General features: G+C 41.2%; 75 protein-coding genes. 34 read left to right on the forward strand and 41 right to left on the reverse strand.

What is annotated here, in order from left to right:
• The first annotated feature begins 1,322 nt into the window (after positions 1–1,322).
• From kduI to QX565_RS09240, 3 genes are all read left to right on the forward strand, one after another.
• Positions 1,323–2,165 (forward strand): 5-dehydro-4-deoxy-D-glucuronate isomerase, encoded by an 843-nt coding sequence (gene kduI, locus QX565_RS09230; protein ID WP_007483201.1) that lies wholly within the window; start codon positions 1,323–1,325, stop codon positions 2,163–2,165.
• A gap of 139 nt (positions 2,166–2,304) precedes the next feature.
• Positions 2,305–3,099 (forward strand): gluconate 5-dehydrogenase, encoded by a 795-nt coding sequence (locus tag QX565_RS09235; RefSeq protein ID WP_002558561.1) that lies wholly within the window; start codon positions 2,305–2,307, stop codon positions 3,097–3,099.
• A 79-nt stretch (positions 3,100–3,178) separates the two neighbouring features.
• Positions 3,179–4,420, forward strand: a complete 1,242-nt coding sequence (locus QX565_RS09240; protein WP_289292617.1) for a BT3233 family polysaccharide utilization protein — start codon at positions 3,179–3,181, stop codon at positions 4,418–4,420.
• A gap of 109 nt (positions 4,421–4,529) precedes the next feature.
• Here QX565_RS09240 and QX565_RS09245 read toward each other — a convergent pair whose 3' ends face one another.
• The 14 genes from QX565_RS09245 to epsC form a co-directional block, all read right to left on the reverse strand.
• A complete protein-coding gene (locus QX565_RS09245; RefSeq protein WP_221648415.1) occupies positions 4,530–6,101 on the reverse strand; it encodes a sulfatase family protein in 1,572 nt (523 codons plus the stop codon).
• Positions 6,102–6,207: 106 nt separating this feature from the next.
• Positions 6,208–7,176, reverse strand: coding sequence for a tRNA epoxyqueuosine(34) reductase QueG (queG, locus tag QX565_RS09250; protein WP_289292618.1), 969 nt, complete (start codon positions 7,174–7,176; stop codon positions 6,208–6,210).
• Between the two features lie 19 nt (positions 7,177–7,195).
• Positions 7,196–7,849: a polysaccharide deacetylase family protein gene (locus QX565_RS09255; protein WP_025866688.1), complete on the reverse strand. Its 654-nt coding sequence runs from the start codon at positions 7,847–7,849 to the stop codon at positions 7,196–7,198.
• A gap of 4 nt (positions 7,850–7,853) precedes the next feature.
• Positions 7,854–11,210 carry a DUF2723 domain-containing protein gene (locus QX565_RS09260; RefSeq protein WP_289292619.1) on the reverse strand — a complete coding sequence of 1,119 codons (3,357 nt, stop codon included), beginning with the start codon at positions 11,208–11,210 and terminating at the stop codon, positions 7,854–7,856.
• 446 nt (positions 11,211–11,656) lie between these two features.
• Positions 11,657–12,442 carry a metal ABC transporter ATP-binding protein gene (locus QX565_RS09265; RefSeq protein WP_289292620.1) on the reverse strand — a complete coding sequence of 262 codons (786 nt, stop codon included), beginning with the start codon at positions 12,440–12,442 and terminating at the stop codon, positions 11,657–11,659.
• 12 nt (positions 12,443–12,454) lie between these two features.
• A complete protein-coding gene (locus QX565_RS09270; RefSeq protein ID WP_289292621.1) occupies positions 12,455–13,339 on the reverse strand; it encodes a metal ABC transporter solute-binding protein, Zn/Mn family in 885 nt (294 codons plus the stop codon).
• Between the two features lie 38 nt (positions 13,340–13,377).
• Positions 13,378–14,019 carry a tRNA (5-methylaminomethyl-2-thiouridine)(34)-methyltransferase MnmC2 gene (gene mnmC2 / locus QX565_RS09275; protein ID WP_221648427.1) on the reverse strand — a complete coding sequence of 214 codons (642 nt, stop codon included), beginning with the start codon at positions 14,017–14,019 and terminating at the stop codon, positions 13,378–13,380.
• 2 nt (positions 14,020–14,021) lie between these two features.
• Positions 14,022–14,498: a YqaA family protein gene (locus QX565_RS09280; protein WP_221648428.1), complete on the reverse strand. Its 477-nt coding sequence runs from the start codon at positions 14,496–14,498 to the stop codon at positions 14,022–14,024.
• Positions 14,483–15,487 (reverse strand): hypothetical protein, encoded by a 1,005-nt coding sequence (locus tag QX565_RS09285; protein WP_221648429.1) that lies wholly within the window; start codon positions 15,485–15,487, stop codon positions 14,483–14,485. Before QX565_RS09285 ends, QX565_RS09280 begins: the two co-directional genes overlap by 16 nt.
• Positions 15,488–15,534: 47 nt before the next feature.
• Positions 15,535–16,809 (reverse strand): phosphoribosylamine--glycine ligase, encoded by a 1,275-nt coding sequence (purD, locus tag QX565_RS09290; protein WP_289292622.1) that lies wholly within the window; start codon positions 16,807–16,809, stop codon positions 15,535–15,537.
• 119 nt (positions 16,810–16,928) lie between these two features.
• Positions 16,929–19,073, reverse strand: a complete 2,145-nt coding sequence (locus QX565_RS09295; RefSeq protein WP_289292623.1) for a S9 family peptidase — start codon at positions 19,071–19,073, stop codon at positions 16,929–16,931.
• On the reverse strand, positions 19,066–19,641 hold the full coding sequence (locus tag QX565_RS09300; protein ID WP_289292624.1) for an ORF6N domain-containing protein: 576 nt from the start codon (positions 19,639–19,641) through the stop codon (positions 19,066–19,068). The genes QX565_RS09295 and QX565_RS09300 overlap by 8 nt, the downstream gene beginning before the upstream one ends.
• On the reverse strand, positions 19,641–20,984 hold the full coding sequence (locus QX565_RS09305; protein ID WP_289292625.1) for a THUMP domain-containing class I SAM-dependent RNA methyltransferase: 1,344 nt from the start codon (positions 20,982–20,984) through the stop codon (positions 19,641–19,643). Before QX565_RS09305 ends, QX565_RS09300 begins: the two co-directional genes overlap by 1 nt.
• A gap of 130 nt (positions 20,985–21,114) precedes the next feature.
• A complete protein-coding gene (gene epsC, locus QX565_RS09310) occupies positions 21,115–22,014 on the reverse strand; it encodes a serine O-acetyltransferase EpsC (RefSeq protein ID WP_002558581.1) in 900 nt (299 codons plus the stop codon).
• 93 nt (positions 22,015–22,107) lie between these two features.
• Here epsC and QX565_RS09315 point away from each other — a divergent pair, with 93 nt between their 5' ends.
• On the forward strand, positions 22,108–24,141 hold the full coding sequence (locus tag QX565_RS09315) for a tetratricopeptide repeat-containing sensor histidine kinase (protein WP_289292626.1): 2,034 nt from the start codon (positions 22,108–22,110) through the stop codon (positions 24,139–24,141).
• Positions 24,138–24,911 (forward strand): LytR/AlgR family response regulator transcription factor, encoded by a 774-nt coding sequence (locus QX565_RS09320; protein ID WP_221648434.1) that lies wholly within the window; start codon positions 24,138–24,140, stop codon positions 24,909–24,911. The genes QX565_RS09315 and QX565_RS09320 overlap by 4 nt, the downstream gene beginning before the upstream one ends.
• A 319-nt stretch (positions 24,912–25,230) precedes the next feature.
• Here QX565_RS09320 and QX565_RS09325 read toward each other — a convergent pair whose 3' ends face one another.
• The 3 genes from QX565_RS09325 to polA form a co-directional block, all read right to left on the reverse strand.
• A complete protein-coding gene (locus QX565_RS09325; protein WP_221648435.1) occupies positions 25,231–25,848 on the reverse strand; it encodes an HD domain-containing protein in 618 nt (205 codons plus the stop codon).
• A 162-nt stretch (positions 25,849–26,010) separates the two neighbouring features.
• A complete protein-coding gene (locus QX565_RS09330) occupies positions 26,011–26,406 on the reverse strand; it encodes a DUF3836 domain-containing protein (protein ID WP_289292627.1) in 396 nt (131 codons plus the stop codon).
• Between the two features lie 299 nt (positions 26,407–26,705).
• Complete coding sequence (gene polA, locus QX565_RS09335) at positions 26,706–29,513, reverse strand: DNA polymerase I (RefSeq protein ID WP_289292628.1); 2,808 nt, start codon at positions 29,511–29,513, stop codon at positions 26,706–26,708.
• A gap of 87 nt (positions 29,514–29,600) precedes the next feature.
• Here polA and QX565_RS09340 point away from each other — a divergent pair, with 87 nt between their 5' ends.
• Positions 29,601–30,575 (forward strand): polyprenyl synthetase family protein, encoded by a 975-nt coding sequence (locus QX565_RS09340; RefSeq protein WP_221648438.1) that lies wholly within the window; start codon positions 29,601–29,603, stop codon positions 30,573–30,575.
• On the opposite strand, the gene QX565_RS09345 is transcribed toward QX565_RS09340, so the two are convergent.
• The 7 genes from QX565_RS09345 to mnmG form a co-directional block, all read right to left on the reverse strand.
• Positions 30,551–31,270, reverse strand: a complete 720-nt coding sequence (locus tag QX565_RS09345; protein WP_289292629.1) for a DUF1266 domain-containing protein — start codon at positions 31,268–31,270, stop codon at positions 30,551–30,553. The two genes, QX565_RS09340 and QX565_RS09345, sit on opposite strands and share 25 nt — an antisense overlap.
• Positions 31,271–31,734: 464 nt before the next feature.
• On the reverse strand, positions 31,735–32,637 hold the full coding sequence (gene deoC / locus QX565_RS09350) for a deoxyribose-phosphate aldolase (RefSeq protein WP_221648440.1): 903 nt from the start codon (positions 32,635–32,637) through the stop codon (positions 31,735–31,737).
• A complete protein-coding gene (locus QX565_RS09355; RefSeq protein ID WP_221648441.1) occupies positions 32,624–32,962 on the reverse strand; it encodes a nucleotide pyrophosphohydrolase in 339 nt (112 codons plus the stop codon). Before QX565_RS09355 ends, deoC begins: the two co-directional genes overlap by 14 nt.
• The gene (gene dtd, locus QX565_RS09360) at positions 32,962–33,414 is read right to left on the reverse strand and encodes a D-aminoacyl-tRNA deacylase (protein WP_221648442.1); all 453 of its coding nucleotides are present in this window, start codon (positions 33,412–33,414) and stop codon (positions 32,962–32,964) included. The genes QX565_RS09355 and dtd overlap by 1 nt, the downstream gene beginning before the upstream one ends.
• A 147-nt stretch (positions 33,415–33,561) precedes the next feature.
• Positions 33,562–35,382 (reverse strand): excinuclease ABC subunit UvrC, encoded by a 1,821-nt coding sequence (uvrC, locus tag QX565_RS09365; protein ID WP_289292630.1) that lies wholly within the window; start codon positions 35,380–35,382, stop codon positions 33,562–33,564.
• Positions 35,383–35,433: 51 nt separating this feature from the next.
• Positions 35,434–35,964, reverse strand: a complete 531-nt coding sequence (locus tag QX565_RS09370) for an adenine phosphoribosyltransferase (protein WP_221648444.1) — start codon at positions 35,962–35,964, stop codon at positions 35,434–35,436.
• Between the two features lie 50 nt (positions 35,965–36,014).
• A complete protein-coding gene (gene mnmG / locus QX565_RS09375; RefSeq protein ID WP_289292631.1) occupies positions 36,015–37,889 on the reverse strand; it encodes a tRNA uridine-5-carboxymethylaminomethyl(34) synthesis enzyme MnmG in 1,875 nt (624 codons plus the stop codon).
• Between the two features lie 311 nt (positions 37,890–38,200).
• Between mnmG and QX565_RS09380 the strand changes: the two genes are divergently transcribed.
• A complete protein-coding gene (locus tag QX565_RS09380) occupies positions 38,201–39,145 on the forward strand; it encodes a putative outer membrane beta-barrel protein (protein ID WP_289292632.1) in 945 nt (314 codons plus the stop codon).
• A gap of 446 nt (positions 39,146–39,591) precedes the next feature.
• On the opposite strand, the gene QX565_RS09385 is transcribed toward QX565_RS09380, so the two are convergent.
• The 4 genes from QX565_RS09385 to QX565_RS09400 form a co-directional block, all read right to left on the reverse strand.
• A complete protein-coding gene (locus QX565_RS09385) occupies positions 39,592–42,381 on the reverse strand; it encodes a glycoside hydrolase family 2 protein (RefSeq protein WP_289292633.1) in 2,790 nt (929 codons plus the stop codon).
• 292 nt (positions 42,382–42,673) lie between these two features.
• On the reverse strand, positions 42,674–43,582 hold the full coding sequence (locus tag QX565_RS09390) for an alkaline phosphatase family protein (protein ID WP_289292634.1): 909 nt from the start codon (positions 43,580–43,582) through the stop codon (positions 42,674–42,676).
• 208 nt (positions 43,583–43,790) lie between these two features.
• Positions 43,791–44,204, reverse strand: coding sequence for an rRNA maturation RNase YbeY (gene ybeY, locus QX565_RS09395; protein ID WP_002558606.1), 414 nt, complete (start codon positions 44,202–44,204; stop codon positions 43,791–43,793).
• 14 nt (positions 44,205–44,218) lie between these two features.
• Positions 44,219–45,451 (reverse strand): spore maturation protein, encoded by a 1,233-nt coding sequence (locus QX565_RS09400; protein ID WP_025866542.1) that lies wholly within the window; start codon positions 45,449–45,451, stop codon positions 44,219–44,221.
• 110 nt (positions 45,452–45,561) lie between these two features.
• On the opposite strand from QX565_RS09400, the gene QX565_RS09405 reads away from it, so the two are divergent.
• The 6 genes from QX565_RS09405 to QX565_RS09430 all read left to right on the forward strand — a co-directional run bounded on the left by QX565_RS09405 (position 45,562) and on the right by QX565_RS09430 (position 52,920).
• Positions 45,562–46,266, forward strand: a complete 705-nt coding sequence (locus QX565_RS09405; protein ID WP_122201266.1) for a DNA alkylation repair protein — start codon at positions 45,562–45,564, stop codon at positions 46,264–46,266.
• A gap of 240 nt (positions 46,267–46,506) precedes the next feature.
• On the forward strand, positions 46,507–47,529 hold the full coding sequence (gene ruvB, locus QX565_RS09410) for a Holliday junction branch migration DNA helicase RuvB (RefSeq protein ID WP_002558609.1): 1,023 nt from the start codon (positions 46,507–46,509) through the stop codon (positions 47,527–47,529).
• 39 nt (positions 47,530–47,568) lie between these two features.
• Complete coding sequence (locus tag QX565_RS09415) at positions 47,569–47,943, forward strand: four helix bundle protein (RefSeq protein ID WP_002558610.1); 375 nt, start codon at positions 47,569–47,571, stop codon at positions 47,941–47,943.
• A 12-nt stretch (positions 47,944–47,955) separates the two neighbouring features.
• A complete protein-coding gene (locus QX565_RS09420) occupies positions 47,956–49,401 on the forward strand; it encodes a lipopolysaccharide biosynthesis protein (RefSeq protein ID WP_289292635.1) in 1,446 nt (481 codons plus the stop codon).
• A gap of 2 nt (positions 49,402–49,403) precedes the next feature.
• A complete protein-coding gene (locus QX565_RS09425) occupies positions 49,404–50,759 on the forward strand; it encodes a TIGR00341 family protein (RefSeq protein WP_002558612.1) in 1,356 nt (451 codons plus the stop codon).
• A 31-nt stretch (positions 50,760–50,790) separates the two neighbouring features.
• Positions 50,791–52,920 carry a S46 family peptidase gene (locus QX565_RS09430; RefSeq protein WP_289292636.1) on the forward strand — a complete coding sequence of 710 codons (2,130 nt, stop codon included), beginning with the start codon at positions 50,791–50,793 and terminating at the stop codon, positions 52,918–52,920.
• Between the two features lie 21 nt (positions 52,921–52,941).
• Here the strand turns inward: QX565_RS09430 and QX565_RS09435 are convergent, their stop codons facing one another.
• Positions 52,942–53,805 (reverse strand): DMT family transporter, encoded by an 864-nt coding sequence (locus QX565_RS09435; RefSeq protein ID WP_196039273.1) that lies wholly within the window; start codon positions 53,803–53,805, stop codon positions 52,942–52,944.
• A 198-nt stretch (positions 53,806–54,003) separates the two neighbouring features.
• Between QX565_RS09435 and QX565_RS09440 the strand changes: the two genes are divergently transcribed.
• Both QX565_RS09440 and QX565_RS09445 read left to right on the forward strand, forming a co-directional pair.
• Complete coding sequence (locus tag QX565_RS09440; RefSeq protein WP_182416610.1) at positions 54,004–56,040, forward strand: beta-L-arabinofuranosidase domain-containing protein; 2,037 nt, start codon at positions 54,004–54,006, stop codon at positions 56,038–56,040.
• 25 nt (positions 56,041–56,065) lie between these two features.
• Positions 56,066–57,601 (forward strand): beta-galactosidase, encoded by a 1,536-nt coding sequence (locus QX565_RS09445; RefSeq protein WP_122201175.1) that lies wholly within the window; start codon positions 56,066–56,068, stop codon positions 57,599–57,601.
• A gap of 122 nt (positions 57,602–57,723) precedes the next feature.
• On the opposite strand, the gene QX565_RS09450 is transcribed toward QX565_RS09445, so the two are convergent.
• Positions 57,724–61,911: a hybrid sensor histidine kinase/response regulator transcription factor gene (locus QX565_RS09450; RefSeq protein ID WP_263667010.1), complete on the reverse strand. Its 4,188-nt coding sequence runs from the start codon at positions 61,909–61,911 to the stop codon at positions 57,724–57,726.
• 260 nt (positions 61,912–62,171) lie between these two features.
• Here QX565_RS09450 and QX565_RS09455 point away from each other — a divergent pair, with 260 nt between their 5' ends.
• The 7 genes from QX565_RS09455 to QX565_RS09485 all read left to right on the forward strand — a co-directional run bounded on the left by QX565_RS09455 (position 62,172) and on the right by QX565_RS09485 (position 78,619).
• Complete coding sequence (locus tag QX565_RS09455) at positions 62,172–63,944, forward strand: beta-L-arabinofuranosidase domain-containing protein (protein WP_196039643.1); 1,773 nt, start codon at positions 62,172–62,174, stop codon at positions 63,942–63,944.
• Between the two features lie 11 nt (positions 63,945–63,955).
• On the forward strand, positions 63,956–66,259 hold the full coding sequence (locus QX565_RS09460; protein ID WP_195351165.1) for an alpha-L-rhamnosidase-related protein: 2,304 nt from the start codon (positions 63,956–63,958) through the stop codon (positions 66,257–66,259).
• A gap of 787 nt (positions 66,260–67,046) precedes the next feature.
• Positions 67,047–70,220: a SusC/RagA family TonB-linked outer membrane protein gene (locus QX565_RS09465; RefSeq protein ID WP_289292637.1), complete on the forward strand. Its 3,174-nt coding sequence runs from the start codon at positions 67,047–67,049 to the stop codon at positions 70,218–70,220.
• 34 nt (positions 70,221–70,254) lie between these two features.
• Positions 70,255–71,940, forward strand: a complete 1,686-nt coding sequence (locus QX565_RS09470) for a RagB/SusD family nutrient uptake outer membrane protein (RefSeq protein WP_289292638.1) — start codon at positions 70,255–70,257, stop codon at positions 71,938–71,940.
• Positions 71,941–72,029: 89 nt separating this feature from the next.
• Positions 72,030–72,842 carry a DUF6383 domain-containing protein gene (locus tag QX565_RS09475; RefSeq protein ID WP_195348993.1) on the forward strand — a complete coding sequence of 271 codons (813 nt, stop codon included), beginning with the start codon at positions 72,030–72,032 and terminating at the stop codon, positions 72,840–72,842.
• 75 nt (positions 72,843–72,917) lie between these two features.
• Positions 72,918–75,464 carry a right-handed parallel beta-helix repeat-containing protein gene (locus QX565_RS09480; protein WP_289292639.1) on the forward strand — a complete coding sequence of 849 codons (2,547 nt, stop codon included), beginning with the start codon at positions 72,918–72,920 and terminating at the stop codon, positions 75,462–75,464.
• Positions 75,461–78,619 carry a hypothetical protein gene (locus tag QX565_RS09485; protein ID WP_289292640.1) on the forward strand — a complete coding sequence of 1,053 codons (3,159 nt, stop codon included), beginning with the start codon at positions 75,461–75,463 and terminating at the stop codon, positions 78,617–78,619. Before QX565_RS09480 ends, QX565_RS09485 begins: the two co-directional genes overlap by 4 nt.
• A 146-nt stretch (positions 78,620–78,765) precedes the next feature.
• Here QX565_RS09485 and QX565_RS09490 read toward each other — a convergent pair whose 3' ends face one another.
• Positions 78,766–80,667, reverse strand: coding sequence for a DEAD/DEAH box helicase (locus QX565_RS09490; protein ID WP_044094812.1), 1,902 nt, complete (start codon positions 80,665–80,667; stop codon positions 78,766–78,768).
• Positions 80,668–80,823: 156 nt separating this feature from the next.
• Here QX565_RS09490 and QX565_RS09495 point away from each other — a divergent pair, with 156 nt between their 5' ends.
• On the forward strand, positions 80,824–82,257 hold the full coding sequence (locus tag QX565_RS09495) for an MBOAT family O-acyltransferase (protein ID WP_289292641.1): 1,434 nt from the start codon (positions 80,824–80,826) through the stop codon (positions 82,255–82,257).
• A gap of 11 nt (positions 82,258–82,268) precedes the next feature.
• Positions 82,269–83,297, forward strand: a complete 1,029-nt coding sequence (locus QX565_RS09500) for a hypothetical protein (protein WP_289292642.1) — start codon at positions 82,269–82,271, stop codon at positions 83,295–83,297.
• A gap of 2 nt (positions 83,298–83,299) precedes the next feature.
• On the opposite strand, the gene QX565_RS09505 is transcribed toward QX565_RS09500, so the two are convergent.
• From QX565_RS09505 to QX565_RS09520, 4 genes are all read right to left on the reverse strand, one after another.
• Positions 83,300–84,358 carry a tyrosine-protein phosphatase gene (locus QX565_RS09505; protein WP_195661223.1) on the reverse strand — a complete coding sequence of 353 codons (1,059 nt, stop codon included), beginning with the start codon at positions 84,356–84,358 and terminating at the stop codon, positions 83,300–83,302.
• A gap of 155 nt (positions 84,359–84,513) precedes the next feature.
• Entirely contained in the window at positions 84,514–85,440 is a 927-nt protein-coding gene (locus QX565_RS09510) for a carbohydrate kinase family protein (protein WP_007483268.1), read from the reverse strand.
• On the reverse strand, positions 85,428–86,033 hold the full coding sequence (locus QX565_RS09515; RefSeq protein WP_002558620.1) for an SIS domain-containing protein: 606 nt from the start codon (positions 86,031–86,033) through the stop codon (positions 85,428–85,430). Before QX565_RS09515 ends, QX565_RS09510 begins: the two co-directional genes overlap by 13 nt.
• Positions 86,030–86,566, reverse strand: a complete 537-nt coding sequence (locus QX565_RS09520) for an LOG family protein (protein ID WP_025866549.1) — start codon at positions 86,564–86,566, stop codon at positions 86,030–86,032. Before QX565_RS09520 ends, QX565_RS09515 begins: the two co-directional genes overlap by 4 nt.
• Positions 86,567–86,667: 101 nt before the next feature.
• Between QX565_RS09520 and QX565_RS09525 the strand changes: the two genes are divergently transcribed.
• The 8 genes from QX565_RS09525 (at position 86,668) to QX565_RS09560 (ending at position 103,523) form a co-directional block, all read left to right on the forward strand.
• The gene (locus tag QX565_RS09525) at positions 86,668–87,903 is read left to right on the forward strand and encodes a M16 family metallopeptidase (RefSeq protein ID WP_007483273.1); all 1,236 of its coding nucleotides are present in this window, start codon (positions 86,668–86,670) and stop codon (positions 87,901–87,903) included.
• 361 nt (positions 87,904–88,264) lie between these two features.
• On the forward strand, positions 88,265–89,908 hold the full coding sequence (gene susR, locus QX565_RS09530; protein ID WP_289292643.1) for a SusR family glycan utilization regulator: 1,644 nt from the start codon (positions 88,265–88,267) through the stop codon (positions 89,906–89,908).
• 299 nt (positions 89,909–90,207) lie between these two features.
• A complete protein-coding gene (locus QX565_RS09535; protein ID WP_289292644.1) occupies positions 90,208–93,189 on the forward strand; it encodes a SusC/RagA family TonB-linked outer membrane protein in 2,982 nt (993 codons plus the stop codon).
• Between the two features lie 12 nt (positions 93,190–93,201).
• Entirely contained in the window at positions 93,202–94,719 is a 1,518-nt protein-coding gene (locus QX565_RS09540; RefSeq protein ID WP_289292645.1) for a RagB/SusD family nutrient uptake outer membrane protein, read from the forward strand.
• 20 nt (positions 94,720–94,739) lie between these two features.
• Positions 94,740–96,218 (forward strand): endo-1,6-beta-glucanase, encoded by a 1,479-nt coding sequence (locus QX565_RS09545; protein WP_289292646.1) that lies wholly within the window; start codon positions 94,740–94,742, stop codon positions 96,216–96,218.
• Between the two features lie 30 nt (positions 96,219–96,248).
• Positions 96,249–98,270 (forward strand): DUF5125 domain-containing protein, encoded by a 2,022-nt coding sequence (locus QX565_RS09550; protein ID WP_289292647.1) that lies wholly within the window; start codon positions 96,249–96,251, stop codon positions 98,268–98,270.
• Positions 98,271–98,378: 108 nt separating this feature from the next.
• Positions 98,379–101,096, forward strand: coding sequence for a GDSL-type esterase/lipase family protein (locus tag QX565_RS09555; protein ID WP_289292648.1), 2,718 nt, complete (start codon positions 98,379–98,381; stop codon positions 101,094–101,096).
• Between the two features lie 201 nt (positions 101,097–101,297).
• Positions 101,298–103,523 (forward strand): glycoside hydrolase family 3 C-terminal domain-containing protein, encoded by a 2,226-nt coding sequence (locus QX565_RS09560; RefSeq protein WP_289292649.1) that lies wholly within the window; start codon positions 101,298–101,300, stop codon positions 103,521–103,523.
• Positions 103,524–103,928: 405 nt separating this feature from the next.
• On the opposite strand, the gene QX565_RS09565 is transcribed toward QX565_RS09560, so the two are convergent.
• The 6 genes from QX565_RS09565 to dapB form a co-directional block, all read right to left on the reverse strand.
• Positions 103,929–107,507 (reverse strand): rhamnogalacturonan lyase family protein, encoded by a 3,579-nt coding sequence (locus tag QX565_RS09565; RefSeq protein ID WP_289292650.1) that lies wholly within the window; start codon positions 107,505–107,507, stop codon positions 103,929–103,931.
• Between the two features lie 243 nt (positions 107,508–107,750).
• Entirely contained in the window at positions 107,751–108,968 is a 1,218-nt protein-coding gene (locus QX565_RS09570; protein WP_289292651.1) for an alginate lyase family protein, read from the reverse strand.
• Positions 108,969–109,280: 312 nt separating this feature from the next.
• A complete protein-coding gene (locus QX565_RS09575) occupies positions 109,281–109,919 on the reverse strand; it encodes a WbqC family protein (RefSeq protein ID WP_221648466.1) in 639 nt (212 codons plus the stop codon).
• Positions 109,920–109,952: 33 nt separating this feature from the next.
• Positions 109,953–110,891: a signal peptidase I gene (gene lepB / locus QX565_RS09580; RefSeq protein WP_221648467.1), complete on the reverse strand. Its 939-nt coding sequence runs from the start codon at positions 110,889–110,891 to the stop codon at positions 109,953–109,955.
• Between the two features lie 66 nt (positions 110,892–110,957).
• Entirely contained in the window at positions 110,958–112,388 is a 1,431-nt protein-coding gene (gene lepB, locus QX565_RS09585; RefSeq protein ID WP_221648468.1) for a signal peptidase I, read from the reverse strand.
• Between the two features lie 18 nt (positions 112,389–112,406).
• Positions 112,407–113,135 (reverse strand): 4-hydroxy-tetrahydrodipicolinate reductase, encoded by a 729-nt coding sequence (gene dapB / locus QX565_RS09590; protein ID WP_221648469.1) that lies wholly within the window; start codon positions 113,133–113,135, stop codon positions 112,407–112,409.
• A gap of 84 nt (positions 113,136–113,219) precedes the next feature.
• Between dapB and QX565_RS09595 the strand changes: the two genes are divergently transcribed.
• Both QX565_RS09595 and QX565_RS09600 read left to right on the forward strand, forming a co-directional pair.
• Positions 113,220–114,488, forward strand: a complete 1,269-nt coding sequence (locus QX565_RS09595) for a DUF2851 family protein (RefSeq protein ID WP_289292652.1) — start codon at positions 113,220–113,222, stop codon at positions 114,486–114,488.
• Between the two features lie 186 nt (positions 114,489–114,674).
• Positions 114,675–115,232, forward strand: a complete 558-nt coding sequence (locus QX565_RS09600) for a DUF4348 domain-containing protein (RefSeq protein WP_289292653.1) — start codon at positions 114,675–114,677, stop codon at positions 115,230–115,232.
• Positions 115,233–115,343: the final 111 nt, after the last annotated feature.

The following is a 115,343-nucleotide window of genomic DNA, read 5'->3' on the forward strand; positions in this document are numbered from 1 at the left end:
AACCCCGGAACTGTACCCGGCATACTTGCCGCCATCGACGCCGAACCGTAGCCCGGTGAAGCAGGCAGAGGGCGGCTTGACGGGCGTCAACACACAAGGTTACGGTAAGCCCGGCAAGCGGCACGGAGCAGAGCACTACTGCAACAACCGCCGAACCCCACGGACGGAGGAACAGTCGAAACCATACGCAAAAGACCGAGGGCGGCACGACTGGCAAAGTTGTGGCAACCGGCAGCGTAAGGGCGTAGCCCCGCTGCGGGGTGCTACAGCTTGAACAGGCGGGCGGCACGTGCACAACGGTAGCCCCTTTACAGTGCACTGCTATCACCTACACTTCCTGATCCGTAGCCGGTCAGCCAGAAACAGCCCAAATCTGCTATCACCTTTCAGTCCGGCCAGTTCTCGAGCTGTAACAATCTGCTATCACCTTTATTGTACTGAAGATCTTCCGGAAGAAGTTTTTGCTATCTGTTTTGTCCGGATCTGAATCAGCTCGATAGCGTTTCCGCTATCACCTTCTGAATGATAACGTACTTTTCCTCCCTTCCTCGCACAAAGGTAGGGCATAGCCGTTCATCCATCAATGACCGCTACGCTATTTCAGCACAAAATATCCTGCGCTCCTGCGTCGTGCGGTATTTTCTGTTGAAATTCATTGCCGGCTGTCCGTCCGTGTCCTCAGGAGAGTTTAAGGAAAGAAGGAAAAAATGTGTTTACTGTGCAGGGTGGTGTGTTATATGTCCTGAGTCCTGAGATTTTCCATGATATATATTTTGCATTACTTTAACTTTCGTTTGCTGTCTTCGTTCTTGAAAGCCCAACGTGTGAATATATTTTTTATCGGTTTTTATCGGTATGTTGAAATAATTGTTTACCTTTGTGTATAGAACTTCGATGCAGGCTTTATTTGATGATTTTTAGGGAAGTGATAAAAAGGTTTCAAAAAAGGTTTCAGCTTGAAAATGGAAATGCGGAAAGCATAGTGTTTATGCTTAATATAAAGTAATTTGATTGTTTCTTGGTGGGACAACAAAAAATAAGAATAAACGCCCTGAAAGTGAATAGCTTTCGGGGCATTCTTTTTTTTAATGTATGTTGTGAAACCTTTTGTGCTCTTATCTCTAATTTTAAATGCCTTTCTCCTTTAATTCGTATTATATATTGTTAAACAACTGCCTTATTGTACATCTGTGGACAATATTGATAGATAATAAGAACAAAAATGCAAGGTTTTGCCGTTTTCTTTTCTTATTTTTGCATCGTGTACGCAAACGACGTGCATTTGAGAGTATGATATTATGAACTATTTAAATAAATAAGGTATGAAAACGAACTATGAAATTCGCTATGCTGCGCATCCTGAAGATGCAAAAAGCTATGACACCAAGAGAATCCGTCGTGATTTTCTGATTGAAAAAGTATTTTCGGCAAACGAAGTAAATATGGTGTATTCCATGTATGACCGTATGGTAGTAGGTGGTGCAATGCCGGTAGGAGAGGTGCTGAAGCTTGAAGCTATCGATCCGTTGAAGGCTCCTTATTTCCTTACTCGTCGTGAAATGGGTATTTTCAATGTCGGTGGTCCTGGTGTGGTAAAAGCTGGCGATGCTGTATTTGAACTCGATTATAAAGAAGCACTTTACTTAGGCTCAGGAGATCGTGAAGTGACCTTTGAAAGTAAAGACGAAAAGAATCCTGCTAAGTTCTATTTTAACTCGCTGACTGCTCACCGTAACTATCCTGATAAGAAAGTGACAAAGAAGGATGCAGTGGTGGCTGAAATGGGTTCACTGGAAGGATCTAACCATAGAAATATAAACAAGATGCTGGTAAATCAGGTATTACCTACTTGCCAGTTGCAGATGGGTATGACGGAATTGGCTCCGGGAAGTGTTTGGAATACAATGCCGGCACACGTTCACAGCCGTCGTATGGAAGCTTATTTCTACTTCGAAGTGCCCGAAGAACATGCTGTATGTCACTTTATGGGTGAAGTAGATGAGACACGCCATGTATGGATGAAAGGCGATCAGGCTGTATTATCTCCTGAATGGTCTATTCACTCGGCTGCTGCTACTCATAACTATACTTTCATCTGGGGTATGGGGGGTGAAAATCTGGATTACGGAGATCAGGATTTCTCACTGATTACAGATCTTAAATAATGAGGCATGTGCTGATATGCCCTGTGTCAATTTAAGAAACGACTTAATAAGAACAATTAATTAATAACCTTCGTGCCACATGTGTGAATAAGTGCTTTCATTGGCACTCTGTACATTGGCACATTAATAAATTATTATAATGGTAAACTTTTCATTAGAAGGTAAAGTTGCACTTGTTACTGGTGCATCTTACGGAATCGGTTTTGCTTTGGCTACTGCTTTTGCTCAGGCAGGTGCAAAAATCGTGTTCAACGATATCAAACAAGAACTGGTAGACAAAGGTATTGCTGCTTACAAGGCTGAAGGTATTGAAGCTAAAGGTTATGTATGCGATGTAACCAATGAAGAACAGGTGAACGCTATGGTTGCTCAGATTGAGAAAGAAGTAGGCGTTATCGATATTCTGGTTAACAATGCAGGTATCATTAAGCGTATCCCGATGCACGAAATGTCGGCAGCTGAATTCCGTCAGGTAATTGATGTAGACTTGAATGCTCCGTTTATTGTGTCTAAGGCTGTTATCCCTTCTATGATTAAAAAAGGTCACGGTAAGATCATCAATATCTGTTCTATGATGAGTGAACTGGGTCGTGAAACAGTATCTGCTTATGCTGCTGCTAAGGGCGGTTTGAAGATGCTTACTAAGAACATTGCTTCTGAATATGGTGAATTCAACATCCAGTGTAATGGTATCGGCCCGGGTTATATTGCTACTCCGCAGACAGCTCCGTTGCGTGAAATCCAACCGGATGGTTCACGTCACCCATTTGATTCATTTATCATTGCTAAGACTCCGGCTGCCCGTTGGGGAACTCCGGAAGACCTGGCAGGACCTGCAGTGTTCCTGGCTTCAGATGCTTCTGACTTTGTAAACGGACACGTATTATACGTTGACGGTGGTATCTTGGCATATATCGGAAAACAACCGAAATAAGAGATAAAATACAGTTATGCTGTAGGGCGGAGGAATACTCCGCCCTTTCGGGTTTTATTATCAAACTAACGACAAAAAGATGAAAAAGTTATTTTTCTTTATTGCAATTGCTCTTGTAAGCTTTGCTTGTACTGAGAGCAAGACAGTTACTGTTACAGTAACAAATCCCACCGCTATGGAACGTGCCGGTGAAATGGTAGAGGTATCCATGGGTGATGTCTCTTCTAAACTGCAATTGGCTGACACTGCTCAGATTGTTGTGCTTGATGCTGATGGCCAGCAAGTGCCCTATCAGATTACTTATGATGAGAAAGTAATTTTCCCGGCTACTGTAAAAGCTAACGGAACAGCGGCTTATACTATTCAGGCCGGTACTCCTGCCGTATTTGATACAAAGGCTTGCGGACGTTACTATCCTGAACGTGTAGATGACGTGGCATGGGAAAATGATCTGGTTGCTTTCCGTACTTACGGCCCTGCTTTGCAGGCAACTGGTGAGCGTGCTTTCGGTTATGATATTTGGACTAAATACAATACAACAGAGCCGGTGGTAGAGGCTCGTTATGCAAGTGAGTTGAATCCGGAAACCAAAGCTAAAATTGCTGAATTGAAAAAGACAGATCCTAAAGCAGCAAGTGAGCTTTATCGTTCTGTATCTTATCATGTAGATCATGGTAACGGTCTGGATTGCTATAAAGTAGGTCCTACGCTCGGAGGAGGTACGGCTGCTTTGATGTCGGGTGATTCGATTATCTATCCGTATTGCTATGCAACACAGGAAATACTTGACAATGGTCCGTTGCGTTTCACTGTGAAACTGGTGTACAATCCGCTGACAGTAAAGGATAATTCTGACGTTATAGAGACTCGTCTGATCTCTTTGGATGCTGGTTCACATATGAACAAGACTGTTGTTGCTTACAGTAATCTGAAAGAAACAATGCCTGTTGCTACCGGTATTGTTCTTCACGAACCGGACGGTGCTGTTGTGGCAGATGCTGCTAACGGTTATATTACTTATGTAGATCCGACGGATAATGTGAACAATAATAACGGAAAGATTTTTGTGGGTGCTGCTTTTCCTGCTACAGTGAAAGACGCCAAAGTGGTTCTTTTCCCTGAAAAAGAGAAGAAAGAACTGCGTGGTGGTGCAGATGGTCATGTACTGGCTATCAGTGACTATGAACCGGGCTCTGAATATACTTATTATTGGGGTTCTGCATGGGATAAAGCTGATATCAAGACTGCCGATGCATGGAATGAATACGTAGCTGCATTTGCACAGAAATTGCGTGCTCCGCTGACTGTAACAGTGCAGTAATTAAAGGGAGTTAAGAGAAGGGAGAGGGGAGAATGGAGAAGGGAGAAGTACTATGCAGCGTAATAGCGCAGCTCCTTCTCCCCTCTCCATTCTCCCTTCTCCCCTCTCTTTAATCATCCTGCATAATGCCTTTTATCTGTTCCCATTTGTTGGTCGCATCGTTTTTCTGAACTGTTCCCGGGGTACTTCTTCCGTCTTGTATATACTTCTGTAACAGCTGTTTTAATTCTTGTACTACCTCCGGATGTTCCTGATATACATTGTTTTTCTCTCCCGGATCTTGTTTCATATTGTAGAGTTGAATAGGAGGCAGTGTAGCAATGACTTCTTTGTCTACATTTGGTTTCGGGTAACTCCAACCTCCTGAACTGGGTGAACAAAGTAGTTTCCATTCGCCTTTGCGTATAGCAAACTCACCACGGATGGAATGGTGTACAACGGCTTCCCGGATTGTTTGGGGATAACCGGGATTCTCGATCAATGGCAAAATGTTGTAACTATCTTCTGCCTCATTCTCTTTTATCTGATATTGGTTCAGTGCTGCGAACGTTGCATAAAAGTCGTTTAGGCAGACCGTTTGGTTGCATTTGCCTTTTCCGGCTCTTTTGGGCCATTCTACGATGGTAGGGACACGGTGTCCTCCGTCGAAAAGATCGGCTTTCATACCTCTCCATATGTAATTGGCGCGATGTCCTTTCTGTGCCATCTTGTCAATACCTCCGGCCGGTGAGCAACCATTGTCTGTGGTAAATATTAGGATGGTATTTTCTGAGATATTATTGTCTTTGAGCGCTTTCCGGATCTGCCCTACCACATCATCTACCATTAGCACAAAGTCTCCATAATCTCCTAACCCGGTTTTCCCTTTAAATCTTTCGTCCGGAAGGATAGGGGTGTGTGGTGCAGGAAGAGGCAGATACAGAAAGAACGGCTGCTTGTTTTGGGCGTGTTGATTTACATAGTCTACGGCCCGGCGGGTAAGGTTGGGCAAGCACTCCTGATGTGAGAAGTCGGAACCTATGGCACCTGCCCGCCACATGGCAGATCCTCCCGACTTGGCGATGGTTTGTATCTGAGTGGTAGTAGGCTGGCTATTTTCTACATAGACATAAGGAGCCATGTCTAATGAACCACAGAAGCCGTAAAAATAATCAAATCCTAAATCGGCAGGGCCGTTAGTGATGGGTTTACTATAATCCACATCTTCCTCTGCCAGTGCATTGGCATTTGGTTTTTCGTGTCCGGCTTTCGTACCCCAGTTCCACCCCAGGTGCCACTTGCCGATGCAGGCTGTGGTATATCCGCTTTGTTTTAGCATAGAAGCTATTGTGTTTCGTGTGGTAGGGATAATGGGGCGTGAGTACCCATATAATACACCGCTTTTAAGGCTCGAACGCCAGTTATATCTTCCGGTGATAATCCCATAGCGGGTAGGCGTACTAACGGACGAGCAGGAGTGAGCATCGGTAAAAGAGACTCCGTTATCGGCCATTTCATCCAGGTTCCGGGTAGTAATGCCGGAATGTTCATTGAATGCCGAGACATCGCCATAACCCATATCATCTGCAAGGATGAAAACAATATTGGGGGAATTTGTTTGCCGGGAGTTGTTTTGTGCCTGTAGGTGCTGGCAGAAGCATAGGGGAACCGATAAGAATCCAAGATAAGTCATTGTCTTCATGATGCGTTGTTTTTAGGATTAAAGTAGATCCTAAAAGTACGGCTTCTGTTTGGCATTCTATGTTTACATTTTCTCAGATACTGTTAATCCCGTCTCATGTTTATGTTTACACGTCTGGCAATGTTTGTACTTCGTCTTTGTTGTTACTCTCTACTTGATGTATGTTTCTCATTAAGCCTGTGTACTTGGCTCTTTTTACCGCACTTCCTTTAAAGATTACTCTGTATTGTTCTTCTGTCAGTGCATGCCAGTTCTCTTTTTCCATCTGCATGAAGGCATCAGTGGGTTGCAATTCCGGTGTCTGGCAGGGAGTGGAAAATCTGTTCCAGGGACAGGCTTTCTGGCATTCGTCGCAGCCATATATCTTATTGCCCGTTTTTTTGCCTTCTGCGGGCGGAATAGCTTCCCGGTGCTCAATGGTAAGATAAGACAGACAACGGCCTGAATTGAGCAAAAAAGGGGCTTCCAGTGCTTTTGTCGGACAGGCATCAAGACATCGAGTACAGTTTCCGCAGCGGCTTTTTAACGGTTGGTCGTATTCGTCTGCTTCTGCACTGAGAAATATTTCTCCTAAAAAGAAGCAGGAACCGGCATGCGGAATAATAAGCTGGGTATTTTTACCTATCCAACCCAATCCGGCACGCCATGCCCAGTAACGCTCTAATACGGGGGCTGTATCACAGAATATACGGCTTTGTAAGGGTAGGGGAGAGTGTGCGGAGATATATTCCTGTAAGGCGGTCAGCCGGGCTTTCATGATATCGTGGTAATCTTTGCCGTATGCATACCAGGCAAACTGATACTGATCTTCTCGTAAGAATCGGGCAGGGTAATAGTTGAGGGCTACGGATACAATGCTGCGTGTTCCTTCTACCAGTAAACGGGGATCGAGGCGCTTTTCGAGGTGGTTGCCCATGTAATTCATTCCTGCTTGCATGCCGTGCGAATGCCAGTGGCAAAAGGCATTGGAGACGGTTTCATTTACCGCTTCTGCCGGTGCCACTCCACAAGCAGAAAAGCCGAGGCGCAGAGCTTCGGCTTTTATTTGTTTAGCAGAAAGAATAATTTCTCCCATCCTGTCTTTTTATTTTTCGTTACCTGTCCGCTTGCCGAACCTCTCCATGCGGGAAGTGTGGAAGCATCTTGAATTCGTAGCCTTGTTCTTTCATAAACTCGATGGCACGCGGCAAAGCGTACTGAAGGTTTCCGTTATTCCAGGATTTCAGCGAATCGTGAAACGTGATGATAGAACCATTCCGTACATAGCGTTTTACGTTTGCCAACACCTGTTCGGGACGCATTTTCTTACTATAGTCACGTGTTACCAGATCCCACATGATAATGCTGTAGTACTGTTTCAGCGCGTGATATTGCTTGAATCCCATGTGTCCGTGTGGCGGGCGGAAAAGATCGGTCTTCATCTCTTGATTCGCACGATCCGTATTTTCCAGATAATCATTTGCGGAATACTCGAATCCACGGATGTGATTGAAGGTGTGGTTACCGATACGGTGCCCGTGCTCAATCACCATCCGGAAAATATCCGGATACTTCCGTACATTGTCACCTACCATAAAGAAAGTGGCTTTGATCTCATACTGATCTAACAGATCTAATACCCAGGGCGTTACTTCCGGAATAGGCCCGTCATCGAAAGTCAGGTAAACTGCTTTTTCGTCAGGGTTCATCCGGAAGATAGCTTTCGGGTATAAAATGCGGAAAAACCACGGTGGTTGCTCTATAAACATCTTTCTATCTCGTTCCTTTTACACGGGAGACGTACATGCCGTACAGTTCGTCCAGTTTGCCGGAATAGTTTTCTGACAGTTTCGATTTATATTTCTCCATGAGTTTCAGCTCTTCATTCAGTAAGGCTATGTGATACTCGAATTCCCGGGTTGATACGAAGAATTGTGAGTCGTCCAGACTGAGATACCAGGTCATGTATTCGAGTGCCTTATTGGCCAATGCATCCATGATTTTGTCTGCTTTCTCGGTTTGTCCTAACTGATAGTAGGCTTCCGCCATTTGTACGGCGCCATTCTGCCAGTCATAAGGTACGTTGTAAGCAGGAATCATCTTCTCGGCATAATCCAAAGCAGCGAGGGCTTTGTCTTTTTGACCTTCCTTCATCAGCTGTTCGATGAGTTGCGCGAAAACACGACGGTGTGTATAGCACATGCGCATCACGTTTTCATCAATATAGATGCCGGGCTTGTCGATACCACCAAATTTAAACTTATTCATTAGGTTGTCGTACATCTTCTCGCTGTCTATGGTTGCCCCCAATTTCTTGGTTTCAAACGGTGTGAAGCGAGAGGCGAGTCCTTCCTGAACGAAATGCTTGTCCATACCTAACTGATTTTCTCTGCCTACGGTGATAGCCATGTACATAGGGCGTTCCCAGTTGGCATTTGCCAACATCTCAAGCATCATCAGTTCACTCTTATAGAGGGCACGTTTCGGATTTCCATTGTCATCTCTCAGCAGAATATTCATATGATCGGGGATAGAGTCACCCAAAGCTTCCGGAATCTTCATGCCACTGCGGCGTATCGCTTCTTTATCAATCTTGATGACGATACTGTCTGTCGGGATGACATGCAGGCCCTCTTTGTCTGAACGTATCCAGTATTTAAGGATATTCTTCAGTTCATACGGATCTTCACCGAATTCATTGTGGATATTTTGCAATGCTTCCGGGTTGCCGCTACTGTCTGCCTGTGCGTAAAGAGCGTCGATTGTCTTTTTAATCTCCGGGCGAATCTGTATGTATTCGTTCGTTCCTTCTACGTATTCAACACGGTCCCAGGTGATTGGCAGTGACGGAGAGTCATAAGCAGGGCGTTTCATCTGGTCAATATACCAGTCTGTTTGCAGATAACTCAGGTTACAGGTGCGGGCATCTGTGCGGAAGCCTTCTGTCTCCTGGTTGTACCACAACGGGAATGTGTCGTTGTCACCATTGGTGAAGATAATCGGATTGCCGCTTTCCTGCAATGACATCAGATAGTTTTGTCCGAAGTCACGGGCTACATAACGTCCTGAACGGTCATGGTCATCCCAGGTCTGGCCTGCCATCTGAATGGGTACCAGCAGGCAGAGTACAGAGACAAGAATAGCAGCCGGTAATTCTTGCATCTTGGTATAGTCGCGCAGCAGTTTGATGATACCTGCTACACCCATACCGACCCAGATAGCGAATGCGTAGAACGAACCGGCATAAGCATAGTCACGTTCGCGGGGCTGGCTGGGAGTTTGGTTGAGGTAGAGCACAATGGCAATACCCGTCATGAAGAACAGGAAGAATACTACCCAGAATTGTTGTACGCCTTTCTGACCGCGGTATGCCTGCCAGAATAGTCCGATAAGACCCAGCAACAGGGGCAGGCAGTAGAATACATTGTGCCCTTTATTGTCTTTCAGTTCCTGCGGAAGCAAGCTTTGATCGCCTACCAACCAGTTGTCGATGAAAGGAATACCTGTAATCCAGTTACCATGTTCTATTTCGCCGCTGCCCTGGATGTCGTTCTGGCGTCCGGCAAAGTTCCACATAAAGTAACGCCAGTACATGAAGTTGAGCTGGTAGCGGAAGAAGAACTTGATATTTTCCCACTGTGTGGGGATATTGACCATAATTGCGTTGCCGCATTCATCATAGGGTACGTCATATCCTTTGATGTCGACCCAGCCTTTGTACTGCGGAATATGTGCACTGCTATACATACGCGGGAAGAGCATGTTCTGTGCATATTGATATTCTACACGTCCCGGTACTTCAACATACGAATCTTTCTCTTCCGGTGACGTTTTTTCTTTGCGGATGTATTTGGTTGTACTGTTTGCCTCTACAGGGATGCAGTATCCGTCTTTCACTTCCAGGGCCACCTTTGAAGAGTAAGCCTGTCCGTAGAATAACGGGCGTGTACCATACTGTTCACGTCCTAAATATTCGCCCAACGTGAAGATATCTTCCGGAGAGTTCTGGTCCATCGGAGTATTGGCAGTAGAACGGATTACGATAAGTGCATACGAAGAGTATCCTACCATAATCATCATTGTACAGAGCAGTGCGGTGTTCATACTGCGGGCCGAAATCTGGTATTTCTTATTGAGGTTTTTAGCAAACAGATAGAGTCCTAATGCGGCGAGTACGATGATACCGATAATAATACTGCTTGCTCCGTGTCCGTAGAACGGGATTCCTAACAAGGCAATAGTCAGCATGAAAGAGATATTCATACGTGCACGGCTGGCTTCGGTATAGCTTTCGTATACTCCCCAGATAATGCTGGCGGCAAGTATGATGATATAAACAATGACGCCGGTATTGAATGGCAAGCCCATGCTGTTGACGAAAAGCAACTCGAACCATCCGCCTACTTTTACTACACCTGGCACGATACCGTAAAGCACGATTCCTACCAGCACCATAGAAGCGAAGAGAGCTAACAGAGAACCTTTTGCGTTGGCATTAGGAACTTTTTTGTAGTAATATACCAGTACGATAGCCGGCAGACAGAGCAGGTTCAGCAAGTGGACACCGATACTTAATCCGGTCAGATAAGCAATAAGAATAATCCAACGGTCACTATGCGGTTCATCGGCTACATCTTCCCACTTCAGAATGAGCCAGAATACAACGGCTGTGAAGAGGGAAGAGTAGGCATAAACCTCCCCTTCTACGGCACTGAACCAGAAAGTGTCACTGAATGTATATACCAATGCACCAACAAGGCCACTACCCATGATGGTAACTAACTGACCGGTGGTAATATTGTTTTCGTCTTTGATAATCAGTTTACGTACCAGATGGGTGATGCTCCAGAAAAGGAACAGGATACAGGCCCCACTCATCAGGGCACTCATGTAATTTACCATTTTGGCTACAGTGGTAGCATCTGAAGCAAACTGTGAGAACAGATTGGCTGTCAGCATGAAGAAAGGGGCGCCGGGCGGGTGGCCGACTTCCAGTTTATAGCCGGTAGTAATGAACTCGGGACAATCCCAGAAACTGGCTGTCGGCTCTATTGTCATGCAATAGACCGTGGCAGCAATAATGAAAGTAAGCCAACCGATTAGGTTGTTTACGGTTTTGTACTGTTTCATTAAGACGATAGATGTTTATTCATTAACATGTTAAGTGGGCGCAAAGATAATGATTTACGTGTACAATCCGGCAAACTGATAAGATTTATTATATTTCGGAAGGAAAGATATGAAAATGAAAATAGTATGCACAAGTACGTTTGAGTCATCTGCATACCCTTTACATGGCTTTTATGCGGAACTTTATACCGGCTTGACTGAACTTCTATAGAATAGAGTGATATTATTTTACATGGAAGTCTCTCCGGAGCTGAACGCTTTCTTCGGCTCCGGGGAGGGAACTGTCCGGCACCGGGGAAGAGGGTCTTCGGCTCCGGGGAGGAGGTTGCTCGGCTCCGGGGAAGAAAGATACTTATGCGTGTACTGATAATCAGTGTGTTGTGACGGTGCGCTTTTGTTTTTCGAGTAGAATGGGGATGGTAATATTACACTACATCTTTTCGGTATTAATCATGATGATGGTGATGTTCCCCCAATATGCGATGAGGCAACGTTCCGTGACCCAATAATTCGATAGGGCAATTGAAATTACGTTCCAGCCACTCTGTTGTGACACCTGTGTCTGGATGATAATCCAGCGTTTCGTTGACGCAGGCGATAGACTTTACCTGCTGTAATACCGTACCAATGTCATGGCTGACAAGGATAATGGCGCATTCCTTGTTTATCTCTGCCAGAAGCTCATAAAGACGGGCTTCAAAACGTTTGTCGATATAAGTACTTGGTTCGTCGAGAATGAGAACGGATGGATCGCTGACAATGGCACGTCCTAACAGGGCACGTTGCAATTGTCCGCCACTGAGTTGTCCGATGGCACGTTTCTCCAGACCTTCCAGTCCCATACGGGCGATGACAGCATGAACTTTTTCGTGCTGCCGGGTTGTAAACTTGCTGATAAGCGATTTTTTAGAACTCAGTCCGGAGAGTATTACTTCTTCTACAGAGATGGGAAATTTGCGGTCTATTGTGTTGTATTGAGGCAAATAACCCATAAAAAACTGGGAGTTGAGTGCCGGGAGTTGTGAGTGATCTGCTCCATAATAAGTGATTTTTCCGGCTGTAGGTTTCAGCAATCCCAGAATACATCTGATAAGGGTTGTCTTTCCACCTCCATTCGGTCCGATAATTCCTAAGAAGTCACGTTCATATACAGTGAGATTAACGTCGTGCAATACTGTACGACCATCATATCCGGCGGAGAGTCCACGAACTTCTATAATCGGTTGTGCCATATTGGGAGAATCTTATTTCTTGTTATGATCCGTTAGTGCCTGAGCAACAGCCTGCATTTCGGTTTCCCAGTCATAACTCAGCGGGTTGATAGGGACGATGTCAGTACCGGTTTCCCTGGCAATAATTTCTGCATTGCGGCGGTCAAATTCCGGTTGTATGAAAATGATACGGACATCTTCCTGGCGACAAAGGTCTACCAGATCCTTCAAATGAGCAGGTGAAGGTTCTTTTCCGCCTTCTTCAATGCTAATCTGTTGCAAACCGTAGTCACGGGCAAAATAGGAGAGAGCCGGATGGTAAATCATAAAACTTTGGGCTGTACCAGGCTGTTGCAGGGTTTTCCTGATGATGCTATCGGTGTGCATAATGCGTTGGCAAAGGCTGTCATAGCGGTTCAGATAATAAGTCTCATTCTCTTTGTCAAGCTGGCAGAGAGCCTTGTAGGTGTTACGGGCAATGATCAGTGCATTATTGGTTGAGTTCCAGATGTGCGGTTCTACTCCACCGGCATGCTGGTGATCGCCATGGTCGTGTGCCTCTCCGAGGATAAGATCAATATCTTTGGAAGTATCGAAGATCTGTATATGCGGAGTATTGTTTATCAGGCGGTCCATCCATACTTGTTCAAAACCGATATAACCGATACGTAGATATGCTTTACTGTCTCCCAGCGAAACGAGTTGCTGGGGGGTAGGATCGTAGGTTTCAGGACTACTGCCTTTGGGTACGATACTGATAATATCGAATTTATCTCCGGCAATAGCCTCGGTAAAATAGCGTTGAGGCTCTATGGTGACGGTGATGACGGGTTTCCCATTATCTTGATTCTTCCCGGACTTACCCATGTTGCAGGAAGCCAGAAGAACGATTATCAGAAGAAGAGGTATATGTTTCATATGTTCTTTGGGTTTAGTATATTTTCCCTCCGGCAGTTTTATTTTCTTGCTCTCAGTATTTCCCGTTTTCCTCCCGGAGGGCCGGGGAGACGTTCTACTGTAAATCCTGCTGTCTGGAGCATCCGGCGTACTACTCCTTTGGCACAGTAGGTGGTGAGTATGCCTTTCTCGCTTAATCTAACGTGTAGCCGGTCGAATAGTTCTTGTGACCACATCTCCGGTTGCTTTTCGGGAGCAAAAGCATCGAAGTAAATAATGTCAAACGAGCAATCCGTAGTAAACGTTGTAAAGTCAGCTTGTACTTTTCTTAACGTAAAATAGGGGGTTATTATTGCATCCTCTTCCCAGGGAATAATATGTAGCGTTTTGAATAACGGATTGTCACTATAGCCCAGTGGCTCTATCATTTCCCAGGAGAGGGGATAGAGCTCAATTCCGGTGTAATGTACTTTTCTTTGAGTCGCTTCTGCAGTTTCGAGTGTCAGCAGAGCATTCAAACCTGTTCCGAAACCTATTTCGAGGATATGCGGTTCGGTCACTTCAGAGGCACTCAGGCCCATATCAATAAAGATATGTTGGGATTCTGTACGTGCACCTTTCACGGAATGATAGTGCTCGTTCAATTCCGGAACGAAAAGAGTAGCACTCCCGTCGGCTGTTTGTTCGATAACCCGTTTCATGATTATAAAACGAAATTGATAATGCCTTTCAATGCAAGCAACATGAGAATATAGCGTATCAGTTTACCGGCAAACATAGAAATCGTCGTAAGCCATACATTGCTGCGCATGAACCCCAGTGCAATGGCAATCACCTCCCCTACAAACGGAAGGAAAGCAAAAAATGCCATAAGTGCCCCTTTGCCTTGCAGAAATGCCTCCATACGGTCTACTTTCTCCTTTTTTACTTTAAAGTATTTCTCTATCCAGTCTACCTTGCCGAGATGTCCCATATAATAGCAGGTCATACCACCCAAAGTATTTCCCAATGCAGCAGCGAGTACACAGGCGACCGGGTTTAACCCTACTTCTACTAATGCTACCAACACCAGTTCGGAACTGAACGGGACAATGCTTCCTGCCAGTAAGGCAGAAAGAAACAAACCAGGAATACCCCAGTCGATAAGTAGCTGTATCACTGAGTTTATAAAAGCGTCCATACGTTGAAGCAGAATAAGAGGATTAATCCGATGGTGGAACCGATAAAGAATACGTTAGAAGTCTTGCTGCTGGTCAATACAAAAAGATGTCCTACGAGAATGCTGACACCGGTCAGAAGGAGTGACAACAGATCCATACAGTGTATGGGTTGCAGGAAAATGAACAGGAAGATACAGAAGTTCAGGAATATCAGGAAATGCAGATAGGAACGCGTTCGTATTTTATCTTCATATCCGCTAATAATACAATGGGCAGCACTGACAATGAAGAGGATAAACAGATAAATCAATGTAACAAGTTCCCAAAGCTGTAGATTCTTACCCAATTCTATCGGTTGGAAATGAACCAATTCGATAAATGGTTGGTAGAATAATTCCATCTGTCCGTAAAAGAAGGCATGCCCCAATAAGAACCAGTAGGGAAGACTTATTCCGATAATAGCTCCGCAGAAGCTGCGTATTGTGAGTGACTGAAACGAATAAGCTCCTATCAGCCAAAGGGGGATGAAGTAGAGTAATTGTGGAAATAATAAACTTCCTGCACCGATGAAGGCGAAGGAATGGAATATATAACTCACCGGGTAAGGCTGCTGGTAGCTCTTGAATAGGAAAAACAATGAGATAAGAAAAGCTACGGCAGCTATATCGCCTGCATACAGCAAATGCATACCTGGACAGATGGTAACTAAAAGAAAGTAAAGCGAGGTCTGCACCGAGGCGCGCATGCGGATAATAGTGAATGTGTTGTTTAGCTCAATCAAGAAATAACCGATAGAGGCGTATAGCATGAAGCTGATAATTCTGTTTGCCCAGGAAGGCAGGCAGGAAGTACAAATAGATTGCCACAAAGCGTATCCCGTCTCTTTTGCTGAACTCATGTCGGGCAAAAGAAAGGAAGTACTTATCCAGCAGATGGTGCAGATAAGAATGACAACAGGCAATGTAAACCGTCCTGCTGTCACCCGACCTTGTAGTCTATTATTTCTCATTATAGGGTTATAAAGTTATGATGTTATAGGGTTATAACCTTTCCTCACTACAGATCAAAACCAATATCTCTTCGAAGATTCTTCTTTTCGAACTGTACCATTTCAGCCACTTTATAGCTTTTTGCCAGTGCTTCTTCTTTAGTACTTCCATACGAACTAATAGCAATGACACGTCCGCCGCTGGTTACTACTTGTCCGTCTTTCAGGGTAGTACCTGCATGGAATAGGATACTGTCTGTGGCAACAGCCTGATCGAAGCCGGTGATAGGAAATCCTTTTTCGTAAGCTTCCGGATAACCGCCACTTACCAACATTACACAAGCAGCCGTACGTGGGTCTATTTCCAGTGTTTTTGTGTCGAGGTTCTTCTCTGCTACACCTTCAAAGAGATCTACGAGGTCACTCTTGACACGTAGCATAACGCTTTCTGTCTCAGGATCGCCCATACGAACATTATATTCAATAACCATTGGTTCTCCTTTTACTTTTATCAACCCCAGGAAGATGAAGCCTTTGTAAAGAATGCCTTCTTCTTTCAAACCATTTACAGTAGGTTCGATAATACGCGTACGTACTTTTTCCATGAATTCATCATTGGCGAATGGAACAGGCGTAACGCTTCCCATACCACCGGTATTAAGTCCCTTGTCACCTTCGCCGATACGTTTGTAGTCTTTGGCTACAGGGAGTATTTTGTAATGTTCGCTATCTGTCAGCACAAATACACTACATTCAATACCACTGAGGAATTCTTCAATGACTACCGTTGCCGAAGCATCGCCAAACATGCCGCTAAGCATCTCTTTCAGCTCCTTTTTAGCTTCATCTAAAGTAGGGAGGATCAGAACGCCTTTTCCGGCACAAAGTCCGTCAGCTTTCAGAACATAGGGAGCTTCCAGTGTTTCGAGGAAAGCAAAACCTTCTTCCAGTGTGTCGGCTGTGATACTTTTATAGCGTGCAGTAGGAATATTATGACGTTGCATAAACTCTTTGGCAAACTCTTTACTACCTTCCAGGCGTGCTCCTTCGCGGGTAGGACCGATGACAGCAATATGCTGCGTCTCAGGATTTCCCTGAAAGTAGTCGTAAATACCTTCAACCAGCGGGTCTTCGGGACCAACTACAATCATACTGATATTTTCCTTAAGAACGAATGCTTTTAATGCATTAAAATCGGTAGCTTTAATGTTCACGTTTTCGCCTACAGAAGAGGTGCCGGCATTACCGGGGGCGATGTATAGCTTTTCTACTTTGGGACTTTGAGCTATTTTCCACGCCAGAGCGTGTTCACGGCCGCCCGAACCTAAGAGTAACAGTTTCATATCAATAATTGGTTAATGGGCCAATATGCCAATATGCCAATGTTGGCATCGGATATGTAGCGCTTGTTATTATTATTATTTTTCTCTCGTTTCTTTTTCAATCGGCATATTGCCCTTTGTTACAGGTTATCTTCAAAATAACGGGTTATCTTTTCGTGCAGATGTATGCGGTCACGTCCCATTACATTGTGCTTATGTCCGGGATAAATGAAAAGATCCGGATACGTACGGGCATCTATGCATGCCTTCATAAAAGATAATGTATGCTGAGGCACGCAAGTATCATCATGATCGTCATGGATAATGAGTAAATGTCCCTTCAGATTGCCGGCGAGATTTTTCAGATTGCATTGTTCATATCCTTCCGGGTTACTTTGTGGAGTGTCCATATAACGCTCTCCGTACATTATCTCATAATATGCCCAGTCTATCACCGGGCCACCTGCCACACCTACTTTGAAGATTTCCGGATAGCGAAGCAACAAAGCGGTAGTCATATGACCTCCAAAACTCCAACCATGCACACCGATACGATTGCCGTCTACATAAGGAAGGCTTTGCAAATATTCGACTCCTTTTACCTGATCTTTTCCTTCTTCAATACCTAAATGACGGAAAGTTACATTCTCAAACTCTAATCCGCGATTGGAACTGCCGCGATTGTCAATAGTAAACATGATGTACCCTTTGTTTGCCATATAGATATCCCAGCCGCGGGCGCCATTCTGCCAGCCTCCGGTTACCATCTGTGCATGCGGACCTCCGTATACATATACAATGGCAGGATACTTTTTATTCGGATCCATATCAGCAGGTTTGATAAGGCGGTAATAGATATCGGTTACACCGTCTGCGGCTTTGATTGTACCGGTTTCGATAATCGGCATTTTGAAGCCAAGGAATGGATTGGAAGCAGTAAGCAGGTTAACGCTTTTGCCTGTCTGAGTATCAATGATATCAATCTTTCTGGGTAGGGTAGGGGTTGAATAATTGTCAATCACATAGCGTCCCGACTTACTTGCAATAGCATTGTGTACACCTTCAGTGGTAGTATGCATACTGAAAGGTAAACTCCTTTTTCCTGTTTTTATATTCACAGAAAAGTTATTTCGTCCTGTAGCGTCGTTGGCACTAAAAAGAACTTCTTTCTTTTTTTCGTTGAATCCCAGTATATCACTGACCAACCATTTACCTTCTGTCAGTTGCTTGATTTGTTTGCCTGTGGTGTCATACAGATACAGGTGGTTGAAACCGTCACGTTGGCTTTGATAAATGAATTTTGTAGCATCCCAGGGGAGAAAAACAATGGGTTGTTGAGGCTCTACATATTTGGGATGTGTTTCTTCGAAAAGTGTTGCCATCAGCTCACCTGTTTCTGCGTTGTACTGGCAGAGTTTAGCCTGATTTTGATCCCGGTTCAATTCTATAAGGTAGAGACTTTTCTCATCCGGTGCCCAGCTGATATTGGTAAAATAGCGGTCAGTCGGGTCTCCGGCTTTCAGGTAAAGTGTTTTTCCGTTGGAAGGATTATGAATACCTATTGTTACCAAATGGCTGGTCATACCTGCCATCGGATAACGAATGTTGTTCACTTCTGCTATACGTTGAGTGATATCTACCAGTGGATACTTTGTAACCATGCTTTCATCCATGCGATAAAATGCCAGCAAGTTGCCTTTCGGACTCCAGAAAGTGCCTTTGCTGATGCCAAACTCATTACGATGTACAGACTGCCCGCAGACAACACCTTCGGATTCATCGGTTATTGCATTTTCGTTTATATACAGATTGTTGCCTACTGTATAAGCGACATTTCCGGTGGTAGTGCAGTAATCCTGATTGGCAGCCTCTTTTTTCAGAGCTGTTGTGGAAACTATTTGATTGTTTTTGAAGTCGTAAACAATATATTTACCAGGTAGCTTAATCAGCATTTGCTCTTTGTCAGACCAGGGAAAGCTGACAGTGTGGAAGTGTTGTATTTTTCCGGACTGGTTTTCTTCCAATACTTTGTTTACAATCTCCCGTGTAGTGATAATCTTTGCTTTTCCCGTCTTTGGATTAATAACAAACAGGGTATCTATGTCTGGTTTTATACATTCATCACCCCACCATTGTAGCCCATAAAGGTTTTCTGCATAACGATATGTTTCACCACCCGGAATTAGATCTTCCAGCGTAGGAGTTTTTAATTCTTGTGCCATAACGTTCGTGATAAATAGAGCTTGAAGCAACCCCATTAATAATAGATAGCCTCTTTTATTCATTATCTTCTTGTTTTTTATCTTTATTCTTGAATCCTTGTATCTTGACCCGACTTAAGGGACTTGTTTTTGATTGGATAATAGCACTGACTTTGGCAAAAGCGGTGAACAACTCTTCAAATTGGCTTTCGTAACTTTTCCGGTCAGAAGATGTATCTTCTTCAAGATATTCTATGCGCTGCTTCAATTTCTCTAGCTCTTGTCCGGAAACATGGGAGAGCAGATACTGGCGCATATGAACGAAGGCACGCATGATGTTGATGTTGACCTCAATTGCTTGTGGACTTCTGAGAATACCGGATAGCATAGCTACACCTTGCTCGGTGAATGCAAAAGGGAGATAACGGGTACCTCCCCAACTTGAGGTTCCAATTTGGAACCTCAAGTTGGACATTTCCTCCGAAGTCAGTTGGAACATGAAATCTTCTGGAAATCGTTCTATATTACGCTTTACAGCCTTGTTCAGATTTTTAGTTTCTACTTGATACATTTCTGCCAAGTCAAAATCCAGCATTACTTTCTGACTTCTGATTTCGTATATCTTAGTTTCTATGATAACAAGTTCATCCATTATTCCTTCTTATCACCTCTCGGTTCCCAGTTCTTCTTAAACTCCTTTGGCTTTCTGTCTCCGTTGAAGTTTCGTCCTTCTCTCGGTTTTCTGTCTCTGTCACTTGAAAAGCTACGTCCGCCCTCTTCACGGCGAGGTTTAAATTCTCTTTTTTCTTTGGGAGCACCTTCTTTATTTTCTTCTTCGCCTTCCTGGCCTTTGAACTCTTTGTACTTTCCGTCGAATATCTGATATTTGCGGAACTCACATTCCAATGCTCCGTTGAATAATGGCGTTTTTTGACTGGGTTTCAGGCCGATCTGGTCGAAGCATTCCTCACGATAGGAGAGTACCCAGGCATCATTTCCAACGAAAGCGTGCTTCAGACGTTCGCCAATCATGCTGTATAATCCTAAAAGATCATTGGTAGAAATACGTTCACCGTAAGGAGGGTTGGTGATGATGATAGATTTTTCTGCCGGTTGCTCAAATTGCTGGAAGGGTTGTAACTTCAGAATGATATCTTTAGAAACCCCTGCTGCCTTCACATTGTGTGTGGCTATTTCGTTTGCCTTAGGGTTATTATCATAGCCATATATTTTGTGTGTGAATTCACGTTCCTGGCTATCGTCATTATATAGATTATCAAACATATCCTGATCAAAATCCACCCATTTTTCAAATGCGAACTCCTTACGGAATACTCCCGGAGCAATGTTACGGGCAATCAATGCAGCTTCTACAGGGATGGTACCTGAACCGCACATCGGGTCAATAAGGTCACATTCTCCTCTCCATCCCGTCATCAGAATCATTCCGGCAGCAAGAACTTCATTGAGTGGTGCTTCTACAGCTTCCTGACGATAGCCGCGGCGGTGAAGTGATTCACCGGAGGAATCTAGTGAAAGGGTACAGGTGGTTTGCGCAATATGAATGTTCAGTAATACATCCGGTCTATTAATGCGAACGGACGGACGTTTACCATTCAACTCACGGAAATAGTCGACAATGGCATCTTTAACTTTGTAAGAAACGAACTTAGAATGACGGAATTCATCACTAAATACGACGGCATCTACAGCGAATGTTTTGTTTACATCGAGTATTTCCTCCCAGGCAATGGCTTTGATCTGATCATAAACCTCGTCGGCATCTTTGGCCTTGAAATGTTTGATTGGTTTCAGAATGCGGATGGCAGTACGCAGGCAGAAGTTTGCTTTATACATCATTTCCTTGTCTCCGGAGAATGAAACCATTCGCCGGCCTATTTGTACGTCGTTTGCTCCCAGCACTGTCAGTTCTTCGGCCAGTACTTCTTCCAGTCCTTGGAAGGTTTTGGCAATCATTTCAAATTGTTCGCTCATAATGAATAATGTGCCAATATGCCAATGTGGTGATATGCCAATTGGCTGGCGCGTTAAAGTTGTTATTTTTTCAAATTGTTAATATCTGATTCTCTCAATTGGCACATTGGCATGTTCGCACATTGGGCCATTATTTCTTTGCTTTCGTCTGTACGATTCTCGCTCCTGCGGGAACATCTTCTGTTACCCAGATATTACCCCCTACTGTGGCATCGCGTCCAATGGTAATACGTCCTAATATAGTTGCATTTGAGTAGATTATAACGTTATCCTCCAGTATCGGATGGCGGGGAATACCTTTAATCGGCTTACCATCAGTATCCAGAGGGAAACTTTTGGCTCCTAGTGTGACACCCTGATAGAGTTTTACGTTATTGCCAATGATACTGGTTGCTCCGATTACCACACCCGTTCCATGGTCAATGGTGAAATAACTACCTATCTGTGCTCCGGGATGAATGTCTATACCTGTTTCGCTATGGGCCATTTCTGTTATAATACGGGGGATCAGTGGTACTCCCAGTTCTAATAGTTCGTGAGCGATACGATAGTTGCTGATAGCTCTGATAGCTGGATAGCAACAAATTACTTCGCCAAAACTCTGAGCTGCAGGATCACCATTGTAGGCTGCTTCTACATCTGTTGCCAATACACGACGCATGTGTGGTAATTTGCTGATAAATTTAGCAGCCAGGCGGGCAGCTTCTTCTCGTAAAGAATCATTGCAGGTATCACATCCTTCATTACTTCCGAAACAGAGTCCGGCTAAAATCTGCTCAGTCAGCAGATCAAATAATCTTTCAATGTTAACCCCTATGTGATAGTTGATTGTACGACTGTTGATAGTAGAATTTCCAAAATATCCGGGGAAAAGAATAGAGCGTGCCAGCTCGATGACGTCACACAATACCCGTGCCGAAGGCAAGGGCTCGCCGTCCTTGTGTTGATGGAACAGTCCTTTGTATGATTCGCTTTCCGAAAGCTCATCGACTGCCTGTGTCAGAATGTGGGTGAAATTTAGTGGACTCATTAGATTCCTTTTCTAATTAATTGGCTACAAAGGTAAGAAATATTATGCACATTTTTCTATCTTTGTTGCGACATTCTATTAACAAAGAAGTTTATGGGGAATAAAACCATCAAAGGGTTTGCAATAATTTGTTTATTCTTGTGTATCAATGGTTGCGGAGAACACACACAAACAGGAGAAGCAATAAAAAAGAATACTCAGACTGATTCGCTGGAAAAACAGGCAAGAGATTCTTTATTTGCTAATAATACGTATGCCCGTAATCTGTTGCGTAACGGAATGGCAAAAGCCACTGATAGTCTTACTTTCTATAGATTAATGAATCATTACGTAAAAGCTTGCTTTGCCTCTTCTGACTTTGACTCTGTGCTATATTATAATCAGATAATTTCCCGCTTTTGCAGGGAAGCGCCCGATTCTCCTTCCGTACATGATATTAAGACGAATGTTTATAATATGACCGGTAATTACTGGATACAGAAAGCAGAGCCTGATTCATCTCTGGCATATTATCGAAAGGCATATGAAGAGCAGCGGTTGGGAAATAATGTTTTTAATCTTCCCGAACTTTGTTTTAATTTGGCAGATGCCAGTAATCATTTGGGTAATTATGCCGATGGAGCCTTCTATTATCGTAGGGGATTGTTTATTTGTGATTCACTCCAGTTACCTGATACAAAGAAATGGACTGTTTACTGGGGATTAGGGCAGACTTACATGGAGTTACGTGATTTTGAACTTTCCAATTATTACTATGAACTGGCAGGAAGTTATTATCAGGAAATGAATCCATATGAGAAATGGGGATATCTCAATAACAGAGGGAATCATTTTTATTACAAAAAGGATTACTTACAAGCCGAATACTATATCAGTAGAGGATTACATGTATTGGATGATTATCCTCAAATGATTTTTGAGCGGAATCTTAGTAAAGGAAATCTGGGAGAACTTTATATGTTGAATGGTAAACTGGACTCGGCTCAAATCTATCTGAATGACAGCTATCGCTATTTCACGGAGATAAATAACCGTTCAGCACTTTATTACATAGAAACCCAGTTGATAGAGCTTGCTTTAAAGCAAGGTGATATTTCACGGGCTGGCAGGTTGATTGCCAATGCAACGTCTGGCGTGCACATTGATGCGAATATGATAAATATCCGGAATCAATATCTGGAGCATTATTACGAACGTACAGGTGATTACAGACGTGCTTATGAGTATCTGAAGCAGGATGTCGCACTGAATGATTCTATTCGGAACGAGCGGGTTCGTACGCGTGTAGCGGAACTTGACATGCGTTATCGTCAGGATACGATTGTGATGCGGCGTGAATTGGTGATAGAGAGGCAAAAGAGTGAAATGCAGGTGTTGCGTTTGACATCGTTTATCTGGGCTATTGGTTGTATCGTTTTAATAGCTGCATTGAGTGTTTTTTACTGGTTGATGAAGAAAAAGCGTGCTTTCTTGCAGGAACGGCATTTGAACCAGATAAGTCGTCTTCGCATGGAAAACATACGTAATCATATTTCGCCTCATTTTACTTTTAATGTACTGAATAGAGAGATTAGTCATTTCAAAGGTTCTGAAGAAGAACGGGAGGGGTTGGTAGGCTTAGTAAAACTTTTAAGAAAAAGCCTGGAGTTAACCGAAAAGTTAAGTATTCCGCTTCGGGGAGAACTGGATTTTGTGCAGACTTATATTAACTTGGAACGGATCTGCTTGGGAAATGATTTTATATTGACATTGTCAGTCGATGACAAATTGAATACAGAACAGGTTATTATTCCTTCTATGATTATACAGATTCCGGTAGAGAATGCTATGAAACATGGACTTGCCGGAATCGAAGGAGAGAAGCGGCTTACTATTTCTGTAATTCCTGAAGGCAATGGTGTTCGGATAATAATTGTAGATAATGGTAGGGGATATCTTCCCCATATGATATCTCCCTCCAGAGGAACGGGTACAGGTTTGAAAGTTCTTTATCAGACTATCCAGTTACTCAATCAGAAAAATAAGGGAGAGAAGATCTGTTTTGAAATAAAAAATCTTGCCGATGGACAACAAACAGGGACTTGTGTTTCTGTGTATATCCCATGCAAATATTCTTATGATTTATGATGACAATGAACGAAATTTATAAAGTCGTAATTATAGATGATGACTATACGGCGACAGAAGATTTGAAAAAGAGGCTTACGGCTTATCCTGATATGTCAATCAGGGGTACGGCTGTCAATGGAGTTAAAGGGAAGAAAATAATAATGGAACAACGTCCGGATTTACTGTTTTTGGATATAGAGTTGCCGGATGTGCTGGGTATCAGACTACTGAGTGACATGCGTGATGAGATTGTATGGGATATGAAAGTTATTTTCTATACGGCATATGATAAATATCTACTTCAGGCTTTGCGGGAGTCGGCGTTTGATTACTTATTGAAACCTTTCGGTACAGAAGAATTAGATGGGATTATAGAACGCTACCGGAAGGCAATGGCCACTCATCAGGTTACTCCTTCATTTTCGGCATCTATCGCTGCGTTATTGCCACAGCGGGATACGTTTATGATCAGTAGTGTAACTGGTTTCAAACTACTTCGTATTGAGGAAATTGGTTTTTTTGAATATTCTAAGGATAAACGGCAGTGGCAGGTGACTCTTTTTAATCAGACAAAACTAAGTCTTAAAAAGAATACAAAAGCAGAGGATATTATAAGTTATTCAGTATCATTTGTACAGATCAGCCAGTCGGTTATTATTAATGTCGGCTATTTGGCTGTTATTAATGGCAAGCAATGTCAGCTTTATCCCCCTTTTAATGAGCGAAAAGACCTGTGTATTTCGCGTGGATTTTTGAAAGAATTACAGGAACGTTTCTGTCTTATCTGATTTTTTTTGTTGTATAAGCACTTATTTAGACATTTTATATGTGATTTGCGGTAAAATACTCATTTTTCGCAAAAATGGTATTTCATATTATCCTTTTTAATGTTATCTTTGTGATGTTAGGTAGGAATTGAATGTTTTTTGGTTTTTAGATGATCAATTCTATGTAACTGGTTGAGCCGGAGCTTTTGTGAAAAAGTCTCCGGCTATTTTTTTATTGATGAGTTCTGTTTGTGAGCGCCCATTTGGTACTTATAACAAAAAGGCGAACCGAATGTTGTGAAATGGTGGTGTAGATTTGTTTTTTATATAACTCTTGTGATTATTTTTCTTCCATAAACATTCTGTCAAAAGTCTCTTTTAGCTGTTTTCGGTTATTTATTAGAGCTCTTAACTCTTTTAGCCTTTCTCCGTTCTTTGAGTTTTCAAACCATAGTTTTAAATATCCTCCTTCGGCATATTTATTCAGGAGATGATTAAGAAAGCGTTCATAATGCCATTCCTTGTTTCCTGATGGATTTTGTTTTAATCCATATTGTACAGTTCTTCTCAATGTAATTTCTGGGTCTATGATCCTGTCTGCTTCGGCTACAATTTTTCCATAAATGCTGCGTGGCTCGTGATTTGAAGAAGCTCTATGATCTTCTACGGCCTCTTTCATTGTTTGTATTTCTTCGGCAGAAAACCATTGACGGAGTCTCGTGTCATTTTCAAGAATAGTTCCTGAAATAAGGTGATGAGTTGCCCTGTCTTTGTGCAGTCCTGTGTCATGATAGGCGGCAATGACATATACCATATCTGCACGTACAGGGTAATCTTTGGCAAGTTCCAGACTCTCCGCTATTACGGCATTTACATGCATTAAATTATGTGCTTTATCAAACGATTCATACTGTGGAATAATAACCGTTTCTATGTATTCTTTTAACTGTTCGTCCATCTGGGAAAATCTTACTTAATAAAGAGAAAACAAAGATACTAAATTTCTTGTAATGTCTTAGCACTTATCGATTTGTTCCACGTGGCACAGAAAAGGCCGGAATATAAATTCCAGCCTTTTGTTGTATTAATGTAAAGTGTAAAATTAGAGAGAATATTTGTATCAGATATTTGTATCGTCCATTGTAACTGTCATTTCCGGAACAAGAATATAGCTATTCTTCTTGCTGTTCCATTTGTAATAATTGGTAGTTACGGTTTTGCCTTCATAAGTATAAGTAATGCGCAAGCTATTTTCCCATTTTTGGCTGCTGGCATTCCATTTGAGCGCTTCGCTTTCTGTCATACGTTTCTGATCGTTATACTTATAGTTGTATTTCATATAGTTAGCGAGTGCAGTACCTTCCTTTTTATAAACGGTTTGTTCTACCATTACTCCGTCTTTTTCTTCTGAGTTGTAGATGAGATTTCTGTCGTTATTATGAGCTGAGACGGTCAGGCTACCTACAAAAAGAGCTGCTGATAATGCGATTGTTCTTATGGAAACATTTACTTTCATGACTATACTGTTTTTAGGGTTATATTATCATTATGTTATATTAAATCTCTTTATTTGCTGCAAAGTTACATATTAAATGGATATTAATACTTAAAATGAATTAATTTATTGTCATAATGATAGTGCGTGTTCTCTTGTATAACTTTCTTTTTGCAGGTGTTAATGATAAAAAAATATCCGGCAGATTATTTGCCGGATATATGTTTAAACAGTTCGCGTGTTTAATGAAGTATTTAGCAGCTTTCTGTTTGATAAGTTAATTAATGTTATAAATGTTTCAGCAGGTAATAATTGTCTTTTTAATGAGCTTCTAACCAGTTTTTTCCCCAGCCACAATCAGCTTTCAGAGGAACATGCATCCGGTAAGCTTTCTCCATTTCTTCAATGACAACTTGTTCCACTTGTTCTTTTTCCTCTACCGGAACACTGAAATTCAATTCATCGTGTACTTGTAATATCATTTTTGCTTTTAATCCTTCACGTTTGAAGCGTTCGTAGATACGAGCCATTGCAACTTTGATGATGTCGGCTGCACTTCCCTGGATCGGAGCATTAATAGCATTGCGTTCAGCATATCCGCGTACTACAGCGTTGCGTGAATTGATGTCCAGTAAGAAGCGTTTCCTGTGAAAAATAGTTTCTACATAGCCTTTTTCGCGTGCTACCTCAATACTTTTATCCATATAAGCCTTTACCTGGGGATAGGTCTCAAAATAGCCGTCTATGAGCTCTTTAGCCTCTTTACGATCTACATTCATTCGTTCAGCCAGACCGAAGACAGAGATACCATAAATGATACCAAAATTGGCAGTTTTAGCTTTACGGCGCATATCCGGATTTACCTCTTTTATATCGGTTTTATATACTTTGGCTGCTGTAGCTGCGTGAATATCATAACCGCTTAGGAATGCGTCTATCATATTTTTATCTTCGCTCAGGTGCGCCATAATTCGTAGCTCTATTTGTGAATAGTCGGCAGAGAAGAAAAGAGAACCTTCGTCAGGAATGAATGCTTTGCGTATCTCTTTTCCATTTTCATCCCGGATGGGGATGTTTTGTAAATTCGGATTGCTGGAGCTAAGGCGTCCGGTCGCTGTTACCGTTTGGTTAAAAGAGGTGTGTACACGGCCTGTACGTGGGTTTATTAACAGAGGAAGAGCGTCGATATAGGTACTTAACAGTTTCTTTAGTCCACGATGTTCCAGAATTTTTTCTACTACAGGATGTTTGTGACGCAGGCTTTCGAGTACCTCTTCTGATGTAACATATTGGCCGGTCTTGGTCTTCTTTGCTTTATCGATAATTTTGAGTTTATCAAATAATACCTCACCTACCTGTTTGGGTGAAGCGATATTGAATTCTTCGCCTGCCAACTGATAAATCTCTTGTTCAATAGCCTCCATTTGTGTTGTGAAATGTTTTGAAGACTGTCTGAGCGCTTCTGTATCCAGAAGTACTCCATTGCTTTCTATATTTACCAATACAGGTACCAGAGGCATTTCTATTTCATAGAATAATTGCTCAGCACCGTTCTCTTTCAATTCTTTCTCTAATATATTCTTTAGTTTCAGTGTAACATCCGCATCTTCACAGGCGTATTGATAAATAGCTTCGGGGGCAAGATCACGCATATTCTTCTGATTCTTTCCTTTCGGTCCGATAAGTTCTTCGATGTGGATTGTTTGATAATGCAGATAAATTTCCGCCAGATAATCCATTCCGTGACGAAGTTCGGGTTGAAGAACATAATGTGCTACCATTGTATCGAAAAGAGGACCTTTTACTTCAACTCCGTAATTTTGGAGAACGATCATATCATATTTGATGTTTTGCCCGACTTTTAACGATTTTTCGTTTTCGAATATTTCTTTAAATTCATTTACGATTTTTAACGCTTCTTCCCGATCTGCAGGGATTGGTATATAAAATCCCTGATTTTCGGTAACGCTGAAGCTCATTCCTACCAACTCGGCTTCCATTGGGTCAGTCCCAGTTGTTTCTGTATCTAACGCAAGAATTTTAGTTGTAAGTAACTTTTGAATAATTTCGTTCCTTTTCTCCTTATTATCAATTAGTTGATAGTCAACATTGAGTGTTTTTAATGTGTCTAGATTCGATTTTTTTTCTTCAATCGGTCCGTTGGGCGTAATTTCTGCAAATAAATCGCCTTGAATTGGGCCACTTTCTTGTGTAAAAAGCGGACCTGCAGAAGAGGGGAGAGGCTGACTCTCTTTTTTGAAGATTCTCTCCATTAGTGTACGAAATTCCAGCTCTTCAAAAATTTTTCGAAGTGCTTCTTCATCCGGCTGTTCCCGTACCAATGCATTCATGTCAAGTTCGATAGGTACATCTGTTTTTATGGTTGCCAGGAATTTGGAGAAGGTTATCATTTCCCGGTTTGTTTCTACTTTTGTTTTGAGTGCTCCTTTTAATTGGTCGGTATGTTCAAGTAGATTTTCGATGTTACCAAATTCAGCAATTAACTTTTGCGCTGTTTTCTCTCCGACACCTGGACATCCGGGAATGTTATCTGAAGCATCACCCATGAGCCCCAACATATCAATAACCTGTGAAGGTGACTGAATATCGAACTTCGCTTTGACTTGTTCTATACCCATAACCTCAAATTCTTTGTCGCCATACTTGGGACGGTACATGAATACGTGTTCTGTTACCAGTTGGCCGTAGTCCTTGTCAGGTGTCATCATATAGGTTGTGATCCCCTGTTGTCCGGCTTTGGTTGCCAGTGTTCCGATAACGTCGTCTGCTTCATAGCCCGCTACTTCAAGGATAGGGATACGATAAGCACGAATGATATCTTTTATGATAGGTACGGAAAGGCGGATCGCTTCCGGAGTTTCTTCGCGCTGTGCTTTATATTGCTCGTAGGCTTCGTGCCGGAAAGTAGGACCCGAAGGATCGAAAGCAACTCCGATATGTGTAGGGTTTTCTTTTTTCAGTACATCTTCCAATGTATTTACAAAGCCGAGAATGGCTGAAGTATTGAAACCTTTGGAGTTGATCCGTGGATTTTTGATAAAGGCATAATACGCCCGATATATAAGTGCGTAAGCGTCTAAAAAGAAAAGTTTACTGTTTTGGTCCATATTTATCTAATTTTTCATGGTAAAAGTACAAAAAAATACGGTATTAACCGTTTTATTATTACTTTTGTGCTCAAATAGTGTTATTATATGGATAGCTCGTCTCTTATAAAGTCTCCGATAAATACGGAACTGGAAGATTTCAAAAAACTATTTGATAGTTCTCTTTCCAGTTCAAATTTCCTGCTAAATAATGTGATTGCTCATATTCGGCGGAGAAACGGGAAGATGATGCGTCCTATCCTGGTACTCCTCGTGGCACGTTTATACGGTGCTATACGCCCTGCTACTTTTCATGCTGCTGTTTCTTTAGAGCTTCTTCATACAGCCAGTTTAGTACACGATGATGTAGTTGATGAAAGTACAGAACGTCGTGGACAGCTTTCTGTTAATGCCGTTTTTAATAATAAAGTGGCGGTATTGGCTGGTGATTTTTTGTTGGCTACAAGCCTTGTGCATGCCGGAAAGACGATGAGTCACGAAATTATTAATGTTGTATCTTGCTTAGGTCAGGATCTTGCCGATGGAGAATTGTTACAACTTTCCAATGTAAGTAATCCTCATTTTTCCGAGGAAATCTATTTTGATGTTATTCGTAAGAAAACGGCAGCCCTTTTTGCTGCTTGTACTAAATCGGCTGCGCTTTCTGTTAATGCAAGCGATGAAGAGGCGGAATTTTCGCGTTTATTTGGTGAATATATTGGCATCTGCTTCCAAATAAAGGATGATATTTTTGATTACTTTGAAAGTAAAGAGATAGGTAAACCAACAGGAAATGATATGCTGGAAGGTAAATTGACATTACCTGTCCTTTATGCTCTGAATTCTACAAATAGTGCCTGGGCGCAAGAGCTGGCTGTCAAAGTCAAAGAAGGAGTTGCTACTCCTGATGAAATCGGGCGTTTAGTTGATTTTACCAAGTGTAATGGAGGAATTGAGTATGCTGTTGAAATGATGGAGCTATATAAGGGTAAAGCGCTTGACTTGCTTCATTCGCTTCCCCCTTCTGATGTATGTACTGCACTTGAGGCTTACCTTGATTATGTAGTTGACAGAGATAAATAATACTTTTTCCATGGACTCTCTGCATTCTGTGTGGCTGAGAGGAAGCTTATGATTGTGTTGTCTATTTCTTCTTTTTTATTCGTTTTCATAGCCTGTCCGATGAGGTAACTCTTACCTATCTCTTCCCAATTTTTAAATATCTGTCGACATTTTTCACCGGCAAATCTGATATATTCCCATGCAGTCTGCTCATCAATATATCCTGTTTCGAATGCCATACGTGTTAAGGTGATTAGTTCCCCCATGTCCCATGCCAGAATACCTCGTTCGAAATCTTCTTTTTCGATGGATACGATGTTTTTCTCGCGTATATACCTCATAAACCAGTGCAGATGATGAGCGCGCTGTATAAACGATTCTATGCCGAAAAAACGCTTGCGGAGGATGGTTTCTGTCTCTTCTTCATTGTCTGATGACAGGAGATAAGGTAAAAGGATGGAATATGTAGTACGTTCTCCTTCATTTTTGAGGAGAGTCAGCATTTCTGTAATGAAGGATTCTTGCTTGAGTTGAGGTATTTCTGCCAGTAGCTGGCGGACTTTATCTTTACTCATGCCGGTCTCCAGACTATCCACGAAAAGACCTGTTTGTATACTGGAAATAAGTCCAATGAGCAGGCTTTGCTCTTTGTTGGCTAATAAGGCATTGCCTTTTCCGTTCCGGCTGAACCGTAGTGAAATACTGCTTTGTTTCATACCCTTGTTTTTTTTTAATTCTTTGTTAACCGAAAAGCGTGAGAACTGTTGCTCTGTATCTTTCCTGGGGCTTCGGCAAGCCGTTATGACGATACAAGCAACAGTCTCACGCTCCATTCGATATATAACAAGAGTATATACGTGAAGGTGCGTGAGACCCGTTTGCCTATTACCTTTCATAACATGAATTTTGCCGAATTCCAGGAAAAGATAATAAATGAAACGTTCTCTAATACAGTTTATTAGCCTTTTCTCTATGGGCTAATACTCGGCAAAGATAGTAAAAAAATGAGTATCTTAAAGTAAGGAAGTTTAGTTTTTCTTAATTATAGATATGATATTCGTGCTAAGGTTAACCGGATGGAAATATTTGAATAATAAATGAGGATATACAAAAGGGGGGATCTGATGTTTTATTTAAAAAACACAAAGCCTCTTTGGCATATCCTCACGGATTATTTGAATTAGAAGAATTTTATATCTTCGCCTTTAATGTCAGAAAGTAATAGGTTTGCTAATCGGCTGGTACCCACTCGGAAAAGCTTATTGTTAAGCCATTCTTCTCCCAAAATCTCTTTTACTATTGTGTAGTAAATCAATGCATCATTTACCGTATTAATGCCTCCGGCAGGTTTAAATCCAATTTTGTTTCCGGTCTTTTCGTAATACTCTTTAATGGCTTCGCACATCACGTAAGCTGCTTCCGGAGTGGCTGCCGGTTGCTGTTTTCCTGTGGATGTTTTGATAAAATCTGCTCCGGAGTACATTGATAGGATGGAGGCTTTTTTAATGTTCGAAGCAGTTTTCAGTGCTCCGGTTTCAAGAATTACTTTCAGGTGGCGTTCTTTACAAGTGTCTTTTAACTCTTGTATTTCTTCACACATTGTTTCATAATCTCCACTCAGGAATTTACCGATAGAAATAACAATGTCTATTTCGTCTGCACCTTCCATCAGTGCCATGGCTGTCTCTGCTATTTTTACCTCAATAAACGTTTGTGACGACGGGAATCCTGCTGATACACAAGCAATATTAATGCCGTCAACATCTAATGTGTTTTTTACTACCTCTGCAAAGTTGGGATATACACAAATTGCTGCTACATTCTTTAAATCGGGAAATTCATCGTCAAACTTGTTTACCTTTTCAGTAAATTTCATAACGCTTTCGTCACTATCCGTACTGTTGAGGGTAGTGAGATCAATACAGTTGAAAAGGAGTTTTTTTACCTCTTCTGTGTTGTTTTCCGCTACTTTGTTTTCGATAATTGAAGCTACCCGGGCTTGTACATCAGCGTCGCTCAGGTTTGTATTGTACTTTGCCAATGCGGCTTCATACTTAGTCAGATGGCTGTCATTCTGTTCCATGGTCACTCAGTTTGGGGTTGTTTATATGTCTTTTCTTATCTCTTTTGGTTTTCTTTTCCAGATTGCGTGTAAAGGCCTCAGTGAGGTTTACGCCTGTCTGGTTAGCCAGGCAGAGGAGTACCCAAAGTACATCTGCCATTTCGTCTTCCAGATTGTCTTTTTCTCCTTCTTTGAAGGATTGATCACCATATTTACGGGCCATTACACGTGCCAGTTCGCCTACTTCTTCGGTGAGTACGGCCATATTTGTGAGTTCGCTAAAGTAACGTACTCCATACTTCTTGATCCACAGGTCAACCTGCTTTTGTGCTTCTTCCAGTGTCATTATTCTTTGTTTTTTGTATCTATACAAATAGTTACCGGACCATCATTCAATAATTCTACTTTCATATCTGCTCCGAATTCACCTGTGGCTACTTCCTTTCCAAGTAGAGAACTAAGTTCTGTGCAGAATTGTTCATACAGTGGGATTGAAATATCTGGTTTGGCTGCTTTTATATACGACGGACGGTTACCTTTCTTTGTAGATGCATGTAGAGTAAACTGGCTTATTACCAGTATTTCGCCGTTTGTATCTATGACAGATTTATTCATGACTCCATTTTCATCATCAAAGATGCGGAGATTTATTATTTTCTTACACAACCAGTCGATGTCTTCTGTTCCATCAGCTTCTTCGATGCCTACCAGAATAAGCATTCCTCTTTTGATGGCCGATTTGCAATTTCCGTTGATGGTAACTGAGGCATGGCTGACGCGCTGTATAACTACTCTCATTTCTCTTTTTTTGTTTTATTGGAAAGGCAAATTTACAAAAATCGCTATAGAAAAATCATGTTTCACGGAGTTTTTTCGTAAAATCACATGTGCTTTGCGTTTATTTATAATGAGACATATGACCTGTGAATGTATTTAATGTCTCTGTTATTGCAGATTTTCTTTTATTACTTTTGCTTTGTTTTCGCCTATAATGGCGCTAATATCCTCTAAAGAGGCTTCTTTGATACGTTTTACGCTCTTAAATTCTTTTAGTAATGCGGTTTTTGTTTTGTCTCCGATACCCTTGATCGTATCGAGGGCAGAAGCCACCTGGCGTTTACTGCGTTTATCACGATGAAAAGTAATAGCAAAACGGTGTACCTCATCTTGTATCTGCTCCAGTAATTTGAAAAGTGGAGAGTGTTGTTTTAATCCGATTGTTTGAGGCGGGAAACCGAATAAGAGCTCTGAAGTACGGTGTTTCCGGTCTTTGGCAAGGCCTGCAATAGGGATGTTTAAATGTAATTCCTCCATAACTTGTCTTACGGCCTCCATTTGCCCTTTTCCTCCGTCTGTAATGATGAGGTCGGGTAGGGGGCTATCTTCCTCTATAGCGCGCTGATAACGCCGTTTCACGACCTCTCTCATGGATGCGTAGTCATCGGCTCCTTCTACGGTTTTGATAATGTACTTTCGATAATCTTGTTTCGATGGCTTTGCTTTCTTGAATACAACACAGGCTGCTACGGCGTCTGAGCCCTGGATATTGGAGTTGTCAAAGCATTCTATTTGTAGAGGTGGTTTTTCCAGATGTAGCTCTTGTTGGATCTCCTTCATTAGTCGCATGCTTCTTTGTTCCGGATTTAGTTTTTCTGATTGTTTCATCCGGTCTGCTTTGTATTGTTTTACATTGAGCAATGAGAGATCCAGCAGTTTCTTTTTGTCCCCTCGCTGGGGCACGGTGAAAACGACGTTATTCAACTCCATATCTACTTCAAAAGGGACGATGATTTCACGTGAAAAGCTTTTGTAGCGTTCCCGCATTTCAATGATTCCCAGTGTAAGAAGCTCCTCTTTGCTTTCGTTTAGCTTTTTCTTGTACTCAAAGGTGAAAGCCTGATTGATAGCTCCGTTTGTGATGTGCAGATAGTTGATAAATGCTGAATTGTGCTCGTCTTCTTCAATAGAAAATACGTCGATATTGTGTAATATCGAGCTTACTACTTCTGATTTTGAACGGTAATTTTCTATAAGTGTATATTTCTCTTTTATTTTTTGTGCTTCTTCAAACTTCATTTCAGTAGCTAATTCCTGCATTTGCTGGAATAACATACGGCTTATTTCCTGGGTGTTTCCTTTTAATATTTCCTTGATTTCATCGATATTCTTTAGATATTCCTCTTGTGATTGGAGTCCTATGCAAGGTCCGGCGCAATTCTTTATATGGTATTCAAGGCAAACGTTGAATTTGCCTGCGCGTATGTTTTCCGGTGACAAGTTCAAGCTGCATGTTCGTAGTGGATATAGATGTTTTATTAGGTCTAACACTGCATTCATGGATGGTGCATGACTGTATGGTCCATAATACGAAGAACCGTTACGAATGATCTTGCGTGTTTTGAATATTCGTGGAAAATATTCATTTTGTACACAAATAGACGGGTATGTTTTGTCGTCTTTCAGCAGAACATTATATCGCGGCTTATATTTTTTTATAAGGTTGTTTTCTAATAACAGGGCATCTTCTTCAGAGTTGACGACAATATAACGTATGTCTGCGATTTTACTGACGAGTACTCTGGTTTTCCCCGGCTCATGATCTTTGCTGAAGTAGGAATATACTCTTCTTTTTAAGTTTTTGGCCTTTCCTACGTATATAATGGTACCTTCGGCATTCAGATATTGATAAATGCCGGGGCCTTCAGGGAGGTTAGATACAATCCCTTTCAAGTATTCGTTGGTTTTCAGTTCCTGGTTTGTTTCCATATAAAGAAGGCGTAGTAAAATAACTACGCCCTGCAAATATAACATTTATATCTATAAAGACAATACGGATTCTACTTCTACCTCATCTCCAAACACTGCTTTACCGTTCAGCTCTTTTAGTTCGATGATAAAGTTTATATATACTTTCTTTGGCTTTAGTTTCTTTACGAGCTCGCAAGCTGCTTTCATTGTTCCTCCTGTTGCCAATAAATCGTCATGTAGCAATACTACATCGTTTTCATCGAGTGCATCTTTGTGTATCTGCACAGTATCCTTTCCGTACTCTTTATCGTAACTCTCTTCGATGGTTTCTGCCGGAAGTTTACCGGGTTTACGTATAGGGATGAATCCTGCGTTTAAACGGGTCGCAAGAATCGGGCCCATTATGAATCCTCTTGATTCAATACCTACTACTTTTGTGATGCCTTTGTCTTTGTACATCTCATACATTACGTCAGAAAGTTCCTGCAGGCATGCAGCATCTTTGAATAGAGTGGTTACGTCATAAAAAAGAATTCCCGGTATGGGGAAATCGGGTATTTCCCGGATGCTTTTGATAAGCCTTTCTTTGCTCATAATCATGGGTTTATTTCGTTTTCTTAAATGTTTTGTTTCACGTGAAACGCATGTTCTTATCTTCCCGAAAGCACCAGCAATACGTTGATGTCACTTGGCGATACTCCTGGAATTCGACTTGCCTGAGCGATTGTTTCCGGATCTATTTTTGCTAGCTTTTGGCGTGCTTCCGTTGAAAGCGATTGGATAGAATTATAATCAAACTTGCCTTTGATCTTGATGCTTTCCAATCGGGCCAGTTTGTCAGCAATGATACGCTCTCGTCCGATATAGCCTTCGTATTTAATAAGAATTTCCGCGGCTTCAATAATTTCTTCTTTTCTCTCCGTAATCTCGTCAAGTATACGTTTGAATGCCGGCACATGTTCTGCGATGTTTTCTATTGTTATCTGCGGACGATTAATCAGATCAATTAACTTACACCCATGACGCAGCGGGGTAGTACCTAATTTCTCAAGAGAATCATTAATAAGAGCCGCTTTTATCGAATAGTTTCGTGCAAAAGATATAATACGTTCCACTGTTTCGCGTTTCTTTTTCAGCAGAGTATATCTATCTTCTTTGACGAGTCCTAATTTCCAGGCTTTTTCTGTAAGACGCATATCAGCATCGTCCATGCGAAGAAGAATACGGTATTCTGCACGGGAAGTGAACATACGATAAGGTTCATCTACTCCTTTGGTAACGAGGTCATCGATTAATACGCCAATATATGCTTCATCGCGTGCCAGTGTAAATGGTTCTCCACCTTGGCAGTTAATGTGTGCATTGATGCCGGCAATGATACCTTGGCCACCTGCTTCTTCGTATCCGGTAGTTCCGTTTACTTGTCCGGCAAAGAATAAATTCTTAATTATCTTCGATTCCAACGTATGTTTTAATTGGGTTGGGTCAAAGAAATCGTATTCAATCGCATACCCGGGACGGTATATAACCAGATCTTTAAATGCCGGAACTTTTTTCAGAGCTTCGATCTGTATGTTCATAGGCAATGAAGATGAAAAACCATTCAGATACAATTCTTGTGTGGTTTCTCCTTCTGGCTCCAGAAATAACTGGTGCTGTTCTTTATCCGGGAAGGTAACAATCTTGGTTTCTATGCTAGGGCAATAACGCGGTCCTATACTTTGAATTTGTCCGTTGAAAAGGGGGGATTCTGATAATCCTTCACGAAGAATGTTGTGCACTTCCGGATTGGTAAAGCAGGTCCAGCATTGCAGTTGTTTAAGATGGCGTACATTTGTATCCATAAATGAGAATTTATGAAAGTCGGCTTCTCCATCCTGTGTGTCCATTAATTCATAGTGTACACTTCGTCCGTCTATTCGTACAGGGGTGCCTGTTTTCATCCGTCCGTAACTGATTCCATGGCGTGCGATGGATTCGGTTAATTCGTAAGATGCAGGTTCTGCCATACGACCTCCGGGAAGCATATTTTTACCTACATGCATCAATCCATTGAGGAAAGTTCCGGCTGTGAGTACGATACATTTCGCATGAAAAGTGACCCCCCACATGGTAATTAACCCTGTTACTTCGCCGTTTTCAACGAGTAATTCTTTCACTGTATCTTGCCAGATATGCAGATTGGGAGTATTTTCCAATACTTCTCTCCATGCTCCTATAAACTTATTGCGGTCACATTGTGCGCGTGGACTCCACATTGCCGGCCCTTTCGACCGGTTTAGTATGCGAAACTGGATAGCTGTTTTATCTGTTATCAGCCCCATTTGTCCACCAAGTGCATCTATTTCGCGTACAATTTGTCCTTTGGCAATACCACCTATAGCCGGATTACAACTCATCTGCCCGATTTTATTCATATCCATCGTGATCAGACAAGTCTTTGAACCCAGATTGGCCGAAGCGGCAGCCGCTTCACAGCCTGCATGTCCGGCACCAATTACAATAACATCATACCTAAAATCCATTTGTTCAATCCTTATTTGCAAACGGTGCAAAGTTACGAAAAAAGTTCTGCTATTTGGTGTATATTGTCTGGCTACGTGATTAAAAAGCTCTCCTTTTCGGCAGTAAAATAGATATTTGAACCCTATTACGCACTCCTTTATTGTATTTTAATTAAAAAATGTGTTTATCTTTGTCATTGGAGTAATATGGGATGCAGAGACATTGAAATAAGGAATCATTATTTTCTGTGTATAAAAGAAGATGTTGCTCGAATATTGCAGACAGATGGCAAAACTCATACATTAAAACAAACTTAATAATACAAAGCTTTATGAAACTTACTAATCTATTTTCAATTTCCGTATTGCTACTTTTAGCTTCCTGTTCACCCAAAGTCGTGACAAATCTGATAAAAACTTATCCCAATCCAGTTCCGGCCGATTCTGTTCGGGTCTTTGAATTAGGAGAGACGGTGCCCAACACTGCCGAAGCCATTGGACGTGTTTCTGTTATAGATCCTGGTACGGCTACGAAATGTCGGTATGATGAGGTCGTTCATCTTGCACAGGAGGCTGTTGGTAAAGCCGGTGGAAATGGTTTTGCTATAACCTGGCATGAGGATCCGTCTTTCTGGAGAAGTTCGTGCCATCAGATATCCGGATTGATGCTTTACCTGAAAGATAATGTGGTGGATACATTGAGGGCAAATCCTGTACAGTATGCTATCGATATGAACTTCGTAGTGGCCAGAGACAAGAAGCAACCTGAGCGGAGGGGTCCGGCACCTGCTAATACCTTTGAAGTTAGCTTGGGGTATGGTTGGATAAGCAGTAAAATCTATGATGCTAATAATGTGTCTTTGGGGAGTAAGAGCGGTTTAGAGTGGAAGCTTGGCTATGAACATATATGGACTTCCGGGTGGGGAGTAGGTATGCAATATTCTGGTTTTAAAGCGGAGCTTCCGGGAGGAGATATGGTATTGTCTTATCTGGCACCGGAGGTTGCATTACGTACAAAGTTTGATAAATGGATTTTGAAGTGCGGAGTAGGCATGGGGCTTTTTCTTTATAATGAACCCTATTACAGTACTGCCGGATTTGGCGCACATGTCACTATGGGATTAGAATATATGTTGTCGAGCCATGTGGGACTTGGCGTATCAGCCAGTTCAATTGCAAGTAACTTGCCGAAACGGGATGGAGTTGAACTAAAGAAGGATGAAAAGAGCGGAATAAATCGTGTCAATGTATTGGGCGGATTGAGGTTTTATTTCTAAAATAGGCCTGTTATTCCGAATTGGATCACTTAGCCATTTCTTTTGTTTTTTGATTATATTATAGGCGTAAATCGTTACAATAAAACGAAATTGTTCATCTCGTTTTTGTATCAATTGTCAATCTTATGAACTCTCGTCTCATTTCTCTACGGAGATCGACCCGAAACTCTACGAGAAACGACTCGATCTCCGTAGAGTTTCGGGTCGATCTCCGTAGAGAAATGAGAGGGATGTTTAACTCGCTGGATGTCAGAATGTTATAAAAATAAATATTGTTGAATATTTTTAATACGTTTACCTCCCTCTTTATCTGCTTCGCGTTTTTATGAATCGTTACAAATATTGAGTTTTGCCGAATGTGATTTCTATCATATAACTACTGGTTGCTAATCAAAGTGCTACAACCCATAGATGTTCTATTTGCAATTACATTATCTCAAAGCCATTCAATTCTGACTTCCGAATTTAAAATATAATCTGCCACGGAATACTTCATTATTGTATATATTCTTAGCCCCTTGCGGTCCCTCCTGTTCAGCGCGTGAGAACTTGGTTCCAACGGCGCAAATGGCATTTAAAAACGAAATATCACCTTCTGGAAAACGAGGATTGATGTTTTTACTGTAAAACAGGGGACGTTCCGGGGTGAAAAGGTGCAAGAATACATCCTTTGTAGCAGAGGCTATAATGAATGGCATTTCATCGGTTTGTATCTCTACGGCATAGAAGTTGGAGTAATAACCCTTGAATTCCGGATACTTCCAGTTCTGACCGGTAATGGTATTATTGTATGCTTTGTTGTAAACACCGAAGTTGGTTCCTTTCATGCGGTTCTTCCATACGTGATAGGGACCGTTTGCCATTAATGTGGCACCTTTCACTTTATTCTCGGGATAAGAGAAGGTGATACCTGCATAATCGTACTCACCGTTGAGCTTGTATTGATAGTCGAGCTGTACCCATCCGTTTGGTTGAATCGTCCATTTCTGGCTATCTGCATTCTCATAAAGAGCTTCTACTACATACCCATCCGGCGAATGATAGTGTTTCAGTTCTCTGAATGTGGCAGTGAATCCGGTAAAACGGGGACCATTGTTGAATGATAGATTTTTGAGTTGATGACAAACATTGTCTATCCATCCATTTCTTTTGTTGAAAGTGATTTCTGTTGTTCCGCAGGTAACTCGAAGCAGCTCGTCCGTTTCCTGTACGTGTAGCTCTTGGTTCGCTCCTGTTACGATTCGTTGTACCATTTCCTGTGGCATGGTGACATTCCATGACCATGTAAAGATCTCCCTGCCAAAAGGGTCAATAGCAGTAAGGTAAAGTACATCATAGCTATGCCAATCTTCGGGCAATTCAAGGCGGATAATACCGTCCTGACCGGGAGTAACGTTGGGAGCAGCTACCTGATGAGTATATTGTTTCATATTCTCGTTGTTGAGGGGCTGTGTGTAACTTGTCAATTTATAGGAGAACCGGCACTGGTTGAGGTTTGTGAAATGATAACGATTGCTGATATTTATCACACCATTGAAGCTGGAATTCAAATTAGGATTTGTTACATAAACAGGCGTCCACACTTCTTTGATGGTATAGAAATTACCCTCTTTCTCGTGGTGAGGTCCAAGGATACCATCGGGTGCATAGTTCCCTTTTACATCGATGGAATCGCTGATATCGCGACGAACAACACCTTCGTCGGTCAGATTCCACAGAAATCCTCCTGCAGAGAGAGGGCTCTTTAGCATTAGATTCCAATAATCGTCGAGACCTGCTCCGTGTCCTCCGTCATGCAGGCCATGAAGAAACTCTGTGGGCATATATACTAAATTTCCTTTGGTCAATGCTTCATAAGAATAATTGTATTTGGGATAATGCTTGGTGTCAGTGCCATCCATTTTAGACCAAGGTTCAATAACCTGACGTTTTTGAGGGTCATACAGTGCATAGTCACTGCGTACTTCCGTATTGAAACCACCTTCATTTCCATTGGCCCAAATCACGATAGATGGATGATTGACATCACGTGTTACCATCGATTGTACCAGGCGGCGCGCGGTAGGGGTGTCATACTTATTCTGCCAACCAGCCAATTCATTTATAACAAACAGGCCTAAAGAGTCGCAAACATCCAGAAAATATTGATCGGGTGGATAGTGAGACATGCGGACGGCATTCATATTCATATCTTTGATGAGGTTAACGTCTTCAATGGCAAGCAGTTTACTGCTGGTACGTCCGCTTTCGGGCCAGAACGTGTGGCGGCATACACCTTTAAACTTCACTTTTACGCCATTTACATAAAAGCCATCGGATTTTCTGAACTCTATAGTCCGGAAACCGAATTTCTGTTCGTAGCTATGTACTACTTTCTTCCCCTTTTTCAGTTTTACTACTGCTTTGTATAGATAAGGACTTTCAGGAGTCCAGGACAAGGGAGCCTCGATCTGTCCGTTCAGTACAAATTTGTCTTTAGTGACACTATGCCCTGACAGAAAAGGAGTACTTACATCCTTTCCTTCGAGGGTCTGTATACGGGTCTCTATCTGAAAATCTTCACTGTCGGCATTATGCGTATATGATTCCATATAGAAGGAACCATCCTGTTTGGCATTTATGGCCACCCGATCAATAAAACTCTTAGGTTGTGCTTCAAGATAAACCGGACGGAAAATGCCACCGAATATCCAATAGTCGGCTCTACGCTCTGCACGATTGATGCTTTCGTTAGATGATTCTTTACTTACGGCTACTTCCAGCAGATTTTTCCGGGAGTAATCCAATAGCTCGGATATGTTGTATTTGAAGCGATAAAAAGCACCCTGATGAATGGGCCCGGCAAGTCGTTTGTTGATTCTCACCTCTGTGTCCGTCATTGGGCCTTCAAATACGATATATACTTCTTTGTTTTTCCATTGAGGAGAAACAAAGAATTCATAACGATAAAATCCTTTTTCGTTATGAGGGGTACGGTCGTGCCCGTAGTTGTAACCGCCGAAACCTTGCAGCTCCCACTGAGAGGGTACGTCAATCGTTGTCCAATTACCGCTGTTCATACCATCCGAACAGAAGAAATCCCATTTCACGGTATTGTCTTTGTCTGTTCCCGATAGGTATTGAATTTCAGTTTTTTGAGCACATACGCTGATTGCTGTCAGTAGTAGATAGAGGCAAAGATGTAATTTTGATATTGTTTGACATCTGATATTACAAAGAAAAGGCAATTGCTTCATGACTATTATTTAATTTGCGTTATAGGATGGTGGCAAGTTAAGCAATAATATAGAAGATTCGTTATGTATTTCTGACAAAAATGTATTTTGAGTTGAAATAAGTACGTATAAATACTGTTTCATTAGAATTTCTTTCTGACGATTTCTATAGATATAAACTATGCATTTTAAGTGTATGTTAATTAGTATTTTAACGCACACTTAAAATGCATAGTTTATATCTGTAAAGTACGTACTTTTACAATGCAAGATTCAGGTGATCAATAATCAGTAAAAGCAAGTTGCTGTTTTCTTATTTAAAAACCTGTTTCATCGGGCGGCCTATCCATACTTGCGGCTGGTTTAATCCGAAGATGTAGGCGATGGTTGATGCTACGTCAAATTGCATCATACTCTCGTTGAAGTTTAATCCTTTTTTGATGTTTTTTCCGCAGATGATGAATGGAGTTTCCATTTCGTTCATCGTTTTTCCACCGTGTCCTTTGTTAATGCCACCATGGTCTGCAGTAACAATAAAGATCGTTTTGTCAAATATTCCTGCATCTTTGGTAGCCTGAATAATTTGTCCGATATATCCGTCCAGTTCTTTCAGTTTGGCATAATACTCCGGTGTGTCGTGACCTGCACCATGACCTATATGATCGGGATTATCAAAAGCAACCAGTGTGAGGGTCGGCTTCTTTTCTTTCAGATAGCTAACTGCCATTTCGCACAGAGCAGTGGGATACTTGTTATAATCCGGTGCCTGTTTGTGATAGCTCAATGCAAGTGTATCTACCAGATATTTAATGCCGTTCCATTCGTACAGGCAACCAATCTCTGCTTTCGGAGCAGCATCCCGCAGTACTTGAAAAATGGTAGGGAAAATACCGTGCTGGTTCAATTCGCGTGAGGGAAGTTCCGGAGTTTTAGATCCCCATTCGGTATAACCGTGCAGTTCCGGACCTGCTCCCATGAACATGGAAGCCCAGTTTATAGCACTTGAAGAGGGGAGTGTAGAACGTTTTTTTAAAGTATAGCTACCGTTCTCCATTAAACTCTTGGTGTTTGGGATATCTGCTTTCTCTACGCTATAAGCTCCCCATCCATCGAGACCGATAAGAACGACATGTTCGGCTTTCCATTTGGCGGCAAAACTGTTGGGGACAATAATAAACAGGGCAAACAGGCTGATTGCCCAACTTGAAAATAGATGTTTCATGGTGTTTCCTTTACTTTTTTAAGATTATGTATTTAATAAGCTTAACTGCCGGTGAGATACAAAAAGCACTTACCCCTCGCCAGCAGTTATGCAAATAAAGGTTTTTTCACCGGAATCAGTCTGTATCCTTTGTTTAAGTAAATACCATAATAGTTCATTTGGACAATGCTACCCCTTATAATGGACAATATATGTAGAGTTTTCAACTCTATCGTAACGCCAGTGCTTTGTTTTCCGCCGCTTCCATTATTTCCCGTTCTCCCGGTCCTTTGTCATTGATGCCGCAAAGATGAAGGATACCGTGAATAATGGTACGGTGAAGTTCTTCGTTATAGGTGGTATTGAACTGTTCAGAATTGGTCTTTACAGTATCGAGGCTTATAAAAAGATCACCCGAAAGACGATCTCCTTCGCAATAATCGAATGTGATGATATCTGTATAGTAATCGTGTTGCAGATATTGCCGGTTCACTTCTAATATTTTTTCGTCCGAACAGAAAATATAGGCGATTTCACCGAGTCTCTTTCCATAAGTGGCAGCTACGGATTTGATCCATTCTGTGGTTTCCCGTTTCTTAATATCGGGCATCTTTACGCCCTCTGTCTGATAAGTTACAGCCATGATAATGTATTGTTTTAAAAGAAAAATAAATAACTGAAAAATATGGCAGCAATGATACCCGAGAAGTCGGCTATCAAACCGCAGGTAACGGCATTTCTTGTTTTTGTAATGCCTACACTGCCAAAGTAGACAGCCAGAATATAGAATGTGGTGTCTGATGCACCGCGAACTACACAGCTGACGCGGGATACAAAGGCATCGGGGCCAAACTGTTTCATGGTGTCAATCATCAATCCGTTGGCAGCACTGCCACTCAGAGATTTCATCAGTCCGGTAGGCAAAGCACCGACAAAGCTGGTATCCAGTCCACAAAATCCTACAACCTGTCCGATTCCGTTGACAAGAATATCCATTGCTCCCGAAGTACGAAAGACTGCAATACCTACCAGGAAAGCTACCAGATAAGGTATGATTCGTACGGCAGTACTGAACCCTTCTTTGGCTCCTTCTACAAAAGAATCGTAAACATTTATTTTCTTTCGTATGCCCGTCAGGATAAAGAGAATGATTACTCCGAATAGTATGATATTGGCAATCAGCGTAGAGTAAGTTCCCATTTCTTCACGTGAAAGAACAGTGAAAAGGTAAATCAAACCTCCGAAAAAAAGACTCAATATTCCCATTAATATCAATATGGGTTTGTTTATCAGGTTGATGCGTTGGGAAATGCTAACAACAATAACTCCCACTAATGTTGAAATGAATGTACTGAGCAGAATTGGGATAAAGATATCCGTAGGTTGTGCAGCTCCCATTTGGGCACGGTATACCATGATTGAAATAGGTATCAGTATCAGTCCGGAAGTGTTGATAACAAGAAACATGATCATTGGGTTACTGGCCGTATCTTTTTTCGGATTCAGTTCTTGTAACTCTTTCATTGCCTTGAGCCCCATCGGAGTAGCAGCATTATCAAGTCCCAGCATATTGGCAGACATATTCATAAAAATAGATCCCATTACGGGGTGTCCCTTGGGGATATCGGGAAACAGGCGGCAGAATACCGGGCTCAACCAACGCGACAGTGCATTGATAAGACCGCTGTTTTCACCAATCTTCATGATGCCCAACCATAAGGAGAGAACCCCGGTTAACCCGAGAGAAACCTCAAAAGCCGTTTTGGATGAGCTGAACGTAGAGTTGATGATTTCGGTAAATATTTGTGTGTCTCCTGTGAAGATAAGCTTTCCGAGTGCTACGATAAAAGCTATGATGAAGAATGCTATCCAGATGTAATTTAGAACCATAATGTACTTACTGTATTATTTGCAAAAATAGATATAACTTTCCATTAATCATCCATATTTTGTTTATTTTTGGCGGGGATTCGGTTTGCTATATTTATACAGATAACGATATGAAGACAAAAGTTGAGAGTATTCAGAAAGAGTTGGAAGCATATATTGACCCGGTGAAAAGGGAGTATTTGCCCAATTTCTTTAAGACAGGGAAGGGGCAATACGGAGAAGGTGATAAGTTTTTAGGAGTAGTAGTTCCCAATACACGTCTGGTGGCAAAGCGGCACAAAGAAGAACCGTTTGAGGTGATGGCAGAACTCTTGCAAAGTGACTGGCACGAGTGCCGCCTCTGCGCATTGCTTATGTTGGTAGAGCGCTTCAAGAAGTCCGGTGAAAAGGAGCAAAAAGAGATCTATGATTTCTATCTGACACAAACGGAACGGATCAATAACTGGGACTTGGTGGATTTGTCAGCTCCCTATATTGTAGGAGAGTATCTGAAAGACAAATCGCGTGAAGATCTGTATCGCCTTGCCGGTAGTACGCTACTTTGGGAGCAGCGTATCGCGGTAGTTGCTACGGCTACATTGATAAGAAACAACGATTTCGTCGATATCCTCCGTTTGTCGGAACTGTTGTTACATCACAAACACGATCTGATGCAGAAAGCTATCGGCTGGATGCTTCGTGAAATGGGGAAACGGAATCGGGACTTATTACTACAGTTTCTTGATAAGTATGCACGTGAAATGCCCCGTACGATGCTTCGCTATTCGATAGAGAAGTTGACGGATGAAGAGCGGAAACACTATATGCAGCGCTAATTGAACAAGATGAAATAGTTTGAGATAATCCATTATTCCGGCTACTTTATCAGAGGTATATTCGGAAAAGGAGGCAATTATCCTGTCTGCTCGATACAACTATTCTCTGAATTGTACTATCTTTGTTAAAAAAGCGAAGATAAGCTGCACCTTGGCATAAAAAATGAACGCGTTCATTTTATTCTACTCTTGGTTTGCATTATCTTTGTACGATATATAAAAGAACGAGGATGTGATTTTATGGAAGAAGATTTCAATATACGCGATCATCAGTTGACAAGCCGGGAACGGGATTTTGAGAATGCGCTCCGTCCCCTTAGCTTCGAGGATTTCAGCGGGCAGGATAAGGTGGTGGAGAATCTCCGCATTTTTGTAAAAGCCGCCCGTCTTCGTGGTGAAGCATTAGACCACGTATTGCTGCATGGCCCTCCCGGATTGGGAAAAACAACTCTCTCAAACATTATAGCCAATGAACTTGGAGTAGGCTTTAAAGTCACTTCGGGCCCGGTTCTCGATAAACCCGGTGATCTGGCGGGTGTACTTACCAGTCTTGAACCGAACGATGTCCTGTTTATTGACGAGATCCACCGTCTGTCACCTGTGGTAGAGGAGTACCTGTACTCTGCTATGGAAGACTACCGGATTGATATTATGATAGATAAAGGACCCTCTGCACGCAGTATTCAGATAGATCTGAATCCTTTTACGCTGGTGGGAGCTACTACCCGTAGTGGGCTGTTGACAGCTCCGTTGCGTGCGCGTTTTGGCATTAACCTGCATCTTGAATATTATGATGACGATGTGCTGAGTAATATTATCCGTCGTTCGGCTGCTATCCTTGATGTACCTTGTTCGATACCCGCTGCGGGAGAGATTGCTTCGCGTAGCCGGGGTACCCCTCGTATTGCCAATGCACTGCTTCGTCGTGTGCGCGACTTTGCTCAGGTGAAGGGTTCCGGTTCTATTGATACGGAGATTGCTACTTTTTCACTTGAAGCACTGAATATCGACAAATACGGATTGGATGAAGTGGACAACAAGATCCTCTGTACCATTATCGATAAGTTCAAGGGTGGTCCGGTAGGACTTACTACCATTGCCACCGCTTTGGGTGAAGATGCCGGAACAATCGAAGAGGTATACGAACCGTTCCTGATTAAAGAAGGTTTCCTGAAACGTACCCCTCGTGGGCGTGAAGTGACGGAACTGGCTTACAAACATTTGGGGAGGAGTCTTTATAGTAGTCAACAAACACTGTTTTAGTGATTAGTGATAAATGATTAGTGATAAGCGATTGAGCGTATGGAATATAGAAAAGGGATTTTGAAAACTAAGACCAAGGCTTTTGCTGTACGTGTTGTAAAGCTCTATCAGTATCTGTCACAAACTAAAAATGAACATATAATGTCAAAACAATTGCTACGTTCGGGTACAGCTATTGGTGCTTTACAACGCGAAGGAGAATATGCAGAAAGTAAACTTGATTTCGTTCATAAATATGCTATTGCGCAGAAAGAATGTAACGAGTCTCTTTATTGGCTGGAGTTACTTCATGAAACTTCGTATTTAAATACAGAAGAATATAGTAGTATGTTTACTGATGCCGAAGAGATAATGAAGTTGCTAACAGCAAGTATCTGCACAGCCAAAACTAATCACTTATCACTAACTCGTTAATCACTAATTAACATGGGTGGATTAAAGTCATTAGCCAAAGATACTGCCATTTATGGTGTTAGCAGCATAGTAGGGCGTTTCCTCAACTATCTGTTGGTGCCTATTTATACTATTTCTATGCCCGCTTCTACGGGAGGATATGGTATTATTACGAATATGTATGCCATTACGGCACTTCTGCTTGTACTACTTACATGCGGTATGGAAACCGGATTTTTCCGTTTTGCCAATAAGGGCGGAGAAGACCCGGTGAAAGTTTACTCTACTACCTTATTGACTGTAGCAGCTATTTCTCTTTCGTTTCTTGCCGTATGTCTTTTGTTTCTTGAGCCGATAGCCGGAGTAATGGGGTATGAAGAGCATCCCTGGTATCTTGGGATGATGCTCATTGTGATCGCAATGGATGCTATACAGGCTATCCCTTTTGCTTATCTGCGTTATAAAAATCGTCCTATTAAGTTTGCAGCTTTAAAGATGTTATTCATCTTTGCCAGCATTATTCTCAACATTGTCTACTTCGTGTTTATGAAAGGAACCAATGTAGGCGCTGCTTTTCTGATTAATCTTATTTGTACATCGCTGGTAATGCTTTGCCTGATATCCGAACTGCGCGGTTTCCGTTATACACTGGATCGTGATTTGATGAAGCGGATGTTTCGTTACTCTTTTCCTATTCTTATATTAGGTATTGCGGGTATACTGAACCAGGTGGTTGATAAGATTATCTTTCCGTTTGTTTATCCCGATCCGGTAGAGGCTGATGTGCAGTTGGGTATATATGGAGCCACCAGTAAGATAGCGATGATTATGGCTATGTTTACACAAGCATTCCGCTTTGCTTACGAACCATTTGTGTTTGGTAAGAGTAAAGAGAAGGATAACCGGCAAATGTATGCACAAGCCATGAAGTTCTTCATTATTTTCACTCTTTTAGCCTTCCTCTCGGTGATGTTTTATCTCGATATATTGCGTTATGTTATCGGGCGCGATTACTGGGAAGGGTTGAAAGTAGTGCCTATCGTTATGGCTGCCGAGATGTTTATGGGTGTGTATTTTAATCTCTCGTTCTGGTATAAACTGACGGACGAGACGAAATGGGGAGCTTACTTCTCGCTAACAGCTTGTACGATTGTTATTCTGATGAATGTCTTTCTGATTCCTGTGTATGGCTATATGGCTTGTGCCTGGGCAGGTTTCACCGGATATGCTGTTGCCATGTTGCTCTCTTATTTCGTGGGACAAAAGAAATACCCGATCGCATATGACCTGAAGAGTATCGGTGGATACGTACTTTTGGCATTAATGATCTATGTGGCAGGAGAGTGGATACCGGTGGATAATATGTTGCTCCGCCTGCTTTTACGTACGTTGCTACTGTTTGTATTTATAGGATATATCATCAAACATGATTTGCCGTTGAAGCAAATTCCAGTTATTAACCGTTTTGTGAAGAAGTGATTATGAAAACAGACAACCGAAACATTTTTGCCGTAAAGAGCTTTCTTCGTGAGTATCTCGATTTGCGAAAGGACAAGGACAATGAGTTGGAAACCATTGACTCTATCCGTAAAGGAGTGGAATTTAAAGGAGCTAACCTCTGGATTCTGATCTTCGCAATCTTTATGGCTTCGTTAGGACTGAATGTGAACTCTACCGCAGTAATTATCGGTGCGATGTTGATTTCCCCCTTGATGGGACCTATTATGGGAGTGGGGTTATCCGTCGGGCTGAACGACTTTGAATTGATGAAACGCTCCTTAAAGAGTTTCCTCATAACCACTGCATTCAGTGTTACTACGGCAACTGTTTTTTTCCTTTTCACCCCCATTGCCGAGGCGCAGTCGGAATTGCTGGCACGTACTTCACCTACGATTTATGACGTATTCATCGCACTCTTTGGTGGATTGGCAGGTGTTGTTGCCCTCTCTACAAAGGAAAAGGGAAACGTGATTCCGGGTGTTGCTATTGCTACGGCATTGATGCCTCCCCTCTGTACGGCAGGATACGGGTTGGCATCGGGTAACCTGATTTATTTTTTAGGCGCTTTCTACCTCTATTTTATCAACTCCGTTTTCATTAGCCTGGCTACCTTTATCGGAGTACGGGTGATGCATTTCCAACGGAAGGAATTTGTAGACAAGAAACGTGAGAAGACGGTACGCAAATATATTATCCTGATCGTTGTCCTTACGATGTGCCCGGCTGTTTATCTGACATTCGGCATTATCAAAAGCACTTTTTATGAAACGGCTGCCAATCACTTTATCAATACGGAATTGAATTTTGAAAATACACAGGTGCTTGATAAGAAGATTAGTTACGAACACCGGGAGATTCGTGTGGTGCTTATTGGTCCTGAAGTTCCTGAGGCTTCTATTGCTCTGGCGCGTAGTAAGATGAAACAGTATAAACTGGAGGAAACAAAGTTGGTTGTGCTACAAGGTATGAACAACGATGCAATGGATATTTCGTCCATTCGTGCCATGGTCATGGAAGACTTTTATAAGAACAGTGAACAACGGCTGCAAGAACAACAAAAAAAGATTTCCTCTCTGGAAAAGAACCTTGAGAAGTATAAATCTTATGATGAAATGAGTCGTACTATTATACCGGAACTAAAGGTATTGTACCCTTCAGTGACAACCGTTTCGATCTCGCATACACTTGAAACTACGGTGGATTCGTTGAAAACGGATACGATTGCATTGGCTGTACTGAAGTTTACCCGTCATCCGAGTGAGAGTGAGAAGAGGAAAATAACCGAATGGCTGCAAGCCCGTGTAGGGGCGAAGAAACTACGTCTGATAACAGAGTAAAATAAAAAACTGACTGCTAAATTCAATATAGATGAGACTTAAACTATTTACAATTATTGCCCTTTTCATCTCATCGGCTGTTCATGCTGACGAGGGAATGTGGCTATTGGGGAACCTGAATAAACAAACGCGGCAAACGATGAAAGAACTGGGTTTGCAGATGCCTGCCAATAAACTCTATAATCCTAAGAAGGCTTCGTTGAAGGATGCCGTTGTTAGTTTTGGTGGGTTTTGTTCGGGGGTAGTTGTCTCAGAAGACGGATTGGTTTTTACTAATCACCATTGCGGTTTCAGCAGTGTGCAGCAACATTCCACCGTAGAACACGATTACCTGAAAGATGGTTTTGTGGCCCGTAACCGGGACGAGGAGTTACCCAATCCGGAGCTTTATGTTCGTTTTCTGCTTCGCACCGAAGATGTGACCAAGCGGGTGCTGAAAGTAACCCATGACGCTATGACCGAGCAGGAACGTATGGTTGCTGTTGATTCTATTTCGCGTCTTATAGCAGACGAAGTGAGTCTCAAAGATTCTACTCTTGTGGGAGTCGTTGATGCTTATTATGGTGGAAATGAGTTTTGGCTTTCAGTTTATCGCGATTTCAACGATGTTCGTCTGGTGTTTGCTCCTCCTTCTTCTATTGGAAAATTCGGTTGGGATACGGATAACTGGATGTGGCCCCGCCATACCGGTGACTTCTGTGTTTTTCGCATTTATGCCGATAAAAAGAATCGTCCGGCTGATTACTCACCGGACAATGTACCCTATCATCCGACCTATGTAGCGCCTGTTTCGCTTGACGGATATAAAGAAGGGTCTTTTTGTATGACTTTGGGCTATCCCGGTAGTACGGAACGTTTCCTCTCTTCCTTCGGCATTGAGGAGATGATGAATGGTATGAACCAGGCGATGATAGATGTGCGTGGTGTAAAGCAGGCTATTTGGAAGCGTGAGATGGATCGGCGGGCAGATATTCGTATCAAATATGCTTCAAAGTATGATGAAAGCTCCAATTACTGGAAAAACAGTATCGGGACAAACAAAGCCATTCGCAAGCTGAAAGTACTTGAAAAGAAACGAGAGTTGGAAACGACCCTCCGTCAATGGATTCAGAATACTCCTGCCGAACGGGAGAAACTGATGCATTTGTTATCTTCCCTGGAACTGAACTATAAGAGCCGTCGGGAAACCAACCGTGCGTTGGCCTATTTCGGTGAATCCTTTATCAATGGGCCCGAGCTGGTACAGCTGTCTCTTGAGATTCTTAACTTCGATTTTGAAGCCGAAGAAAAGCAGGTTGTTGCGCGGTTGAAGAAATTATTGGAGAAATATGACAATCTGGACCTTTCGATCGATAAAGATGTGTTTACTGCACTTCTGAAAGAATATCGTGAAAAGGTTTCTCCTGAATATCTGCCACCGATGTATCAGACGATTGATACGCTGTATAACGGCAATGAACGGGCCTATATCGACACTTTGTATGCTCGCTCCGAGATAACTACTCCACGGGGATTGAAACGCTATCTGGAGCGTGATACAACATTTAGTATGTTGGATGATCCAGCCATTTCTTTGGGCATTGATCTGCTGGTGTCTTATTATGATATGAACCAGGCCATCGTGGAGGCTTCGCAAAACATAGAAAAGGATGAACGGTTGTTTAATGCGGCTGTTCGCCGGATGTATGCCGACCGTAACTTCTATCCTGACGCCAATTCCACCATGCGGCTTAGTTTCGGGACGGTTTGCAGTTACTCTCCGTTTAATGGCGCTATTTATAACTATTATACTACTCCGTTGGGGATTTTTGAAAAGATGCGGGACCATCAGGACGATCCGGATTTTGAGGTCAGTCCTCGTTTACTGGAATTGTTCAGTGCCGGAGACTTTGGGCGTTATGCCGATGAAAAGGGCGAAATGAGAGTCTGTTTTATCTCCAACAATGACATAACAGGTGGTAACTCCGGTAGTGGCATGTTTAATGCCAAAGGAGAATTGCTCGGGCTTGCTTTTGATGGCAACTGGGAAGCGATGAGCAGTGATATTGTTTTTGAACCCGATTTGCAGCGTTGTATCGGCGTAGATGTACGTTATATACTTTTCGTTATTGAGAAGTATGGAGAAGCAGGCAACCTTATAAAAGAGTTAGATATCCGGTAAAAGCGAGTAATATGCATCTTTCTACCGTTTGAGAATGATCACTGTTACTGCGGTAATAATGAGTATTATTCCCAAACCTACGCTGTTCGTGAAGGGTTCGCCGAACATGAAGATACCTACACATACAGCTGTTACCGGTTCCATTGCTCCCAAGACTGAGGTGAGTGTGGAACCGATACATTTTACTGCTCTTACCAGTGCAAGATTAGAAATAACGGTTGGGATAATGGCAAGCATTACCAGATTTCCGGCTGTATGCAGGTTGGGGATCGGTTGGATATGTCCTGTTGTACCAATTCCTATGAAAAGGAGCAGGGTTCCGAAGAGGAAGACATAGAATGTGAGCCGTAGCCCCTTCATCTGACCTACTTTTAGCTGGCTCACAGTGACTAAATAGAGCGCATATCCCAAAGCAGAGAGGAGAACGATAAAAATACCTATAAATGTAATACTTCCCGAATCATCTCCTTGAGAAAGAAAGAATACTCCCGCCACAGCCAGAGCTATGGCCATAAATCGCCAGATCGATTTCTTTTCCCGGAAGAATAGCATCATGATCAGTGTAGTCAATACAGGATACATGAAATGCAAAGTTGTAGCTATCCCACTTGCCATAAATTTATATCCCCAGAATAAGAACACCGCAGATATAAGATAAAAAAATGCCAGTAAAAGAAGGGAAGGTATATCACGACGGTTGATACGAAATGACTGTCCGTCAATTAACAAAATAACTCCTAAGGCCAGTGTGGCAAAAGCGAATCTATATAGCAAAATGGACTCAAACTGCATCCCTTGCTGCATTGCAGGAATGGTAAACATAGGGATGAGGCCGAAGGATGCCGAAGACAGTAGACCATACAGGAAACCATTTAGTTTATTCATATCAAGGGATGGCGTTAATCAGTAAAAACGCTGCAAAGGTAATAAAATTAAGTATTACATCTGTATTCAGGTATTTCCGGTTATGGGTTTTCGCCACTTTATGTGTAAATGAGGATGCTCCGGCAAATGAAATGTACGTTCGAACAAAGCGATATTGGTTGTTGGTCGTATTTTTGTCAGGTAAACTTTATAATTGAAATGATGATGAAGAACAATGGCAAACTTGTTATCGCTTTGACTGGCTTATTTGGATTATTGGGATGTGTGCAGCCTTTATTGAAAGATAATGATATTATAGAGCTAAAATATGTGCCTGTACCAATCAGCGATATTCAGCCGGAAGGTTGGTTAAAAAATCAGTTAGATATAATGTGTGATGGATCTTCTGGGCATCTGGATGAGATTTATGACAAAGTAAAAAATGATAATGCTTGGTTGGGAGGTAAAGGAGATGCTTGGGAAGAAACTCCGTATTGGCTTGATGGAGCAGTTCCTTTGGCATATCTCACTAAGGACAAGGGCCTAATAGCTAAAGTTGAAAAATATATCAATTGGAGTCTTGACAATCAGCGGCCTTCCGGCTATTTTGGTCCCATTACGACTTACGAACGCGAAAGTGGGAAGCTAATAACAACACAAATTGCGGATAAAGGAGAGGATTGGTGGCCACGTATGATCATGCTAAAGGTTATGCAACAATATTATAGTGCTACTCATGATGAACGTGTTATTACATTTATGAGTAAATATTTTCAGTATCAGGAAGAAGCATTGAAGAATATTTCGATTGGTCATTGGTCGGAATGGTCACAAGCTCGTGGTATTGAAAATATAAATATGATTCTTTGGCTTTACAGAATTACTAGAAAGAATGAACTTTTGTGTCTCGCCGATAGAATTAGAAAACAATCATTTCAATGGACCGAATGGTTCGAAAAACGAGATTGGGTGATGGGAGCGGCCGCCAATCAGAATGGAGAAAACTGGATGGAACGTCATTCTGTTAATGTTGCAATGGCAATGAAATCACCGGCTATTGATTATTTACGGACTGGCAATACTGCTTTTTTAGCGATTCAAGACAGATGCTTTAAAGATTTGATGTTACTTCATGGTTTACCGAATGGTTGTATTTCCGGTGATGAGGACATACACGGAAATGAACCTTCACAGGGAACCGAACTCTGCACAATAGTTGAGTCTATGTATTCGTTGGAAAATATAATAGCCATTACCGGAAAAAATAGTTATATGGATGCATTGGAGCGTATTGCCTTTAATGCACTTCCGGCACAAACTACAGATGATTATAATTATAAACAATATTTTCAGATACCCAATCAGCCACAAGCCTGTTTAGGTTCTTTTGATTTTTCATTAACTGCTTATCAAGGAACATCAAATGTATATGGAACGGCCAGCGGTTATACCTGTTGTTACGCTAATATGCATCAGGGTTGGACAAAATTTACTTCTTCTCTCTGGTATTCAACTCCCGATGAAGGAATTGCTGCCTTGATTTATGCTCCTTCCCGTATAATTACTAAACTCAGAGATGCAAATTTATCAATTTGGGAGGAAACCAATTATCCGTTTGAAGAAAATATCCGTTTTCACTTTACATTAGATAAAGAGACTGTTTTTCCTTTTCACCTTCGGATACCCTCTTGGTGTGAAAAAGCGCAAATATATATAAATGGCCAAAAAGGAGAAGTTGATGGTAAGGACTCATTGATTGTTGTGAATCGTAAGTGGAAGAATGGCGATGTGTTAGAATTACGTTTACCAATGAGCATATTCATTTCTAATTGGGCCCGTAACTCTCATACGGTGGAGAGAGGTCCCCTAATATATGGACTAAAAATTAAAGAGCGTTGGGAAGAAGGGCATAGTGATATACAAGGAAACTATTGGAGTGTTTTCCCTGAATCGAAATGGAATTATGCCTTACATGAATGTGTAATAAATGATCCTGCAACCCATATAAAAGTGTCTTATCTTGATCCTGTAGATTCTCTTTTTGTCTGGAATCAGGCACATGCCCCTATTGAGTTGGTAGCACCGGCAAAACAGTTACCTTGGTGGAAGTCTGGTGAGTCGGGAGTCTTAAAACAACCTGTTACTGACAGAGAAGGATATTATAAAGGATTGGTTGGTAATAATGAGGAACAGATTTGCCTGATTCCCTATGGATGTACTAAAATTCGTATTGTTGCATTTCCGGTAGTTCGTTAATACTTCTTTAAGAAATAGACTAAAAATGAAATCAATAAACAGGCGTACTTTTATACGGCGTGTCGGATTATCAGCAGCTGCATTGGCTGTTGGAGATAAATTCTCAGTATTACAGGCTTTTCCGGAGCAGAATAGACCGTATCTTGCAACTGTTGAGGAATTAGAACAGGTAAATGAACTATGTGTAGTTTACCCGACTGATCATGGCGAAGCTCTGATAAATCCTGATATGGGATGGACGATGCATTTCTATTCCAACTTACTTGAAAACTATGGTTCCCGGCTGGAACCGGCTGATACACTGGATTATTTTCCCGGATTAAGTACAGTATACCTTCGTATACCGTGGGCTTTTGTTGAGCCGGAAGAAGGAAAATTTTGCTGGGAAACCTTAGATACACCAGCTCAAAGATGGATTGATAAAGGCAAGAAGATTTCGATAAGGATTACTGCAACAGAGAGTTGGATGTATAAAGCTACTCCCGAATGGGTATTTGATGCCGGTGCTAAAGGATATGATGTTGACGGTACGATTTATGAACCTGATTATGACGATCCTGTCTTTCTGGAAAAGGTGGAAAATTTCGTTCGTGCTATGGGAGAGAGGTATGATGGTAATCCGAATGTAGCATTTATAGATATAGGCCATTATGGAATGTGGGGAGAAGGGCATACGGTATTGACTACTCCGAAACATGGTAAATCGTGGGGTGTAGAAGTACAAAAGAAATATATCGATTTATATCTTCGTCATTTCAAACAAACATTATTATGTATTTCTGATGATTATGCGGGACACGATTTACCAGGTGAACGTTTTCCTATAATGGATTATGCTTTTTCGAGAGGTGTTTCGATGCGGGATGACAGTATACTGGTACAGAAAATCCCCAGGCATTGGTACCATAGTGAAATGGCTCAATTGTTTTGGCCTTCATTACCAGTTATTCTGGAACATGAACATTATGGAGGGTCGAAGAAGAAAGGTGCATGGGATAAAGATTTATTGTTAAAATCAGTAGAGGATTACCATGCTGCTTATATGTCAATTCATTGGTGGCCGGATATATTTCTGGAAGAGAATAAAGACATTATTCGTAAAATCAATCTAAGAATGGGATATCGTATTCAGTTACAATCCCTGAAATATCCACTTGTTGTCCATCTTGGAGAAGTGTTTTTTATTCAGTCACAATGGTATAACTCCGGGGTAACTCCTTGCTATCGCGGAGGCTATCCTTGCTTTACTCTGAAAGATGCAAAAGGAGGAGTTGTATCAGTATTGGTGGATAAGAGTTTTAATGTAAAGTTTCTTTCTGTGGCAGAGCGAACTAAAATAGCCTTTTCAACATTGAATTCCGGTTTTCGGGTAGCCCCCAGATTTCAAGATAAGATTAATTGCTTTTCTCGTACCTGTACCCCTGGAGAATATAGTTTGTATGTTTCTGTCGGGCAGGAAGATGGCACACCTGTTTTTGAACTTCCTTATAGTGAGTCGGATGGTAAGAAGAGATACAAAATGGGGAAAATAATATTGGCTGATTATCTGAAAGACGAATGATCACTGATATTATTCCGATTAAAATAATACACTTTTAGAAAGTTAGCCAACATCCTTTCTTTATGTATAACTACTTTATAAGAAGGATGTAGACTTTTCACGATTTGATCATTTATGAATGATCAAGAGTTGGTATCTGTTGGATTTCCTTTCAATTCTTTTAGAAACTGGGTAGGGGTTTTACCAAATTCTTTTTTGAATGAACTCGTAAAATAAGACTGGCTTTGTATTCCGATTTTTGTGATAATTTCCTGAATGGAGATATCTTCTTCTACCATGATCTGTGTAGCTTTCCTCAGGCGTATAGAACGTACAAGTTCCATAATCGGTTTACCGGTAAGATCTTTAACCCGTTGATAAAGTTTTGTACGACTCAGGCTTAACTCTTTGCTGATGAAATCGACATCCAGGTCTATGTTGGCAATATTCGATTCTATTACTAAAATCAATTGGTCGTAAAAATCTTTATCTTTCATTTGCATCGTATCGTCAATAGCTGTTGAAAGATAATTGGAGGATAAATGTTCTTTTATTCGTTTCTGCTGAGTCAATAGGTTTTGGATAGTAGAAAGTAATAATTGAATGCTGACTGGTTTACTCAAATAGGCATCTGCTCCGGAATTAAGACCTTCTATTCTTGCATCCAAAGTGTCCTTTGCCGTAAGCATGATAAAAGGAATGGTGCTGGTTATACTATTCTCTTTCAGGCGGGAACATAATTTATTTCCATCCATTTGTGGCATCATCAGATCACTGATGATCAGGTCGGGTTTATCTTCTTCTATTTTGGCAAGGGCGTCTACACCGTTGATTGCTTCACGGATATTATAAGCCTCACTTAGAGACTGGGATAAGAAATGCCTTACGTCGTCATTGTCTTCAACTAACAGAATATGGAGGTTGGCTTTGTTGACGAGAGAAAGTTTGGACTCTGTTTCCGTATATGTATCAGCTCCGGAGAAATGCTGAGTCAGAATGGCAGGAGTTTGTGAAATAAGCGTTCTTTCCTCTTCTAAATAATCGTTGTATTCGCATGGAATAGCCACAATAAACTCAGAGCCTTTATCTCTTTCGCTGTAAACAGTGAGCCGGCCTTTGTGGAGTAAAATGAGACTTTTTACTAAGGCAAGTCCAACGCCGGAGCCGAGATGTGGGTCATGTTCTGAATCTTCTATCTGATAATAACGATTGAATACTTTGTCTATGGAATCTTTTGATATCCCGATCCCATCGTCTTTTATACATATGTAAAAATATTTATTACCATTAAATCCACTGTCGATTGTATAACTGTTAGCAAATGCAGATTTATATCTTTTGATCTCTGATAAGACTTTGACTTCGATATATCCGCCTTTCTTGGTATACTTGAATGCATTATTTAGTAGATTCAGGAAGATTTTTTCTATCAGTTGTGGGTCAAACCAAACTTTTTCATATTGTTTATCCATATAAATTTCAAAATGGATTTCATTTGTTTGCGCTAAGCTATGAAATTCATTTGTAATCATCTCCAAATAATCATTTATGTACTTTTCTTGTACGATGAGGTGAAAACTTCCGGTCTCTGCTTTTCTGAAGTCCATTAACTCATTGACCAACCTCATTAGACGTTGAGCATTTTTAGATAGAATATTAATATATTCTTTCCTACCTCTTTCTGCTTTATTTAGTGACATTTGCTCTACTGTGCCAAGAATAAGAGTCAACGGTGTACGAAATTCGTGAGATATGTTTGTAAAAAACTGTAGTTGTAGTTGGTGCATCTCTTCATTCTTCTTTTCTTCCATGTTTTTGAACTCAAGTTGTTTCTTTAATCCGACCCAACGCAGAAGATAATAGTAGATAATGATAAGACAGGCTAAGATAAGTATACCATATATTATTTTTGAAGGAAGAGATAACCACCAGGGAGGAGTAATAAGTATCTTTAAAGTCCTGATTTCATTATTCCACAATCCATCGTTGTTAGCTGCCTGCAATTCAAATATATAATCTCCGTAGGGGAGGTTGGCATAGCTGGCATATGGGTTATTACCTTCAATTACGTTCCACTCCTTATCATAACCTAATAGCCTGTAACGAAACTTGCAGTTTCCCGGATTGGCATAATGCAAAGGGGTGAAAAAAAGAGTGAAATTATTCTGGTTGTAATGTAGTTTAATCTGTTCAAGGTAAGTAATGCTTTGGGGTAATAACCGGTTCTCTTTTTGAACCTCTGCCAATTGGTTATTAATGGATATAGCTGAAATCTCAGGTTGGGCCAGGAAAGGGTTTTCTGCTATTTCTTTGGAATTAAAGTAGATGAGCCCGTTGATCCCTCCAAAATAAATGTTCCCGCTTTTTCCTTTATACGATGCTCCTACTTTATAACTGTTTGTGTAGGTATTGTCAATTGTGTATGGTTTGAATGTATTCGTTTCCGGGTGGTACCTGACGATACCATTACCTGCGAGCCATATATTTCCCTGGCCATCTTTTTGCAGGCACTCCACATCTTTCAGTTTAAGTCCTTCTTTATCAAAGAAACTTTGTGCTTCGTAATTGCCGTCATTCAGGAGAGTAACTTTGTTTAGTCCTCCACCGATACAGCCTATCCATAGGGTAGAATCATCTTCCCGCTCAATGGAACAGATGAAATTGGAACTGAGGGAGTGTTGCTTGTTGTTATTTGCCTGATAGATTAATGTCTTGTTCACTGTTCCATCCTCATTCAGAAAGATGCGTGTGAGTTTTTCGCCGGAGGAGAAAAGTATTTCCGGCCGGATGGAATCTGCATATACCGTAAGGATTCTTTCGGGCGTGAAGGCCGGATAATCCGGTTTGCTCTGTCTCAATATTTCTGTTTGGTATTTACCTTTAGAGTCTTTGTATATTCTGCAAAGTCCGTTGAACCATGTACCTACCCATATCTGGTTGAAGCAATCTACAGCAATGGAGGACACTTCGGTTTCAGGAAAGGATGTGACTATTTGCCCATTGAGGAATGACACAGAATTCTTGTTGTTAAGAGGTAGCATATCTATTCCTTTCGTGTGTCCTACCCATAAATAATCATCCTTATCTATCGCTAAAGCCCGGATAGATCCACTCCTAAGCCCATTTCCCGGATTAGGTTGGTAGATAGTAAATTGGTCTGTGAGGAGATTATAGCGATTTAAGCCCATTGAGTTTGTTCCTATCCATAAATCGTTTTTATCTTCAACTACTGCCCGGACTATTTTTTCAGAAAGAGTATTTGGAGTGAATGGAATGCGTTGTATGATATGGAACGGTTTCTTGTTGAGGTCTAATATGCTGATTCCTGCTCCATAAGAGGCTATAAACAGGTTATTACTTTTATCTATCAATAATCCGTTTATATAATCAGAGTTCAGACTATTGGGATAATCACCTGCATAGATTGTCTCGGTATGAAATTCATCTTTCTTTCTCAGGATGTGGAATAATCCTTTCAGTGTTGATACCCAATAATCTCCATGGGTTGACTCGGTTATGTGGGTAATAGTGGCAAAAGATGAATTTAATGGAATATTGGTTCCGTTTTTGAGTTCATAATTGTCACTATGGTTGATGGTGTCTGTGTTGCAGGTGAAATAGAACAATCCGGAATTTCCCCCCGCCAACAGGTTATTGTGATGATCTATAAAAGTATAGTCTATACGGTTGTTGAGTTGAGGAAGAAATATATGCATAAGCTGATTCTGGGAGTTAAGCCGCCAGATTCCCTTATCAGTACTTATCCATGTATTCTGTTGGGTATCCTTGAATAATGAATAGCAGTTAGCATCCAGTGAAAATGGTTCACGTGATAAAGTATTCTCATTGAGGATTTTATATAGAGCTATTTTTTGCCGGTTATCAATGATGAACAAGTGTGAATTGTCTACATAAAGAATCTTTTTTATTTCGTGTTCACTGTCTTTAGGCGTTTCATTTCTTATTTTTATAGGAATATAGCTTTCAAGATAAGGATTGAAAAGCTGGATACCCGAAAAAGTGGCAAGCCATAGTTTTCCTGTTTTGTCAATCGAAATATCGGATATCCTGTTTAGATAGGATTTGTTAATGTAGCTTAGTTCATTGTAGAATGATTTTAACCGGTATCCGTCATATCTATCTAATCCCGAATAGGTTCCTATCCAGATATATCCTTTGCTGTCTTGTACTACCGTATTGGCATCAGCATGTGATAAACCGTCATTTATAGTTAAGTTATGAAAGAAATAAGATGCATTTTCCTTTTTCTCTTCAGCATGGAGGCTGAAGATACAGCAAAGAGCCAGAATGATAAGAATGTTTTTATGCATACTCCTGAGTTTTAAAGTTTACCATGAAGCTGAATTTAGTGAAGTACAACCCCAGACTGGTTTAATTGTTACTGGTCTTAAGATTTATTGCAAAATTAATCGATTTATTTCAGCTCTTTTGGTATGAGTACATTTGTTTTGCTCTATTGTACATTTCGGATGAAAAAACGCTTTTGAACGAAAGGAGTAATAAAAAGAATAACAGGGTGGCCCATAATGATCAACCTTTCATACTTTTGAGACAAAAAAAGAGATTGGTTATGAGAAAGATTGCAAAAAGGATTCTTCCGTTTGGAGATGGATTAATTTATGTACTTTTTATTTTTGTTGTGTGCATGTCGTCATCATGTAGTAGTCCTGATAAAAATAAAGAAGGGCTGTTTTCTCAAATTACATTTAGAGATATTAGCATGCAGGGGGAGTTAAGGACACGGATTCTGAGGAATTTTGACAGGCTTGAGAGTTCCAAGTATCAACCCGATAATGTATTCCTCTCAGAAGAGGCCTCCGGAAGTTGGCCGGGAGACACAGAGGGGCGTACCATATTGGGTTTAGTACTTGATGCAAGAGCTTCCTGTAGAGAACCCCTTTATCTGGAGGAGATCATAAATAGAATTCCGGGTCATCTGAATGAGGCCGGGTATATGGGTATTATTTACAAAGATAAGATGAACGAACAGCAATTATCCGGAAATGGATGGATGCTACGTGGGCTGTGTGAGTATTATGCCTGGAAAAAGGATGAAAAGATCCTGCAAATTATAACTTCGATAGCGAATAATTTATTTGTAAAAGGTAAAGGCTTTTATGCGGTTTATCCTATTGATCCGGCGGTGCGTGATACAAATGTCGGAAGAGAAGCCGGGACAATTCAAAAAACAGAAGGTGACTGGATGCTCTCTTCGGATATCGGATGTGTTTTTATTGGAATGGATGGTTTGATTCATGCTTATGAGTATCTTCGGACTCCGGAATTGAAAGAAGTAATAGAAGAGATGATTCATCGGTTCCTGATGATAGATCCGATAAAAATTAAAGCACAGACCCATGCAACGCTTACTGCTTGTCGTGGATTGATGCGATATGCAGAAATAACAGGTGATACGTATTATATTGATGAGGCCGAAAAGAGATGGTTGTTATATAAATCGGATGGAATGACGGAGAACCATGAGAATTATAATTGGTTTGACCGTTTTGATACATGGACGGAACCATGTGCAATTATCGACTCCTACTTATTGGCTGTACAACTTTGGGAGCATACGATGAAACCGGAATATCGTGATGATGCAGAACTGATATACTACAACGGGATATGTCATACGCAACGTAACAATGGGGGATTTGGATGTGATAATTGCCCGGGGAATGCGATTCATGATGTTTGTTTGAAAGTGCATGTTGACGAAGCTCATTGGTGTTGCACCATGAGAGGAGGTGAAGGGTTGGGAAGAGCTACCGAGTATGCTTATTTTATAAAAAATGATACTATATTTGTTCCATTCTATCATGAAAGTGAACTTTCTATACAAAGTAAGGATGGGGCAACTTTTGTGATGCACCAGACTACAAACTATCCTTTTACTGAGAAAGTAACTTTTACAATAAAGAAAAATACGGTTGGCAATGTTGTTTTAAAACTGGCTTCACCTGCCTGGATGCAAAATAAAAAGCTGAAAGTGAATGGGCAAGAGGTAGAGCTGAATGAAGAGAACGGTTTTATTATACTCAATAATTGTACGGAAGTAGATAGCTATATAGAATTATCTTATCAGCAGAAATTGTATAAGAAAACGGTCAGTAATTCCCATAATACAAGTCTGGACCAGTTTCGTGTGTATTATGGTCCATTGATTCTGGGCTTGGAAAACAGCCAGGTTATAAAATTGGCTCAAGAGGATAAGATTGTTCCTTTGGGTAATACTACTTTCAAGGTGGAAAACAAAGATGTATATTTATCTCCTGTTTATCACTTGATGGACTCTAAAGTATGGAGTGGTACAAATTATAAAAAACAAATACTATTTTAAAAACCGTTATTATGAATAGAATCCTGATTATTACTGCACTACTGCTATTTTCGTTGACTGGGTATGCCAAGAACTGGGAAGGGAAATGGATCGTTAATTTTGATAGCCAGAGTACTACTAACAGCTGGTTTGCTTTTCGGAAACAGGTTGATATTGACAAAGTACCCAACCAGGCCATTGCCCGTATTGCAGCTGATAGTAAATACTGGATGTGGATCAATGGTAAGCAAGTTGTATTTGAAGGTTCTCTGAAAAGAGGTCCTAATCCGACGGATACTTATTACGACGAAGTAGATATCGCCCCTTTTTTAAAGCCGGGGCAGAATACGATTGCCATATTAACCTGGTACTTTGGTAAGGATGGTTTCTCGCATATTAGTAGCGGAAAGGCCGGTTTACTGTTTGATTGTGTCTCTTCCGGGTTAAGAATAGTAAGTGATAAGAGTTGGGTTTCTTCCCGGTTGTATGCATACGGAACTTGTGGAGAGCCATTACCTAATTTTCGATTATCGGAGTCCAGCATCTGTTATGATGCCCGTAAAGAAATTCCGGATTGGATGATGCCCGATTTTGATGATAAAGGTATGGGAGGTGTACGGGTATTCGGAGAAGCCGGGTGCTATCCGTGGAATAAACTGCATAAGCGTAGCATCCCTCTTTTTAAAGATTATGGATTGAAAGATTACAGTAAGCAATACTTTCACGGCGATACGCTTATTTGTGAGTTACCTTATAATTGCCAATTGACTCCTTACATAAAAGTGGATGCACCGGCGGGGAAGACTATAGGGATATATACTGATAATTATTTGTTTTATAATGGGGCAGGCACTGGTATACGTGCAGAGTATATCACCAAAGAAGGTACTCAGGAGTACGAAAATCTGGCTTGGGTGAATGGACACAAGGTGTATTATGTGTTACCGCAGGGAGTAAAAGTCTTGGCAGCTAAGTTTAGAGAGAGTGGTTATGATACAGAGTTTGAAGGTGAATTTTCCTGTTCGGATGATTTCCTCAATAAATTGTGGGATAAATCACGACGTTCTCTGTATATAACCATGAGAGATAATTTTATGGATTGTCCCGACCGTGAACGTGCTCAATGGGCGGGTGATGCGGTAAATGAATCAATGGAGGCCTACTATGCTCTTTCAGTATCAAGCCATGCATTAGTAAAGAAGTGGCTATATGAAACAGTCAATTGGCAGAGACCGGATGGAAGTATGTTTGCTCCTGTTCCTGCGGGAAACTGGTTTGATGAACTTCCCGGGCAAGTACTTGCCACTATCGGGCGTTACGGTGTTTGGAATTACTATCTTTATACGGGTGACCGGCAATTGTTGACAGATTTATATCCCGGAATAAAAAAATACCTGGACCTTTGGATACCGGATGGTAAGGGAACAATGCAGTTTCGTGAAGGAGACTGGACATGGGGAGATTGGGGAGATAACCGGGATATGAAACTATTGTTCAATCTCTGGTATTATATTGCTATCCAGGGAATGGAACAAGCGGCTATGGAACTGGGCTATACGGAAGATGTACAGAAGTATCAGCTCTTTCTGACCCAATTTAAACAGTCTTTTAATCATCAGTTCTGGAATGGAAAGTCTTATCGTCATCCTGAATATAACGAGCGCACAGACGATAGGGTACAGGCACTGGCCGTTGTCAGCGGTATAGCCGATACAGACAAATACAAAGCTATTCTTCGGGTTTTTCAGACAGAAGAACATGCAAGTCCCTACATGGAAAAGTATATTTTTGAGGCAATGATGCAAATGGGATATGAGGTTGAGGCTTTAGCTCGTCACAAAAAGCGTTTCTCTAAAATGGTTTATTGGCCGGGCTTTACCACTTTGTTTGAAGGATGGGGTATTGGCAATGAGGGGTATGGTGGCGGAACAGTAAACCACGGTTGGAGTGGTGGTGGTCTTGTAGTATGTAGCCAATATCTTTGTGGTGTGGCTCCCACAAAACCTGGCTTTGAAGAATTTCATATCCTTCCTCAGCCAGGGAATGTAACACAAGCACAGGCGGTTGTTCCTACTGAAAAAGGGAATATAAGTACCGCCTTTATTCAGGATAAAGCCGGATTTAAGATGGACGCGAATATTCCGAAAGGTTGTAAAGCTCTGTTAGGCGTTCCTGTTGGGAATTACAGGGAGATAAGAATCAACGGGCAATTAGTCTGGAAGAAAGGAAAATATATCTCCGGGTTATCCTTCTGTCCTATGGTGAAGCCGAAAGAATCCCGGCACGTCGTTTTCAGTTGTGATCCGGGTAATTATACTATACTGGCTATCCGGTGAACGATTGAAAACAATGAGTTTACAACTTTCGGATAGTGTATATTAAATGACCCTATGGCCTTGTGTTTTTACAGATGAGCGATCATTTGAAAGAATATGAGGCCATTTTTAATAAAAATCCAGCTTGTTTTTAAAGGGTATTACAGGTGATTCTTAGTTTGGTTAGATATTGTTTCTGTATGGGTATACCTTTGTTTTATCCGTCGAATGTGAAGTTGTTGAAAAACTAATTACAGGTATTTTTTTTAAGAGGGAATAGGGTAGAACTGCGAATATGAATGTATGTTTAATCTGCTGGTTTACAGTGTGTAATAACTCTCTCTCTTAAGGCTCACAAGAGTGTACGCTTATCCATGTGTTAATAGTACACTTTTGTCCTGTAAGAATGTACATTTTTGAAGTACTAAAATGTACACTCTTGTAAAGCAGGAATCACACCGTTAAAAAATGAGTTAACAATGTTAATACCTCGGTGGGTACAAAACAAAACATTTATCGGATAGAATGTTGTTTTTGATAGATTTTCTGCTGTCTCTCTGGGAGAAGAAACTTCGTTAGGAAGCCCCTTCTTTTATCCTGTATTTTATCCTGAATGTACATGAATCTCAAATAAATTTTTAAAGAGTAAAAAGTGTCCGATCCGTATATTAAAGCTAAATATTTGCATGATTCAGCAAATATTTATTTTAGCAAACACATACTTTTGGATTGTGAACAAAGCGATAAAACTCTTATCACGATAAGTCATTAATAAAATAAAATTAGAGAATCCTTAATTTAATTAGACATGAAGAACTGCATGGAAAGAAAGGGGCTTAGCCTTTTTAGAAACGTTTTTAATGTGTTTTTGTCTTTAGTCATATTGGGTATATCTGTACCCGATGTGTATGCGGGAGATGATCAGGTATCTTCCCATTCTGCCACACAACAAATAAAAACGATAAAAGGAGTAGTTAAAGACAAATCCGGAGAACCTCTTCCGGGTGTCAATGTATCAGTCAAAGGGGCTACTACTGGTGGAATAACTGATGTGAACGGAGAGTTCGTCCTTAATTTAAGTGATCCGGCTCGTGCAATTTTAGTTTTTTCATATGTCGGATTTAAAACTTTGGAAACAAAAGTCGGTTCCGGAACCACACTGAATATAGTGATGGATGAGGATGCGGAAACATTGGATGAAATAGTTGTCATTGGTTATGGCACGCAGAAAAAAACATCACTTACAGCTTCTGTTGGAGTGGTAAAGGGAACAGATATGGTTGCAAAACCTGTTTCTAACCTGAGTTCTGCTATGGCCGGACGTGTTGCAGGTCTTATTACAGCCCAAACCTCAGGTGAGATTGGTAATGATGAGACTTCCATCAATATTCGGGGCGTTGCTACTTATGGGAATGCTTCACCTTTGATTGTTGTAGATGGCGTACCCCGTAATACTTTAAATAAGCTGGATCCTAACTCTATTGAATCCGTGACCGTTTTGAAAGATGCTGCTGCGGTAGCTCCCTATGGTATGGCTGGTGCAAATGGAGTTATTCTGGTTACTACCAAAAGAGGAAAAGAAGGAAAAGTGAGTTTATCATACAATGGTTATGTAGGATTTCAGAACCCGACTACTCTATTGAAGATGATGGATTCATACCAGTATGTTACTGCGAGAAATGCTGCCTCCTATAATCAGAATCCCAGAGCAAAATTGCCTTATGCGGAAGATGTGGTCGAAATGTACCGTCAGGTTTGTAGTGGAGAAATTCCTGCATCGGACTTATATGCAAATACAAATGCTTATGATGAATTGCGGAATAAGAACAATCCTATTACAAGTCATAATGTATCACTGACTGCCGGTAGTGATGTAATTAAGGCGTATGTGGGACTTGGATATCAGTATCAAGCTGGTATGTGGTCAACGTCTCATTCGCGACGGATAAATTTGACTTCTAATGTAGATATAAAGGCAACCAAAACAACTACCGTAGGAGTGGCTATCAATGGTTGGAACGAATTGATTGAAAGGCCTTCAGCCACAGGAAAGGATATTTTTGGTACTGCCACTCAGTATTTGCCAATAAATAAGATATTTTATTCTAATGGTCTGAGGGCAAATAGCCGTAACTCTATTATTGATACTGAAAGCGGTAAGGTTAGTAATGACCAGACAAAAATAATGCTCCAGGCTTATCTTGAACAGGATTTATCGTTTATTACAAAAGGTTTGAGTGCAAAAGCTATAGGAAATTATGATCCTACTACGGTTAAGGATAAGGATTGGCATGAACCGAAACCTACTTATTACACCTACAATGCAAAGACTGATAAGTATGATGCAACTGTTTCAAGTGATAAGTATAGCTTGGGCCAAAGTACCAAAAACTGGAGAGAGCTGACAGGACAGTTAATGTTGAATTATAACAGAACATTTGGGAAACATGCTGTTGGTGCTCTGGCTGTATGGGAAGCGAGAAAAACCTTGTATGATTATTTATCGGCCTCTCGTAACAATTATAATCTGGCAATTGATGAGATTGATTTTGGAGGCGCTAATCCGGAAGATAAGGATAACGGAGGCGGTTCGAGCAGAGAGACTCAGATGGGATATGTATTCAGAGGTACCTATGCCTATGCCGGTAAGTATATGATTGAATTGTCCGGCAGATATGATGGGCATTATTATTTTGCACCAGGCAAGAAGTATGGTTTCTTTCCGGCAGTATCTGCCGGATGGAGGTTATCTGAAGAGAAGTTTATTAAAGATAATATTCCATTTATTGATAATTTGAAATTAAGATTTTCTTATGGAGAATCTGGTAATCTTGCTGGTGGAGCTTTCCAATATTCGAGTGCGATGGGGATATATAGTAATGCCTGGAAGGTAGATGGCAATACTTATCAAGGGGCGCAGGAACGTATAGAACCGAATCTGGATATCACTTGGGAGAAGGCCCGTAAAGCAGATATAGGTCTTGACTTAACGATGTGGAATGGCTTGCTCGATCTTGAATTTGACTATTTCCATGAAAAGCGTAATAATATGCTTGTAACCAGAGGGTCTCTTGTTCCTGTAGAATATGCCATACCATTGGCACAGGTAAATGCCGGTATTATGAAGAATCAGGGAATTGACTTGACATTGAAAAGTACAAAGCAGATAACGCGTGATTTCGGGTATAATGTTAGTTTCAATTTTACCTATGCAAAGAATAAACTCATTGAAACATACGAGAACCCTCTGACTAAGGATGACCCCAATCGTGCACGAACAGGGCGTCCCTTATGGACACGTTTCGGACTGAAATCAGACGGGCTTTTTCAGGAAGGTGATTTCGATGAAAAAGGGAAATTGAAGGAAGGTATCCCCAATCATACTTTTTCGAAAGTAGCTCCCGGAGATATCCGCTATGTCGATGTGAATGGTGATGGTAAAATTACTGCTGATGATGAAACGGCAATAGGTTATTCTATGTTACCGGAAATTGTATACGGGCTGAATTTAGGAGTAAACTGGAAAGGGATTGATGCCAGTATTTTATTCCAGGGAACAGGACACAGTGATATTATATTGGGTGCGGATATTGTGAAGCCTTTTGCTACAGGAGGCAATGGGGCAGCCATTGCAATGGATTGGTGGACTCCGGAAAATACAGATGCTGAGTTTCCAAGGATATTTGGAGCCGGAGGAAACCTGAATAATCAACAAACCAGCGATTTCTTTTTGAGAAGTGCTTCTTATCTCCGCTTAAAGAATGTTGAGGTGGGATACACCTTACCTAAAAGTGTTGTGAATTTCTTAAAAATACAAAGCATTCGTATTTATTTCTCAGGACAGAATTTACTGACGTTCTCCGGTTTGAAAGATTTAATGGACCCGGAGATGAGTCAGGCAGGAGATGGAGATAGTAATGTAAGAGGTTGGTATGTACCGCAACAAAAGGTCTTCGCTTTTGGCTTAAATGTTAATTTTTAAATCTATAAATATAAAAACGATTATGGATAAATATATGAAACATGTCAGATATGCCGGTATTTTGCTAATGGCATTCATGGGTTTCTCGTCTTGTGGTGATGATTTCCTGGAAGTAATACCTAAAGATCAGGTTGCAGCTTCAACAATATTCAGCAATGAGACTTCTGCGGATCTGGCACTCTATGATGTATACAAAGAGTTACCGGATATGGAAGGATGGGGTAATGAAGAATCTTATTATTCTTATGATTCATTTGAACATTGGAGCGATAATGCAGTATGCAAATTTGACTGGGCTGTTACATATCGTGATTTGCAGACACGCTCAATGACTGCTGACCAATACAATCCCGGTTGGTATAACCATGGTTACCCGGCACTGCCTTTTGTTTATGATAAGGTATTCAAATTTGTACGAAAGGCAAATTTCTTTATAGAGAATGTAGCGCTTTATAAATCCAACTTCTCAGAAGAATGGATAAAGACAAGAGTAGCGGAGGCCCGTTTTTTAAGAGCGTTTTACTATCATGAAATGTGGATGGCTTATGGTGGATTGCCTATAATTACCCGTACCTTAAACCTATCGGAGCAAGGTGATAACATATTTTATCCCCGCTCTACATTTGAGCAGACCGGGAAATTCATAATTCAGGAACTGAAAGAAATAGCGAATGATCTTCCTGACGAAATAAGTAAAGGACGTGCTACACGTGCGGCTGCATTGACCCTGAAAGCCTGGTGCGAATTATTTATGAATAACTATTCGGACGCAGCAGCTACCTGTCAGCAGATAATTGGTGGAGTACATAGTTTGTTTACAGCTACAGGTGCCACCAGTTATAATGACCAATTCATGGAAGATAATAATAATAATTGTGAGTCTATTTTTGCCTATCAACATGATAAAAAGACGAAGACAGGTTTGCGTACAAAGTATTTTGGCCCGGCGGGAGAATTTGGAGCGTGGGGTGCAATGTGTCCGTCACAAAGTCTGGTTGATGATTATTTGATGAAGGATGGTCTTCCGAAAGAAGATAGCCCTTTATGGAACCCGAAGAAGCCATATGATAATCGTGAACCTCGTTTCTATCAATCTGTCATATATAACGGGGCAGAATTTGCAGGAAAAGTATATGATCAGGTAAATCAGAAAGATCTTTATGATCCTTCCCGTGAATATCGTTCCGGTTATTTTCGATGTAAAGGCATTAATCCTGACCTGACAACAGCCGATTTTGAGGTAAATGCTGATGGGGCTAATTTTGCTTATTTTCGCTATGCAGAAGTTTTATTAATGTACGCCGAAGCAAAGATTGAGCAAAATCAGATAGACGATCAGGTTTTGAAAGCTATTAATGATGTGAGGGTGAGAAGCGGAATACCAACTTTGCAGGATACTTATGACAAAACCTCGTTTGAACAGAATGAACTGAGAGACATTCTTCGTCGTGAACGCCGGATTGAGTTTGCTTTTGAGTGTAAGCGTTATTGGGATCTTATCCGTTGGAGAACTGCTGAAATCGTTTTAAACGAGCCATATTATGGCATGACCGTCAATGCGGCAGGAGAGTATGAACCTGTATTTCTCAAAGCTTCTGCCTTCCACAAAGATCGTAGTTATCTCTTTCCAATTTATACACCGTGGCTACAGATAAATCATAGAATGCTCGAACAGAATGATGGTGTAGAATTCTTTGATGGCCAAAATCCGGGATACTGATCGAATAAATAAAAAACGGTAGTCTGCTTATTCTGGCAGACTACTATAGCCAATTGATAAATTGTTTAATTAAAAAAATTACTATGATTATGAAAAAGATTATTACTTCTGTTATTGCTTTATTGGCCTTGACTGGTGCGATGTTTGCTCAGACTGGCGAACGTCTGATTCTGGAGAAAGGCAAAACTTATACATTTTGTGTAAGGGGCGAGGAAAATTTAGTTTTAGCTCATTATGGAGAAGAACCGGCTTTTATAGTGGAACCTTACGAGGAAGGTAATCCAAATCAGTTGATGGCAGTTGCATATTACGTGGACGATACAGAAGGATACACTAATTTATACAATGTTGGCACCGGTTATACCTGGAGTGATAAAGGTACTGCTGTACCCGCGGCCAAGGGACAGGATGGTGAATGGATAAGAGAGACCTGGCAAGCCTGGGATCTGGAATTGGATGAAGATGGATATATTCGTATTGTACATTTCTTGGAACGTTGGGGGTGGGCTGCAACCTACGAACCTCAGTATTTAGGTGTTATCATGATGTTGTCAGGAGATGAATTAGCGCCATTACTATATAGCAGGGTGTCTTCTCCGGGAGTGAGGGATCATTCTGAATATGAATCATATGCCGATCAGTTTTTTGATTTTAAAGTTAAAGAAATAGGTGTGTTGACTGGCATAAAAGACGCTAATGTTGATAAAATAGCAGTTACAGGAGGTGTTGGTACTATTGATTTGAATAACCTGAATGAGGGTTCTTCCATTATTGTTTGTTCGATAGACGGGAAGCAGGTGAAATCATTAAAAGCGACAGCAGGTGATTGTCATTTTAATATGGCTGAAGGTCTTTATATTGTAAATGTTGATGGCAAGTCTTTTAAGGTAATTGTCAGATAGTTTTTTCAATGATAGGTTGAGATGAGGCTCTGATTTCTCAACCTATCTTTTACGTTTACTAAAAATCCAAGAATTATGAAAATCAAGAAATTACATTGTTGTTGTATCTGCTTCTTTTTTATGTTTGCTGTGTTGAAGGTTTCGGCACAGGCGGTTATCTGGTCGCCTGATTCTCCGGTAAATGTAAAGATATTTATGGAGTCGGAGAAAGAAGCGCAGCTGGCAAATGGGAATGAATTATTAAAAACCTTAAGGTCATATGTGAGTAAACCCAATGAAGAGAAGGTATTGGTAGTGGATGCTGATTGCCGGTTCAGCGGTTCCGGATCTTTTAGTCTGACTCGTCTGTGCAAGACAAAAATTGTTGGAGCAGAAGGAAAGAATGTGACTTTTTGGTTTGATGCACCTCATATTTATGGCGTTCAGTTGAATAACTGTGAGAATATTACATTTGAAAACATAACTTTTGATTGTGATCCGGTTCCTTTTACGCAAGGAAAGGTAATAGCTAAGAATAGTAATAGTTCTTTGCTTCTGGAGCCAATGAAAGGATATGAAACGTTGATCAGCAATCCTAACGGTACTTTTATAATCTTTGATCCTAATGGGGACTTTAAGTTACATGGACACCGTACATGCACTATCAGTCAAAATGGTGATAAGACACTCTCTTTGACAAACGGAAATTTTGATATCGTAGAAGTAGGAGATTATATATCGATGCCATCGCGTACAGGTAGCATGCTTTCACTCTCGGGATGTAAGAAGATCATTTTCAATGATGTCAGGGTATATGCTTCGGGCGGTATGTGTTGTGTAGCCAGTGGTGGAGAAGGTGGGCATGAGTTTCATCACTTTATTGCCACAAGGCGTCCCGGTACCAATCGTTTGTATGCTTTTGGTGCAGATGGATTTCATATGAATGAATTGGCAAACGGACCTGTTATTGAAGATTCAGAGATGTCGTATACGGCAGATGATTTAATAAATATACACGGTCGTTTTGGTTGGGTATGTTCGCGAAATAATAATAGTAAGACTCATTTGAGGATATTGTGTTCTGCGGGAGCTATCAAAGTGGGACAGGAAATTGATTTCTGGGACAATGTGACTCAACAATATAGGGGAAAAGCGACGGTTGAGAGTCTGACGCGTGTGTCGAATGCAACAGAGATAGCTGAGGCAAAGAAAGATGTGATACAATATCTGGATGGAAGTATTTATGACATTGTTTTGAGTAATGAGGTAGAGGCAGACAAGGCATCGTTAATAGAACATCATGCCAATGTCTGTTCCGGATTCGTAGTTCGTAATTGTAAGCTACATGATACCTTCAATAGAGGATTTCTTATCAATGGAGCCAGTGATGGTATTATCGAGAATAACATTGTTCAGAATGTAGGTTCAGGACAAAGTTTTCATATGGAAACCTGGATATATGGTGAAGGACAATATATTAATAATCTGATTGTCAGGAATAATACATTCAAAAAGGCCGGGGCTCTTTGGTTCAGCACAGTACCTCCGGGGGGAAACTCTTTTTATGGAGCTTTTCGTTCTACTCCTATGCGTAATATCCAGTTAATAGGCAATCATATTGAATTGAGTGAAGGAGAAATAGCCGGTATTACCACTACCTACATTGATGGATTGAAAATTATCGATAATACAGTTGTCAGAAGTCTTTCTGATCAGGATTGGAAGAATGAAGATAATGTTCAGTTTGTGGAAGGGTATGGCAAGAGCATTGAAAGTGCTATCTTTACTACAGCCTGCAAGAATGTTGAAATAAGCGGAAATCAGATAGATGAATTAGTAGACAACTCTGCTCAGAAAATAGCCTATGGAACGCAGGTAGAAAACATTACGATAGATGGTATTAAACAACCGAATTCTGTTGCAGATGTACTTTCCGGGTGGTTTTTCAATGGAGAGCAAGAGGATCAGGGATGGTCATATGGATATGCAGATGGAAATATTGTTCGTGCCGGACAATATAAGACATCAGATTTCATTCCGCTGCCTTACTATACCGGAACATCGTGGCGTCTGGCTAAAGATTTGTATAGTCCTGTTGTGTCAAAACAGACAGCAACTCCGGGTAGTGAACGCTCAGCTGTAATTCGTTGGAAAAGTACAGTAAACGGACGCTTGAAAATGGTTGGAAAGATTGTACCTAAATTAGCTTCCTCGGGTGATAAGGTTAATTGTTTGATCTATGTGGATGGGGTAGAGAAGTCAAAGTTTGATACAGCTGATGGGGTTATAGCAATTGATCTTGATTTGGGTATGGTAAAGGAAGGTAGCTTGATCGATTTTGTTATTGACTCTAAGGGGAATGCGTCTAATGATCAGACTACTTTTAATTATAAATTCTTATCCGATAATGCACCTGTTGGAGTAGAGGATGAGTCAATGATTCTTATTCCTGATTTTCGTATATATGAAGGTGTTTTATATATAGATAAAATGATTGGTGATTCGATAAGGTTATCTGTTTATCAGGTGGATGGTTCTGTTATCATTGATAAAGATATTTATACTACTCCTTACCAATTGCCTCTTGAAGCAGGGATGTATTTAGTGAGAGTTAATAATCACATTAAGAAAGTAATAATATGACTATGAGGAATACCCATTATTTTTTTGAAATACTGTTTACCCTGTTCCTGACCGGCACATTTAGTTCCTATGCCCAGTCTTCATGTTATAAAACCGAATATGGGGTTGAAAACGAATGGATTACCGGTCACAATATTGACCGTTATAACAACCGCCCGCTTTATATAAACAATACGAATGCTTTTGTCTTAACAGGTGATAAACCATTAATGCGGTTGGCTAAGGATAGCAAATTGTATGGAACTTTGGTTATGACGGTAGAACGGGAGGGTATTAAGAAAGCAATCTGTGATTTTGATACTATCAACTCTTTTTATGCTATGGGACAGATGAAGTGGGAACTGGCAGATGAGAGCATAAAAGGAGGAAAGATTACTATCACTGTACTACCGATATCTTCCGGTATAGGTATGGCGTTGGCTATTAAGACTTCCGGATTGCTTCCCTCTGACAAATTGAACTGGGATTTTAGAGGTGAGAAGATATATGAAGGACAACACCTGTCGTGGATATTTGATGTAATGGGGCAACCTGAATTGCTAAGCTGGGGCGTTGAGGAAGATGAGGAAATAATAGTAAGCGGAGATTTGGTTCTTGGTAATGTGGAGCAATATCTGGTTTTAAAAGCAGATGAGAACGGTACTATCATTCAAATGAACAATGCTGAAAAGGAATTTCTAAGTGGCAGTAAAAAGTTGCAAACGATTTGTGGACGACTTAAGATTAAGACTCCGGACCCTTATTTAAACGCACTTGCACAGTCTTCTGTCAGATCAGTGGATGGTACATGGTATCCCCCTGTATTTGTACATGGATGTATGCAGTGGAACAGGCCCTTTCCCGGGTGGCGTTCTATATTTGGTGGTACAATGTATGGATGGCACGAAAGAGTGAAGGAAGAAGCTAAATATTATATTGATTCTCAGGTGACTAAATCTGATAAGATACTTCCTAAGGCTGATCCTTCTTTACTCTTAACCGGACAACATCCTGATTCAAGATTTTATGGAGTAGGGAGAATAGAGCAAGACCAGAGCTTCTATAATATGCAGTCGCAATTTTTTGATCAACTAATAGAAGAGTACCGATGGACGAATGATTCTGCCTTAATTTCTTTTTTGCGTCCGGCTCTTGAATTGCATCTCCAATGGCAGGAAGAATGTTTTGATCCGGATGGAGATGGAGTGTATGAAAGTTATTTGAATTCGTGGCCTACGGATTCCCAGTGGTACAATGGGGGAGGGTCTGCCGAAGAGACTTCTTATGCTTACCGGGGACATTTGGCGGCACGTGATATGGCCTTACAAGCCAAAGATAATTCTTCGGCCCAATATCATGACAAGATGTTGAAAAGAATAAAAGATGGATTTCAAAAAAAGTTATGGATCAGGGGAAAAGGGCATTCCGGAGCTTATAGAGAGCAAGGAGGGCATGAAAGATTACATGAAAATCCGTGGCTATATTCTATTTTTCTTCCTGTTGATGCCGGATTAACATCTCCTCTTCAAAACCTGGAATCAGTTTACTATTCGGAATGGGCATTACAGAATGATAAAATGCCGGGTGGTGGGCGACAGGTCTGGAATTCGAACTGGCTTCCGGGTATATGGTCTGTACGTGAAAGATGGCCGGGAGATAACTACCATCTTGCTTTGAGTTATTTTCAGGCAGGATTACCCGGCGATGGGTGGGATATAATGAAAGGAACTTTCATGCATAGCGCTTTTGACCATACAGTTCCCGGTAATCTTGGAGCGATTCAAGGGGGAATTGATTTTGGAGATTGTGTTCATACATTTACGCGTACTTTGGTAAGTGGACTTTTCGGATACCGTCCGGACTATCCTAACAATCGTGTTGTTTTTGCTCCTCAGTTTCCTCCTGAATGGGATATGGCATCTATTAGCCTGCCGGACTTTGGGGTATCGTTTACTGCTAAAGGAAATCAACTGAACTATAGCCTGGAACTAAAGTCCAAAGCTGATATGGAACTGTTATTACCGGTTAATAGCAGTAATATCAGTGGAGTTAGCATTAATGGTGCAAATACAAAATGGGAAGTGTTCCCCGGAATAGGATGCAGTATTGTAAAGTTACAGTGTCGTCATTCAGATAAAGTCGATGTTGTTATTACTTTGGAAGATAGAGCTGTTTACGTACCAGTAGAAACACGGGAATTAAATGCCGGTCAAAAGAACATATTTAAGTTAGAAGATGTACAGATTAAGGATATCTTTGATCCCCAGGGTGTATTTGAAACTATCCGGATAAATAAGGGGACTTTTGTTACAAAAATAGCCTTCAATGAGGGGTATCATACAGTTGTTGCTTCTATCAAGAAAGGAAAATTGCCGCAATGGAGAGTATTTCGTATAAAGGTGAATGATCCTGATAAAGATCGGGAACGGGCCAATCTGTCTGTTGATGAGATTCCTGATACGGCAAGTTGGAAAACTTATGATATTTCGGCTTATTATAATGCAGACGTTCGAACAGTTTATCAACAGGAGTATCTTTCTCCAAGACCTAATACTGTGTCGGCCCGTCTGGGTACTGATGGATATTCTCCATGGACGTTTCCGTACTGGCAATGTTCGCCTCCTGCTATCAGTTTTGATAAAGTTGTTCATTTGAAGACTGAAAAGAATGAATTATTGACAACTCAGGGAGTACCTTTTTGTTGGAACACAAACAGTAGCAATATATTATTTACTTCTTTGTGGGATAACTATCCTGCACAAAAGAGTATATCAGTTGGGAATGCCGGAGAGGCCTTGTACTTTTTAGTTTGTGGGACTACTAATGTGATGCAATGTCAGATTGCTAATGCTGTAATTTATATTAATTATGCGGATGGGGGAAGAGATTCACTCGAATTGATTCCTCCGGTTAACTATTGGAATCTAAGTGTTATTAACCCTAATACTTCAATTCCCGGTCAGGGAGTTCGCTCTTACTATACAGCAGAAATGGATCGTTTTTGTTTGCCGGAGAAGATGCCACAAATAGTAGAACTTGGTGAGAATTGTACAGCTATGTTGTTAAATAGAAGATTGCGCAAGGGTGTTGAAGTAGAAAGTATATCGCTGGAAACTTTATCGCAGGAAGTAGTGGTAGGATTAATGGCTGTGACAATGATGAATCCGGATAAGTGAGAAACGGTTTGCCTGAATGTGGATGATTACTTTTCAAAGAGAATTCTTTTCTGCATTTGGCTATCCAATTGTGTAAATAACAAACTCCGGGATTCAGGTTTTATACTTGAATCCCGGAGTAATATGAAACAGGGACATGCCCCTATTTATTTTTTCTTTTTTCTACGTGCCCATCCTTCTTCACTAAAATCCGATTTTTCATCTTTAAAGAACTGCTGCCAGTCGTCTTTTTTACCGCGTGCATTACTGTATCCACGTTCCTCCCGGCTTGGCTTTTGTTTTTTGCTGTCAGTAGAAGCTGAAGTTGCTCTGGCCGGTTTGTCTTTGCGTGGTTTTGTTGATGCAGATGACTTTGCATCTCTGCCGTTATCTTTGTATCTGCCACTGTTTTTACGCCCTTCTCCGCCTTCTTCTCCGGCTATTTCGACTGAAACCCTACGTCCATTCCAGTTTGTGCGATTCAGCGCTTTTATAACACTTTGTGCCTCTTTTTCATCTACCTCAAAGAATGAGAAGTTCTTCATCAGATCAATACGTCCCAGTTCGATGCGTCCGCGAGTATTGCTATTCAGCAGGTTGATAAGTTCGTTCGGGAAAAAGTTGTCCATTTTACCCAGATTGATGAATAAACGGGTGAATCCCGGTGCTGCTGTACGGCTACCGCCATTATCACGGCTTCCGCGTCCTTCGGTGCGCGTGCCACGTTCGCCACGGCTATCGGTTGCAGTTTGTATTTCTTCGCGGTCACGATAGTATTCAAGGAAACGGTTGAATTCCATAGATACCATGCGTTTGATAACGTCTTCTTTACTCAACCATTCCAGCTTACGGTAGATTTCGGGCATGAAGTCCGCTATCTCTTCCTCATTAACCTTTACTTTTTCAATATCGTCAATTACCTTGATGAGCTGTTTCTCACAGATCTGCTTGCCTGTGGGGACTTGCTCCATAATGAACTTTTTGCCAATGATACGCTCTATCTCACGCATTTTCCCTTTCTCGCGCATGTTAACAATAGCGATAGAGATACCTGTTTTTCCCGCACGTCCGGTACGTCCGCTGCGGTGCGTATAGCTTTCCGTATCATCCGGCAGGCCGTAATTGATGACGTGGGTTAAGTCGTTTACATCCAGTCCGCGTGCAGCTACGTCTGTAGCGACTAATATTTGTATATTGCGTAAACGGAATTTCTGCATAACGGCGTCACGCTGTGCCTGAGAGAGTTCTCCATGCAATGAATCGGCGTTATAGCCTTCCTGCATTAACTTGTCGGCAATTTCCTGCGTCTCTTTACGGGTACGGCAGAAAACGATACCATATATCTGCGGACAGTAATCTGCTACACGTTTGAGTACGGCATATTTATCTTTCGCCTGAACCATATATGCAATATGCTTCACGCTATTTGTACTTTCGTTTTTACGTCCAATGGTGATTTCTTTGGCGTCGCGCAAATAGTTCTTAGAAATACGTGCTATTTCCGGACTCATAGTAGCTGAGAAAAGCAACGTATTACGTTCTTGCGGAACGTCTGCCAGAATAGCGTTAATACTGTCTGTGAATCCCATATTCAGCATCTCATCAGCTTCGTCCATTACAACATTGCTGATAGTAGAGAGGGAAACGGTTTTGCGTTCCATCAGATCGAGCAAACGACCTGGAGTAGCTACTATGATGTGTACACCACGTTTCAGACTACGTATCTGGCTATCTATAGATGATCCACCATATACGGGCAGTACTTTTAATCCGTCGATGTATTTGGAATAATCATTTAAATCACCTGCTATCTGCAAGCAAAGCTCCCGTGTAGGGCAAAGGATAAGCGATTGAGGAACACGGTTTTTTACATTAATCTGTTGTATCAGCGGCAGACCAAATGCGGCTGTCTTCCCAGTTCCTGTTTGAGCAAGAGCTACTACATCATTATTTTCTCCTAAAAGGTACGGAATCACTTCCTCTTGTACCGGCATGGGATTCTCGTATCCCATTTCTTCGACTGCTCTACGTATCTCCGGAGAAACGCCAAGCTCTTCAAATGTCTTCATTAAATCTCTGTATATCTTTATATTCGGGCGCAAATATACGTAAAATTAGTGGAAACTAATTCTTTTGACTATAGCATTGTTTGTTTTTTATTTAATTTTGCATACTTATAAAGGTATATTACCGTTATTAGTGCATTACAGCGTAATCTGAGAGAAATGTTATTTAACTCTTTTGAATTTTTAATTTTCCTGCCGGTTGTTTTTCTACTTTATTGGTTTGTATTTAAATCGTTAAAGTGGCAAAACCTGTTTATTGTTGCAGTCAGTTATTTGTTTTATGGATGGTGGGATGCGCGTTTTCTGATTCTTATCGCATTTACAACCTTTTGTAGTTTTGGAAGTGGCATTTTGCTTGAAAAAAAAGAAGGAGACCGCAACTTACAGAAATGGATAAGTGTCGCTAATATATTGTTGAATCTGCTAATTCTTGCAATATTTAAGTATTACAATTTCTTCGCAGAGAATCTTACACAACTATTTCTTACTTTTGGATTACAACTGGATTGGGTAACACTAGATATTCTTTTGCCGGTGGGTATCAGTTTTTATACTTTTCAGGCATTAAGTTATACGATTGATGTATATCAGCATAAAATGAAACCAACACATGATATTGTTGCTTTCTTTGCTTTCATTAGCTTCTTTCCTCAGTTGGTGGCAGGTCCTATCGAAAGGGCTACTCATCTTCTGCCTCAGTTCCTGAGATCGCGTAGTTTTGATTATGCTAAAGCTACGGATGGGATGCGACAAATATTATGGGGACTATTTAAGAAGTTGGTGATTGCTGATAATTGTGCGGTTGCTGTCAATCAGATTTTTGAAAATTACTATCAATATGATGGTTTGACTCTTTTTTATGGAGCAGTACTTTTTACTTTTCAGATTTATGGAGATTTCTCCGGTTATTCTGATATCGCAATAGGTACGGCTCGCCTGTTTGGTATTAATCTAATGAGGAACTTTAATTTTCCTTATTTCTCACGGGATATTGCGGAGTTTTGGCGACGTTGGCATATTTCTCTGACTACGTGGTTTCGTGATTATATTTATATTCCCTTGGGAGGAAGTCGGGGAGGAAAATGGCAAAGCTTCCGTAATACAGTGGTTATTTTTCTGGTTAGTGGCCTGTGGCATGGAGCTAACTGGACTTTTATCTGTTGGGGGGCTTTTCATGCTTTACTATTCTTACCTTTATTGCTGCTGGGCAGGAATCGTAGATTTACGGATGTTGTAGCTAAGGGTAAGAAACTTCCTAGGTTACGAGAGACAATCCAGATGATATGTACATTCATTTTGGTTGTGTTGGGCTGGATTATTTTCCGTTCCAGGACAATATACGATGCCTGGCAGTATATTGTTCGTATGATAACTAATGGGCATTTTGGAATCCCTCAACAAGGAAAGATGGCATGTATGTTTATTGCGGTGTTGATACTTGTAGAATGGATTCAGAGAGATAAGCAACACGCTTTGCAATTGGATGGGCAGATAAAGTCTCCTTTGCTCAGATATGCTATTTACTATGCGATCATTTCAGTATTGTTTTGGCAGGCAGGTCAAAGCACTCAGTTTATCTATTTTCAGTTTTAAGAGATATTGGTATGACAAGGAGCGGTATTAGAAAGTTTATATATAAGACGTTGCTGATGGCAATTCCGTTTGTACTATTGTTAGTGCTATATTTTGCCTTGGATGTTTTTAAAGTTATCTATGATTACGATGCATTCTATGCTGAAGATGAAAAGCCCGGTGTCGGTTTAAATGCCGGGTATATAAGTACAACTACCTTTGAAAAACGGCATGTTGCTCTTCATTATGATTCTTTTGTTTTCGGGAATTCAAGAAGTATGTACTACGAGATAGCCGATTGGAGAGAGTATCTGCCGGATAGTAGTAGTTGCTTTCATTTTGATGCGTCTTTGGAGTCATTGTATGCATTGTATAAAAAAGTGATGTATATAGACAAAAGTGGAAATAGTATTCATAATGCTTTACTAATACTTGATAAGTCAATTCTTGAACAAGATAAAAGTAAAGATGGACATCTGTATTGTATTGCCCCTCAGTTGGAGAATTATACGAATATTTTTGGTTTTCATTGTTCATTTATTAAAGCTTTCTTTAGTCCAAAGTTTCTGTATGCTTTAGCCGATTTTAAACTGAGTGGTAAAGTGAAGAAGTATATGGCAGAGAGTTATTTACTTTCAGATGAGCGATTCCGATATGACAAGAATACTAACGAGGCTAAATCTGTGGAGTTTGAACGAGAGATAGCTGATGGTACTTTTTATAATGAAAAGAAAATGAAGGTGTTTGAGGATAAAAGTTTTCCTGATTCTGTGTCACGACCTGTCATAGTGATTAAGCAACGGGAAATGCTGGAAGAAATGGTGCAAATTTTTAAAAAACATCACACTGATTATAAGATCGTGATAAATCCTTTATTTGATCAGATAAAATTGAATCCTCAGGATCTGGGCATTCTCAGGGAAATATTTGGAAAGGAAAACGTTTTTGATTTTTCGGGAACAAATGAAATTACAGTTGATTACCATAATTATTACGAGGACTCGCATTATCGTCCACACGTTGCCAGAAGTATATTGAAGAGGATATATACCTCTCATTAGTATTATTCCAGCAAAATACTTTGTAATTGCTCGATGTCCTTAGTGGTGAGATCGAGTCCCTTTTCAAGGTAAGTCGGCACATCTCCATATGTCCGCTCTATTTCCTCTTTGGCAGCATTCAGAAAATCCTCTTTTGCCGTATAAACGGTAGTGATGGCTTCCTGCGAATTTACCGGAAGTTTGTAGGCATATTTAGAGGCTTTGGGTATATTAAAATAATCGTTACTCAGACGATAATCCTGCATTATGATATCTTCGTTTACACCCAGAGCGGCAAGAATGATGGCAGAGGAAACACCTGTGCGTCCCTTGCCGGAAGTACAGTGAATGATAATGGGATAATTGCTTTGATCTTGCAAAATGCTGAAAAGCTTTTTATACTCATTACGATAATCTATTGCCAGTTTACGATTCATTTGCTCTACGATACGGTTGATGGTATCACCCTTGATTTTTCCCTCTTGTATGCCTTGTAACACCTTTTCCATGTTACCTGTTGCAATGGGAATGTAAATGACATTGAAGCCTTTTTGAATCTGCGGATAGTTATTACGTTCTTCGGGAGTACGAAAATCGATAATGGTTTTTATTCCTATATTTCTTAGTTCCCTGAGTGCAGCACAACCGAGGCTGTCAATCTGTGCCGAGCGATAGAGCATCCCCCAACGAACGTTTTTTCCTGTGGCAGAGGATTTATATCCACCCAGATCGCGGAAGTTTTGTATACCGGGGATATTCACATTTCGGGTCGCTATTTTTACACGGTATTTATTGTTAAATACCATCATATAATAATAACGTCTGGAAGGGTCATCTGTGACAATGGTCATTTTACCATCGGAAATGGCGGCAGCGGCAATTGGGAGTGTTTCCGGTATCATTTCCGGATTGGTAGACGCGTATACTTTCACCTGCCCCTGGATAAGAGGGGCCGTTTCCCACTTAATGATACAGTTTCCTACATTGTTTTCCTCACAAACAACCGAGATATTCGGAGGTGTTTTGGAACATGAAGGGAACAAAAGGAAAATAGCAAGCCAGTTGATCAGGTTCTTATACATAGTATATTGTCTAAAACTCTAATTGCAAAGATATGAATAACTGGCAGACTTTGTTATTACTTTGCTATTATTAGACAAACTACAGAGTTTTTAATACTCACACAGATCCACATGGAGATATCTATACTCGTTCTGGAACGTAGAATATCCGGAACTTATTTCTCAATGAGTTTTTCAGCGAATTCCTTTGAGACTGAATTGTTGAAGCTCTTACAAACCTCTGCAGCAAAAGCTTTGCCATACCCGATGATTTTATCCCATATTTCTTCATTCAGGCCATTCAGGTCGCGATAGCGTACATCATACTTCAGCATACCATAAATAAGTCCGGCGTTGAAGTTGTCTCCAGCTCCGATAGTGCTTACTGCATTCAGCGGTTCTATCGGATAGTCTTTCCGAAAGTTTTTGGTGCGCAGTGCGATTTGTTCTGCTCCTGCCGTACAAATAAAATTAGGGCAGTAGAACTGGATCTTATCTTTGTATATTTTATCTGTATCATTCAGTCCGTACATATAGAAAAAGTCTTCTATTGATCCACGTACAATATCTGCGTACTCCAAATTTTCGATAATGGTAGATGCGAGCTTCATAGCTTCGTTTTTGTGTGAGCTACGGAAGTTGGGATCGTAATATATAATCGCTTTTTTCTCTTTTGCTGTTTCCAGTAACTCCACTATTTTTTCGCGGAGTACAGGATTGAGTGCATAGTAAGAACCGATAACTACGATATCGTCTTCATGTATTTCCGGAAATAATACATCAAGGCGCTGTTTGGGATAATCTTTGTAGAAGATGTATTCTGCATCGTTACGCTCGTTCAGAAAGGCAAGGGATACAGGCGATTTTCCGTCGGGGAAAACGTTTACATGTTCTGTTGGCAACCCATTATCCTGCATGAATTGCAGAATGATGTTACCTACACGATCATTTCCCGTTTCACTGATAAAGCATACATTTATACCCGTACGCCTTAGCGATACGATACCATTGAAGACAGAGCCACCCGGTACGGCAGCCGAGGGCCGATTTCCTTCAAAGATGACATCGAGAATTGTTTCGCCAATACCGATTACTTTACGCATAACTCTCTTGATTTTTCTCCCAGATAACCGCCATGATGACGTTTGGAATATTCTTCAATCGTAAATTGAGTTTTTTTCATGGTTTGTACCACCAGAATGTCTCCAATTACAGTCATTACGGTAGTCGATGTAGTAGGGGTCATTCCCAATGTACATACTTCCGCCGGTTTACCTGTACTGAGGCAGACATCTGACTCATCGGCCAGTGGACTGTCCGGATTACCAGTAATTACAATAAATTTCAATCCGGGATTCAAGTTGTGTGCCAGCTGTGTTAATTCCACAATTTCACGTGTTTTACCTGAGTTGGAAATGAGTAATAGCAAATCATTCTCTTGCAAAATACCCAGGTCGCCATGCTGTGCTTCACTTGGATGTAAAAAAACAGAGGGAATACCGGTAGAACAGAATGTGGTAGCAATGTTCATGGCAATCTGCCCGGCTTTTCCCATGCCACTGGTTACAAGCTTACCCTTTTTGATACAAATTTGTTCTATGATAAGGTCTACAGCCTTTTCATAAGCGTCTGTTACGGGGATATTCAGCACAGCTTGTGCTTCCTTCTGCAAAAGGTCTTTAATGGATTCTATCATATGGTCATTATTTCTTTTAATTCTTCCGGTGTGTGGGCTATGTCATAGTATGTAGAGAACGGATGACGGGCGAACCCTTTACTTTCTATCTCTTTGAGTGCTGCTAATAAGGTGTCGTAAAAACCATTCACATTGTAAAACACCACTTTCTTATGATGATAACCGATGGATGCGGCTGCCATGACGTGGAATATCTCGTCCAATGTACCTACGCCTCCCGGAAGAGCCAGTAATATATCTGATTCTTCTACGATAATGTCTTTACGATCACTGAGGTTATGGGTATGAATAATACGATCCGGCAGCGTGCTGACTTTTCCGTTCTCTTCAAGTTTGGCGGGAACTACACCAATAATGTGTCCACCGTTTGTTTTTACTGCCTGTGCTATACATTCCATAAGTCCGAGACTGGCACCGCCATATATAAGAGTTTTGCCTGTTTCACCTATCCATTTACCTACCCGGACAGCAGCATCGGAATACATTTTGTCAATGTTTTCTGATGCAGAACAGAATATTCCTATCTTTTCCATACACGTTGTCACTGTTATAGTCTACAAATATCTGCAATTTTCTATAAACGACAATAAGTTTTATTGTATTTTTGTAGCATCAATAAAACTTAGTACTGATAATGAAGAATTTACTAACGGAGCAGGTCGAGCATACTCTGTCAAATGGCTTGAGGATTATTTGTAAACCTGTAGTTTCCGATGTGACTTATTGTGGTTTTGCTGTGAATGCCGGTACTCGTGATGAGACTGAAAATGAACAGGGAATGGCTCATTTTGTAGAACATCTTATCTTTAAAGGCACGCAAAAGCGGAAGGCCTGGCATATATTAAACCGTATGGAGGCTGTGGGAGGTGATTTGAATGCCTATACCAATAAAGAAGAGATGGTAGTTTACTCTGCTTTTCTGGCAGATGACCTGTCGCGTGCAGTAGAATTGCTGGTCGATATTGTATTCCGTTCTACTTTTCCGCAGCGTGAGATAGAAAGAGAGACAGAAGTGATCATTGACGAAATACAATCTTATGAAGATAATCCTTCGGAATTGATCTTTGATGACTTTGAAGATATGATATTCCGTGGGCATCCATTGGGGCGTAATATTTTGGGGCGCCCGGAGCTGCTGAGGCAATTCCGGACAGCTGATGCTCTGGCATTTACACAACGACTGTATCAACCCTCTAATATGGTTTTCTTTGTTCAGGGAAAAATTGATTTTAAGAGGTTAGTGAATATGTTGGAAAAACTGATGGCGGATATACCGGCTGGCGAGGTGAAAAATTTGCGTACTCCACCGCCATTATATGTCCCGGAACACCTGGTAATACCGAAAGATACTCACCAAGCTCATGTGATGTTAGGGAGCCGGGGGTATAATGCTTATGATGATAAACGTACCGCTCTCTATCTGCTGAATAATATTTTGGGTGGCCCCGGTATGAATAGTCGTCTGAATGTTGCTTTACGTGAACGCCGTGGGTTGGTATACAATGTAGAATCCAATCTGACTTCTTATACGGATACCGGTGCTTTTTCCATCTACTTTGGTACAGACCTTGAGGATGTGGATACTTGTCTGCGATTGACTTATAAAGAACTAAAGCGGATGCGTGATGTAAAGATGACTTCCTCACAAATTGAAGCTGCCAAAAAACAGTTGATAGGGCAAATCTGTGTAGCTTCGGATAACTTTGAGAACAATGCTTTGGGTATGGCTAAAACTTTCCTGCATTACAATAAGTTTGAGAATCTGGATACAGTCTGTAAACGTATAGAGACATTGACGGCAGATAATCTTCTTGAAGTAGCCAATGAGATGTTTGCAGAGGAATATCTGTCTACGCTGATTTATAAATGATATTATAGCACTTACGGCTTTTCTTCCCGGGGTATCTCTTTTATCCCGGTGAAGAACGATGTACGACATGCACATCTGGTACTGCACGAGATGTGCATGTGGAACATCCCGACATGTGCATCTCGTACAGCACGACATGCACATGTCGTACATCGTTCAATTACGGTCTTTCGTTCGTTTGATTATAATGTATGATAGGAAGGGATTAAGGCAACGTAATAGGGTATTTTATCTCCGTATTGCCTGACCTTACTTTCTTTATAAGATACAAATTGATGGGTTTGTTCGTGAGGATAAAGTTTTTTATTTTATCTTTGTCTTGTTAATACTGATACTTTCATTTCAAAAATATGAAAATTAGATGACAAAGAAATGCCTCCTGTTTTTATCATTAACCCTGATTACTCACTTGGTATCTGCCAATACCAATCTCGATTCTTTGCTAAATGTACTTGATAGAGTGATTGCCGGTCACGAAGTATATGCTCAGGAAAAGGAGGCTCAGATTCGTCAGTTAACAACGACTACTCTTCAAACAAGTCCTTTCTCTATAGAACGATATAATTTGAATATGCAGCTTTATGAAGAGTATAAAGCTTTTATCTGCGATTCGGCCATCCATTATCTGAATGAAAACATACTGATTGCAGAGAAATTGGGAGATCCTATCCGGGAGGATCAGTCCAGATTAGAACTTTCTTATTTACTTTCTTCATCGGGCATGTATAAGGAGGCAGTAGACTTGCTTGAAGCTGTTGACCGTAAAACGCTTGATGATCAGTTCGTTTTGAAATATTATGCTTGTTACAATCGTGCTTACGGTGAAATGGGCTTTTATACACAGGATAAAATTAGTTCTGCCCGATACTGGAGAGTTTCTCAGGCGTATAAAGATTCGCTTAACCGTTCTTTGGACCCACAATCGGATGACTATTTGGCTCTACATGAAGATAAATTACGGGATGATCATAAATATGATGAGGCTTTGAGAGTCAATGATATGCGTTTGTCAAAAGCAACTTTTGGTACTCCTCAATACGCCATTGCAACCTATTATCGTGCCACTATCTTTCAGGAACAGGGAGATGCGGAAAAAGAGAAGTACTATTTGGCTCTTTCAGCAATTTCTGATATACAGTCGGCCACCAAAGACCATGCTTCTTTGTGGATGCTTGCCCAGGTGCTTTATGAAGAAGGAGATGTAGAACGGGCCTATCGCTATATGCGCTTTTCCTGGAATGAAACTAAATTCTATAATGCCCGTTTGCGGAGTTGGCAAAGTGCGGATGTACTTTCTCTGATTGATAAGACATATCAGGCTATGATCGAAAAACAGAACGGGCGATTGGAACAGTATGCATTGCTTATTACCATTTTGCTGGTGCTTCTGTTGGTTGCCCTGGTTTACATTTATCGTCAGGTGAAGAAATTATCCGTAGCACGTAATCATCTTCAGACAGCCAACGAACAACTAAATTCTTTGAATGAAGAGCTGAGTGCAATGAATACTTGCCTTCAGTCCACCAACCTCGAACTGTCAGAATCTAACCAGATTAAGGAAGAGTATATTGCTCGTTTTGTCAAGCTCTGCTCTACCTATATTGATAAGCTGGATGCTTATCGGCGTATGGTCAATAAAAAGATTTCTGCCGGGCAAACTGCCGATCTTTTAAAGATCACTCGTTCGCAAGATGCATTTGATAGCGAATTGGAAGAACTCTATGTGAACTTCGATACAACTTTCCTCCATATATTCCCCGATTTTGTGAAGAAGTTCAATGCCCTGTTACAGGATGACGGGCAGGTTATATTGAAACGGGGGGAATTACTGAATACAGAGTTAAGAATATTTGCATTGATCCGTCTGGGTATTGAAGATAGCTCGCAGATAGCGGAATTTCTTCGTTATTCTGTGAATACGATTTATAATTATCGCTCTAAAGTGAAAAACAAAGCTTGTATTTCACGGGATGATTTTGAGGAGAGAGTGAAAGAGATTCGTTGACAATCCGATTGGCGAAGTTATAGTGAAATATCGGTTATTTTATGGCTCGTTTTAAGTAGAAGCAGACCTGAACAGGTCTGTATCTTATTCTAATTTATCCACTTTTTATAATTGGATTTTGATTGCTATTCTTTTGCTTATCAGTGTGATAGGCTAATTGTTAATCCACTATTTCTTTAATCGTCCTATTTTGACTTACCATTCTTTATACTTTTGTTGCGTCGGTTTGCGAGAACATTTGAGTTCAAATGAAATCCGGACCAAATTAACTTTAATTGTTCAATTCTAAATTAATACGTATGAAAAAGAACAGGTGGAAATCCCTCCTTGTGAATCGAAAGGTTCTCTTTGCTTTACTGGCAATGTTTTTCTCGTTAAGTGCGTTTTCACAAAAGATTACTGTAAAAGGACAGGTACTGGATTCACAGAAAGAATCTGTTATTGGTGCCAGTGTACTGGAAAAAGGTACAACAAATGGGTCTATTACCGATCTCGATGGTAACTTTACCCTTCAGGTAAGCCCAAATGCTATTTTGGTTGTTTCTTATGTGGGCTATAAAACTCAGGAAGTAAAAGCCGCACCAACGTTGGAAGTCACTTTACATGAGGATAATGAAGTGCTGGATGAGGTGGTTGTTATCGGTTATGGTGCTGTGAAGCGAAAAGACGTGACTACCTCTATCTCAACAGTTTCTACAAAAGACCTTGACCAGCGTCCGATTGTTTCGGCAGGGCAGGCACTGCAAGGTAAGGCTGCCGGTGTTTCTGTGATGCAACCAAACGGACAGCCCGGTGGTGAGATGTCTATCCGTGTACGTGGAACAACCTCTATGAATGGAAGTAACGATCCGCTTTATGTAGTAGACGGCGTGCCGGTGGATAATATAAAGTTTCTTTCTCCCAACGATATTGAGAGTATGCAGATTCTGAAAGACGCTTCTTCGGCTTCTATCTATGGTTCACGTGCTGCGAATGGTGTCATTCTTATTACAACCAAGGCTGGTGCAACGGGTAATGCAAAGGTCTCTTTGAACGCACAGTTTGGTTTGAATAAAGTAGCCAGCAAAATGGATGCATTAAATTCTGCACAGTATAAGGAATTGCAGGACGAAATCGGACTTGTTACATTGCCTGAGGGGTTACCTGATCGTACAGACTGGTTTGATGAAACATTCAGTACCGGTAATACTCAGAATTATCAGGTATCTGTTTCAAATGGAAATGATAAAATGAAGTACTATATCTCGGCCGGTTATCTGAATGAGAAGGGCGTACTGGACATCTCCTACTATAAGCGTTATAACTTCCGTGTGAATCTGGATAATCAGATTCGTAGCTGGTTAAATGTAAGTGCTAATATTTCTTATTCGGATTATTCCAGTAATGGCGGAGGTGCTATGGGAACAGGCGCTAACCGTGGTGGTGTAATTCTGGCTGTCGTTAATACCCCTACGTATGCTCCGGTTTGGGATTCATTGAATCCGGGACAGTATTACAATAATTTCTACGGTGTGAGCAATATTACGAATCCATTAGAGAATATGGCCCGCTCAAAAAACAATAAAGACCGTGAAAACCGTTTACTGGCATCGGGTAATGTCTTGGTTACGATTATCCCTCAGTTGAAGTTCAAATCAACTTTCACCATCGACCGTCGGAATGCGATCAGTACTACCTTTCTTGATCCTATCTCCACAGCCTGGGGACGTAATCAATATGGTGAAGGTTCCGACTCACGCAACATGAATACCGTATTGACCTTTGACAATATCCTGACTTACAATCAGAACTTCAAAAAACACGGATTGGAAGTGATGGGTGGTTCATCATGGACGGATTCCGATTATACCAATAGCTATATTAATGGTTCTCATTATCGTAATGATCTGATACAGACATTGAATGCTGCTAACAAAATATCCTGGAACAATACAGGCTCGGGAGCTTCTCAATGGGGAATTATGTCTTTCTTTGCCCGTGCTGCCTACAATTATGACAGCAAGTATTTGTTTACTGCCAATGTACGTGCCGATGGTTCTTCCAAACTGCATCCCGATCATCGTTGGGGAGTATTCCCGTCATTCTCTGCCGCATGGCGTCTTTCGTCCGAAGCGTTTATGAAGGATCTTACCTGGCTGGACGATTTAAAGATTCGCGGCGGATGGGGACAGACCGGTAACCAATCGGGAATAGGAGACTATGCTTATCTGCAACGTTACAATATAAATCGTGTGGACTGGACAGTGAAAGAAGATGTTAATGCACTTCCAACGATTAGTCAGGCCAACCTGCGTACTTCCGATTTAAAGTGGGAGACTACTTCACAGACCAACATTGGTATTGACCTTACCGTACTGAACGGTCGGTTAACTTTCAACATGGACTACTATTATAAGAAGACAAAGGACATGCTGATGAATGTATCGTTGCCAGCCGGTGCTGCCGCAGCCAATTCTATTGCCCGCAATGAGGGAGAAATGACAAATAAGGGGTTTGAGTTTGCGGTCAGTTCCAAAAACTTCAGAGGTGAATTTGAATGGAATACTGATTTCAATATCTCTTTTAATAAGAATAAGTTGACTAAACTGGAGCTTCAGAAAGTATATTACGATGCAAAAACCAGCGATTTTACCAATGATTATGTAGTACGTAATGAACCGGGTCGTTCATTGGGTGGATTTTATGGATATATCAGTGATGGTGTAAATCCGGAAACGGGTGAATTGATGTACCGGGACCTGAATGGGGATGGTAAGATCACTACATCGGATCGTACCTATATCGGTGATCCGAATCCTGACTTTACATATGGTATGACAAATACATTCTCCTGGAAAGGTTTCAACCTGAGTATCTTTATCCAGGGTTCTTACGGGAATGATATTTTCAATGCTTCCCGTATCGAGACAGAGGGTATGTATGATGGGAAAAACCAGTCTACCCGGGTGTTGAACCGTTGGAAAATTCCCGGACAGATTACAGATGTACCCAAAGCCGGTTTCGACCTGAAGAACTCCACTTACTTTATAGAAGATGGAAGCTATCTGCGTCTGAAGGATGTTTCTTTGTCTTATAACTTTAGAGGCAAGTTGCTGAAACAATGGGGTATAACCCGCCTACAACCTTATTTTACTGCATCCAATTTGCTGACGTGGACCAACTACTCCGGTATGGACCCGGAAGTGAATCAGTGGGGAAACAGCGGTTCGGTACAAGGTATCGATTGGGGAACTTATCCGCATTGCAGAACATTTACGTTTGGCCTTAATGTTGAATTCTAAAAAAGAGATTGTATGAAACTAAAGTATATATTTTGTGGATTAACATCCAGCTTGCTATTGAGCCTGGGTTCCTGCTCATTAGATTATAGTCCGCTCGATACCTATTCTGATCTGACAGAAGGAGTAGGAGATACCGGAAGTAAGGTTGTATTCAAAGATAAAGCAGCCGTAGAGAGCCACCTGACCACTATTTACAAACAAATGCAGGATCGCCAGGAACACTGGTATGTAGATTTGTTGTTGATTTCGGATTCACACTCTGATAATGCGTATGCCGGAACGACCGGTGCGGAAGTAGTACCTTTTGAAAATAACTCTATCGAAGGTTCCAATCCTGTGTTGAGCCGCGACTGGGATCGCTATATGGAGGATATTGCCCGTGCCAATAAGCTGATCTGTAATATTGATGCTGTGACGGACAATGCACTGACTTCTGCTGAGCGTTTACAATACAAGGCAGAGGCAAAGATTTTCCGGGCAATGGTTATGTTTGATATGGTACGTCTCTGGGGAGACTTCCCGGTGATCATTACAGAAGCTGCTGACATTACCTCTGAAACTGTTGGTGATGTTTATCCTGAATACTTTCCTCCTCAGAATACGGAACTGGAAGCTTATCAGCAAATAGAGAAAGATTTGCTGGATGCAGTAAAGAATGCACCGGACAACAATCCCGGTAATAAGAAACTGTTCACCAAATCAGTAGCCCGTACATTGCTTGCAAAGATCTATGCGGAAAAACCTTTGAGAGACTATACCAAGGTGATTCAGTATTGTGATGAGGTTACTGCTGATGGTTTTGAACTGGTAGATAATTTTAATGACCTGTTTGGTATGAATGCAGCAGGTAACGATGCTAAAATGAGAAATACAAAGGAATCTATCCTTGAGGCACAGTTTGAGGGAACCGGTAACTGGTGTACCTGGATGTTCGGACGTGACCTGGCGAATTGGAACAATAACTTTACCTGGGCCAAATGGGTAACTCCTTCACGTGACCTGATCAATGCGTTCAAATCCGAAGGTGACGAAGTGCGTTTCAATGAATCAGTTGTTTACTATGATTGTACATGGAGTAACTATTATCCGGCGGACAATTATCCATTCATGTATAAATGCCGTTCTGCATTCAGTAGTATTATCAAATATCGTTATGCCGATGTACTACTTTTGAAAGCAGAGGCCCTGATCATGAAGGAGACTCCGGATCTGGAAGGAGCTGCCAAGATCATTGATCAGATACGTGAACGTGCAAAGTTAAGCAAACTTTCTTCTTCTGTGCGTACAGACAAAGACAGAATGTTGAATGCGTTGTTAAAGGAGCGCCGTCTTGAATTGGCTTTTGAAGGTCAGCGTTGGTTTGACCTGGTACGTTTGGATAAAGTAGAAGAGGTGATGAATGCTGTTTACGCTAAAGATAGCGGCCGCAAAAGTCAGGTTTATCAGTTCGATGTGGACTCTTACAGACTTCCGATTCCTCAGACAGTAATCGATGCAAACGACAAAATACACCAAAACCCCGGATATTAACCCTAAAACAAATAATGATTATGATAAATATGAGAAACTTGGCATTGACATTTCTTGGATGCTTCACTATATTGGCTGCTTGCAGCAACAGCGATGATGCAGAAACTCCGGTAACTCCTCCCGTAGGAGGTGATGTGACTATTTATGCAACAACAGAGAGCCTGACTAAGGACCTTACCCGTGATGGTGTATACTTTAGTAATAAAGACAACATGGCTCCTACTAATATAGTTCTTGATCCTGCTACCCGTTATCAGGATATGGAAGGCTTTGGGGTAGCCATTACCGGCTCTACCTGCTACAACCTCTTGTTGATGACTCCTACTGACAGAATAAAATTCCTGACGGAAACTTTCTCTGATACCAATGGATATGGATTCAGTTATATTCGTATTGCGATTGGTTGTTCCGATTTCTCTCTGAGTGAATACACCTGCTGTGATACCGAAGGCCTTGAGAATTTTGCTCTTCAGAATGAAGAAACAAAGTATATTATTCCTATCTTGAAGGAGATTCTGGCCATTAATCCTACGATTAAGATTTTAGGTTCTCCCTGGACTTGTCCGCTGTGGATGAAGGTGAATAACCTGTCTGACAAAGAACCGTTTCACTCATGGACAAACGGACAGTTGAATCCTGATTATTACGGAGATTATGCCACTTACTTTGCAAAATGGGTAGAAGCATTCAAGGCACAAGGCATTAATATCTATGCTGTAACTCCGCAGAATGAACCGTTGAATCGTCAAAACTCAGCTTCTCTTTATATGAGTTGGGAAGAACAGAGAGATTTTGTGAAGGAACTTGGCCCGAAAATGGAAAGTCTGGGTGTGAAGATCTATGCTTATGATCACAACTATAACTATGATAATATTGAAGATCAGCAGAGCTATCCTACTAAAATTTATGAAGACGCTGAAGCCAGCAAATACATCACGGGAGCTGCTTACCATAATTATGGCGGTAACCGTGAAGAGTTGAACAACATTCACAAGGCCAATCCGGAAAAGAGCCTGTTGTTTACCGAAACCTCTATTGGTACCTGGAATAGCGGACGCGACCTTCGGAAACGCCTTTTGGAAGATATGCGTGAAGTGGCATTGGGAACGGCTAATAACTGGTGTAAAGGGGCTATCGTATGGAACCTGATGCTGGATAACGATCGTGGCCCTAACCGTGAAGGTGGTTGCCAGACTTGCTATGGTGCTGTTGATATCAACAATAGCGATTACAAAACGATCACACGCAATTCTCATTATTATATTATTGCACATATGTCTACGGTAGTTAAACCCGGCGCTATACGTATCGGAACAAGTGGTTATACAGATAGTGACCTGACCTATTCTGCCTTTGAGAATCCCGATGGAACCTATGCTTTTGTGCTTGTGAACAACAATGACCAGAAGAAAAAAATTACGATCAGTGATGGTAGCCGGCACTTCTCTTATGATGTACCAGGCAGATCAGTAACCTCTTATCGTTGGGCGAAGAAATAACAGGAAAAACAATCAGTAAAGTAGACCAATATGAAAAAGAATATATATTTAGCATTGGCGTTGGCGGGAGTACTGTCTGTAACCTCCTGTAACGATGATGAGTGGAATCCGGGAAATCCGGGTATGGATGTGAAGACGGAGGATGCTGACGCATTGTTTGGTGATAGCTTGCCATTCACAGTGAAAGCTTCCGATCTGGAAGTACCTTTGTCTACCCTGAAAGCACAGCTTTTCTATGGTGAAGAGAAAGTTTCTGAAACGGTGATCCGTACCAAAACAAGTGGTGAAGACTATACCGGGAAGATTTATATTCCCTTCTTGCCAAATATCGCAAATGGAAAGGCAACACTGAAATATGTTTTGCAGAATATCCATTTTACTACTACTGAAACAGAGCAGGAGATATCATTGGCACGTCCGGATTTCCCTTATCTGACTTTGGTAACCGAAGATAATGTAGAGTACAGGATGGAGCGTACAGAGGCGTTCCAATATAACGTGACAAACGAATTCCCTCAGAAATTGAAAGCTTATATCAAGGCTCCCAAAATGGGAGAGAATGGGAATGAACTTGTGTTTGGCTGGGACAATGATAACCAGATAGCAGTGAGGGGAGACAATACGATCGCTTTCTCCAATACTGATCCGGGGGCTTACGAGATTAAGTTCAATACATTCTCATATGAGGCTTCTCCTTTTGTAAAGTTACTGGTGAACGGTGAAGAGATGGACATGGTAGATGCCAATACATACACAATGGACCTTAGCCTGAAGACTAATGACTTGCTTGAAATAACAGGGGTTCCCGATTATGACAATTGGTACATTGATCCTGATTACTTCTCTAAAGAAGCAGATGGAAAATTGAAATTCCTTCCGATTGGTGGTTCTTATCGTATCAAAGCTGATATGAAGTTGCAGTATTTCAGTATTGTTGCCCTGAAAGATGGCGCTCCGGCAGCTTTACAAACAGATGGTACGGGAGCAATCTGGGTGATTGGTGACGGTGTAGGTAAACCTTCTTTGTCCGGAAAGGAAGTGGGTTGGACTACCGAGAATGGTTTGTGCATGTCACAGATTACAGCTAAGAAATATCAGATAACACTGGTAGCCGGACGTTCACTCAAGGCAAGTAGCATAAACTTTAAGTTCTTCCACCAGCAAGGTTGGGGAGGTGAGTTTGGAAGTGATGCGCTTACTACGAGCAGTGATTTGGTTGGCATCGGTACTGGTGGCGATACCGGGCATGATAATGGTAATTTATATCTGCTTGACGGGAAGTCGTTTACAGAAGGACATGCCTATAAGTTTGTGGTAGATGTCACGAAGGGAATCAGTAGTGCTGTATTGACCGTAACTGATGAAGGTGCACAGCAAATAGAAATAGAGAATATAAACTTTGGTGGAGTGAAAATGGCTTCAACAGATGGAGAGACTTATACGGCAACTTTGGCTATGACTCAAAACCAATCTGTTACGGTTACCGGCATTGACGATCTTGCATCATGGTATGTAGATCCCGACTTCTTTACGAATAATGACGGGCAACTAACATTCCTGCCTGTTGGAGGCGATTATCAGGCCGTAGCCAATATTTCTACAAAAGTTCTGTCCGCTGTTCGTATGAGTGGAGGTGCGCTGGCTGGATTGGATAATGATGGACACGGCAGCATATTAGTTCTCGGATGGGGATTGGCTCGCTCTTCCATGGATAATCAGTTTGCCTGGGATCTTAATAGTGCCTATCGCATGGCGGAAATATCTCCGAAGGTGTATCGTTTTAGTGGAGTAGTCGGGCCAGAAGCACCGTCCGCTATAGGTAAACGTATCCGCTGTGATTACATCAGCTGTAAGTTTTATGCCAGCAATGGTTGGGATTATGAATTGAAGCTTACCGTAGCAGATGACTCCAAAGACCTGATAGAAATTAGTGGGGATGGAAATATTGGATATAAAGCCGGAGCTACCCTCGAAGATGGAGTAGAAGCCGTGCTGACACTGGATATGACTGCCGGTAATGATAAAGGTATTATTTCTTTAGTCAGGAAATAAGTAAATATAGGTAAGAAGATTGTTTATGGAAATTTATCCTTGCTACCTGAAAATCTCGGGTAGCAAGGATATTCAAAGAACTTATTAACACATTAATCTATTATAATCATGAAGAATATACTACTTTTATTACTAACATTCTGTTGCTCTGTTCTTCAGGCACAGACTTTGACACAAACGCTTTATTTTGATTTTGGCTCTCAGATAGCAGCTCAGGGAACTCTGACGGAAGGCCCCGATGCAAATAATCATTATTGGAATAATATAACCAATAACACAACGGAAAATAAATATGCAGTTGCCGGTACTGTTTATCCGTCTTTAATCAATGCTGAAAATACTTCAACCAATTATACATTAACATTGGATACCCGTTTTTCTACAAACGGTAAAAGCGGTGGAGGCGGATTGCTTGAACCTACAGTCGAAGATTTAGGAGATCTTGCCATTGCATCTGCTACAGAAGATTATTTCTTTATTGAGTCCGGTGAGGATAATAGTAGCTTTACTTTTTCTAATCTGGACCCGCAGAAAGGATATAAATTCTATGCATTCGGAAGCCGGAAAGCGGATGATGTACGTACAGCATACTATACAATGTCGGGACTAAACCTGTATAAAGGTGAACTGCAGATAGCCGGAAAAGATTGTGGAGGAACAGGTATTAACCAGAATATAAAGAATGTCTGTACGTCAGAGCTAATTTATCCGGATGATGATGGTAAGATAAAGTTCACCATTTCAAGAAAGACCGGAGCTTATATTGCTTTGAATGTATTAAAGATAGAAGAATATGCTGGTGGTGAACGTCCCGAACCGGCAGTTGACTATACTTCATTATCAATCAGTGGTACAGCCACAGAAGAAGGAACGGATATTCCGATGCATATGGTGTCTGCCGATGGAACATTAACGAATGTTTTTGAACTCTATACTTCGTTGAAAGCCGGAGAATTTTCTTTTAAAAGTATCACCAAAGAAGGAAAAAGTGTAAACTGGGGGGCAGGAAGCAATGATGATGTGTTGGCTACGGATGGAAGTGCCATTACTACTGCTGCAATTGGTGAAGCGCTTATAACAGTGGATCTTGCCAAGAAAACGTATACTATTGTTCCCATTCAGGAATGGAGTCTTGTTGGAAGTGTCACTCCCGGTGGCTGGGATCAGACTAAAGGAGTTCCTTTAACTTATCAGGGTAAAGGTGTATGGAATGGAAAAGTGGAACTTAGCAGAATATCTGGTGCCAGTGATCGTGAACGTTTTATTTTTGTGATGAACAAGAGTTGGGACAATCAGATGAAGCGTGTAAAAGGGACTGCAAATGAAGTCGCTTTGTCTACTCAGGGATATGCAGTGGAAGATATAAATATCAATCATGGTACATATAATGTAACGCTTGATCTTCGCAACTATGTTTATTACATTGATTGTGGCGATGGGGTTGATCCTTATAAAATATCAATGATGGGATCTTCGGTTGCAAATGGCCAGGGAGCAACCTCTAATCAGGGTTATGCATATATGTATGGTGAGATGTTAGAGGGACGGTTTAGCGATCAGGTAAGTACTTTTCCCTGGTTTGTATCGGGCATCTCTGTGAATGGAAATAATACACTGAACTTATTGGGACGTTTCAACGACCTGATCCATGATTGCGGTGAATACGTTATTTTTGGTCTCTCTTTGGGCAATGAGGGTATTCATGAGGCAACGGATAAGCAGGCTACTTTCGATCAGTTTAAAACCAACATGCAAACTCTTATTCAGAAAGCGCGCGAGAGTGGTAAATATCCTCTGATAACAAATAGCTATACTCGTGGAGATTTCACTGCAAGTGATTATGAATTTGTGAAACAGATGAATCTGCTGATTCATGAATGGGATCTTCCGTCGGTTAATCTGTTGGGAGCAATTGATAACGGAAACGGTCAATGGGCGGATGGCTACCAGGTTGACGGTGACATTTATCATCCTACCACCGAAGGACATCGTGAGTTCTTTTACGCCATGGTTCCCTCTCTGTTTGATGCCATAAAGGCAGGTAAAACTTTACCGCAACGTGTATCGGGTACTTCATGTAGCTTGAAAAACGGTTCGTATCTGGAGTTTACTTCTGAAAATGAGGTACATCCGTTTACCGTCTCTTTTAAAATTAAAGGGGGTGAGGCCGGTACAATTGCCTCATTTGTAAATGCTGCTGCAGAAGGAAAGCTGATTGTCAATAAGACCGGAGAAATCGTATATCAATCACCGGTTAATGGAGAGATTTTAAGCAAGGCGGGTATCAGTGATGGCGAATGGCATACTGTGTCACTGGCACATTATTATGCACAGGGACGTACGCTACTTTATGTAGACAACGTATTGGAGGGAGAACTGAAAGAAAAACTGACTGCCGGTAAATTTACACTTGGTGATAAAACGTCCAATGTTGAGAGATCATACAGCGAACTGTTTTTCTATCGTTCTGCAATGAACGCGGAAGAGATTGCGGGTTTGTGTGAAGGAGATATGCTGAAGTCAAGTCTGGAGATTTATGCTCCGTTGGACGGGACGAAAGGGAGCATGGAGAACCTTGCCCAGAGTATGAATACAGTTACTTTGAAGTCTGCTCCCACAGGTATTGCTCCGGAGCTTGCCGATGCAATAACGGTACGGGGAATGAAGGGCAGTATTGCTATTGACAGCCTTGTGGAGACTCCTGTTAAAATTTACACAGGAGAAGGGCGTCTTGTTTATGAAGCCTCTGTAATGGGCTGTACTACGGTTCATAATCTGACTATGGGTGTCTACCTTGTAAATGGAAATAAGGTTGTGGTAAAATAACAGATAAGAGGATTGCTGCGCTTTGTACCTGCCATATTACTTAATTGAGGAACGGCAGGTATATGCAATTCTTAATGTTAGTGAATTTGTTTAATAAAAAGGAACTTGTTTGTCGTTTAACTAATATATTTATAGCTAAATAACTGGTACACGACGAAACGTCTCGTTTTAATTTTTTTGTATAATAAGTAAAATAGTATCATGAAAGTAAGATCAATGTTATTGGGCTTGTCCCTGACTGCTCTGCCTGTTTTTGCGCAGACCCCGGTTTATCTTGACGATAGCAAGCCGATAGAAGAGAGAGTAGAGGATGCCCTATCCCGAATGACAGTGGAGGAGAAAGTAGCCATGACGCATGCACAGTCAAAATTCAGTTCCCCGGGTGTGGCGCGTTTGGGTATTCCTGAGTTTTGGATGACAGACGGACCTCACGGTATACGTCCCGAAGTGTTGTGGGATGAATGGGATCAGGCTGGCTGGACCAATGATTCTTGTGTGGCTTTTCCGGCTTTAACTTGTCTGGCTGCTACCTGGGATCCGACAGTGTCTATGCTCTACGGAAAAAGTATCGGAGAAGAAGCCCGCTATCGCAATAAAACCGTTTTGTTGGGACCGGGTGTGAATATCTATCGTACACCGTTGAATGGGCGTAATTTTGAATATATGGGTGAAGATCCTTATCTGGCAGGACGTATGGTCGTTCCTTATATACAGGGAGTACAAAAGAATGGAGTGGCTGCCTGTGTGAAGCATTATGCGTTGAATAACCAGGAAGTGAATCGCCACACTACAAATGTGATAGTAGATGACCGTGCTCTGTACGAAATATATCTGCCTGCTTTTAAGGCAGCCGTTCAGGAAGGTAACACATGGGCTATCATGGGTTCTTATAATTTGTACAAAGATCAGCATGGTTGCCATAATCAATACCTGCTGAATGACATATTAAAAGGTGAATGGGGATTCGATGGTGTAGTTGTATCCGATTGGGGAGGTGTACATGACACAGACCAGTCTATAACCAACGGACTTGACATGGAGTTTGGTAGCTGGACCAATGGTTTGTCTAACGGTACGAGTAATGCTTATGACAATTATTATCTGGCGCAACCTTATCTCGAACGTATAAAGTCGGGTAAAGTAGGTACAAAAGAGTTGGATGATAAGGTACGCCGTATTCTTCGTCTGGCCTTCCGTACAACAATGGATCGTAACCGTCCTTATGGTACAATGAGATCACCGGAACACTATGAAGCTGCCCGTAAGATAGGTGAAGCGGGTATTGTATTGTTACAAAATAACAACGATCTGTTACCTATCGATCTTGATAATACAAAAAAAATTGCCGTGATCGGTGAGAATGCTGTAAAGATGATGACTGTAGGTGGTGGTTCTTCCTCTTTGAAAGTGCAACGTGAAATCTCTCCGCTGGATGGCATTCGCAACCGCGTTGGTAATAAGGCAGAAGTTGTCTATGCGCGCGGTTATGTAGGTGATGCAAGTGGCGAGTACAACGGTGTCGTTTCAGGGCAGAATCTGAAAGATGACCGTACTCCGGAGGAACTTATTGCTGAGGCTGTACGTGTGGCAGGCGAAGCGGATTATGTAATATTCATTGGAGGGCTAAACAAAAGTGCGCATCAGGATTGTGAGGACTCTGACCGTGCCGGACTTGGTTTACCGTACGATCAGGATAAAGTTATTACAGAACTCGTCAAAGCTAATAAGAATCTGATTGTAATCAATATCTCCGGTAATGCTGTTGCAATGCCTTGGGTGAAAGAAGTCCCCGCTATTTTGCAGGCATGGTTTTTAGGTTCGGAGGCAGGGACAGCTATCGCTGCTGTATTGACTGGTGATGTGAATCCGTCCGGTAAATTACCTTTTACCTTTCCTGCTAAGTTGGAAGACGTGCCCGCACATCAGCTGGGCGAGTATCCCGGCAATGAAAAGGTAGGTAACATTGTCAACGAGAAGTACAATGAAGGTATTTTCGTAGGGTATCGTTGGACCGATAAACAGAAGAAGGTGAAGCCACTCTTTCCGTTTGGTTATGGGTTGAGTTATACTACATTTGAATATGGTAAACCGGTTGCCGATAAGAAAACGATGTCTGCCGATGATACAATTACTTTTACGGTATCTGTGAAGAATACTGGTACCCGTGAAGGTCAGGAAGTAGTTCAGCTCTATATCAGTGATAAAAAATCATCTTTGCCCCGTCCTGTTAAAGAGTTGAAAGGTTTTGATAAAGTAAAGCTCGCTCCGGGTGAGGAAAAGACCGTATCATTTACGATTGCTAAAGATGCCCTGAGTTTCTTCGATGACGCCAAACATGAATGGGTGGCCGAACCGGGTAAGTTTGAAGCTGTAATAGCTGCCTCTGCCGCCGATATTAAAGGGGTAGTTCCTTTTGAATTGAAATAAAAAGATCTTTAAACAGATACTTGCTTATTGATAAGCAATACATCCTGCGCACTTGTTTTCATTTCGTCTGTTTATCAGAGAGTGAGAGTGCGTAGGATGTTTTTTCTTTTATACAGGGTCTATGCTGTTTATCTGATTAGTATAAGTTTCATTTTGTTTCATCGTATTGAGAATTTTGTTTCAATGCTTTGAGAGTTTTTTCTCAACGTATTGAGAAACTTTTCTCAATGCATTGAGAAGGTTGTTCCATATGCTTTGAGAAAAAGATCAGTGTATTATAGTTATACTACTGATAACGGTTGGTTACTGGGCTATTTTATCTCTAAATCAAGTTTACAAAATTTGTAAGCCCATCATTGAAATACTGTTTATCAATGATGGGCTTTATTTCGTTTTTATTCTATTTTATCGTATAATCTTCCTAACAGTTCTTACTCCGTCAGCAACTACAGAGAGCAGGTAAACGCCTTTTTTCAGTTCTTCCAGACCTTCAAGCTTAATTTCTCCGTTTCCTTGAAACTTATTTGTTGTGTGATATACACACAAACCATCCTGAGAATAAACACGAATGTTGCAGGATGTATTATTCATGTCTGTATAACGGATAACAATGCCCTCGGAAATAAGAGTGAAAGGTATTTCAATATTACTTTGCTCTTCCGTTATAGAGGGTTGTGATATGCCTGTAGGGTTGGATTGTTGGTTTTTTACATAGTCACGCAAATAATATCCCAAATGAGGGGGCTGATTATATGCCACATTCTGCCAGCAGATAGACATTCTGTAAATATGATCGTGCATCAGGCACGGAACCCGATACGGAGAGGTAAACGGAGTAGAGAAGATCATCAGATTACTCTTGGTGGCTTCATCATAATAGATACACTCTTCTCGCCAGTCTCCGAAGATATCGGCTTGCAGCGAAGGGGTGTCTTTAATGAGGTTTACGCCGCAACCATAAGTCGATACGAAGTTGGTCACGGTAGCACAGCTGGAGGTTGCATTTACCCATTTAGAGATAACTCCTTTTTCCTGTACTTCCTCAGATAGATTTCCTGTCCAGTATGTGCGGAAATTGACGGGGGGACGTTTCCCTGAAATAGAGTCGCCATCGCAGTTGAAGGTTATATTGTTGTAAGAGCTGCCATCGCTACTTAGATTGAACTTAGCCAGAGACCAATATTCGGCACCACGTGAAAGCGAATCGATATCTGCACAAAGACCACGGCCGATGTCTGCCCCCATTTTACGTCCCGAAAGTATTTCTCCGGTCCGGGCATCACGCATTTCAAAACCATAAGCAGCCGACTTTTCTTCGTGTACCATAAATACTTCCAGACCATCACGATCCGGGATGAAGTCACCTAAATGAAGAGCGTCTCCGTGTCCCAATCCCGTACGATAGAGTAACGAACCGTCGTGATCGATACAGCAGGCACCATAAACTATCTCATCGCATCCGTCACCATCTACATCTCCTACGGCAAGGCTATGGGCACCTTCACCATAGGCATCTTGCCCTTTGACGGTGGATGCGTGCATCCATTTTTTCTTCAACTCCTTACCATCAAAATCCCAGGCACAGAGATAAGCGGCTGTATAATATCCCCGGCACATCACAAGACTTGGTTTCTTTCCGTCCAGATAGGCAACACATGCCAGATAGCGTTCGCTTCGGTTTCCGTAACTGTCACCCCATGCTGAGTCTGAGATGATATTGCGACTTGGTTCATAAGCTACGGTAGAGAGTTCTTTACCGGTGCTTCCTTCAAAAACAGTCAGATACTCCGGCCCTGTTTTTATAACCCCTTTCTTACCACCATAGGTTCCACGATAATCGGCAGTAGGATCGTCACTACCCATTATTACATGGTTTCCTTGTCCATCAATGGTTCCCGGGGCTGTCTTACAAGCTACTTCGGCTTTACCGTCACCGTCCAGATCATAGACCATAAATTGAGTATAGTGAGCACCGGCACGGATATTAACCCCCAGATCTATTCTCCATAATTTGGTTCCATTCAGTTTATAACAATCAAGATAAACATTGCCGGTGTAGTTCTGGCTGCCATTCTGCCCATTGTCGCATTGATTAGTGGGGTCCCATTTCAGGATAATTTCATATTCACCGTCTCCGTCTACATCACCTACACTTGCGTCTCCTGGGGTGTAGGTATAACTACTACCTTGAACTGTGCCTCCTTGAGGGCGGTCGAGAGGAATGTTCAGGTATCCTTTTTCCAAAACTAATGCTGCAGCGGTTTCAACTACTTTGCCGGCACTCAATGTTTCGACTGTATAGTTTGAATTAACTGATCCTTCAGCATCCAGATAATTGGTACGTGATGAGAGGGGCAGAGTATTTAGTTTTGTACCGTCGCGATATATATTAAAAGCAATATCATCGGGATCTGTGGCAAGCCAACGCCAGTTTACCAGCATTCCATCGTTGGTGTAGGTTGCAATGGCTCCCCGGTTCAGATGCTCCGGATCGAGTACTTGCGGCCCACATTCTCTGGCAATCACAATATATTCGGAAACTTCTTCCGACGGAAGCATTCCCTCTTTTACAGCGATTGCTTTAAGTGTGGTGGTTGTATTCAAAGAGAACCCTTCTGTATATACAGAGGCTGAAGGGGATAAGGCGGAGCCGTCTTTACAGTAATAAATGGTAGCTCCATGGGTGGGACAGCTGATTGTTACATTATTATCGGTGTCATAACTGATAACGGGATTTTCCACTTGTGCGGGTACGGTATATTCACTTTTTGTTGCAGCCAGATAAGAAGCTGCATTTGTGATCAGCGTTTTTGCATCAGAAGTTAATGTTTCGATTGCGGAATAAGAGAGGGGAATGAGTATATAGCCATTTTTTCCGTTACTCTGTTTATGCTCATGTATGGCATTGTATCCGTTTGAGGCATTGGTAGCAAGTACTTCATCCGAAGCGATAATCTCTTTAGGAGAGGTATAGCTCTGTACATTATTACTTGTTTTTGCTGTACCGTCAAAGAGAGTGATGGTACCGTCAGAATTGATGCCTTTGAATAGAGAGTGTGTTTTAAATGCATCGGATACTATGATTTGATTCCATCCTGTAGAACCGGCTGTGGGGTTTATTGCACTGGCCCAGTTCCAGGACGCACTTCCATAATAAAACGCTTTTAAATTTAACATTGGAACTTTTCCTACCAGGTCTGATAGAGCTATACCAAATTTATTTGTACTGGCAACAGACTCAGAAGCAACTACCAGATCGTACTCTTTTAAGCTCTCTTTATAATAAGTGCCCGGGATGGAGTTGTAGTTGTTTGCATCAATCGTTGTTACTGTGAACGATTTCACCAATGTCAGATAGACCGGATCTTTGGTAATGGAGTAATTGGAATATTGAGAATCGTAGACGTAGGCGGCATTAGGAAGATTCTGAGAATTTGCAATGAAAGCTACGTAATACAAGCGACTGTCGGCTCCACTTGTGCAAGTTTCCTCTGCCCAGGAGGTGACAGTGATGGTATACCGTTCGGCAGGGATCAAATCAGAGGTCTCAAGCACACCTGCCTCATTGGCATCGCTTCCTCCTAACAGAGTAATATTTGTTCCTGCATTGCCGGAAACAACGGCACGCACATAGCGGGTTGCGGCACTACCACTTTGAAAGGCTAATTTCAGTCCGGAGATACCAGTGACGGTAAATACAGCTCCTTTATTGTTATTAGCTCCTTTAACGTCCAGCCAGTCCGATTCCATAGTGACGGTGCCGTCAGTAAGTGCATCGGGAAATGTAGCCGAACGGGATGAATAATAAGCGAAAGTTCCTGATCCTTTTCCATCAAGGCACCAACCTTCATTATAAGCGGCGGTTAACCCCTCTGAATTGGTGTAAAGGACAAAAGATTCTGAGAACGATTTTACGGCAGCCTGCAGGGATAAAGCGCTGCACAAAAAAAGTAAAGAGAGGAAAAGTCTCCAATAGTTTTTCATAATTGATTGGTTTTTAAAGTATCACATCATAAAACTTATCACAAAAGTATCTCATGTAGAGGAAATAGACGGGTACATATTTTCCTATAAAGTGGAAAAATTGGGATTTCTTTAGAGAAAGGTGGATAAAATGATTTACTGAATAGAATAGGGGGGGATATATAGATCAGATAATGAAAAAGCTCATCTGGCTGATACTTTTTGCCAGATGAGCTTTTACTGCTGTTTTTTGTGAATAAGATATTACTTGTTACTTATATCTTCGGGACGTACATAAAGTAGAATGAATTCACTTTTGATATCTATTTTATTGTTGGCTTTGTACAGGCTAAGATAATCCGTACGTGTCGGATTCATCAGATAGATACGATACAAGTCTTTGCAAAGCTCTTGCTGTTTCATATTCCAGTCACTGATTTGCTGATAAGGCCATGCTGATACATCTTTACCCAGATAGGCTGCAAGAAAATCAGCTGCCTTGTAGAAGTTACGTCCGTCGGCAGAAGTACTGTTGTCGAGGGAAAGTCCCATTTTCTTTCCCATTACAAAGATGTCAAGCATGTGTTGCAAGTTGTATTCTGAATAACCAAAAGCGAGTGTGCGGCGAAGTTCCTGAGGTTGTTTCCCATCCGGTTCAACTTGCTTATAAACACGTTTTTCGGGGAATTCTTTAACGAATCGTTCTGCAGTGGCCTGATCTCCGGCATACATAGCGAAAGCGATTACTTGTGCATCATAGGCTATACTGTGATTGTTTTTGGCATCATGCTCTTCTTTTCCTTGTTCGCTGGTCAATATCCAGTTTAACAGTTCCCCAAACCAGGTTTTGAGTTGTTTGGAGTCGTTACTGGTGAATGCTTGCGATTGTTCCAGCAATTGCACTGCATCGAGCATTTCTATAAAGGAATAAGTGTCAATCACTCCAAAACTGCGCCCTTTGTTGTTGTGGCGTCCCGGAATCATTTGGGCATATTCCAGGTTAGGGTTCATTCGGGTATCTTTATTAAAGAACCATACACGGATCAGTTCCGTTGCTTTTTGTGCATAACGTTCGTCATTGCTGAAATACCATGCTAAGCTGAGTGTTGTTATTCGGCTGGCTGTACTTCCTAAGCGATTACGATCCAGTTTGTTCAGTTCAGGATTTGACTCTCCGTCGCGGCTGATGTATGGTAAGCCGTCGGGTTTTGTCGGATCGGGCCAGTAATAACGCGCCTGGCTCATGTAGTCGTGTTTGTCTCCACTGGCAGGTGTTTTTTCTTTATCCATGACGGAATAAGGAACTGCATTGAGTAATTTATCAGCTTTTACTTTTAGTTCCTGAAAGATGTCTGAATAGGGTTGCTCCTGTATAGATTGTTTGACGGTTTTGAGATGTTCTGCATCCCAAATAGATTGTGCATACATACTCCCGGTTGTGAACAATAAAACGACAATAAATGAGGTTACTCTTGCTTTCATAGTGTTTTTGTTTTGAATTTACTAAACTTTTCAAAGCCTGGTATCATTCGGATGGAATTTTATTTTTAGTGTACCGGTGCACTTTTAAATTTTATCTCAAAAGCTTGTACCGGTGTATCTTCGTGATAAAAACACGAAATAATGGTTTAGGAAAAGGAAGGAGAAGCTTTTTTTTTAGTATGCTTTTTCTATGTGTTGATTGAGTATAAATTTGCCTGTCTTCTTCTACTTCTTTTTTATCTCGAAAAGAAATAGAAACAGATTGTTTGAAGATGCTTTCTTGTTTAGAAATATCTTAAAAAGGTTATTGCTCTATTTTCTTGTTTGTGGTTGTAGGACTAATAAGCTTTCCGGCCCCATATTGAATAGTAAGTCTATCATACTTAAATTCGGACGAAAACCATTCCGGGTTTCGAATACCTGGTAATAAGGATGGGGAATAAATTCCGGATCCGTCTCCCGGAAATCTTTTTTGGGATGGATGGCTTCTCTGAAATCATACTCATCCGGAGCGAAATCCGTTTTATACTCTGTGGTTCGTTTTAGGTGTAGTTCAATATCTGTCAGTTGACAAATAAGTCGGCAGAGCTCTTCGTTGAAATCGATTAAAAACTCGTATTTCTTCTCATAGAACGGATGAAAATCATCTTTATAGTATTCAAAAAACGGAGTACTATTGTAGGCCGATTCAATTGCATTCCAATGCATATGGCGCCAGTTTCCATGATCGGAAATACGGATATCCTTCATGGGGCATTTCGGATTTGCCGGCTTTACAGTAGGGATAGAAAGTGCAATATCACCATCCGGACCGGCAATAGTACAACGATTACGGTAGGTTTGCTTCATATAGTGGTCATGCTGCTCGATAAAAACTTTATCATAGGTAACCAATTTGCTATAGTATTCTACGGGAGCCAGATAGGCTGAAGAGAGAAAAACAGTTTTCATTTGTAATTCATCATTAAACATTCATCATTATTCTCATCGTACAGGTTGAAAGAAACGATTCCACCTGTAACCTTCAAACAGATTTGTATTACTCTCTTTGGAGAACCAGATAAGAGAGGCCTTTCCGATAATATGATCTTGTGGTACAAGTCCGAAAAGGCGTGAATCGGATAAATTAACAGAATTATTGGATACCATCCAATAATAATCCTTACTGAAATAACAGTGTTGTGCAGGGTGTCCGTCTACATACAATGTATCATTTTTGATTTCTGCATGTTTACCTTCATGCAATACAAGTGTGTTACGGAGTAGTGTCCTGTTCCAGGGGTATACCCGGACGGCCATCCCTTTCCGGGGGATTATCAGCGGGTTAACTACTTGTTTTTCCCGGTCTGACTCAAGTGGCTGTATCCAGTTTGATCCGTTCATGGCCTGTTCCAGTAAGTAATATTCGTAACGGCTGAAACTTCGTACGTTATTGACGGAATCCTGTCCCATCAGTTCATTGGGAGTTATGGATAAAATGCTCAGGAGCGAATCAAGTTGTTTTTCTCTGGTTTTCGGGTAGGTATATAACCTTTTACGGTCGGGTCCTGCTACGTTTTGGGAGGACACTATCGTAAATAGTGAATCAATCAATAAGGTATCTCCTGGTACACCTGCACAACGGCTTATAAATACCTCCCGCCTGTCTATAACGGGCTGTGTTGTACTCGCAGGATTATTGAATACAACAATATCCTCTTTTTCCACTTCTCGTTCTCTCCATCTGTGATAAGAAAAAAGAGACATCAGTGGCAGGCGAAGTCCATAACTCCATTTGTTTATTAATATACGTTCACCGCGGAAGAGGGAATTTTCCATACCTGCCGAAGGGATAAGGCATGAGGTAAAAACAAAGCTGCGGAGCAATAATACGATGATTATTGCTCCGGCTAATGCTATTATCCATTTTAGATTTCTCTTCATGGCGTTTTAGTTCTTTAGTTTTGAGAACCTACCAACTCATCAACTCACCAACTCATCAACTCACACTCATTTCACCCATTTAAAGATACGGTTCCAGCGGATCTTTCCGTTAAACCATCCCCGGTCTTTATCGAGAGATAACCAAACTACAATTGGCTTACCTACTACATGGTCTTCGGGTACAAACCCCCAATAGCGGGAGTCCTGTGAATTATGGCGGTTATCACCCATCATCCAGTAGTAATCCATCTGGAAGGTATATTTGTCTGTTTTTTGTCCGTTGATGTAGATACCATCGTCTTTCACTTCCAGCTTGTTACCTTCGTACGCAACAATACATCTCTCATAAATAGGAAGATTATCCATTGTCAGTGTGATGGTAGAACCTTTGGCAGGTATCCATATGGGGCCATAATTGTCTACTGTCCAGTCGGTATACAGATTTTGTGGATAGAGATCGTGCGAGGGCCTATCTGTCGAGATTGGTTCTATCGAAGTAACAAGGTCTTTGCGTGCAAGTAACGTATTACGTGCTTTTTGGGTAAGTGGCAAGTAGAAAATAGTGGCTCCCGGTTGGTAGTATTCCGTATCTTCATTACTTAATCCCAACTCGTCATGGAGAAATTCGTCGGGTATCATCTTACCGGTGGCATGTACAGTATAGAGGAATTGAAGGTTTTCCGGTTCTTCCTGTGCTTTACCGTCGATGTATATGATGCGGTCTTTTATCTGAAGAGTATCTCCCGGAAGTCCGACACAACGTTTTACATAGTTTTCACGACGGTCTACCGGTCGATAGATTATTTCACCAAACTTTTCGGGGTGTGCAAGTACGTATTTCCTGCCGGCATCCCGATAAAGGTCGTATACGATCCGTTGTTGCTTGCGATTCAGACTATCCATGTTAATAGGGTTGGAAAAAGTTCCTTTTCCTTCCCGATAAATGATGTTGTCGTAGAAGTCAGTTTGTTGATAGCTGACAGCTACGGTATCTCCTGCCGGGAAGTTGAATACTACAATATCATTCATTTTCACTTTACCAAATCCCGGAACACGTTTATACTTCCATTGCGGCCACTCGATATATGATTTAGTGTTGACAAGAGGCAATGTATGTTGTGCCAATGGCATAGAGAGAGGTGTATTGGGAACACGAGGGCCATAGCTCATTTTACTTACATATAGAAAATCACCTACTAACAGAGATTTCTCTAAAGAAGAAGAAGGTATCTGATAGTTTTGAAATACATATATGTTCACGAAGTATACAGCTACCAATGCAAAGACAATGGCATCCACCCAACTCATGATACTACGTACAGCAGGACTTTTCGATTTTTTCCAGAATGACCAGGGGACTTTCTTCGTGATATAAATGTCGAAGATAAAAGGAACTACGATGAGTCCCCACCAGCTTTTTACCCATACCAGAAAAGCCAGGTAGAGGAGGATAACGATGGCACATTTAATCCATTGTGCGCGCGTTGCTTTTTCCATGATATAATTTATTTATAATTATTCTTTTAAAAACGGAAACAAGTCACTCATGCCCAGATATCCTTGTTTATCCATAGTATATTCGGCAGCTAATATAGCACCTAAGGCAAATCCGCCACGGTTTTTGGCATCGTGTGTAATGGAGATACTATCGGCTGCCGAGTCATAACGAATGGTGTGAATACCAAAAACCTCTCCTTCGCGAATGGAGTGAATAGGTAGTTCGTTGGCTGTGGCGGCTACTTCTTTTACCCAATGGTCTTTGCGGTCCAGATTTTCAAGGATACCTTCGGCCAGCGTGATAGCAGTGCCACTTGGTGCGTCGAGTTTATGTATATGATGTGTTTCGCTCATGGACACATCATATATCGGGAACTGATTCATTATCTTTGCCAGGTATTTGTTGACAGCAGAGAAAATAACGACTCCCAGACTGAAATTAGAAGACCAGAAAAGTGTTTTCCCTTCTTTCTCGCAAAGGTTCTTTATTTCGTCACCATGTTCTGCCATCCATCCTGTACTACCCGAAACGAGCTTTACGCCGGCGTTGAATGTCTTAATATAGTTGTTGTATGCCACTGTCGGATTGGTGAATTCAATAGCCACGTCCGCAGAGCGGAATGCTTCAGATTCAAAATCATCCTGATTGTCGACGTCGATAATGCAGACTATCTGATGTCCGCGGCTAAGGGCAACTTTTTCCAGTTCTTTGCCCATCTTTCCATAACCGATTAATGCTATTTTCATTGTTTTACTGACTTATATTCAAAATAATAGTCGCAAAGATAAGATTTTTATTACATTTGTCGAACACATTAACGTCTTGTTAACATGGAACAACTCTTGCACTATGTCTGGAAACACAAAATATTCCCTCTGACTCCATTACAAACAACTTCAGGATTGCCGGTAGAAGTCATTGATGCCGGTTTACAAAACAAGCATGCCGGTCCCGACTTTTTTAACGCCAAACTAAAGATAGGTGACACTCTCTGGGTGGGTAATGTAGAAATACATACGATTTCTTCCGATTGGTATCGCCATGGACACGATCATGACAAGGTTTATGATTCGGTTATCTTACATGTTGTTGAACAAGCCGATTGTGAGGTTTTTTGTTCTAATGGCGGGCAGGTTCCGCAGTTGTTACTTGTGTGTCCGGAACATGTAAAGCAACATTATGAAGAACTTCATGCAAGTGATATTTATCCTCCCTGTTATTCTATTTTGTCCGCTTTACCTAAACTGACGATCCACTCCTGGCTTAGTGCATTACAGACAGAACGTTTTCAACAAAAGGCTGATGTGATTGCCAAACGGTTGCATTCTTGTAATAATAATTGGGAGGATGCTTTTTTCATTACCCTGGCCCGCAATTTCGGTTTTGGTCTGAATGGAGATGCTTTTGAGACATGGGCCAACCTGATCCCTTTTCGTGCGGTAGACAAGCATCGGGATGATTTGGTACAAATAGAAGCTTTTTTCTTTGGACAGGCAGGATTGCTGGAAGAGGATGCTACAGATGATTATCAGGCCCGATTACAGAATGAGTTCCGTTATTTACAACATAAATTTGAACTGTCTGCTGTAATGGATATTACTTTATGGCGTTTTCTACGGATTCGTCCGGGTAATTTCCCGCATGTTCGTCTGGCGCAGTTAGCAGCTCTTTACCAAGAGGAACGTTCGTTGTTTTCGCGTGTGATGGAGGCTAAGACATTAAAAGAGATCAGGCAGATATTGATAGCAAAGACTTCTCCCTATTGGGAAAGTCATTTTATATTTGGTAAATCTTCTCCCCAAAAAGAAAAGGGAATTGGTGTAAATGCACAAAATCTGTTAGTTATCAATACTGTTGTCCCTTTTCTTTATGCCTACGGGTTACATAAAGCGGATGAACGTTTGTGTGATCGTGCTACTGATTTTCTGGAAGAGTTGAAGGCGGAAAATAATTATGTGACTCGTTTGTGGAGTGGGGCAGGATTGTCTGTACACACAGCTGCCGATAGTCAGGCTTTACTGCAACTTCAAAAAGAGTATTGCGATAAAAAGAAATGTCTTTATTGCCGTTTTGGTTATGAGTATTTACGAAAGAAATAAATGATAAAACTAACCAATTATCAGGTAACTAAAATATTTTTCCTCTTTTACTCAACGCATTCAAACTTCTTTTATCTTTGTCGAAAAACGAAGATAAGCTGCACCTTGGCATAAAAAATGAATAAGTTCATTTTATTCTGCTCTCGGTTTGCATTATCTTTGCAGCCAATTTAAATGCAGTTAATTATGAAAACAAAAAGAGTTGTGTCTTACCTGTTGGTCGCTGTTCTGTTAGCAGGTGTTTGCTGTGTGTCCTGTGGCAATATGTCAAAAAGAAAAGCAGAGGCTCTTGCTGCCAATGTAGATGGGGAGGATTTTCCTGCTTTTTTAGAAAAGTTCACTTCCAGTGCAGCTTATCAGTATACACGTATTAAGTTTCCGCTGAAAACTCCTATTACTTTGATGACTGATGATGGAAACAGTGAGAAAACTTTTCCTTTCACCAAAGAGAAATGGCCATTGTTGGATAGTGAGGTATTGAAAGAAGAACGCATTACCCAGGAAGAAGGCGGTGTGTATGTTTCAAAATATACGCTTAATGAACCTGCCCACAAAGTTTTTGAAGCCGGGTATGAGGAATCTGAAATAGATCTTCGTGTAGAATTTGAATTGATTGAAGGAAAATGGTATGTGACCGATTGCTATACCGGCTGGTATGGATTTGACCTTCCGATTGGTGATCTTAAAGAAACAATACTTCAGGTTCAGGAAGATAATAAAGCATTTAAAGAACTGCACCCTTGATGGAAAAACTTGAACAGAGGGTGATTGACTCGAAAATAAGATGTCAAAAACGGATAAATAATACTTTGTGTTACTCTGTGGTGAAATAGATTCGTCCCTCTACAAGAAGTC

The organism is Bacteroides sp. 41_26, assembly GCF_949740115.1.
Classification (GTDB): domain Bacteria; phylum Bacteroidota; class Bacteroidia; order Bacteroidales; family Bacteroidaceae; genus Bacteroides; species Bacteroides nordii.

Bases quoted from the DNA above. Each gene is read 5' to 3' on its own strand.
- QX565_RS09305 (WP_289292625.1), bottom strand. From the start codon at position 20,984: ATGAGCGAACAATTTGAAATGATTGCCAAAACCTTCCAAGGACTGGAA.
- QX565_RS09415 (WP_002558610.1), top strand. From the start codon at position 47,569: ATGGAATATAGAAAAGGGATTTTGAAAACTAAGACCAAGGCTTTTGCT.
- QX565_RS09255 (WP_025866688.1), bottom strand. From the start codon at position 7,849: ATGTTTATAGAGCAACCACCGTGGTTTTTCCGCATTTTATACCCGAAA.
- QX565_RS09240 (WP_289292617.1), top strand. From the start codon at position 3,179: ATGAAAAAGTTATTTTTCTTTATTGCAATTGCTCTTGTAAGCTTTGCT.
- susR (WP_289292643.1), top strand. From the start codon at position 88,265: ATGACAAAGAAATGCCTCCTGTTTTTATCATTAACCCTGATTACTCAC.
- epsC (WP_002558581.1), bottom strand. From the start codon at position 22,014: ATGAGTCCACTAAATTTCACCCACATTCTGACACAGGCAGTCGATGAG.
- QX565_RS09315 (WP_289292626.1), top strand. From the start codon at position 22,108: ATGGGGAATAAAACCATCAAAGGGTTTGCAATAATTTGTTTATTCTTG.
- QX565_RS09280 (WP_221648428.1), bottom strand. From the start codon at position 14,498: ATGGACGCTTTTATAAACTCAGTGATACAGCTACTTATCGACTGGGGT.
- QX565_RS09325 (WP_221648435.1), bottom strand. From the start codon at position 25,848: ATGGACGAACAGTTAAAAGAATACATAGAAACGGTTATTATTCCACAG.
- QX565_RS09455 (WP_196039643.1), top strand. From the start codon at position 62,172: ATGAGAAAGATTGCAAAAAGGATTCTTCCGTTTGGAGATGGATTAATT.
- QX565_RS09285 (WP_221648429.1), bottom strand. From the start codon at position 15,487: ATGAGAAATAATAGACTACAAGGTCGGGTGACAGCAGGACGGTTTACA.
- QX565_RS09270 (WP_289292621.1), bottom strand. From the start codon at position 13,339: ATGAAACATATACCTCTTCTTCTGATAATCGTTCTTCTGGCTTCCTGC.
- QX565_RS09485 (WP_289292640.1), top strand. From the start codon at position 75,461: ATGACTATGAGGAATACCCATTATTTTTTTGAAATACTGTTTACCCTG.
- QX565_RS09470 (WP_289292638.1), top strand. From the start codon at position 70,255: ATGAAACATGTCAGATATGCCGGTATTTTGCTAATGGCATTCATGGGT.
- QX565_RS09320 (WP_221648434.1), top strand. From the start codon at position 24,138: ATGATGACAATGAACGAAATTTATAAAGTCGTAATTATAGATGATGAC.
- QX565_RS09445 (WP_122201175.1), top strand. From the start codon at position 56,066: ATGAAATCAATAAACAGGCGTACTTTTATACGGCGTGTCGGATTATCA.
- QX565_RS09600 (WP_289292653.1), top strand. From the start codon at position 114,675: ATGAAAACAAAAAGAGTTGTGTCTTACCTGTTGGTCGCTGTTCTGTTA.
- QX565_RS09480 (WP_289292639.1), top strand. From the start codon at position 72,918: ATGAAAATCAAGAAATTACATTGTTGTTGTATCTGCTTCTTTTTTATG.
- QX565_RS09370 (WP_221648444.1), bottom strand. From the start codon at position 35,964: ATGATTATGAGCAAAGAAAGGCTTATCAAAAGCATCCGGGAAATACCC.
- dtd (WP_221648442.1), bottom strand. From the start codon at position 33,414: ATGAGAGTAGTTATACAGCGCGTCAGCCATGCCTCAGTTACCATCAAC.
- lepB (WP_221648467.1), bottom strand. From the start codon at position 110,891: ATGAAGAGAAATCTAAAATGGATAATAGCATTAGCCGGAGCAATAATC.
- QX565_RS09465 (WP_289292637.1), top strand. From the start codon at position 67,047: ATGAAGAACTGCATGGAAAGAAAGGGGCTTAGCCTTTTTAGAAACGTT.
- QX565_RS09235 (WP_002558561.1), top strand. From the start codon at position 2,305: ATGGTAAACTTTTCATTAGAAGGTAAAGTTGCACTTGTTACTGGTGCA.
- mnmC2 (WP_221648427.1), bottom strand. From the start codon at position 14,019: ATGAAACGGGTTATCGAACAAACAGCCGACGGGAGTGCTACTCTTTTC.
- QX565_RS09475 (WP_195348993.1), top strand. From the start codon at position 72,030: ATGAAAAAGATTATTACTTCTGTTATTGCTTTATTGGCCTTGACTGGT.
- QX565_RS09380 (WP_289292632.1), top strand. From the start codon at position 38,201: ATGAAACTTACTAATCTATTTTCAATTTCCGTATTGCTACTTTTAGCT.
- QX565_RS09495 (WP_289292641.1), top strand. From the start codon at position 80,824: ATGTTATTTAACTCTTTTGAATTTTTAATTTTCCTGCCGGTTGTTTTT.
- QX565_RS09400 (WP_025866542.1), bottom strand. From the start codon at position 45,451: ATGGTTCTAAATTACATCTGGATAGCATTCTTCATCATAGCTTTTATC.
- QX565_RS09515 (WP_002558620.1), bottom strand. From the start codon at position 86,033: ATGATAGAATCCATTAAAGACCTTTTGCAGAAGGAAGCACAAGCTGTG.
- QX565_RS09345 (WP_289292629.1), bottom strand. From the start codon at position 31,270: ATGAAACAAAGCAGTATTTCACTACGGTTCAGCCGGAACGGAAAAGGC.
- QX565_RS09355 (WP_221648441.1), bottom strand. From the start codon at position 32,962: ATGACACTGGAAGAAGCACAAAAGCAGGTTGACCTGTGGATCAAGAAG.
- lepB (WP_221648468.1), bottom strand. From the start codon at position 112,388: ATGGAAAAAGCAACGCGCGCACAATGGATTAAATGTGCCATCGTTATC.
- dapB (WP_221648469.1), bottom strand. From the start codon at position 113,135: ATGAAAATAGCATTAATCGGTTATGGAAAGATGGGCAAAGAACTGGAA.
- QX565_RS09505 (WP_195661223.1), bottom strand. From the start codon at position 84,358: ATGTATAAGAACCTGATCAACTGGCTTGCTATTTTCCTTTTGTTCCCT.
- QX565_RS09420 (WP_289292635.1), top strand. From the start codon at position 47,956: ATGGGTGGATTAAAGTCATTAGCCAAAGATACTGCCATTTATGGTGTT.
- QX565_RS09510 (WP_007483268.1), bottom strand. From the start codon at position 85,440: ATGCGTAAAGTAATCGGTATTGGCGAAACAATTCTCGATGTCATCTTT.
- QX565_RS09340 (WP_221648438.1), top strand. From the start codon at position 29,601: ATGGATAGCTCGTCTCTTATAAAGTCTCCGATAAATACGGAACTGGAA.
- QX565_RS09545 (WP_289292646.1), top strand. From the start codon at position 94,740: ATGATAAATATGAGAAACTTGGCATTGACATTTCTTGGATGCTTCACT.
- ybeY (WP_002558606.1), bottom strand. From the start codon at position 44,204: ATGGCTGTAACTTATCAGACAGAGGGCGTAAAGATGCCCGATATTAAG.
- QX565_RS09265 (WP_289292620.1), bottom strand. From the start codon at position 12,442: ATGGCACAACCGATTATAGAAGTTCGTGGACTCTCCGCCGGATATGAT.
- QX565_RS09500 (WP_289292642.1), top strand. From the start codon at position 82,269: ATGACAAGGAGCGGTATTAGAAAGTTTATATATAAGACGTTGCTGATG.
- QX565_RS09425 (WP_002558612.1), top strand. From the start codon at position 49,404: ATGAAAACAGACAACCGAAACATTTTTGCCGTAAAGAGCTTTCTTCGT.
- QX565_RS09540 (WP_289292645.1), top strand. From the start codon at position 93,202: ATGAAACTAAAGTATATATTTTGTGGATTAACATCCAGCTTGCTATTG.
- QX565_RS09405 (WP_122201266.1), top strand. From the start codon at position 45,562: ATGAAGACAAAAGTTGAGAGTATTCAGAAAGAGTTGGAAGCATATATT.
- QX565_RS09595 (WP_289292652.1), top strand. From the start codon at position 113,220: ATGGAACAACTCTTGCACTATGTCTGGAAACACAAAATATTCCCTCTG.
- QX565_RS09430 (WP_289292636.1), top strand. From the start codon at position 50,791: ATGAGACTTAAACTATTTACAATTATTGCCCTTTTCATCTCATCGGCT.
- QX565_RS09490 (WP_044094812.1), bottom strand. From the start codon at position 80,667: ATGAAGACATTTGAAGAGCTTGGCGTTTCTCCGGAGATACGTAGAGCA.
- QX565_RS09570 (WP_289292651.1), bottom strand. From the start codon at position 108,968: ATGAAAGCAAGAGTAACCTCATTTATTGTCGTTTTATTGTTCACAACC.
- QX565_RS09575 (WP_221648466.1), bottom strand. From the start codon at position 109,919: ATGAAAACTGTTTTTCTCTCTTCAGCCTATCTGGCTCCCGTAGAATAC.
- QX565_RS09525 (WP_007483273.1), top strand. From the start codon at position 86,668: ATGAAGAATTTACTAACGGAGCAGGTCGAGCATACTCTGTCAAATGGC.
- polA (WP_289292628.1), bottom strand. From the start codon at position 29,513: ATGGACCAAAACAGTAAACTTTTCTTTTTAGACGCTTACGCACTTATA.
- QX565_RS09245 (WP_221648415.1), bottom strand. From the start codon at position 6,101: ATGAAGACAATGACTTATCTTGGATTCTTATCGGTTCCCCTATGCTTC.
- purD (WP_289292622.1), bottom strand. From the start codon at position 16,809: ATGAAACTGTTACTCTTAGGTTCGGGCGGCCGTGAACACGCTCTGGCG.
- uvrC (WP_289292630.1), bottom strand. From the start codon at position 35,382: ATGGAAACAAACCAGGAACTGAAAACCAACGAATACTTGAAAGGGATT.
- QX565_RS09520 (WP_025866549.1), bottom strand. From the start codon at position 86,566: ATGGAAAAGATAGGAATATTCTGTTCTGCATCAGAAAACATTGACAAA.
- QX565_RS09385 (WP_289292633.1), bottom strand. From the start codon at position 42,381: ATGAAGCAATTGCCTTTTCTTTGTAATATCAGATGTCAAACAATATCA.
- QX565_RS09295 (WP_289292623.1), bottom strand. From the start codon at position 19,073: ATGAATAAAAGAGGCTATCTATTATTAATGGGGTTGCTTCAAGCTCTA.
- QX565_RS09440 (WP_182416610.1), top strand. From the start codon at position 54,004: ATGATGATGAAGAACAATGGCAAACTTGTTATCGCTTTGACTGGCTTA.
- QX565_RS09555 (WP_289292648.1), top strand. From the start codon at position 98,379: ATGAAGAATATACTACTTTTATTACTAACATTCTGTTGCTCTGTTCTT.
- QX565_RS09390 (WP_289292634.1), bottom strand. From the start codon at position 43,582: ATGAAACATCTATTTTCAAGTTGGGCAATCAGCCTGTTTGCCCTGTTT.
- QX565_RS09330 (WP_289292627.1), bottom strand. From the start codon at position 26,406: ATGAAAGTAAATGTTTCCATAAGAACAATCGCATTATCAGCAGCTCTT.
- QX565_RS09260 (WP_289292619.1), bottom strand. From the start codon at position 11,210: ATGAAACAGTACAAAACCGTAAACAACCTAATCGGTTGGCTTACTTTC.
- queG (WP_289292618.1), bottom strand. From the start codon at position 7,176: ATGGGAGAAATTATTCTTTCTGCTAAACAAATAAAAGCCGAAGCTCTG.
- QX565_RS09550 (WP_289292647.1), top strand. From the start codon at position 96,249: ATGAAAAAGAATATATATTTAGCATTGGCGTTGGCGGGAGTACTGTCT.
- QX565_RS09300 (WP_289292624.1), bottom strand. From the start codon at position 19,641: ATGGATGAACTTGTTATCATAGAAACTAAGATATACGAAATCAGAAGT.
- QX565_RS09460 (WP_195351165.1), top strand. From the start codon at position 63,956: ATGAATAGAATCCTGATTATTACTGCACTACTGCTATTTTCGTTGACT.
- deoC (WP_221648440.1), bottom strand. From the start codon at position 32,637: ATGGAACAGAATGACAGCCATCTGACTAAGTATGAAGCCGCATTGGCA.
- QX565_RS09535 (WP_289292644.1), top strand. From the start codon at position 90,208: ATGAAAAAGAACAGGTGGAAATCCCTCCTTGTGAATCGAAAGGTTCTC.
- QX565_RS09435 (WP_196039273.1), bottom strand. From the start codon at position 53,805: ATGAATAAACTAAATGGTTTCCTGTATGGTCTACTGTCTTCGGCATCC.
- kduI (WP_007483201.1), top strand. From the start codon at position 1,323: ATGAAAACGAACTATGAAATTCGCTATGCTGCGCATCCTGAAGATGCA.
- QX565_RS09450 (WP_263667010.1), bottom strand. From the start codon at position 61,911: ATGCATAAAAACATTCTTATCATTCTGGCTCTTTGCTGTATCTTCAGC.
- QX565_RS09560 (WP_289292649.1), top strand. From the start codon at position 101,298: ATGAAAGTAAGATCAATGTTATTGGGCTTGTCCCTGACTGCTCTGCCT.
- QX565_RS09565 (WP_289292650.1), bottom strand. From the start codon at position 107,507: ATGAAAAACTATTGGAGACTTTTCCTCTCTTTACTTTTTTTGTGCAGC.
- mnmG (WP_289292631.1), bottom strand. From the start codon at position 37,889: ATGGATTTTAGGTATGATGTTATTGTAATTGGTGCCGGACATGCAGGC.
- ruvB (WP_002558609.1), top strand. From the start codon at position 46,507: ATGGAAGAAGATTTCAATATACGCGATCATCAGTTGACAAGCCGGGAA.